We start from the raw sequence: 115,343 nt of genomic DNA, 5'->3' as shown, positions 1-115,343 counted from the left end.
ATGAGGGAGAATAAGGTTGTTATTTTAGATGATGACTATTTTGAAGATTTTTATAATTTTGTTGAAGAGTATGCTGAATTGAGAGATGATATTCTTGAGGAAAATCGTTTTTTTCTAAATATGCTTCATAAAATTTCTCAAAGTCTTTATAAATATGTGCGAATTTTGATTGGAGAACATGACAAGATTGAAACAGTTTTGAGGGAGCAGCAAAGCAATGAAAAATTGATTTCATTATCAGAAGTGGAGCAAGGTTTTTATGTTTACAATATTGCTATGAGAAACTTGAATTATGTTGTTGAAAATTTGAAAGAGGATGAGCAATTTTCTCAATATGAAGAATATATGACAAGAATTTTGCAGGAGATAAACTTTACACTTGATTTATCGTCTTCATACTGTGAAATCTGTAAAACAACACGAGAAACATATTCATCATATATTGGCAATAATATGAATATCGCAATGAAAGTTTTGGCAGCGGCGACAATACTAATTACAGTTCCAAATATGATTTTTGGATTTTACGGAATGAATGTGAAGTTGCCGCTTCAAGATACAGGATTTTTTGCACTTGGAATAATTTTTGTGATAATGGTGGCTTTGATGGTTGTATTGTGGAAGTATTTGAAAGATAAGGTTTTGTAATATGAAAAAAATCTTGACTTTTTTATTTATGTACTGTATTATGTACATAGGTGAAAGGAGTGATTTTTGTGACAAATACAAATGCAACTAATTTGAGAAAAAATTTATTTTCTTATTTAGAATCAGCGATTGACTATAATGATGTTATTAATGTGAATACAAAAAAAGGAAATGCAATTATTATTAGTGAAGCTGAATATAACGGTTTACTAGAAACTTTATACTTATTATCGGATCCAAATATGAAAGAAAAAATTGAAACTGCAAAGAATGCTACTAGTGATGATTATGAGGTTTTTGAATGGTAGAAGAATATAAGATTTATATTTTAAAGAAAGCTAATAAAGACAAGGAGAAAATAAAACAATTTCCAGCATTAAAAAATAATGTAGATAAATTGATAAATCTTATAAAGAAAAATCCTTTTCAAACGCCACCATTTTACGAGATCTTAACGAAAGATTTGAGGGGATATTATTCAAGAAGGATTAATAAGCAACATCGACTTGTATATGAAGTTATTGAAGAAGAAAAAAGAATAAATATTATCAGTATGTGGACACATTATGAATTTTAATGAGTTAAATAAGGATTAGTTTTTGCATAAAGTGAAAGCTAATCTTTTTAAATTTTTATATTTATTTATCTAAGTTATAACTGATAAAATTATAGAAAAATATATTTTTATAAGATATAACTGATAAAAATATTGATTTTTGATTTTTTGTAAGTTATAATTGAAAAGAGGTGGTAAGATGTTAAAAAGAGATGAATATATAAAAAAAATAGTACCTTTTATTGATAAAGATGTGATAAAGGTTTTGACAGGAATAAGGAGAAGTGGAAAATCGGTTATGTTGAAACTTTTAATGGAAGAATTGAAAAATAGAGGAATAAATGAAAATCAGTTTATTTATATTAATTTTGAAAATTTGAAATATAGAAATCTAAAAAATTATGAGAGATTGTATGATTTTATTTTAAATAAGGTTGATGATAAATATAAGAGCTACTATATTTTTTTAGATGAGATTCAAGAAGTGGAAGAATGGGAAAGATGTGTGAACTCTTTGAGGGTGGATGAAGACTTTAATTTTGATATTTATATCACAGGTTCAAATGCTAAGCTGCTTTCAGGGGAACTTTCGACATATCTGGCTGGAAGATATATTGAATTTGTTGTGTATCCGTTTTCATTTAAAGAGTTTTTTGAAATTATGAAAGAGAAAAATAAAGAAATAGATTTAAAAGAAGCATTTCAAGACTATGTAAAATTTGGAGGAATGCCGTTTCTTCATAATTTGGATTATAATTTTGAAGCAAGTATGCAATATTTACAGGATTTATATGCTTCCATTATATTAAAGGATATTACAAAGAGAAATAATATTAGAGATACAGATTTGCTTGAAAGAATAATAAATTATGTTATTATGAATATTGGAAATATATTTTCAGCAACATCAATTTCTAAATTTTTTAAAAGCGAGAATAGAAAAGTTGCAACAGAAACAATACTGAATTATATAAAGGCATGTGAAGAGGCATTTTTAGTTTACCGAGTTGCTAGAAATGATTTATTAGGAAAAAAGATACTGAATGTGAATGAAAAATATTACATAGCTGATCATGGGATAAGAGAAGCTATAATGGAAAATAATCAGAAAAATATAAATCAAGTACTGGAAAATATTGTGTATTTTGAAATGCTAAGAAGAGGATATAATATAAAAATTGGAAAGATAGATAATCTTGAAGTAGATTTTGTCTGTAAAAAAAATGATGAAACAATATATATTCAAGTAAGTTATTTATTAGCCTCAGAAGATACAAAAGAAAGAGAATTCTCAGTTTTAGAAAATATTAAAGACAATCATCCAAAATATGTGCTGTCGATGGATGAATTTGATATGTCAAGAAATGGGATAAAGCATGTAAATTTGATAGAATTTTTAATAAAATAATCTAACTGCAAAAATTGAATAGTTGTAAAGAACGGTATCGGTTAAAAATAATATTTTTCAGTATTTTTTGTTATATAAAATAGTGTTGCTAAAAGAAAAAAGTAGGTATACTTATAGTAGAATAAAAACAATAAATAAAAAATCAAAGAAGGGAATGGTAATGATGAAAATAAGCAAATTTATCGATCACACAATTTTGAAGGCGAGTGCTACAAGAGAAGATATAAAAAAATTATGCGATGAAGCAAAAGAATATGGATTTTATTCAGTTTGTGTAAATGGGGCAAATGTTGAATATGCTTTTAGTCAAGTTAAAGACAGCGATGTAAAGGTTGCAGCGGTAGTTGGGTTTCCTTTGGGAGCGATGGCAACAGATGTGAAGGTGTTTGAAGCGAAAAAGGCGATTGAAGATGGTGCTTCAGAAATTGACATGGTTATTAATGTTGGAGCATTGAAAGATAAGGACTATGAATTGGTGGAAAACGAAATTAGAAGAATTAAAGAAGCAATTGGAAAAAATGTTTTGAAAGTGATTATTGAAACTTGCTATTTGACTGATGAAGAAAAAATTAAGGCTTGTGAATTGGCTGTTAATGCGAATGCTGATTTTGTGAAAACTTCGACAGGTTTTGGAACTGGAGGGGCTACATTTGATGATGTGGAACTTATGAAAAAAGCAGTTGGAAATAAGGCAAAAGTTAAGGCAAGTGGTGGAGTGAGAGACTTTGAAACTGCGAAAAAATATATTGAACTGGGTGCTGAAAGATTAGGAACAAGTTCTGGAATTGCGATTGTGACTGGGGCTGAGAACGAAGGTTCTGGATACTAAATTTTTAGATTTTCTTAAATAAAAAAGAGGTGGGAAAGATGAAATTTAAAAATTATTTATTTTTTGTGTTTTTACTATTAATTTCTGTAATTAGTTTTGGAAAAAATACGAATGCTCAAGAAATTTTATTGACTGATAACGGTGTAATTTTAAATTTAAGAGGGATTTTTAAGATGGATTGGGATAAAAGTGATCCAGAGGTGCCTTGCTCGGGTACTGGATATGGCGAAATGCTGTTTTATCCTGAAAATAAGGATATTGTGAATGGGAAACCCTTAGTTTTGAGGCTTAGAGATTTTGACTATAATAATCCAGATGTGAATGTAGATTATGAAAAGGAAGCAGCTAAGGATGAGAAAATTATAACTGAAACATTGAAGAAAAGTTTTCCAGAAGAGTACAAAAAAATGCAAAAAATTAGTAAAGGGAAATTTGAAGTTCCAGCGACAGTTAAGATAAAAAAGGTTTTGCCGTATACAGAATGTGATTTTACGACTGTTTACGCTTATGCTACAGAATTAAAGAGAGTTGATGGTGCGAAATCGAAAATTACTGAAGTTAAAATGAAAAAATCGAAGGATTTTGAAGAAGAGTTTGCAGATCCTAATGAACCTTTTGATTTGAAAAAATATAAAGTGAGTTCAAAGGATGGATATGCGAATTTGCGTGAAAAGCCGACAACAAACTCGAAAATTGTTTCAAAAATGGATAATGGAGCTATTGTAAAATATATTACAAAATCTGACGACTGGTATTATATTTTTGATGTTGAATATCCTAATGAGAGTAATAAACTCTCAAAAGCAAAGGAATATCGAGGTTTTATCCATAAAAGCCAGTTGAAAAAATATGTTGATTAAAAATTTGAAAATACAAAAATTTTATACTAAATACCATTTGAAAAATAGGAAAATATTTTATTTATTTTTTACTAAGGAGTTTTGATTTCTCATTAAATAGAATTTATACCTAATGGGAAATAGTATGAAAACATAGAAAAAGGAAGAGAAAAAATGACTTTTGAAGAAATAGAGAAATTTTATCAAAAAGATACTGTTACAATAGCAAAGGAGTTACTTGGGAAAATTTTGATTTCAAAAAGTGAAAATGAGATATTTGCTGGATATATTGTTGAAACAGAGGCGTATTTGGGTGAATTTGACAGAGCGGCTCACGGTTATGGGAAAAAGCGGACTCCAAAAGTAGAAGCGTTGTTTGAAAAGGCTGGAACTGTCTATATTCACTCGATACACTCTCATAAAATGTTAAATATTGTAACTTGTGAGAAAGGGAATCCACAAAGTGTATTAATCCGAGCGATAGAGCCAATTTTGAATGTTGAAAGAATGGAAAAAAATCGTGGAAAAAGTGGAATTTTAGTGAGTAATGGTCCAGGAAAATTTACAAAGGCATTTGGAATTGACGACAGATTTTATAAGACGGAAATTCAGATTATTGAGAAAAATATGTTTGAAAATGAAAATTTTTCTGAAAAATTAGAAAATGAAAATTTTGGAATTAAATATGACATTTCTAAAATAAATGAAAAATATTTGTATCTTGATTTTGAAAATGCTAAAATTCCTAAGAAAATAGGTACTTCTGCGAGAATCGGAGTTCCAAATAAAGGTGTTTGGACTGAGAAAAAGTTGAGATTTTTTGTGGAAGGAAATAGGTTTGTTTTGGGGATTAGGAAAGCGGAGATGAAAGATAATGTTTGGGAGTGAAATATTTTTATTGTAATTTTTGTTTGAAAAGAAATTTATAAAATTGAATTTGAATCGAAAGGAGAATATGTGAAGAAAAATATCTTAAAAGTATTGTTATTTCTAGTTTTGGCAAATGTAGGATTTGGAGATGCTGCTCAAATTTTAGGAGATTACTATTCAATAGATAAAGGAAAGGTTTATTATGAAAATGAAATTTTGGAGGGAGCAAATCCGAAAACTGCTTAGTTGATAGGATTTTCTCTTTTAAAAGATGATAAAAATGTTTATTACATGGGTAAAAAAATAAAAGATGTAAAAATTAAAAATTTTGAAAAATTAGGGCAGAATTATTGGAAAAATGATAATAAAATTTATTATCGGGATAAAAAAATAGAAAATGCTGATATTATGAGTTTTAAAGTTTTAAATGAAAATTATGCAAAGGATAAAAATTATGTTTATAGTGGAAATGAAGCAATATATCCTTTATTATCTGGAAAAATTAAAGATCCTAAAACATTTGAATTTTTGCCAAATGGAATAATAAATGCTACATTGTATGGAAAAGATAAATATAATGTGTATTATATTGAAAATAAAATGATAAACTGTTTTGATTCATACTATTTTATTTATGAAGTAAAAGGGATTAATAAAGATAAAGTAGAAGTTCTGAATAAATGGTTTATAAAGGATGATAAAAATATTTATTTTAAGGGAAAAATTTTAGAAGGTGCAGATTATAATAAATTTGAAATGCTTCCAAATGGAAATGGAAAAGATAAAAATCAAAGTTATAAATAAATGATTTTAATCAAGGAAAAATTAATTTTTTATACAGATAAAATAAAAATGGAATTTAGAATTATAACATACAATATTTTTGGGGAAAGACTTACCAATGGAAGGGAACTTGCTCGGAGCTTAAAAAAGTATAATCCAGATTTTATTGGGCTTCAGGAAGTTGATAGAAATACGAAGAGAAGTAAATTTCGGGATGTTGTGCAGGATTCTGGATACTCTCTCTGGGAGAAATATTTTTTATTTTTAACTATTTTTTTGACAATTTTATTATTTCGTCTTCACATCTTTTCAAATTGGAACTTTCTTTTCCGATTTCTTTAAAATATCTATAAGTTTTTACTTTTATATCAGAAGCCGCTTCCTCATCAATAACTAATACAGAATTTTTATGTAGCTGCAATGCCGAGATTGTCCAAAGATGATTTACTCCACCTTCTATTCCGTGATAAACTGCTCTCGATTTTTTATAGCCATCTGCAAGTATTATAATTTCATCAGAATCAGTTAATGTGCCAACTCCAATTGTAAGTGCAGCGGTCGGAACTTTTTTCATATCATTTTCAAAAAATCTAGAATTTGCTAAAATCGTATCATATGTTAAATCCTTTTTTCTAGTTCTGGAAGAAAGTGAAGAACCTGGCTCATTAAAGGCAATATGACCATCTTCGCCAACTCCACCCAAAAATAAATTAATTCCTCCGACTTTTTTTATTTTTTCTTCGTATTCATAACATTCTTTTTCCACATCTTGCGTCATTCCATCCAAAATATTAATATTTTCTTTTTTTATATCAATATATTTGAAAAAATTTTCATTCATAAAATAATGATAGCTATTTTTATGATTTGCATTTAATCCAACATATTCATCCATATTAAAAGTTACCACATTTTGAAATGAAATTATTTTTTTCTCATTTAATTCTATTAACTTCCTATAGGTTTTAAGGGGAGTTGCTCCAGTTGGAAGTCCTAGGACAAAAGGTTTTTCTTTTGTAGGACTAAATTTTAAAATTCTTTTTGCTATTTTATAAGCAGTCCAATTCCCTATTTCTTCACTATTTTTTAAAATCATTACTTTCATTTTTTTCACCTTAACTTTATTTTATTGCATTACACATTATATAGTATAATCTATATTTTACCATTGTCAACAAGTAATTTTTATTAATTTATCAAGAATTATTAAATTTTTCTTACAAATTTATATTATTTTTTCTGTTAAAAAAAATTAATTGTTGTTATGAAACAGCCAATCTAAAAATACTCTTGTATTTTTTTCTGTTTCAGGGCTAAGTCTTTTAGCCTTTTTAGATTTTAACAAAGCGTCTAATTCACTTTCTGAAAGCATTTGAAAGTCACTTCTTTCATATCTTTTACCTTTTTTTGTTTCCGCTCCCGGACTAATTACATAATCAATTGTAATTCCGTAAGAATCTGTAACTGGTGTATCCTGTTTCTTTCTGCTTTTTACATAATATTTTTTTTCAGTTCTGTATCTTAATATAGGATATTTTTCTTTATCATAGGATTTTACATCATCAAGCGGTGTATATGAAACTCTATATTTATTTCCAACAGGAACTACATTCACAAAATAGTTAAATTCTCTGCAGTCTATTTCATCTGTTCCCGGCACTTCGGTACAAAACAAGTCTTTCTGATTTGAAACATAAATCTGCACCTTTGGCGAGAAAAAACTTTCTACTTCACTAGTTGTCATTTCAGAAAAAGCAAATGTTCCAAAAATAAATACTAACATTAAAATAAATTTTTTCATAATTTAAAACCTTCTTTCTTTTTTATATTTTTTCTATAATAAAATTATATCACAAAAATTTTATTTTTTCATTTTTTTGATTAAAAAAAGTAATTTTTCTTAGTTTCTTACATTACAAGTATTTTTATATTATTTTATAAAAAATTATGAAATTTTTTTATATTGTGATAAAATATAATGAATATAAATAAAAAAATAAAACTTTTTAAGAAAGGCAAAAATGGAAAAGGAAAAAGTTGTAGTCGGAATGAGTGGTGGAATCGACAGCTCTGTTGCGGCATTTTTATTAAAACAGCAAGGATATGAAGTAATTGGCGTAACTTTAAAGCATTTACCTGATGAACTTTCAGAAAATCCAGGAAAAACTTGTTGTTCACTGGACGATATTAACGATGCGAGATACACTTGCTATAAACTTGGAATTTCCCACTATGTGATTAATGTTACAAAAGAATTTCAAAGTGAAGTGATGGACTATTTTATAAAAATGTATAATGCTGGTAAAACTCCGTCGCCGTGCATAATTTGCGATGAAAAGGTAAAAATAAAAAAAATTGTGGAATTTGCCGATAAAATGGGAATAAAATATATTTCAACTGGACATTATTCTAAAAAAAGTTTGAACGGACTGCTTTTGTGGGATAAAAACAATAGAAAAGATCAGTCATATATGCTTTATCGACTCAACAAAGATGTTGTAAAAAGATTTTTGTTTCCACTCTCAGAATATGAAAAATCACAAGTTCGTGAAATTGCAAGGCAAAATGGGATTCACACTCACGATAAACCTGACAGCCAAGGGATTTGTTTTGCACCAAACGGTTATATTCCTTATTTAAAAAAAGTTTTGGGAAATGAAATCAAAGAAGGAAATTTTGTGGATAAAAACGGAAAAATAATTGGAAAACATATCGGTTACCAATTTTACACAGTTGGACAACGAAGAGGACTAGGACTTAATTTGGGAAAAGCGTTTTTTGTTGTGGAAATAAGACCTTCTACAAATGAAGTTGTCGTCGGAGATTTTGAAGAAATCCTAATTGATAAAGTTGAAGTTATAAATTACAAATTTCATTGTGAAATAAAAAAAATTCTTTGCAGAGAACTTACTGCAAGACCAAGATTTTCGTCTAAAGGATTAAGTGGAAAACTATATTTTGAAAACAGGAAATTATATTTTAAATTTAACGAAAAGACGCATGAAAATTCACAAGGACAACATATCGTGTTTTATTTGAAAGATGAGTTGATAGGTGGCGGAGAAATAAAGAACTTTGAAAAATAAGTTTTTTATTAAAAAAAAACTAATTCAAAAAAATTATGATGTTGTAAAATAAACAATATATTTTTTATTAAAAAAATTTTTTAAAATAAACTAAAGAAAAAAATAAATTAAAATAAATAAAGCAAAGAAAGAAGGTATAAAATGTTTTTTCCAATGTGCATTAATTTAGAAAACAAAAAGATTTTAGTAATTGGCGCTGGAAAAGTTGCTGCTAGAAAAATTAAAAAAATTGCTGATTATGGCACGGATATTACGGTTTTGTCAAAAGAAATAAAAAAAAGCGAAATTTTGGAAATTAAAAATATAAAGTTTGAAAAAAAGACTTTGGAAAATAATCAAAATGAAATTGAAAAAATTGTGAAAAATTATTTTTTGGTAATAGTTGCGACTAACGATGAGAATTTGAACGAAAAAATTGCAGTAATTTGTGATAAAAACAATATTTTAGTGAACAATGTTTCTTCAAAAACTACGATGAATGCAATGTTTACAGGAATCGTAAAAAATGATGAGTTTCAGATTTCAATTTCTACAAATGGAAAAAACTGTAAGCGAAGTCGAGCAATGAAAGAAGAAATTAAAAAAATTTTGAATAAAATTGAAAATTAAAAAAATTTAGAAAATAAAAAATGGAGAAAAAAGATGTTTAAAAGACACAGAAAATTGAGAAAAAACGAAATGATTAGAAATCTTGTAAAAGATATATATTTGGAAAAATCTGATTTGATTTATCCAATTTTTATTGAAGAAGGGGAAAATATCAAAAGTGAAATTCCGTCAATGCCAGGAATTTTCAGATATTCGATAGATAGACTTTCAGAAGAGTTAGATGAGCTTGTAAAATTGGGAATAAATTCCATTTTGCTCTTTGGAATCCCAAAACATAAAGACGAATGTGCGACACAGGCTTACAACGAAAACGGTGTCATTCAAAATGCGATAAAATTTATCAAAAAAAATTATGACAATTTTTTAGTAATTTGTGATGTTTGTTGCTGCGAGTACACAAGTCATGGACATTGCGGGATTTTGGATAAAGATGGATATGTGAAAAATGATGAAACGATAGAAGTCATTGGGGAAATTGCACTATCTTATGCAAAAGCTGGAGCGGACATTGTAGCGCCATCAGATATGATGGATGGAAGAATTGAAAAGATTAAAGAAGTCTTGGAGCAAAATCATTTTGAAAATATACCGATAATGGCTTATTCTGTCAAATATTCTTCAGCATTTTATGGGCCTTTTAGAGATGCAGCTGATTCAGCACCGCAATTTGGTGACAGAAAATCATATCAGATGGATTTTAGAAGAAATAAAGATATAACTAGTGAAGTCTATGAAGATTTAAAACAGGGAGCGGACATCGTTATTGTAAAACCAGCACTTGCTTACCTCGATGTGCTAAAAAAAGTAAGTGACTCTTTTGAAGTGCCAACTATTGCATACAGCGTTTCTGGAGAATATTCGATGACAAAAGCTGCAGCACAAAATGGCTGGATAGATGAAGAAAAAGTCGTAATGGAACAGATGTTTGCGATGAAAAGAGCGGGTGCAAGTTCGATAATAACTTATTACGCAAAAGAAGTAGCTAAAAATCTAAAACAATAAATTCTTTTATTTTTTTAAATACAGATAAAAATTTTATTCCTTTTTATAATGAAAATATGTTATAATACTTTTAAAATTCATAAATTTTTAAATATAAAGAAAGTGGGAAAATTATGAAAATAATTATAGTTGGAGCTGGTGTTGTAGGAGAATCTCTTTGCAGTGAATTATCTGAAGTGGGAAACGATGTCATATTAGTTGAAAGAGAAGAGGGAAGACTAAACAAATTGGTGGAAACAAACGATGTAACAGGTGTTATAGGAAATGGAGCTTCATATGAGACGCTTCTTGAAGCTGGAACTGATACGGCAGACATTTTTATTGCAACAACGCCAACAGATGAATTAAACATAATGGCTTGTATTATTGCAAAAAAAATGGGAGCAAAATATACAATTGCAAGGGTGAGAAATCCTGAATACGGTTCAAATTTGAGTTTTGTCAGAGATGACTTGGGAATTTCATTAATTGTTAATCCAGAAATGGAATCGGCTAAAAATATAGCAAATAAATTATTTTTTCCAAATGCTTTAAGTGTAGAAAGCTTTTTTTGGCAAAGAGCAAATATGATTTCGTTAAAAATTGAAGAAAACAGTTTTTTAAAAGATATGCATTTAAAAGACTTGGAAGTCAAACAAAGTGAAAAAGTTATAATTTGTATTGTTGAAAGAGAAGACGAGGTCTTTATTCCATCTGGAGACTTTAAAATTTTAAAAGATGATGTAATTTATGTCATGGGTCCAACAGAAGCTGTCAGAAAATTTTATAAAAAAATGGGCTATAAACGATATGTAAATTCTTCGATGATTATCGGTGGAGGAACGATTTCCCATTATTTGATAAATATTCTTTTGAAGGAAAAAAAACAGGTGAAAGTCATTGACAACGATATGGAAAAATTGGAGCATCTAAGCCAAGCGTATCCAAATGTCTGTGCAATTTATGGAGATGAAACAGACCATGAATTTCTAATAGATGAAGGAATAAAAAAATTTGATTCTGTTGTAATATTAAGTGAAAGCGACGAAGAAAATATGGTTTTATCAATGTTTGCAAGATCACTCACAAATTCAAAAATAGTTACAAAAATAGACAGAACTCTGCTTCTTCCAATTATTGAAGATTATGGAGTCAGATCGACTGTAATTCCAAAAAAAGTAATTGCTGATATTATAATAAGAGTTGTCAGAGCTAGAATTAACACAAGGGGTTCAAAAATGAAAACTCTTCACAGATTGTGTCAAAATAAAGTGGAACTTATTATTTTTGAAATAAAAAAAGAAAGTCATACAGTCGGAATTCCACTAAAAGATTTAAAATTAAAGACAAATGTAATAATTGCAAGTATTTTTAGAAATGACAATTTAATTTTCCCAGGTGGAAATGATACGATAGAAATTGGAGACTATGTGATTATCATAACGACGACTCCAATTGATGATTTCGAAGGAATTGTCTTAAAATAAATACTTAATAAAAAATTAATTACAAGGAGCAAGGAAATGAACAAAAAAATGATAAGTTTTGTAATTGGAAAAATTTTGATATTGGAAGCTGGATTAATGCTTTTGCCACTAATTATAAGTTTTTTGTATAAAGAGGATATTTTGCATAAAATGTCATACGGAATAGTTATTTTACTACTTTTAGCAGTTGGCTTTCTGATGTCGATAAAAGTTCCAGCAGATAAAAATATTCAAGGAAGAGAAGGTTTTGTAATCGTCTCCTTATCTTGGATTTTTATGTCAGCTTTCGGAGCGCTTCCATTTGTAATTTCAAAGGAAATTCCGTCATTTGTTGATGCTTTTTTTGAGGTAGTCAGCGGATTTACAACAACGGGTTCAAGCATAATTCCAGATCTAACTAAAATCAGCCACTCAAATTTATTTTGGCGAAGTTTTACTCACTTTGTAGGAGGAATGGGAGTGTTAGTTTTAGCACTTGCAATTTTGCCAAAATATTCTCCAACTTCTGTATATGTAATGAAAGCTGAAGTTCCAGGACCAACATTTGGTAAAATAGTTTCAAAATTGTCATCTACCGCAAGAGTGTTATACAAAATATACACAGTTATGACAATAGTTTTAATAATTTTACTTCTATTTGGAGGTTTAAACTTATTTGAAGCAAGTTTACTAGCATTTGGAACAGCGGGAACAGGTGGTTTTGGTGTAAGAAATGGAAGCATTCTACCGTACCATAGCGCTTACATTGATGTCGTGCTGTCAATTGGAATGTTAGTTTTTGGAGTGAACTTCAATGTCTATTATTTCATTTTAATTGGAAAAGTAAAAGAAGCGCTAAATAACGAAGAACTAAAATATTATTTACTAATTGTATTTATTTCAATTGCATTAATAGTTGCAAATATTTCAAAATCATATAGTTCAATATTACATTGTATAAGAGATGTACTGTTTTCCGTATCTTCCGTGATGACAACAACAGGTTATTCAACGGCAGATTTCGGAAAATGGCCACTTTTCTCGCAAGTAATTTTGCTAATTTTAATGTTTTTTGGTGCATGTGCTGGTTCTACTGCAGGTGGGCTAAAAATTTCCAGAGTAATTTTAATGATAAAAATACATTTTGCAGAAATAAGACAAATGATAAGTCCGAATCGTGTTATTTCAATCTCTTACGAAGACAAACCAGTAAGTTTGAAGATGCAAAAGAGTATAGCAGTGTATTTTGTAGTTTATGCAATAGTTTTTATGGCCATGCTTCTACTGATTTCATTTTCTACAGATGACTTTTTAACAGCATTTAGTGCAGTTGCTGCAACTTTTAACAACATAGGTCCAGGACTTGGAAAAGTGGGTCCTGCATACAGCTTTGCCAACTTAAATGATTTTTCTAAAGTTGTATTAAGTTTCGCAATGTTAGCTGGAAGATTAGAAATTTTTCCAATGCTAATACTATTTTCACCACTAACTTGGAAATTAAAATAAGAAAATATTTATAAACTAAAGATTTTAGGAGAAAATTTGAAAAAATTATTTATCACTCTTGCATTTTTTTTGTAAATATGCTAATATTAAGATAAGAAATAAAAAAATATGGAGGAAAAAGAGAAAGATGGCAAAAGCTAAATTCGAGAGAAGTAAACCACACGTAAACATAGGAACAATTGGTCACGTTGACCACGGAAAAACTACTTTGACAGCAGCAATTTCAAAAGTGTTGTCTGATAAAGGACTTGCAGAAAAAGTTGATTTTGAAAATATCGACCAAGCTCCTGAAGAAAGAGAAAGAGGAATTACAATTAACACTGCTCATATTGAGTATGAAACAGCAAAAAGACACTACGCACACGTAGACTGTCCAGGACATGCGGATTATGTAAAAAATATGATTACAGGAGCAGCTCAGATGGATGGAGCAATCCTAGTAGTATCAGCAGCTGATGGACCAATGCCTCAAACAAGAGAACATATCCTATTGGCAAGACAGGTTGGAGTACCTTACATTGTAGTATTCTTAAACAAAGTTGATATGGTAGACGACGAAGAATTACTAGAATTGGTAGAAATGGAAGTAAGAGAATTATTAAACGAATACGGATTCCCAGGAGATGACGTACCAATAATAGCTGGATCAGCATTAGGAGCATTAAATGGGGAAGCAAAATGGGTAGAAAAAATAATGGAATTAATGGATGCGGTAGATACATATATTCCGACACCAGAAAGACCAATTGACCAACCATTCCTTATGCCGATTGAAGATGTGTTCACAATTACAGGAAGAGGAACAGTAGTAACAGGAAGAGTAGAAAGAGGAGTAGTAAAAGTTGGGGAAGAAGTAGAAATCGTAGGAATCAAGCCAACTTCAAAAACTACAGTAACAGGAGTAGAAATGTTCAGAAAATTATTGGATTCAGGACAAGCTGGAGATAATATAGGAGCATTGTTAAGAGGAACTAAGAAGGAAGAAGTGGAAAGAGGACAAGTACTTGCAAAAGGAACAATCACTCCACATACAGGATTCAAGTCAGAAGTATACGTACTTACAAAAGATGAAGGAGGAAGACATACTCCATTCTTCACAGGATACAAACCACAATTCTATTTCAGAACAACTGACATTACAGGAGAAGTAAACTTGCCAGAAGGTGTAGAAATGGTAATGCTGGAGATAACATTGAAATGACAGTGGAATTGATTCACCCGATTGCAATGGAAGAAGGATTAAGATTTGCGATAAGAGAAGGTGGAAGAACAGTAGCTTCAGGAGTTGTTGCAACTATTACTAAATAATTGATTTATTAAAGTCATCATAGTCAATAATAAAAAAGAGAAAGAGCTAGATATTATCTAGTTCTTTTTTATTGATTAGAAAATTGAAATTTTTATAAAACTAGGATTTTCATAATTTATTACAATTTTTTTGTTTTTAAGGTATAATATTAACGAAAGGAGACTATAAAAATAACTATTCTATGAAAGAATTTTAAAAAAATAAGGTGATAAAAATGAAAAAAAAATTTTTTAATGTGATAATTATATTATTCTTAACAGTTTCTTCACTAATCTTTTCAAAAAATTTGATATATAGCGATACAAATGAAATGACAGGAAGTTATACCAATGAACTAAAATTAAGAATGAGTAAAATTGAAAAAAATGTTATTTCAAAATATAAAGATGTGAGTGGGAATGACTATAACTTTAGAAGAGCAGCTCAAGAAATTTATGATTATTGGGATAAAGAATTAAATATTATTTATAATAAATTGATGGAAAAATTAAATCCTAAAGCAAAAGAACGTTTGATTCAATCACAAAAAGACTGGATAGAATACAGAGATGATGACGGAACTTTCAGATATTGTATAGAAAATGAAGAAGGTGGGACACTTGGAATTAATCGTGCAATTTCAGCAAAAATAAGAACCGTGAAAGAACGAACTTTAAATTTAGCTTATATATATGATAATTTAAATGATTAAAACTTATTAATAAAATATGATTAAAAAATCTTATTTTGGGGGAATTAGAGAGTGTAAATTTTTTTATATGTATATAGCAAAGAATTCCTACATTATTGAATTTATATATATTTAAAAAAATCTAGACACTCTCTGAATAATTTTTCTTTTTTCTATTAATTTCTACAGACTATTTTAGTTTTTTTATCGGATACCGAATGATTGTTTTCATTTTACTCACATCAACTTTTCTAGGATCGCTCAAATATATTTCATGATGAGGTGTTTTTTCTGTTATATTAAAAATATAACCTTTTTTTCTAGCATATTCCTCCATTGATGAAATAGTTTTAGGCTCATCATCATAGGAACCTATGTGTACACATTGTACGCAAATTCCTTCTTTATAAGTAAAAAACTCAACTTTGGAAAAATCTTTTTTCTTTTTGTCAGTTGCTACTTTTATAGCCCATTCAAAATCTTCTTTTTTAATAAAATCAGGCAATCTTATTAAGGAAATCCAGCTTAACTTTTCTTTTTCCAATTTACTATTTTCCTGTTCTTTTTCCGAACACCACAATCCTTCAAGCGGTGGAACAACATAATTAAAAAATCCTTCGATTTTATAATCACTTTTATAACTCATTTTAATGTGTAAGCGATAGCATATATTAATTCAAGTGCTTTCTTGTATTCTCCATTTTCTTCATTTGGATTGCCTTTCCCTCTGATGGAAAGAAAATTCATTTCAGGAATTTCTACTATAACAGGTTTTTTCCCAGAATTGTAAAATTGTTTTTCTTCTTTTTTAAAATCAAATGTCATAATTAATCATTCTCCTTTGTTCTAAATTTTTTTTATTACTTAATAAACATTTATGAATATTATTAATGCAATATTCATAGTTTTAAATTTTTTCAAAACTATTTGTTTTTTTAATATTTTTTTAAATAAGATTCCAAGAACTATTTTACTGCGATATAAATATTAATTTCCATATTTTTAGGATCGTCTCCAGCTATATATTCTTCAAAATCATAAGTATAAGTTCTTTCTAATTTTTCTCCCTGTTCTCCAAAATTCTTCCAAAAATTAATCCAGAAATTAGTAACTTTTGTCTGTGGATTTCCAAAAAGAGAAAATTTTGCGTATTTTCCGCTTGGAATGAATATTTTTGTCAATTTTTCATTAATATTTTTACTTTCCTTTTTCACTTCACAACCCACAAGATTTCTATATTCAAAACCATTTTTATTAGTGTAATCGAAATAAATTGCCATTGTATTTTTATTTACTCTGTCTTTTATATTTTTTATTTCTCCTCCATTTTCGTAGCAAAACTCATTCCACATTTTTCCAATTTTTTTTGATGTATTTTTGTCATTTCTCATTCTTTCAGATAATCCAACCACTGTTTTTTCTTTAATTTCCACTATTTCGTATTTCATTTTAATCGATCTCCTTTGTACTTTTTATTTTTTAAAAGTTTCCAATTTATAAAAAAACTTTTTAATTTTAAATAATAATAATAATAATAATATTTATATTTTGAAAATTAATCATTTTTTTTAGAAGTGTAAAATAATATATAAAGACCTAAAATACAGACTACAAGTCCAATAATTGCGGGTATAAAAATAGATTTTCCTACTTCTCCCGCAAAAATAACACTTCCAAACATTTTACTTATGGCAATTAACACTAAAACTGCAATTCCTAATTTTAAATTTCTTTTCCACAGTGCTTTCGACAATCCCCATAAAGAAATGAAGACTATAAAAATTCCTATTAATTTTGTATAAAAAGGACTATTTAAAAGAAATTTTTGTTCTAAATTTAAAAATTCATTTACTTGTGTGCTAACACTCGTTGGTTTGGGAAACCAAAACATACTCGTCAAAAGAAAAAAGATTGTCATAAAAATGCCCGTTAATTTTCTTTTGTATGAAAAATAACAAAAAGGTATTAGAAATAAAGGCCTTATATACCAGCTTAAAATATTATGATGCCGTTCAAATGTCCAATTTAAAAAAGATTTATTAAAAAAAAGTAAACATATAAATAAAATTGTTAATAAAATAAAAACTAAATTTCCCAGTTTATCAATATTATTTATTTTGTTTTTAGTCATTTTTGCCCTCCTGTATTCTTTAATATTTTTCTTTCATTCAGTACCAATGCTACAAAAGATTTTTCCTATTCTGCAAATTTTTCTAAAATCATAATTACAATTTTTTTACTGATTTTTTTCAAATAAATTTATTTTCAAATTTATTATAGCAAAAAAAATATGACAACAGTATGTCATATTAAAAATTTAATTTTTATAATTTTCTCTCATTTTTTCAACTTTCTTTGCCAAAATTTCTCTGATTCTTGCAGGTTTCAAAACTTTTAAGTGTTCTCCAAAAGATAGTAAATATCCGTATAACCATTCATTTTCAAAAATTTCTATAGTTATTTCAAAATTTCCATTTTCTTTTTTTGCGATATTTTCTTCAAAAAATTCGTCGTATACACGGTAAGCTTGAGATTTATCAACTTCAATCACTATTTTTGTGCCTTTTCCATTCACATTATTTTGATTTTTCAAATCTTCCTTTTTGAGTTCTCTTTCAAAATGTTCACAAGTCAATTCCAAATTTTTTATTCTAGCTATTTTAAACTGCCTAATATCTTTTTTCTTACGACAATATGCAAAAAGATACCACGCTTTTTCTTTAAACCACAATTTTAGCGGTTCTACCGTTCTTTTGGACTTTTTTCCTTTTGTATTAAAATAGAGAAATTTTATAACTTTTTTTTCAAGTATTGAATTTTTAATTTTTTCAAACAAAATACTATCATTTTCACCGTATCTTGAAAAATCAACTTCGATCCAGTCATCAGCCTTTCTATTAAAAATGGAGTTTAATTTTGTTAAAGTGATGTTATTTTTAGAATATTGGACTGCATTTAAGCTCTGCAGAGCAAATAAAATCTCATTTTGTTCATTCTGAGATAAAAAGGATTTATCTATCGTAAAATTTTTTATAAGTCCAATTCCTCCATATCTTCCTTTTTCCGAATAAACTGGAATTTGTGCTAATGTCAAAGTTTCAATATCTCTGTATATCGTTCTTTTGGACACTTCAAAATGACATGCTAGTTTTTCTGCTGTCACTTTCTTTTCCGTCAATAAAATTTGTACAATTTCAAAAAGTCTGGCTAATTTTATATTCATAATTTATCCTTTTTTTTTAATATTTTTTAGCTTAATAATATTTTAACAATTATACTCTATTTTTATAAAAAAGTAAAAAAATTTCTAATAAGATCTTGCCAATTTTGAATTATGAGGAGAAAAAAATGAAAAAGTTATTAGGTTTACTAGCAATGATATTGGTAATATCGTCATTATCTTTAGCGGAAAATGATCAAGATATTTTAAAGAACATTTCGTTAGATTCTAAATGGAGTCAGACTTATTATGATAAAGACGGGAATGACGCAAATAGACTTGGAAATGAAGGATTTAAGAAAAAAAATAAAGAAAGATTCAGATGGACTGAAGAAGTGGAAGGAACTTTGGGTCTTAACAACGAATGGGGATTAGATGCAAATTTCCATTATCGTGAACACAATGACAGATTTTATGAAGATGGGAAAAGAACACAAGCTAAAGGAGCAGAAAAATTTTCAGTTATAGAATTTGCTAAAGCAGCTCAATGGGGTTCTCTTGACACAACTACAAAATTAGGATGGAGAAACTGGACTTATCGTGAAAATGGTGGGGTTGGTTCTCAACATACAGTTGGACAGTCAAATGAATTTTACTTTGGACCTACATTTAATCTAAAAATATTTGGACAAAATGTAACAACAACAGCTGAAGCGGTATATTTTAATCAAAGAGGTACCGCTAATCAAGACTCTAGATATTACACAGTCCGAGATAAGAATGGTGAAATTAGAAAAACAGATGGATTAGGAGCAAATTTAATCTTCAATATTGGAAACACTATTTTTGATAATGGATTTGGAAAAGCGGATTACTATGTCAATTTGGCTCATTATTTGAGAGATGGAAAAGCTAAGGATACCAAAGATTCAGTTGGCTTAGCATATTTGACAGGGATAGGATATCAAACTCCTAGTTTTGCAGGATTCTATGCTGGGTTAAATGTTGAAAATGAATTTAAAAAGAGAACAGCTAAAAGTGGATTTACAAATGAATTTTCAGTTTGGACTCACTTAGGTTACAAAGCTGATATTGATACACCAGTTGGAGTAATTACAATTAATCCAAGAATTGGTTATAGACCAGTAGATAAAAATTATAAAAAAGGAAATGCTTGGAAATATGACTATTATAACTCTGACAGTAAAAGAAAAATCGAAGAAGAAAATGAGTTAAATTTTGGATTAAAAGTGGGATTAGCAGTTAAATAATAAAAAAGAAATATAAACTATTTGCATTTGAAATTTTAAATGCAAATAGTTTTTTTATAAAGAAAATTTGAAAAAGGCTTTACAAAAAGATTTAGTTATGGTAAAATAACATTAAATTACTAGATTAAATTAAAATTTTAGGTTTTTAGGAGGAACTAGAGTATGAAAAAATTATTAGGATTATTAGCATTTATGTTAGCAACTGTATCTTTTGCACAAACTGATCAGGATATTGTAAAAAATGCTTATTTTGATCAAGATTTTAGAGTAAAGTACAATGACCAATATGGAGATAAAGCTAACCACATTGGAAATGGAGGATTCAAGAAAAAAAATATAAAAGGAGTAAAATCGAGAACTGAAGTTGGAACAACTTTAGGGTTAAATGATGAAGCTGGGTTAAATGCTAGCCTTTTATACAAACACGAAGTATTTGGAGAATTTGAAAATGGTAAAAGAAATCATTTTCTACAAGCATCTGATTTAGTAGATGGAAATTTATCTAAAGATATTAAATGGGGAGATTTAGACACAACTACTAAATTAGGAGTTAGACACTGGACAAATAAAGAGGGTAAAAGACATACAAAAACAAATGGAGAATCAAATGAAATCTACTTTGGACCAACTTTCGGAATGAATGTATTAGGACAAAATATCAAAACAACTTTAGAAGCCGTTTATTTTGGACAAAGACAAAGTGGTAACCAAGATAACAGATACTATAGAAATGGAAATGATGGCGCTAGAAATGGTTGGGGAGCTAACTTATCATTAGGAACTGATGGTAAACTTTTGGATAATAACTTTGGAACAATCAGTTACGATGTAACATTAGATCACTTTTTAAGAGATGCTAGTGGAAAAAATAATAAATCAAATGTTAGACTTGACTATACAGTGGGAGTAGCTTATGATACACCTTCATTTGCTGGATTCTATGCATTTGTTAGACCTGAAAATGAATGGTCTAAACATACTGCAACTGATGGATATGAAAATGAATTCACAGTATGGACTGGATTTGGATACAAAAAAGAATTCGATACTTCAGTTGGAACAATCACTGTTAACCCTAGTGTACGATATTCACCAGTTAACAAATTAACTGACAAAGGTGAATACTGGAATAACGGTAGTGAAAAGAAAACTACAGTTGAAAATAATGAGTTAAGAGCTGGAGTTAAAGTAAGTTTAGATGTTAAATAATTAAAATAATAATAAAGTTGGCGGTGTAAGCTGCCAATTTTTTGTTACAAAAAAATAAAATTATTTCAAAATTGGTTCACAAATGCTTAAAAATTTAGTATAATATAAATGTTAAAAACTAATAATAAAATATAAAAAATGATTTTTAAAATAGGAGAAAAAAATGAAGAAAAAAATTTCAGAAGGGGGAACGCAATTTGAAAAATAGTTTAAAAAAGGTTTTGAGGGGAAAAATAGAAAGGAAAGATAAATCTAAAAAAATAAAAATAAGTATTTTTGCTCTATTAAACGTATTTTTTGGAATGACTTCTACTGCCAGCCAAAACATTAATTTACCTAAGGAATTTACTCAAAATGTAGCTGTTAGTGGGTATGAAAATGCAATTTTTGACTATGATTTTAACAATGATGGAACTGATGAAAAAGTTGTGGTTAGCTATAATGAAGAAAATAACTTTTTAGATGTAGTTGTTTCCATTTACACAAATCAGAATGGGAAAAATATGCTAAGTTATCAAATAACTTTTGATAAAAAGATAAATATTTTAAATTTAGACGAAATGCCTAAATTGCTTAACAAAGTGAAGGAATATTACGGTGAATATTCTAAGAATATGGCATCAAATGAAACTAGGCACATACTGATTTATGATGATAATAGAAATTCCGAAATATTATTTGATAAACTAAAATTTGATAAACATTCACCTAAAGATTTAGATAATTTTTTATTTATAAAAAGTTCATCGGAAATGCTTGATGCGCCGAATGGAAAATCAATTACAAACTTAAAATACAGTGAAAAACCAAAACTTCTATTTGAGATGGTATCAAATGAAAATCCACAAAAATTATACTACACCGAGATTACAAAAAAAGCGAGTACAAATGTAAATCACATTAAAGAAAAAAAATCCAAAATAAAACCTAAAACTTTTAAAGGATTTGTGGTAGATAGAGGAAGTAATGTAATAAAAAGAGGATTTTTTTGGGATAAAATGGTTGCAAAAATGGACAGCGTCAATAAATTTATTGAAGAAGCGATAAATGCCGGAGAAGATATTAATATAATCACGGAATATTCACCGCTTTCTCACGATGTGGCAAGTAAAAAAGATAAATTTGGAAATAAAAACAACCAAAGTATAGTGGCTTACACAAATCCTAATAAAAAAGGAGAAATTATAAATGTGCCAGATCAAACTTTATTTAGGATTTTAGGCGAAGAAAAGGGAATGTTAAAAATTGAAACACCATTTTATGGCGGACCTTATTATATTTCTAAAAATCAGAATAATTATAAAAAAGTTGAAAATATAAATGGCGCTGTCAATAAATTCGTTGCTATTGACCCAAGCAGTCAAGCAGAAATGTTATTTGAAAGAGATCCAAAAACAAATAAATATAAAGTTGTGACTTATTCGTTTGTAACGACTGGAAAAGATGGAAGCGGTTCTTATGAAACACCTCATGGGGCGTTTTTAATTGCATTTACAAGAGGATATATGCCATTTACAAGAAAAGCTGGACCTGGAGATACGCCTCTTTCTGGGCGACCTGATTTAACAATCGGAGGAGTTGCTAAATTTGCTGTGAGATTCAGCGGTGGCGGATATTTGCATGGAATACCTGTAAATACTCATTTTAAAGGTGAAACAGCTTTAACTGATACAGCTGCAAAAATAGGAACTTATAAAGAATCACATAAATGTGTCAGACACTTTGATGACCAAGTTGGATTTATTGTTGACTGGGTAAATGCGGGAAGTAAAATTAAAGATGGTGATAATACAATACCTGAAGAACCAGTAGTTGCAATAGTTTTATAAAATAAATAAAGGAGAAAAATTATGAAAATAAAAAAAATAAAATTTTTTATTCTAGCATTAGTTTCGATTTCAATGTTTTCGATAAATACTTTTTCAGCTTCTAAAAGCTCACAAAAAAATGATTGGAAAAAAGTAATCCTTGAACCAGATTTAGATGGAGATGGAGTTAAAGATAAGATAGAGGTTGAATATATGCAGTCTGGAGACAGTGTCAAAATGACATTTACACCATTTGTAACAAAGCAAAAAGGAAAATATACAAAAGGTGAAAAAATTGAGAAAACAATTAAAAAAGAAGATTTTGAAAAAGAATTCGACAATTTTACAAAAAGTTATATAGCTGAATATCCTAAAAATCAATCTGTGAAAAAAAAAACACAAAATGACAATAAAAAAGTAAATTCTAATGATGAAAAGAATAAAGATTCAGAAAATTTAGACAATATAAAAAAAGCACAAAATTCTGTAATAACACCTGACAATCAAGATAAAAAAGATGACAAAAAAATTCAAATAAAAAATTCAAATTCAATAAAAGGACCCTACAGTTATTCAACTTACTACTTAAAGGAAAGACCAAAAAATTTGACTTTTAATTATGTTTATGACAAAAATTCGCCAAAAGATATGGATGAATTTGTTTTTATCAAAACTAATTCAAATATTAGAAAAGAGCCAAATGCAAATGCCAAAGTTATAAAAGAAGCAAAATATGGAAATAAATTTAAAGTTGTCGGAGTTGTTAAAGGTAATGGCGATGGAAAAGGCGAATGGTACGAAGTATTTTTTGACGGCCAGCTTGGATATATTTCAAAATCTGTTGCTGAAAAAAGAGAATTTGACTGGGATGATATGATGAAAAAGGTGGATAAAACAAATGCTTTTATCAATGATGCACTTGCAAAAAGTAAAAAAATATATGTTTTGGACGATTATGTTCCACTAGGTGGAAGCAGTGGCGGGAATCGAGACAAATTTGGGAATAGAGCAAATCAAAGTGAACCAGCCTACTCTAGTTCAAGTTTTAAAGATGCGATAAATATACCTGATAGAACGATTATGACCATTGAAGAAGACAATGATAAATATACAAAAGTTAAAATAGACGCTTTTGATGAAGGAACTTATTACATAAAACCTTCAACTCGAAAGATGTTAAAAGATTCTGGAATAACTAAAGAAATCGAAAGATTTATCTATGTTGACAGAAGCAGCCAAAATGAAATGATTATTGAAAAAGCAGGAAATGACTGGAATGTAGTTACTTCATCATTTGTAACAACTGGAAAAGATAGTGGAAGTTCTTTTGCAACACCATATGGAACATTCTTAATCGCTTATTCAAAACCTGTTATGCAATATACTGGCTCTGATAATAAAGCTGTGGTAGGAGATGCTAAAAATGCCGTAAGATTTAGCGGTGGCGGATATATGCACAGCATCCCTTCACTATTTGAGCCAAAAAATACAAGGGAACAAAGAAAAAAAGCTACAGCTGCAAAAATTGGAACTTATCCAGAATCACATAAATGTATAAGACATTACGACGACCAAATCAAATTTATTTACGATTGGTTAGGAAATTCGACTCCTAATGATAAAAATGGACTTAGAACTCCAAGTAAACCAACTGTGATGTTAGTTAAATAAAATTATGTTTAAATTTTTAAAATAAAAAAGAAAATATCTTAAAAGTTAGATATTTTCTTTTTTTCGTTATTTTTTATTATTTTTTTTTTACTATTTTTTATCAAATATAAAAAATGGAATGATTTTGAAAACTATAATAAACAAAATTATATAAAAACTAAAAATGAATAAAATCGAAAATTTTTGTGAAACTTCAATTTGAAGCAGCGGAATTTTACTTCCAGCGTAAATAAATCCTTCAAATGAACCAAAAACAATTTTTGTGATAAATACTAAAATTGAATTTAAAAATGTTATTTTTAATATATTTACAAGCATTATAAAAAATAAAATTTGAATTACAATCGTTCCAATTGGCACACCAATTATATTTAATAAGAAAGAAAATAATGGCAATTTTTGAAAATAATATAAAAATAAAGGAATACTCGTAAATTGAATTACAAAACTTAAAAACATTAAGTCAACAGTATTTCTTAAAATTTCATTTTTTATTTTAGAAAAAATTGACTTTTCAAAAAATTTTTTTATTGGTGGATACACAAAGATAATAGCAATTACCGCCATATAAGAAAGCTGCATTGAAATATCAAAAATCGAATAAGGATTTAGTACAACATTTACAACAAACGATATTAAAAGTGATTTTTTACTATCTTCTTTCTCAAATAAAATTCTCGCTAAAATCATCATCGCACCCATGATATAAGCTCTTAAAATCCCTGGAGAAAATCCTATCAATGCACAGTAAAATGTCAAAATAACGAGAGCAAAAATATATTTTGGACGATATGCCAGCGAAATCATGTCCAAAAGTTTGACAATTCCAATGATGACAAGGGAAATATGCGTTCCAGAAATCACAATTAAATGTGCAAGTCCCGTATATTTGAATTTATCTTTCATATCTTTTGAAACTTCAGATTTTTCTCCTAAAATCGCTGCTTTTGAAAAAGCGTAGAGGTTGTCTTCAGTCAAAAATAAATCGTCAAAAATATTTAAAATATATTTTCTAAAAATATTTAGTTTTGACTCTTTCCAACCAATTATTTTTCCATCAAAAGTTGTATAATTATTTTTTGTCGTAATTCTTTTTACATCAAAGTTTATCAAATAAGTCCCGTATTCAAAATTTTTTGTATTTTTTATGGATGCCTGATTTTTTAAATATTTGTTATTTATTTTCAAAATGCTTCCACGACTTCCATCCATTTTTACATAAAGAATTTTTTCCCCTTTTAAATCACCTTTAAAAGTTACAAAATTAAGATAAAAAATAAAGATTATAACACCAACTAAAAATAAAATAATAATTTTAAAACTATTTTTTATCTCTTCAATTCCAATTTTTTTATTGAAAAAATTTAAAAAATTTTCTTTTTCTTTTTGAAGTCTTTTTTGTAATTCAACTTTTTTCTTTTCTTTTTCTTGAAATTTTTTCATTTGTAAATCATATTCTTCAAGAGAACTATTTTTTTGTGTTTTTTTATTTTTTTGAATTTCTACTTTTTTAAAATTAATTTTATCAAAATCCCTTTTTTTCATTTAAATTTCTTCTTCCCACAAACTTGTTTTCAAATAATCTTCGTTCAATTTTATCGGAGTTTTTGCACGATAAATGCTTATAATCGGATATTTTGCTGCATTTATTGTGTTTGTAGAAATTCTGTAATATATTTTTTCGCCTTTTTTGTCCAAAAGATAAATTGAAAATCCTTTTTCAAAATTGCCTTCATTTGTGGTATTTCTCAAAAAATCGGCATTTTTATTGGAATTATTTGTCATATAAGACAGATTATCTGAAATTTTTAATTTATCAATTATCTCTTTTTTTCCTTTGACATTATCCAAAAAATATGCCGTTTTTTCAGATATTTTGAAATCTAATGTATAAATTTTTTTATTATATTGCGCATATTGCTGAATCTTACGGATAAAGCTACTTATATTTCGCTTCTGGATTGCAAATTCTTGGAGCTGTTTTTGTTTTTGTAAATTATTTGAAATAGCTAAAAATAAAATAGCTACGATTGAAATGTATAACAAAACCTCAACAAGAGTAAATCCGCTTGATTTATTCTCGTTCATTTTAACCGTCCCCTTTTCTTTTTTATTTTTTTATTTCTTTCTTTCTTTTCTTTCTTTTTTTATTTCTCCCTTTGATTTTATTATACAATAAAAATTAATAAAAATCAATATATAATTAATTTATTTTTAACTAAAAAAAACTATCTCAAAAATTTGAATTTCTAAGATAGTTTTTTATATTATTATTTTTTTTATTATTCTTCTACTGAATAGTCAATTGATGCTAATCTTCTGTAATAATTCCAAGTTGCCCTTGAATCGCTCATATTAGCTTCAAGCAATACTTTAGCTTTTTCTGGGAATTCTTTTGCAAGTGTTGCGTATCTTCTTTCACCCAATAAAAATTCCTCATATTTGTCCCAAGCTGGACTTCTTGAATCTAATTGCAATGGATTTTTACCTTTTGCAACCAATTGTGGATCAAATCTGAATATTGGCCAGTATCCAACTTCTGTAGCTAATTTTTCTTCTGACATAGCTTTACCCATACCTGTTTTAATTCCGTGTTCGATACAAGGTGAATATGCTATAATTATTGAAGGCCCTTTGTAATTTTCAGCTTCTCTTATCGCTTTTAATGCTTGGTTTTGATTTGCTCCCATTGAAATTTTTGCAACATAGATATTTCCGTACGTCATAAGCATTGCTGCCAAATCTTTTTTCTTAGATGGTTTTCCTGATGCGGCAAATTTTGCAACAGAACCTGTTCTTGATGATTTAGATGCTTGTCCTCCTGTATTTGAGTAAACTTCCGTATCAAGTACCAAAATATTTACATCTTGTCCTGACGCAAGTACGTGGTCAAGTCCACCAAATCCGATGTCATAAGCCCATCCATCTCCACCGAAAATCCAAATTGATTTTTTAACTAAATATTGTTTTAATGCTATCATATCATCAATTTTTTCTTTAATTTCAGCATCAGTTACAGCTTTACTTTCTTTTTCAAGCAATTCTACCAATTTATCTCTAATTTCAGCTGTTTTATCTCCATTGTCAAAATTTTCGATAAAGTTATTAAACAATTCTGCCAATTCTGGTGAAACTTTTTCTTTAATTTCTTCCATATTTTCCAAAATTCTTTGTCTGATCGTATCAATTGCATGATGCATTCCAAATCCATATTCTGCATTATCTTCAAATAGTGAAGAAGCCCAAGCTGGTCCACATCCACTCTCAGCTGTCGTATATGGTGTTGAAGGAACTGAAGCTCCATAAATTGAAGAACATCCTGTCGCATTTGCAACCATCATTCTCTCACCAAATAACTGAGTTACTAGCTTTATATAAGGAGTTTCTCCACAACCTGCACACGCTCCAGAAAATTCAAATAACGGTTTTGCAAATTGTGAACCTTTTACAGTATTTTTACCTAAAATTTTATCTTTGTATGAAACATTGTTAAATAAATAGTCTGTATATTCAACTTCATTTTTTTCAATTTGTGATTCAATAGGTTTCATAACGATTGCTTTTCCTTTTGGTGCAGGACAGACATCCACACAGACACTACATCCTGTACAGTCAAGAGTCGACACTTGAATTTTATATTTCAAGTCATTCATTCCACGGCCCATTGCTTTAATTGTAGGCATTCCTTCTGGTGCTTTAGACATTTCTTCTTCATCTATTAAAAATGGTCTGATTACAGCATGTGGACAAACATATGCACATTGATTACATTGTATACACATATCTGGCTGCCATTCAGGAACTTCTGAAGCAACTCCTCTTTTTTCATAGTTAGCTGTTCCGCTTTTGAATGTACCGTCGACCATTCCGTTTTCAACGATTGCAGATACCGGCAATTCATTACCTTTCATTAAATTAATTGGGTCAACGATTCTTTTTATAAATTCAGGTTTTGCTTCATCTATAATTTTCTCATCAACTTCTAAATTTGCCCATTCTGGTAATACTTCCACTTCTTCCAGTCCATCTGTTCCTTTGTCAATCGCATTCCAGTTTTTCTGGACTATGTCGTCCCCTTTTCTACCGTAACTTTTTTTAGCGTATTCTTTCATGTATTCTTTAGCTTCTTCATAAGGAATTACATTTGCTAAATTGAAAAATGCCGATTGCATAATTGTATTTGTTCTATTTCCCAAACCGATTTCTTTTGCCAATTTTGTCGCATTTATGATGTAAAATTTAGCTTTTTTAAGTGCTAACGCTCTTTTTACTTCATTCGACAGGTGTTTAACTAATTTTTCCTTGTCCCAAATTGTATTTAATAGAAATGTTCCACCTTCTTTTAATCCTGAGATCATATCGTATTTTCCAAGATATGCAGCCACAGAACAAGCAACAAAATCTGGTCTAGTTACCAAATATGTCGAACGAATTGGCTTTTTACTGAATCTTAAGTGGGAACGAGTAACTCCTCCCGCTTTTTTAGAGTCATATGCAAAATATCCTTGTGCATACAAATTTGTTTTATCCCCGATAATTTTAATTGAGTTTTTATTCGCCCCAACTGTTCCATCTGAACCAAGTCCGTAGAATAGACATTCTTTTACATCATCATTTCCTGTAAACACTTCTTCTTCCAAAGCTAGTGAAGTAAATGTTACGTCATCAATAATTCCTATTGTAAAGTTATTTTTTATTTCTTTTTGCGCCAAGTTTTTATAAACTGCGACTATTTGTTCAGGTGTTGTATCTTTTGAAGAAAGTCCATATCTTCCTCCAACAATTTCAGGCGCATTTTCTTTTCCATAATAAAGCGCTTTAATATCTGTGTATAAAGGTTCTCCAACAGCACCTTGCTCTTTTGTTCTATCCAAAACTGCAATTTTTTTAACTGATTTTGGCATTGCATCAAAGAAATATTTGCTTGAAAAAGGTCTATATAAGTGTACATTTAAAACTCCTACATTTTCTCCTTTTGCGTTCAAATAATCTACTACTTCTTTTATTGTTTCATTTACTGATCCCATTGCAATTATTACTCTTTCAGCATTTTCTGAACCGTAATAAACAAATGGTGCGTATTTTCTTCCAGTATATTCACTTATTTTTTGCATATAGTCATTTATTATGTCTGGTACTGCTTCATAGTATTTATTTTGAGCTTCTTTTGCCTGAAAATAAATATCGTCATTTTGCGCTGTTCCACGAGTTACAGGATTTTCTGGGTTTAACGCTTTTTGTCTGAATTCATGCAAAGCATCTCTATCAATTAAACTTTCCAAAAATTTATAATCCATAACTTCCACTTTGTTAATTTCGTGAGAAGTTCTAAATCCATCAAAAAAGTGTAATGTTGGAACTTTAGATTTTAGTGCTGAAAGATGTGCCACTGCCGCTAAATCCATAACTTCTTGCACAGAGCTTGTTGCAAGCATAGCCCATCCAGTCATTCTTGCTGAATAAATATCTTGGTGATCTCCAAATATTGAAAGTGCATGGGAAGATAGCGAACGAGCTGCCACATGCATAACTCCTGGCAACAATTCCCCTGCGATTTTATACATATTAGGCAACTTTAAAAGTAGCCCTTGTGATGCAGTAAAAGTCGTAGTCAGTGCTCCCGCTTGAAGTGAACCGTGAACCATTCCCGCAGCTCCTGCTTCTGATTGCATTTCCACAACTTTAACTGGTTTTCCAAATATATTTTTTTGTCCGTATGCCGCCCATTGGTCAATTACTTCAGACATAGTTGATGACGGCGTAATTGGATAGATTCCTGCTACTTCAGTAAATGCGTATGCCACATGTGCCGCAGCCATATTTCCATCCATTGTTTTCATTTCTTTAGCCATTTTTCCCTCCAAAAATTAAAATTTCATAGATTTTCTATGATTTTATCAAATACATTTTATAATTAAATTAATAGAAATAATTTCTATTATCTAATTTAATAAATTATCCACAATTTTATTAAATTTTATCTTCAAATATGTATTTTTAGAAAAAATAATTATATAAAAATGATTTGATTTTTAACAACTACTAATACAAATTGTAATATCTTTTTTCTTGGTTGTCAAGTATTATTATATATTTTTTAAACTATTTTTGTCAATTAATTTTTTTATTGAAATTTTCAAATTTTTTCTGATTTATGTTCCACAATATTTTTTATTATAAGAATAACTATTGAAACTAAAACAAGTATTGATGATACTGCAAACGCTGAGGTTATCGCATCCGATGTTCCCGATAAATAAAGCGCATCTATTTCAAGCGGCAATGTAAATGTTTTTCCCCTTGCCTTTGACAGAGCATTTACTGCACCAAATTCTCCTAAAGCTCTTGCTGTACAAAGTATTATTCCGTAAAAAAGTCCCCATTTTATCTGCGGAAAAGTTATTTTTCTAAAAATCGTGAACCCACTTGCTCCCATCAACGCCGCCGCTTCTTCTTCAGCTTTTCCTTGTGCATTCAAAATCGGAATAATTTCTCTTGCAATAAACGGAAATGTGACAAAGATTGTAGCAAGAATTACTCCTGGGATTGCAAATACAATTTTTATATCTAGAACAAAAAATTGATTTATTTTTTCAATAATCGCATTTGCCCAGCCCATTCTACCAAAAGTCATAATAAAGGCAAGTCCCGCTATTACAGGAGAAATTGAAAAGGGAATGTCAATTAATGTCGCAAGAATATTTTTTCCACGAAAAGAAAATTTTGTTATTAGCCACGCAACTACTATTCCAAAGACAGTATTTACCAAAACTGCTGAAACTGTAGCAATTATTGTAACTTTTAGCGCCGATAAGACATTTTTATCCGTTATGCTGCTAAAATAAAACTTCCAGCCTTTTTGAAGCGAATTTAGAATTATTGAAGCGAGTGGTAGCAAAAGCATTGTAAATACAAATAAAAAACTTATTGTGATAAGAACATATTTTATTATATTATTTTCTTTTTTCATCATTATTTTCTCCATTTTTTATTTTTTAAATACAAATATGTTTATGCAAATAAACACAATTTCTTTTTCTTTTTCATTTTCTCTATTTTTTACTTTTTAAATATTATTTGTTCTTTTAAATTGCTTCATTTGCACCATATTTATTAAAAACAGCAAAATAAAAGAAATTACTAACATAAGTAAAGCTATTGCCGTTACTGATGGATAATCCACATAATTTAATTTTTGCATAATCACATATGAGATAACTTGCGTATGTTCTTTGAAACTGTTTCCAGAAATATAAATTACGCTTCCATATTCGCCAATTCCCCTTGAAAAAGCCAATCCAAATCCCGTGAGAAGCGCAGGCTTTATCTCAGGAAAAATCACTTTAAAAAAAGTCGTAGCTTTATTTGCTCCCAAAATATATGCGGCCTCTTCATATTGACCGTCCAGCTTTTCCAAAATTGGCTGGACACTCCTCACAACAAAAGGAATTCCGACAAATATTAAGGCTATAACAATCCCTATATGAGTGTACGAAATCTTTATTCCAAATTTTGCAAAATATTTTCCAACCATTCCCGTATCTGAATACATTTTCGCAAGAGTTATTCCTGCAACGGCTGTTGGAAGCGCAAAAGGAAGTTCTAGAAGACCATCTAAAAATCTTTTTCCAAAAAAATCATATTTTACAAGAACCCAAGCTAAAATTAAGCCAAAAATGCAGTTTACAACCGCTGCTAAAAAAGAAAGTGAAATACTTGTAAATAAAGCATAAACAACTGATTTTTGCGAAATTAACTTCCAAAACTGACTCGGCGACAATTTAAACGAATAAATCAGTATTGAAACAAGCGGGATTAAGACCAAAACTGAAAGCATCGCAAGTGTTATTCCAAGTGATAAATTAAAGCAAATTGTCGCTTTGGCACTTTTTTTGCAAAAAACTTTTCTTTAATTTTAATAACATCTTCCACTTCCTTTCTATTCTATTCTATTCTATATTTTAACCTATATTTTAATTTTCCATAATTTTGTCAAAAATTTTACCTTCTTCAAAAAATTTCTCATAAACTTTTTTCCATCCACCAAAATCTTTTATTGTTGTTAGTTTCATATTCAAATTAAATCTATCCTTATATTTCTCAAGTATTTCTTTATTATATGGTCTATACCCGCTTTGTGCAATAATATTTTGAGCTTTATCCGAATATAAATACTCCAAATATTTTTGGCTAATTTGAAAATTTCCATTTTTCTTTGCAATCTTATCAACTACAGCAACTGTCGGCTGAGCTAAAATACTTACAGTCGGATAAACAATCTCAAAATCATTTGGATATTCCCTCACTGTTGCAAGTGCTTCATTTTCCCAAGAAATAAGCACATCTCCTTGTCCATTTTCCACAAAAGTCGTAGTTGCAGCTCTAGCCCCAGAATCCATAACCGCTACATTTTTATAAATTTTTTTCACAAATTCACTGATTTTATTCTCATTATTTCCAAATTTTTTTATACCGTAAGACCAAGCCGCTAAAAAATTCCAACACTCCACTGCTTTTTGGATCTGGAGTTATGACTTTTACTCCATTTTTTGTCAAATCATCCCAATCTTTTATATTTTTAGGATTTTTCCGTCGAACGAGAAACACAATTGTCGAAGTATATGGCGAAGAATTTCCTGGAAAATTATTTATCCAGTTTTTTCCTAATAAATCAACTTTTTCCAAAAGCGAAACATCATTTTCTAGCGCCAAAGTTACAACATCCGCATCAAGCCCTTCAATTACAGAACGAGCTTGAGAACCCGATCCACCATGAGACTGTACAATTCTTACATCTTTTCCATATGTCTTTTTATAATATTTTGAAAATTCCTTATTATATTTTTCGTATAATTCACGAGTTGGATCATAGGATACATTTGTAATTTCTATTTGAGATTTTTTATTTTTAATTTTAGCATTTTGTCTTACAATTCCAATTGTATATAAAATTATTGCTGCAAAAATAAGAATTATTGGTATTTTAAAATTTTTTATTCCCATTTTTCCCCCTTTTGTGCTATATCACATAAGAGTAATCGGTGCTCACAACTCTTCTATAAGTTTCAAATTTTGCCCATTTATTATGAATTTCAGAAATATTTTTATTTTTTTGCCAGTCTTCTAAAAAGTCTTGCATATCCTGTTTTTTATTGATATTTAGTGCACATCCCCCTGTATCTACAAGCGGAAGTCCTGTGTAATGATAATCAGAAAGTTTAATTATATCAAAAATTTTATAATTTCTCACAAGCGCTGCTGCTCCATCTTCAACTGAAATAATGTCAAAATATTCTGGATATTCAAAACTATCCCCTTTTCCAGTAATTTTGTCATCCACAAAATAAGTTTTTTTATTTTCTTCAGATTTAGAAAGTCTTGCGTTTTTCAAGTCAAAATACATTTCTTCAAAAATATAACCATTTTTTATAACTATGTCATCTTTTTGAAAATACGGTATTTCTTCGCTAACTTTCACATTTTCCACAACTCCAGCGGCAGCCGTCTGATGTGACAATCTATCAATTAAGATAAGTTCTCCCAAAACCTTATTTTTCTTAAATTTATCAACTATCACTTTATCCGAAAACTCTATTTCACAAAGTGCAATTTCATTTTTAGTTATTGAATCTATTTTTATCTTTTCTCCAGTATTTACATCAATTTGGTGTTCAACTTTTTTAATTATCGCAGGAATTTTTTTAGTTCCAATTTTTGCCAAATACTCTTTTCCAATTGTCAATTTATCATCGTCCATCCAAAGCAATGTTGCACTTATATTTTTTGATGCAAAAAGTTCATTATTGTCAGTTATAACCGAACCACGGCTCACGTCAACTTCCCTATCCAGCTGAATAGTTACCGCTTGTCCCAAAAAAGCGCTATCTACAGTTTTATCTCCATTCAAAATTGATTTTACAACAGCAGTTTCATTACTTGGCAGCACAGTCACAGTCTGTCCAACTTTCACTTCACCGCTCTCAATTTGCCCTTGAAATCCTCTAAACTCGTGATTTGGTCGGCAAACTCTTTGAATTGGCACATAAAAAGATGAATTTTTATCTTCACTTGTAACATCGACTGTTTCCAAATATTCAAGAACACTCTCACCTTTGTACCATTCCATATTTTTGGATTTTGTTGTAACATTATCTCCTTCAGTTGCACTCACAGGTATAATTTTAATATTTTTTAAATTAAGTTCTCTTGCAAGTTCATCAATCTGTGCCACAATTTCGTCAAACTTTTCTTTGCTATAATTTGCCAAATCCATTTTATTTACCGCAAAAACAAAATATTTAATTCCGACTAAAGAACAAATTCTGGCGTGTCTTCTAGTTTGAATTAAAACTCCTTTTGTGACATCTAAAAGTAAAATTGCAACTTGTGCAAAGGATGCTCCAACAGCCATATTTCTAGTATATTCCTCATGACCGGGAGTGTCTGCCACGATAAAACTTCTCTTGTCTGTCGTAAAATAACGATAAGCCACGTCTATTGTTATTCCTTGTTCTCTTTCTGCAATAAGTCCGTCCAGAAGTAGCGAATAGTCGATTGCACCGCCTCTTGAACCAACTTTACTGTCCAAAATAAGTGCTTCTTCCTGATCCGCATAAAGTAATTTGGAGTTGTATAAAATATTTCCAATTAAAGTGGATTTTCCGTCATCCACACTTCCACAAGTTATAAATTTTAATAATTTTGCCATTAAAAATATCCCTCCCTTTTTCTTTTTTCCATGCTTCCAGCGCCGTTATCGCTGTCAATTACACGGCTTGTACGCTCTGATTCCACCGAACTTAATGTTTCATCTATTATTTCTTCCAAAGTTACAGCATTTGACTTGACAGCACCTGAAAGCGGGTAATCTCCAAGTGTTCTAAATCTCACCATTTTCATTTCAGGAACTTCTCCGTCATTTAATCTCATACGTTCGTCATCCACCATGATTAAATTTGTTCCTCTTTTTACAACAGGTCTTTTCTTTGCTGAATAAAGCGAAACTATTGGTATATTTTCTCTTTTTATGTATTCCCAAATGTCTTTTTCAGTCCAGTTTGAAATTGGAAAAACACGGATGCTTTCCCCTTTATTTATTTCCGTATTGTAAAGTTTCCACATCTCAGGTCTTTGATTTTTTGGATCCCAAGCCTGATTTGAATTTCTAAATGAAAAAATTCTCTCTTTTGCCCGACTTTTTTCTTCATCTCTTCTTCCACCACCAAATGCGGCAGTAAATCCATATTTATTAAGCGCTTGTTTTAACGCCTGAGTTTTCATTATGTCTGTAAAAGACGAGCCGTGGTCAAAAGGATTGATATTTTTTTCAACGCCTTCTGGATTAATGTATTCAAGCATCTCAATCCCCAATTCTTTCGCTCTTCTATCTCGAAACTCTATCATTTCTCGAAATTTCCAAGTCGTGTTCACATGTAAAAACGGAAATGACGGTTTTTCTGGATAAAATGCCTTCATCGCCAAATGCAGCATAACAGAACTGTCTTTTCCAATTGAGTAAAGCATAACTGGATTTTCACATTCTGCCGCTACTTCTCTTATGATATATATGGCTTCTGCTTCTAATTCATCTAAATGAGATAATTCTTTCATATTTTACTCTCCTTTTCTTTTTTTATTATAAATAATTTTTACATTTGCTTTTATTTTTCATAGCTCATTATCGCATATAACATTTGTATAATCAATTGTATATACAAATTAATTAGACTTAATTTTACTTTGATTTTCAAAATTATTTTAAGATATATTATATTAAAATCATAATTTGCTATTTTTAAGAATAAAAATTAAATTATACTATTACCCATTTAAAAAGCGAAAATTATATCTTATACTAAACCCCATTTGAATAACGAATACATTATAAATCTTTTTATTAGATTAAATCTGATATTTTCTTTTAAATAATTAAAATAAATATTCACTTTTTAAACAGGGAATAGTATTAATTATTTAGAAATATTAAGTCTTTTTTCCTTGTTGAAAAAATTTTAATAAATTGGTTATTCAAATGAGATTTAGTATTAATAAAAAAAGACCGGTTAATACTATATTTAACCTAATCTTTTTACAAAATAAGTGAACTACTCCCACTTGTAGAAGAGGGAGCTTCTTGGGAAGTATCTGCTTTTGCTAGCCAAATATATTTACCAAGCTCAAAGGTCTGTCCCTGCCCTGACTATGAATATTATACCATATAAGAGCTGTTATTTCAAGCTATATTCTGCAATTCATCTCCCACTTATAGAAGAAGGAGACTTCTTGCTAAATATTGTTAAAATTTTAATGATAACTTTTATTTTTCATAATTGTGGTCGTATCTTATACACGCTGTTCTCGAACCCATTTCACATAAATATCCATCACAACCAACTAATGACATCATTGTTAGAATAATAACAATTAGTTTAAATAATTTTGACATTCTTATTTCCCCCTTAAAAATATAAAACGCTCAATTTATTTTAATTATATCACTTTAAAATTATATTTTTATTATTTTTTAATTTTTTATTAATTATAAATCAAAAAAAATTTTATTATCCAAAATTATATTTTCTAATATTTATTTGCATCTTTTCTATTGATGTCAATCACTTGAGTTGTACCATCCCTTTTTTCAATTATCCAGCTCAGAATATCGCCTTTTTCCTTCGTTACCATTGTACTTCCATTTCCTCCGATGTCAGCTCCTAAAAAAAATGAAATTGCTTGCACTGGACATTCTTTTACGCATGAAACGCAGCCCCAGCAGTCTTTTGGATATTTCATAACCGCTTTTTTATTATCCATTTTTAAATCAGTCATTTCTATCAAAGTTCCTGGACAGACTTGTGTGCATTTTGTGCAGCCTATACACTTTAATGGATCAATTACTATGCTCATAGAAATCCTCCTTCACTATTTCTCTTGTAAAAACTTCCAACTTATCATTTATCAATTTTGAATTAACATATTTAAAAAATTTCTCGTCCATTTTTGGATGATCCAAATTTTCATTAAATGTGTGCCATCTCGTCTCTTTTCGGTAAAGCAAATGTGCAATTAATGACTTACAAACTAAAAGTCTATCTTTTAATTCATATGCAAACATCAAATCATGCATATCTTCCGCTTTTGCACCTTTTGAAAGTTCGATTAGCTGAGAAATTTTTTCATCCGCCAATTTTAACTGTTTTTCATTAAACTGATAATTTGTAGAAATTCCTCCAGCGTATTCGTCCATCACTTTTTGCATTCCCTCTTCCAAATCTTCTATTGAAAATTCATTTATCTTATTTTTCTCAAAATTTAAAATATTTTCATATTCTTTTATTATTTTCTCAGATTGTTCAGAAAAATTTTGATTTTCTTTATTTTTTTCATTTTCCAAATTTATCTTTGAAATTACGTCAAGTGCAGCAATTTCCCCTTCTGCCAATGCTCCTGTGACATATTTTTGTGGAAAGCCTCCAGCTACATCTCCTGCTGCATAAAGACCTTTTACAGTCGTCTCTCTATTCGTATTTATCCAAAATCCACTCGCTGTGTGTCCTCCAACTATGTAAGGCTCTGTTCCTTGAATTTCAACATCCTGCTCATTTGGATTTTTCCCGCTCTCTATCCATTTAAGCGTCTGACTTGGCGCCATATTTAAATACGCTTTTAACAAACTTTTACTTTCTTCATCGGTAATTCCACTCGTCTTTAAATAACATGGACCATTTCCCAGCTGATTTTCCTTAACTGTTCCATAAACCCGCTCACTCGTTGTAATTCCGTATTTATCCTCATATACAAAGCCTCTTGAGTTTACTTGCTTTGCTCCAACTCCCTGTGCAATCGTTCCAGTTGGTGCAATCGTGTCTTTACATCTAAGCGCAATAAATCTCATTTCAAAAGTTGTCATCTCTGCTCCAGCTTTTATTCCCATTGCATATCCAGCACCCGTGTTAAATGGCGGATACCACATTTTATGTCTGGAAAAGCCTGGATTATTTGGCTTATAAAGTCCAGAAGCTCCTCCTGTCGCAACAATCACTTTTTTTGCTAAAATTTTATAAGCCGCATTTTCTATTATAGAAAAACCTACCGCTCCTTTAATTTCGCCATTTTCTGTGATTAAGTCTGTTATATTTACAGTATTTAATACTTTTACATTTTTAGACTTTTTCACAGCATTGGCAAGTATCGGTTTAAAATTTTCTCCATTTATTTTAATATTTCTATTTCCACGGTTGACATATTCCCCGTTTGCATCTTTCAAAATTACAAGTCCTAATTTTTCAACCTCAGCCGTAATTTCGTTGAATCTATTTGCAGCGGTTAAAACCAAATCTTTTCTCACAATTCCATTTGCATCTTTTATCGTGTAATCTACATAATCTTGCGGTACCCTGCCTTTCACATTATACGCATTAATGGCATTGATTCCAGCTGCAAGACATCCGCTTCTTTTAATATTCGCTTTTTCTACAACAAGCACCGATAAATCAGAGTTTTTGCTAATTGTTACAGCCGCATAGCAACCAGCTGTTCCACCCCCGATAATTAGCACATCCGTTTCAAGTTCTTTTACTTTTAGCACATTAAACCTCCTTTTTATAAGTTTTTAAATTACGACATCGTTTTGATTTCGAGTATTTGCATTTTCCAAAATTTTCACTTTTTCGTCATTATCAAAAACAAAAGCACGATAAATATATACATTCACTTCTTCATTATTGAAAACCGCATCTTCTTCAATTTTTCTATTCCCTTTTATTAGAATCCCGTTAACTCTAACTCCAACTTCTACTTCTTTTCCACGAAAAAGTGTATATTCCACAACCCCTTTTTCAGTCGAAGCCGAATATCTAAATCGCTCCCCATTTTTTATAATCGTAACATTTTCTGCTCTAATTATCGCTTTTGAATTATTTTCCAAATGTTCAAATCCCTTAAATTTATTTATGCTCTCAAGCTCAATCGGATTTCCCATAAATTTTGCCACAAATGCAGTTTTTGGATTACTGTAAATTTCTTTGGGAGAACCCACTTGCTCAATTCTCCCTTTATTTGTGACAATTATTTCATCAGCAACTTCTATCGCTTCTTCTTGGTCGTGTGTCACAAAAATACTCGTAATTCCAACTTTGTCAATGGTTTTGCGAAGCCAGTTTCTAAGCTCCTGTCTAACTTTGGCATCAATTGCAGCAAAAGGCTCGTCTAACAAAAGAAGTTCTGGATTTGGTGCTAATGCCCTTGCAAAAGCCACTCTTTGTCTTTGTCCACCAGACAGCTGATTTGGATAACGATCTCCCAAATTTTCAATATTTACAAGTTTCATAAGTTTTTTAACTCTCTCTTTTATGACACTTTTTTTCTCCTTCATAATTTTTAGCCCAAACGCAATATTGTCAAAAACAGTCATATACCGAAAAAGCGCATAATTTTGAAACACAAAGCCAATTCCTCTTTTGCTTGGTGAAATATCATTTACAACTTTTTTGTCAATGATTATCTCTCCCGAATCAGGTGTTTCAAGTCCCGCAATCATTCGCAAAATTGTTGACTTTCCACTTCCAGAAGGTCCTAACAATGCCACTAATTTTCCTTTTTTTATTCCTAAATTGATGTCATTTGACGCTTTGTAGTCATTGTACGTCTTATTCACATCTTTTAATTCAACATACATGATTTTCCCTCCCTTTCCTTTATTCTACCAAGCCTTTTCGGCATCAATTTTACGAAATTCATTAAAATCAACATTTTCTATTTCAATTTCTTTATAATCTTCAATTAATCCAAGAAATCTATCTTCATTTGCAAATTTTTCAAATTCAATATTTTCATTTTTTATAATATTTGCAATATCTTCAAGAAAATATGGTATTTTATTTGCTTTTATTTCTCCCAAGTTTTCATTAAGTTTAACAGTTTTTCCACTAAATTCTCCCCTTGCAAAAATTGCAAAATATTCCCCATCTTTTTTTCTTCTTCCGCTAAAACCAAGTCTTGCGATTTGTGGAGTTGCACAAGAATTTGGACATCCAGTAACTTTTATTTGTGGCAAATAATTTGTAAGCTCTCTTTTTTCATCGTTGTCAAAAAATTCAAAAATGTAGTCCAAAATTGGCGGAGTATCCAAAATTCCAACATTACAAGTCGTACTCCCAATACAAGAATATGAACTGTAAAATTCATTTCCTCCGTAATATTCGCTCATAATTTCTTTTAATTTTAATACATCTTCTTTTTTAAGTCCACGAACCAAAATACTTTGAAAACTTGTAAGTTTCAATTCAACTTTGTAATCCAAATTTTTTACAAATTCAATTAATTTTTCTCCATCTTCCTTATAAATATTTCCTCTCGCAGGTCTTAAATAATATCCGTATTCTCCTTTATACTTTCCTGCCACGATATTTTTTTCATTTTTCAAGAATTCGTCGTTTTTAATACTTTCATCCGTATTTTCTTCACTAGAAAATATTTTTATTTTTTCTAATTCTTTTTCTCTATCCAAAATTTCTCTTTCTTCAAGCAATTTTCTCGTATAAATTTTAAGGCTGTCCCCTTTTTCTGCATAAAAATTAGAAATATATTCGTTACACAATTCCAAGAATTTCTCTTCCCCTAAATTTAGCAAAACATAACGAAGTCTTGCTCTAGCACGAATTTTACGATTTCCATGGTCATTAAACACATTTCTTATTGCATGAATATAATACAAAAATTCGTCTTCTTCAATAAATTCCCTTAAAACAATCGAATTAGTCGAAATTGGTCCAATTCCTCCGCCAACATACACTCTAAATCCTTTTTTCCCGTCTTGAATAACCGCTTGAAAACCAATGTCATTTATTTTCACATAAAGTGAATTTTCTTCTTTATTTGAAAAAGCAATTTTATATTTTCTCGGTAAGTGCATAAATTCGCGACCGTTTAAAATGTAGTCAGTAACAATTCTAGCATGAGGCGAAACGTCAAAAACTTCTTCTTCAAATCCAGTTGTTTCGGGAGTAATTACAGCTCTGGTTGAATCTCCGCAAGTCGCTTTTGTAAAAAATCCTCTTTTTGAAATAACCTCCAAAATTTTTGGTAAATTTTCTTTTTTCATTCCGTGTAGCTGAAAATCTTGTCTAGTTGTAAGATGAAGTCTTCCATCACAATATTTTTGCACAACGTCTAATAAATATTCAAAGTCTTCAATGTCTATTTTACTTTCAAAAAATCGAGGTCTTGTCATATAAGTATCTTTAATCCTACCTTCGGTATAAAGTGCAAACGAAGTTCTAAGTTTATTCCACTCCTTTTCTTTTTCCTTGTCTTCAAAAGATTCTTGAGTCAGATTTAAAATAAAATCCAGCTCTTTTTTCTCTCTCTCTTTCTGATAGTTTTCAATTTCCTTAAAATCATTCAATTTCATATTTTTCCCTCCAAAAATTTTTTTATTTAATAAAAAACTATTTATCCACAATTATTTTTTATTTATTATATACTTTTTTACATTATTTTATAATTGTATATACAAAAATAAGCCTATATTTTAAATTTGTATAAAATGATTGTCAAAGTTTTGTTTAACCTCGTTTTGTTTAACCTCTAATTCCCTAGATATTCCCTATTAAACTGTATCATTTTTTCAACATTTACAACGACCAAAAGCATATCATTTTCCAAAATTTTTTCATCTGGCAAAAGCGATATTCTCAGTTCTTCGCCTTTTCTTTTTATTCCAATTACATTCATTTCATATTTTTTCCTTAAATTCAGCTCGATAAGACTTTTTCCAATAATTTTTTTAGGCGCTTTAAATTCAAAAATCCTATATTTTTCAGAAAATTTCAAATGCTCTGTCACATCTGGCTTTAAAAATTCAAAAGCTAATTCTCTTCCAACACTTTCATCAGGAAATACAACTTTTTTCGCTCCAATTTTTTCTAAAATTTTTCCTTCAATTTTTGTAATAGCTTTACAAATAATTGTTTTTATGCCCAGCTCCTTTAACATAACTGTAACTAATGCGCTTGTTTGCAAACTTCCTTCAATGCAAATAAAAGCCACTTCAAAATCATCACTGCTCACCACTTTTTTTAGAGAATTTTCTTCTGTTACATCAAAAGAAACCGCTTCTCCAACAATTCCGTCATCTATTATCTGCTGTGTAAGTTCTTCATTTTTATCGATTACAAGCACAGTTTCGTTGTGATTATAAAGCGTCTTTGCAATACTTCTTCCAAATTTTCCCGCTCCTATAACTAAATATCCTGCCATTTTTTCCTCCTAAAAATTATCCTATTAAAATATTTTCCTGTGGATAAGTGTAACGTCCTTTTTTTAAATTTGACTTCGATAATGCCAAAGCAATTGTAAGTGGACCAACTCTTCCAACAAACATCGTAACTATAAGTATAAATTTTGAAATGTCCGCAAGGCTTGGAGTCAAATTTCTTGAAAGTCCAACTGTTCCAAACGCTGAAAACACTTCAAAAACCAAATCCAAAAGATTCTTATTCCTTTCAAATAAAATCAATAAAAATACACAAATTGTCGTATAAATAAGTGAAATGAATAATACAGTTATTGCTTTACTGTATATCCTCCAGCTTACGCTTCTTTTATCATATTCAATCGTATCTTTATTTTTTAATGTCGCTAAAGTTCCTAAAATTATAAGTCCAATCGTTGTAGTCTTTATTCCGCCACCAGTTGATCCAGGGGAAGCTCCAATAAACATAAGAATAACAAATAATAGTGAAGTTGACCTCTTTAGACCCAAAATTGAAATGGTATTAAATCCTGCTGTTCTCGTCGTTACACTTTGAAAAAATGATGCTTCCAATTTTTGTCCAAAAGATAAATTTCCAATTGTACTTTTATTGGAATATTCCAAAATAAACATCGCAACCATTCCTATTATTACTAAGAAAATAGATATTTTAATACTTAATTTAGTTGTTGAAGTCAATCTTTTTTCTTTTTTCCGCAAAACATTATAACAATTTAAAATCGTTGAAAATCCGATTCCGCCTAAAAATATCAGAAGTGGAATTGTAATATTTATTAAAAAACTGTTTTTGAATCTGTATAAATTATCTGGAAATAGTGAAAATCCCGCATTACAGAAAGCCGAAACAGAATGAAAGAAAGAATAATAAACTGCTTTTAAAAAACCAAATTTTTTTATAAATTCAAAAAATAAAATAATAGTTCCGATAAATTCAATGATAATTACAGAAAAAATAACTTTTTTCACATATTCTTCGATTTTAAAAGTCGTGTCAATATTTATATCTTCCTGAACGATTTTTTTCGTGTAATACCCAATTTTTTTGGAAATCATAATGATTATAACTGAGGTGAATGTTATAACTCCAAGCCCTCCAAGCTGGATCAATACTAAAATCACCATTTGCCCAAAAATATTATAAACACTGCCTATATCAATACTGGAAAGCCCTGTCACACAAATAGCTGAAGTTGCTATAAAAAATCCGTCAATCAATTTCACACTTTTACCATACCTCATAGAAATTGGCAAAGACAACAAAATCCCACCTAAAATTGTAACTACCATAAATGAGAGCAATATTGTCATATATGGCGAAAAAGATTTATTTTTTAAAAACATTTTATTTTCCTCCATTCATTCACTTTTTACTTTTCTAAAATAAATTTATCACATTCATTTTTTTTTGTCAATAAAAGTAAAATATGAATTTTAGAAAAAATATTTATTTGGTATTGACAATGAAAAAATTTGGGATATACTTATATAAAGATTTGAATTAAATAGAATATTAATAAAAAATTATATGGAGGGATTTATTATGAAAAAAAGGCTATTACTGGCTCTAACAGCGTTTTTACTGGCTTGTACATTTGTAAATGCAGAAACACTTGAAGAAAGAGTGGATAGACTTGAAAGAGAACTAAGAGAAACTAAAGAAGAATTACAAAAACAAATTGCTGAAAAACAAGCTCCTGCTCCAGTTGTAGCAGAAGCTCCAGCATTAGACATATCAAAATTAACTGATGGATTTGAATTTCACGGTTATGGAAGAGCAGGACTTCTTATAAATCAAAATGGAGATAAAGGAAGCTCATTCAAAGTTCAAGATGAAGGATTTGCTCAAAAATATAGATTAGGTAATGAAGATGACACTTATGCTGAATTAGAATTGGTTAAAAAATTTGATGTAAATGGAGCAAAAGGTTCAGTTCACTATATGTTTTCAACAAAATCAGGTGCAGGAGACGAATATAAAACATGGACTTCAGGAAGTTCAACAAATCCAGGTTCTGAAAACGATTCATTTAAAACTAGACAATTTTATGTTGATATAACTCCAAATGATGGAGCTACTTATTGGGCAGGAAAAAGATATTATGCAAGAGAAGATATTCATATAAATGACTATTATATTAGAAACTATTCAGGAACAGGTGCAGGAATTCAAAATATTAAACTTGGTTCTGGAGCAGCTGATGTTGCATTAATTGCAAACGATCCTAGCGATCATCCTGAATATACACTTCATTCAAGATATTCAGTAGGACCATGGGCTTTTGAACTAGCAGGACACACAATGAAATCAGATTCTATAGATAAAGATATAACTGAATGGGGAGCACAAGGTTCTGTAAGTTATAGCCTGCCTGGTTTTTATGGATTAAAGGACAAAGGATCTTCTAAAATAGTTCTTCAAGGTGGTAAAGGACTTGGTTCTGGAAGTGGACTTGGAAGTGCTACTGCTTGGGGAGATACTAGAAAAGACGCTTACTCTGTGAATTTAGTGACATACGGTCAAGCAAATCTTTCAGACAGATGGCAAATTATGCCTGAATTAGGTTATAGATACGATAAAAATTTTGGTGGAAAAAAAGATCAAAAACAACAATGGGTAACAACTGGAATAAGAGTTGTCAATCCAATTACACAACATTTTGCTATGCAATATGAAACAGGACTGGACTATGTGAAAGTTGATAAAGGAAATACAAACTACGACAGCGGACTATTCAAATTAACAGTTGCTCCAACTTTGAAACTTGACACGGATAATTTCTGGGGAAGACCTGAAATTAGAGCATTTGTAACTTATGGACATGGATTGGGAGATAAGAAATTTATAAGAGTTGATTCGGATGGAAAAGAGCGTAATAAAGGTGTTCAGTTTGGAGTTCAAACAGAAGTTTGGTTCTAATTTATAACTTTTGATAAAAAATTATTATTTTAAAATTTTAGGGAAAATCATTTTTCAGTAAATAAAAAAATTATATTGTAAATGATTTTCTCTTTTTTTATAAAAAAACTATTTATTAATCAAATATTTTACTTAATCAACTAAAAAACTAAAATTGTATTTTAATTCTAAATGTGATAAAATGAATTATTAGAAACCATAACTATAATTACAAAGGAGAGTAAAAATTATGAGTTTAAAAAATTTGCCAATAACTCCGCTTTTATCGGTACAGCTCGATGAACAGCAAGAGGCTTTGTTTGCAAATAATGAATTATTAGCTAACCTTTTGGGAGAAACTATATTCAATTACGCTGGACTACATATTTATCAGACTACTGAAAATCTTACGGCCGCCTCGAAAAATTACTATAAAACACTTAAGCATGTGGCTAGGGAAAATTTATCTTTATTTTGCTCTGATTTAACTGACAGTGAAATTCTACGTGTAATTAGAAGTTTTTCGATTGCAGCGGCACTGGCTAATATTGCGGAAGATGTATATCAGACGCATCAGCAAAGAAGAGTTCGTATTTCCAATAAATTACAAATCGGTACACTTGAAAAATCTCTGCAAAATCTAAAAACTAAAGGTATTTCACAAGAAAAAATACTTGAAGCAATGGAAAAAGTATCAGTTGTCCCTGTTTTAACAGCACATCCAACACAAGTTCAAAGAAAGACTATTTTGGATATTACAAAAAAAATAACTGATGTTTTAGATCAATATGAAAATGTAAAATTAAAACAAATTGATGAAAAAGAATGGATTGACAAATTGAACCGTGAAATTCAAATTTGGTGGCAAACTTCTATGTTGCGCGAATCCAAATTACGTGTTACAGATGAAATCAGCAATGCTCTAAGTTATTATAATATTACATTTTTTAGCGAAATTCCAAACTTGATAAATAAATTTCAGGAAATTTCACAAAAAATGGGAAATTCGGTACAAAATTCGCAATCTTTAATTCCACTTACAATGGGAATGTGGATTGGTGGAGATAGAGATGGAAATCCTTTTGTAACAGTTGACACATTGGAAAAATCTGCTCAAGCTCAAGCAATTACATTATTTCAGCATTATTTCTCAGAAGTGGAAAAAATTTACAGAGATCTGTCAATGTCTATTACAATGACAAATGTTACAGAAGACTTACAAGCTCTGGCAGATGCCTCTGGAGAAGTTTCTCCACACCGTACAAAAGAGCCTTATAGAAGAGCTGTTACAACAATAAGAGACAGACTTGTTGCAACTGCTTATAACTTGTGTGACAAAAATATTAACTTGTTGCCACCAAAGAGAAAAAATGGAGTTGACGTTCCATACAGGAATTCAAAGGAATTTACAAAAGATTTAGTTATTGTCGCTGAATCACTTATCCGAAACAACAGTGAATTTTTAACTCATGGAACGCTTAACAACTTAATCTGTGCAACTGAAATTTTTGGATTTCATCTTGCCACAATAGATTTAAGACAGGATTCAAGTGTCCATGAAGTCTGCGTTGCGGAACTATTAAAAAGTGCAAATATTTTAGGAGATTATTTAAGTTTGCCAGAAGAAGCTAGATGTAAAGTTCTACTTCGTGAGTTGGAATGCGATCCTAGAATTTTAAGTGATCCAACTATCCCACAAAGTGAATTGCTTTCCAGTGAGCTTGCAATTTTTAAAAAAGCGAAATCGCTTCATGAAAGATTTGGGAAAAAAATTATTGAAAAAAATCTTATCTCTCATGCCACGAGCGTATCAGATATGCTAGAAGTAGCTATTTTATTAAAAGAAGCGAACCTTGCTAAAGGAAACAAAGAAAATGAATTTTGTGATTTATACATAGTTCCATTATTTGAAACAGTTGAGGATTTAGAAGCTGCACCAGATATACTTAGAAAATGGTTTAGCCTTCCAATTGTGCAAAAATGGATGGAAAAGAATGGAAGAAAACAGGAAGTTATGTTAGGTTATTCTGACAGCAACAAAGATGGCGGATATTTGAGCTCCAGCTGGTCTTTATATAAAGCGCAAAAAGAACTTACGGCTGTAGGACATGAATTTGATGTACAAATTTCATTCTTCCATGGTCGTGGTGGAACTGTCGGTCGTGGTGGTGGACCAAGTTATGAGGCGATTTTGGCCCAACCCGAAGGAAGCACAGATGGAACGATAAGACTTACAGAACAAGGGGAAGTTATAGGAGCAAAATACGGAAATCCAGATTTAGGATTTAAAAATTTGGAGGCGTTAGTTTCTGCAGCGCTTGAATCTAGTGCTTTGACAGTGGAAGACGCCGCTTGGGAAGAATATGAAAATATTATTGAAGAAATTTCTAAATTAAGTTATCATTCTTACAGAGATTTAGTTTATAACACAGAAGGTTTTTCAGACTTTTTCTTTGAAGTAACTCCGATAAACTTTATTTCTGGTCTAAATATAGGTTCCAGACCATCATCAAGAAAGAAAAAACAGACACTTGAAAGTCTCCGTGCAATTCCTTGGGTATTCTCATGGTCGCAAGCCAGAATTATGCTACCTGGCTGGTATGGTGTTGGAACTGCTTTTACAAAATGGATTAATGACGATGAAAAAAAACTTGAAGTTTTACAAAAAATGTATGCTGAGTGGCCATTTTTCAAATCTACAATCTCAAACGTAGATATGGTTTTATCAAAATCAGATGTATCAATCTTTGCGGAATATGTAAAACTTGCAAAAGATCAAAAAGTTGCACAGGAAATTTTAAAAGAAATTGTAACAGAATGGGAACTTACAATAGATGTTCTTAAAAAAATCACTAAAAACGATGTTTTATTAGCTGACAACGCAGAACTTGCAAGCAGCTTAAGAAACCGTTTGGCATATTTTGACTCAATGAACTTCTTGCAGATTGAATTGATAAAAAGAGCAAGAAAATTTGAATCTATAGATGAAATTCCGAGAGAGTTAAGAAAAGCCATTCACATTTCAATAAACGGACTGGCAACAGGACTTCGTAATAGTGGATAATAATAAATAATTAATTTATAAAACAAAAAGCTGCATCTAAATAAAAGATGCAGCTTTTTATTTAATTGATTTTAAGTTTTAGTGAAAAAATCTTAAAATAATTTTCCTTGATTTTCTTTTTGTATTCCTTCCACACATTCATAATCTTCCAGTATTTTTAATACAGTTTTATTTAACTTCGTTCTCTTCGTCAAATCTTCCAGTGACAAAAATGGGTCTTTTTCCCGCTCTGATACAATCTTTTCAGCAACAGACTCACCAAGCCCGTCTACAGCAATAAGTGGCAGCTGAATTTTTTTATCTTCTGTTATTGTGAAAAACTTTGCGTTGGATGTCAAAACATTTGGCTTTGCAAGTTCAATGTTACGATAATTCATCTCTATTAAAATCTCATACAAAAATAATTCCTGCTTTTGTTTTGCATTCAAATTTGGATTTGATTCCAGCTCCCTTCTTAAATTTTTCAATTTTTTTAGAGAAGGTGAATCTTCTTCTGTACCAGATTTTTTCTTTTCAAAAAACATCGTAGTCATTTTAAAATCTCCGACTTTTCTATTTAAAAAAGCTGCATAAAATTCCACAGGATAATGAACTTTAAAATATGCAATTCTCACCGCCATCATAACATATGCCACAGCGTGTCCCTTTGGAAACATATATTTTATTTTTTCACAAGAATCTATGTACCACTGCTCAACACCTTTTTCTTTCATCAATGCTGAATATTCTTTCCATTTATCAGGATCTTTTGTAGGTCGTCCCTTTCTCACAAATTCCATTATTTTAAATGCTAAAGATTTATCCAGTCCATCGTCGATAAGCTTATTCATAATGTCATCTCTCACCGTTATAATCTGGCTCAATGTTGCAACTCCACTTCTCACATAGTCCTGCGCATTATTTAGCCAGACATCTGTTCCGTGCGAAAGCCCTGAAATTCTTACCAATTCCGCAAAAGTTTTTGGTCTTGTGTCAACTAACATTTGTTTTACAAAAGATGTCCCAAACTCTGGAATCCCTGACGTTCCAGTTGGAGAACCTATATCATCTGGAGTCACTCCAAGCGCTTGAGTTCCACTAAAAAGACTCATGACTTCTTTATCATCAAGCGGTATCTTATAGATGTCAACTCCCGTCAAATCCTGTAAAATTCTAAGCGTAGTTGGATCATCGTGTCCTAAAATATCTAATTTTACCAGTTGCTCGTCCATAACATGATAGTCAAAATGCGTTGTTTTAAAATTAGATTTCATATCATTTGCAGGTCTTTGTATTGGACAAAAATCGTAAATTGACTTGTCTTTTGGAACTACTATCATTCCTCCTGGATGCTGTCCAGTTGTTTTTCTCGCTCCTTCACATCTCATCGCAAGTCTTGTAACTTCAGCTTTTCTCTCTTTTATTTCTTCCGTTCCTTCACTTTCTTCCAGATATTTTTTTACATAACCAAAAGCATTTTTTTCTGCTAATGTAGAAATTGTTCCAGCACGAAATACATTTTCAGAAGTTTCAGGATATTCAGAATTTTTAGGATTTTCAAAATCTTCAAAATTTATAATTTTTTCAATATCTTCAATATTTTCAATATTTTCAAGAGCATCTGAATTAAATAGCCATTCAGTATATTTATGAATTTTCCCTTGATATTCTCCAGAAAAATTTAAGTCAATATCTGGCACTTTTTCTCCGTTAAATCCCATAAACACTTCAAATGGTATTGCATGTCCATCTTTTATATATTTTGTACCACATTTTGGACAATTCTTATCAGGATAGTCAACTCCATTTCCTTCTTCATTCATAAATTCAGTATGCTTGCAATTTGGACATCTGTAGTGTGGATAAAGTCCATTTACTTCAGTAATTCCCATAAGATAGGCGACAATAGACGAACCGACTGAACCACGGGAACCAACTAAATATCCTTTTTTTACCGATTTTTTAACCAATATCTGTGCAATTAAATAAAGTACAGAAAAGCCATTTCCAATAATCGAATTTAACTCTTTCTCCAGTCTTTCTTTCAAAACCTGATCAACATCATCGCCATAAAGCTCCTCTAATTTATCATAAGTCATTTTTCTTACTAACTCTTCAGCCCCTTTTATCTTTGGTGGATAAAATCCTTCAGGAACCGGTCTTATTCCAGCATCAATCATATCAGCAATTTTATTTGTATTTTCAACAACAATTTCATTAGCAATTTCATCGCCCAAATATTTAAATTCTTCAAGCATTTCTTCAGTTGTCCTAAAATATAATTCTCTATCAAAAAATTCGTATCTTGAACCATCGACAAACTTAGTTTTTCTTAAATTTCCACTTCCTAAAAGTAAAACATTTCTGTTAATTGCTTCTCTTTTGTCTAAATAATGTACATCTCCTGTAGCAACAACTATTTTTCCTAATCTTTTCCCCAAATCATAAAAATATTTATTCATTTCTTTTATTACTTCTAAATTCTCAATTTCACTCGTATTTTTTTCTACCAGTTCATTATATGTAATTGGTGGTTGTATTTCTATATAGTCATAAAATTTTGCCTTTTCTTCAATTTCTTCTGTTTCTCCACGCAAATAAAGATTTATGAGTTCCCCTCTATTTCCATATATCCCAGTTGCTGAACTTGCAAGAAGTAAATTTTCTCTCATTTGTTTTAATAATGTTTTTGGAATTCGCGGTTTTCTCATCCCAAAGTAGTCAATGTGCGATTTGGAAATTAACTCATATAAATCCCTTAATCCTTTTTGATTTTTTACTAAAATCATCGTATTCAGTGTTTCAGCATTTTGAATATTTGGTTGAAGATTCATATTTATATCTTTTAGTGTCAGAATTCCTTTTGTTATAATCATATTAAAAAATTTCTGAAAAACTTCAGCAGTTGCTCTTGCATCGTCAATAGCTCTATGGTGTGATTCTAATATTATTCCAAAATATTTAGTCAAATTTGCCAATCCAAATTTTTTTTCATTAGTAAGAAGTGCCCTTGCAAGTGGAAGGGTATCAACTACACTTGGGGAAAACTCTAAATTTTGGTCAATTGATTTTTGCTTAATGAATCCCACATCAAATTTTGCATTATGTGCAACAACTGTGGAATCGCCACAAAATTCTAAAAATCTTGGTAAAATTGTTTTGATGTCAGGAGCATCTTTTACCATTTCATCAGTAATTGAAGTAAGTTTTACAATTTCTTCAGGAATAGGAATTTTAGGATTTACAAATTCAGAAAATTCGTCAATAATTTCCTTCCCTTTCATTTTTACTGCCCCAATTTCGATTATTTTATCATTAAACGGATCAAATCCAGTAGTTTCTATATCAAATACAACATATGTTTCTTCTTCAATTCCCAAATCTTTGGGATTAGTAATCATTTGAGCTTCATCATCTACAACATATGCTTCCACTCCGTAAATAATTTTAAAATTTTCATTTGCTTCTTTAAATGCAAACGGGAATGAATGCACCACTCCAAAATCTGTTACCGCAATGGCACTATGCCCAAATTCTTTTGCTCTTTTTGCATAATCTTTAATTGACATAACTCCGCTCATTTCACTCATATTCGTGTGAGCATGAAGTTCAATTCTTTTTTTTAGTGCTTTATCCTCTTTTTTTACTTCTTCTGATTCAATCGATTCCAAATCTTGCACTCCAATGTAATCTTCAGCATAAAAGCTGTCTTTTTTGTAATATCCTTTTACCTTTACCCAATCATTTACTTTAAGTATTGCAATTTGTGCCTCATCTTTAGGATTTAAAAAAATTTTACAATTTATTGAATCGTTGTAATCGGTTATCAAAAAATCGTACATTAAGGAATTGTTTTTTGTTTCTCTCACATCAATTTTAAAAATTTTTCCTTCAATTTCAACTTCAACAGCTCTTCCTCTGTTGTCACCATTCTCACCAGTTTTTATATTTTTTAAATCTGAAATCTCAAATTTTTGTGCACCACCTTTAAACTTACTTTTTTTAAAGCTGCTTTCTCCACTTAAGGCAGATGAATATTCAAGTGAAGAACCTTTTATAACATTTTCAGGTAAAACTTCTCCAACGAGTGGTTTTTTATCTTTTTTGTTATCATTATTTTCATTGTTCATGCTATTTTCTTCATTCTTTTTATTTTCTTTAATTTCTTTATTTTCATTGTTCTCGTTGTTTTCATTATTTCCGTCATTTATATCGCTTTCAAAATTTTTATTCACAATTTCTATTTTTAAATTTCTGTTTAACACTTTAGAAATTCTCATTTCCAAAGCTTTAAAAATTTCATCTTGTTTCATTTTCTTTACAGCTTCCTGCGACAAAAGCTCTAAATAAATTATATTTCCTAAAATTTTAATTTCATAATTTGTCAAATACACAGCATATTTATTTTTTTCTGTCTTTTTATACTCAATAACAAAGGTAATGAATCTTTTTACATCGTTAAAAATCAGTTCTTCATCCACGTCAAACTTTATTTCAATTTTGGTTTCTCTCTCTTTTTTACAAATCAATTTTCTTAATTTTGAAATATCATCAATTGCATTTTCGTAATCGCCAATGACAATACTCATAACAATTCTTTTTTCAAGTGCAAACATATTCACAAACTTTATTTCAAAACTTTTTATATTATATTTTTGTAAAAAACCTACGGATGGCTTTATTTTACGGTATTTTTCTTCTTTAATGCTATCTTCCATTTTATCCCCCTTAATTTTTTCTTATAGTTTACTTCGTTTGTTAGTTTACTCCTAACTTACATTTTTTTAATATTCTAAATACAATTTATTTTATTTTATCTCCTGTCATTATTAACGGCATTGAATTCTCAGCATCAAATTCTGATTTATCAAATCCACCATAAATTTTTATATTTTTGAATCCTATTTTTTCAAAATAATTTTTTAATTCATTGTATTCAATATTTAAAAGAATTTCTTCATTTTCTATTTTATTATCTAAAATCGTTTTAAAAATAATATTATTTTCTTCATTCAAATAATAGGCTCTCTCAAATTTTACTTTTTCATTTTCAATCAACGGAAGATTTCCAAGAAAATTATTTTTATATTTATTCTTCTCTTTGTTCTTTATAAATTTTACAAAATTAATAATTTGAATTATAATTTTCCCGTCATCATTCAATTGGTTGTAGGATTTTTCTAAAAATTCATAAATTTCTTTTTTACTGTTTAAATGTGGCAATGCATTTCCTATGTTTATTATTGTGTCAAAGTTTGGAAATTTATCTATGTTTAACATATTTTCATTTAGAACCAAAATTCCTTTTTCAGCTGCTTTTTTTATAAGCCTTTTGTTTAAATCAATTGAAGTTAGTTGTAAACCTTTTTCATTCAAATATTTTGTCACTTTTCCTGTTCCTGCTCCAACGTCAAGTATCTTTCTACCTTTTACTTCTTCATCTAAAAATTTTTTCTGCATTGATGATAGAGGGAAAATGTAGTCGTATTTATCTGCAATTGTGTCATAAAATTTTTTCATGCTTTTTTCATTTTCTTTTCTATTTGGCATAAAATCAGCTCCTTTTATAATTTTATTTTTATTAAAAATATTATTTTTTTTATCTACAAATTTAATATTTCTTTTTGCAAAATAAATTATATCACAAAAATTTTACTTTTTCATTTTTTTTATGAAAAGAGCAATTTATCTTCCTCTTTTAAAAACCTGCAACTTCTTAATAAATTTCATTAAAAAAATTTTTAATTTCTTTTTTTTTAAAATATGTTATAATTCTAGTAAATATATAAAGAATGGAGAATTTTTAGCATGAATATATTTGAGAAAAAAATAAAAATTAACGAACTTACAAATTTAAGAAATAATCTTATGAAAGAAGGAAATGTCACAAAGGAAGTTGAAGTTTTAAAAGAATTGTCGCCACTTATTGAAGAAGTTTTCGGTGAGAAAAGTGACGAGAATATAAAAATTTTAAATGAAGTTGGGGGAACTCTAAAATATGTCGGCGAGTATGACAAAGCAAAAAACGCTCTTTTAAAAGCGCAGAAACTTATTGTTGGGCGATATGGGGAAAATAGCGTTCCTTATGCGACTTGCAGTTTAAATTTAGCTGAAGTTTACAGATTTATGAAGCAATATGACCAGACGGAAGAAATTTATTTAAATGCAATGAGAATTTACGAAGAGAATAATTTGCAAAATGATTATGTCTATGCGAGTGTCTGCAACAATTTAGCACTTTTTTATCAGGAACTTTCGCAATTTGAAAAAGCGATTTCTCTTCAAGAAAAAAGTTTAAAGATTTTAGAAGAAAAAGGAGAGAATCCGATTCAATATGCAATAACATTAAGCAATCTTGTGCAACCTTACATAAAAATAAAAAATATGGAAAAAGCGAATGAATATTTAAAAAAAGCGCTAAATTTAATCGAAATTGAAGTTGGGAAATCTCACAACTTATATGCTGCTATTTTAAACAATGTCGCAAGTTTTTACTTTGAAGAAGGTGAATATAAAAAAGCACTTGAACTTTTTTACGAAAGTTTGGAAATCTGTAGAAATATTTTTGGCGAAAACAGTAATAACTATAAAAATATTTTGGAAAATATTCAAATTGCAAAAGAAAAAATTGGAGATAATTCTGAATCTTATGACAAAACAGAATATATCAGCTGGTAAAAAATGGAATTAGGAGAAAATATGGAAAAGATAAAAGGTTTGGAATTATCCAAAAAATATTTTGAAAAAGTTTATTTGCCAATTATAAAATCAGAATTTCCTGAAATATTGGAAAAAATGGCGGCAGGACTTGCAGGAGAAGGTTCGGAGTGCTTTGGTTTTGATGATGAAATTTCAAAGGATCACGACTTTGGTCCATCTTGCTGTATTTGGCTGGACAACAACGACTTTGAAAAATATGGCTTAAAACTACAAAAAAGACTAAATGAACTTCCAAAAGAATTTATGGGATTTCCAGTTTTTTGCGAAAGTGAATTTGGAAGCAACAGGCGAGGTGTGCTAAATATCGACGACTGGTACTACAAATTTTTAAATCGAGCTGACTGTCCAAAAGATTTATATGAATGGCGACTAATTCCAGAAAAATTTCTAGCAACTGCCACAAATGGAGAAGTTTTTTTAGATAATTTAGGAAAGTTTTCAAAAATAAGAAATGAATTAAAAAATTATTTTCCAGAAGACATAAGACTAAAAAAAATTGCCGCAAGATGTATGAAAATGGCACAATCTGGACAATATAACTATTACCGATGTATGCGAAGAGGAGAAATCATTGCAGCTAGACTTGCTGAAAGTGAATTTATTTCTGAAACAATCCACATGATTTTTTTACTAAACAAAACCTACAAGCCTTTTTACAAATGGATGGCAAAAAAAATGAAAGAACTTCCAATTTTAGGAAAAAAAATTTATTTTTTAATCGAAGAATTAATAAAACTTCCAACAGGTGCATTAAATAGAAAAGGAGAAATAATCGAGGAAATAAGCATGTCTGTAATTAACGAGCTAAAGCGTCAAAGTTTAGTTCCAAGACAAATCCCAAGCGATTTTTTACAAGACTACGGGCCTTTTGTCCAGCAAAAAATTAGCGATGAAAAACTTCGCAATTTACATCCAGCGTCAGATTAAATAAACTTAATAAACTAAATTTATTAATTAATTAAAAGAAAAATAAAAAATATTGTTGTTAATAATATTAATATTATTAATTAAGAAAGGAAAAGATGGATAGAAATATTACAAAAAAAGAAACTTATATAAGACAAATTTTAAAAAGAGAATGGGAATTTTTCCAGCAAGTGCACCACACCGAAGGAAGAGCTGAATGTCAAAATAATCCCGCCGAATTTGAAATTATGAGAAGAAGCCAGTGGGAAACACTTCCTTGTGAAATTTTGGAGAGTTATTTAGAAGATTTAATTTTGGCAAAACATAAAAATCAAAACTTAGTTCAGGATAAATATGCCAGAATGATGGAATTTAGCTCTCCAAAAGAATTCGAACTGATAAAATCATATTTGCCAGAAATTTCTTTAGAAAAAAAAGAAATTATAAAAAAAATTGTGAAAATCTATTTAAAATGGGAACTTGAAATAATAAAAGAATATCCACATTTAGCTTCTAAAGCAAGACCCCTTTACTCAAAAGATGATACGCCAAATTACACTTCAATTGAAACATACTTAAAAGGCGAATTAGCTTCATATTCCTTAAAAACTCTAAAATTATATTATAATTTTATTTTGGAATATTTAAATCAAAATAAAAATTTAGCGCTTGAAAATATTCAAAATATCGTTTTGAAAAAGGGATTTTCTTCGCTGGAAGAAGCTGAAAATATAAAAACAGAAATTTAAAAAAATAAAAATCAATATTTCTAAAAATTATAAATATTTTTAATATTGATTTTTTTTATTTTTAATTTAGTAAATTTTTATATTCTATTTCCGTTTTTCTTATAATTTCTGCTTTTTTCTCATTTATCATTTGACGAAAAAATACATTTTTTATTTGGTTGCTCTGAGATGAAAAATAGTTTCTTACATTTTTTATAATATTTTTTAAATATTCTTCTTTTGTTTTTTCCTGCGCCTTTTTTAAAGCCTCTTTTTTTCTTTCAACATTTCTTCCAATAACTCTATTTCTTCTCTTTTAATTGAGTCAAGTCTCTTCGCTCTCAAAACCTCTTCTTTACCAAACTCATCCAAAATATCCAAATTTTCTATATTCTCAGAAAAATCACTTTTCCTCTCGTCTTTCTGCATCTGTTTTTCGTCATCTTCTTGCAATGCTTCCACTTTTTCAGCCTTTTTCGCAAAAATTTTACTGCTCAATTTTGAAAAAAATCCACTTTTTTATTTGGATTTTCCACTTCTTCTTCATAATTTATTTCAATTTCAATTTGTGTTTTTTTATCCAAATCTTCTAATTCTGCGTTTCTAATATTTCTAATTTTTTCCAGTCTTTCTTTTTTCATTTTAAATTTTTCAAATTTTTGAATTTCCCACTTTTCCCTTATCTTTTCGTTATTATAATCCATTTTTTTATAAAAGATTTCTTTTTTTAATTTTTCTATTTCATCTTTTTCACTTTTAAAATCTTCAATTTTTCTCTTGATTTCCGAATCAAAAAAAGAAATTTTACTAGTCTGATTCACTTCTTCCGAATAATTTTTTATAATAAGTTTCACTTCCAAAAATAAATCACTAAAATTTGTATTCAGAAATTTTTTATTTCTCTCTTTTATATCTTCTAAATTTTGAATCATATCTTTCTCTAGAAATTGACTCACATAAGTTTCGATGTTTTCCAAACTTTGATATGATTTTTCTTCTAAAAATTTTATAATTTTATTTTCAGATTTTTTAAGTTCTGATTCCAATTTTTTATTTATTGAATTTTCAATTTCATTTGTTCTAATTTCCAAAAGATTTTTTATATCTTGTAATTTATCCATTTTTTGTTTTTTCATTTCAACTCCAATTTTTTCATATTTTCAATATTTTTTCCTTATATAATTATACTAAAAAAACAAAAATAAAACAAAAATTTTTTGGAAAATTAAAGATTTCAATAAACAAATAAATAAATAAATTAATTAATATAATTTGAATTTTTTGAAAAAAATTTATAAATTTACTTGAATACTTTTGAACTTTTTTTATAGACAACTTCTTTGACACCCATTTTTACATTTGAGATACACGCAACTACAAAAAAATAATCCGATAATCTATTTATATATTGCATTCCATATTCATTCACATCTTCATTTTCTTCAAAAAGTTTTACTATTTTTCTCTCAAGTTTCCTAATATTAGCACGAATTAAATGAAATAAACTAGAAATTTCACTCCCGCCAGGAATTATGAAGCTCTCCAGTTTAGGCATTTGTGGAATATATTTATCAATCAAACTTTCCAGCCATTTCACATCTCCACTTTCCTGCTTGTACTCTCTAAGTTTATCTGGTGTTGCCAAATCACTTCCACAGTCAAATAATTGCTGCTGTATTTTCTCACATTCTTTTAAAATTTCTTCCAACTCAGTCACATTTCGCATTTTTGCAACAAGCACTCCAAGCATTGAGCAAACTTCATCTACAGTTCCATAAGCATCGACACGGCTGCTATTTTTACTAACTTTTTTTCCACCATATAATTTTGTAAATCCTTTATCTCCATATTTTGTATAAATTTTCATATTTTTTTATCCTTTTTTATTTTTTTTTAATTTTCTTTTTTATTTATATTTTTTTGTTTTTATGTCATTTAATTTTTTTATTTTTTTCGATAATTAAGTGCTTCTAATAAATGCTCTTTTTTTATATTTTCTTCTCCCGCAAGATCAGCAATCGTTCGTGAAACTTTTAATAATTTGTCAAACATTCTCGCTGACAACTTTAAGTTATCAACCGCTTCTTTCATTATTTCCTGAGTTTTTTTATCAATTTTACAATATTTATTTATTTGTCTTTTAGTCATTGCATAATTTAACATATTCGATTTAAATCGCTTTTTTTGAATTTCTCTGGCTTTAATTACTCTTTTTTGAATAACTTCAGATTTTTCTGATAAAGTTTCACAAAATAGCTCTTCCTTTTTTAACTGGCGCATTTCTACATACAAATCCATTCTATCCAAAAGTGGTCCTGAAAATTTTTTTTGGTATCTTTTTATATCCAAAGGACTGTCGTGGCAAAGCGGATTATCAGGAAAATATCCACTTGGCGTAGGATTTGAAGCTGTGATTGTTATACTTTTCACAGGATACGTCATCGTAAAATTTGCTCTGGAAATAACTATTTTCCCATCTTCCAAAGGCTGGCGCAAAGTTTCTAGTGTTTTTCCCTCGAATTCTCCAACTTCATCTAAAAATAGCACTCCATTTAACGCCAAAGTTATTTCTCCAACTCTTGTTGCACCTCCCGCAAGTGCCACTTCTGTAGCTGAATAATGTGGCGCACGAAAAGGTCTTTTCGTAATTATCGGATCTTTTTCACTCAAAAGTCCTGAAATGCTGTAAATTTTTGTAGTTTCAATTATTTCTTCTTCTGTCATCTCGGGAAGTATCGTCGTAAATCTTTTTGCAAGCATTGACTTTCCTGAACCAGGATCTCCTATTAAAAATACATTATGTCCTCCAGCGGCGGCAATTTCTAGCGCTCTTTTTGCTAAAAACTGACCTTTTACATCGCAAAAGTCTATCTTTTCATCTTCATTCTGAGAATCTTTTTCTTTTATTTCATCATTTTTATTTTTTGAAATCTCAATATTTTTTTCATCCGCCTTTTTACATAATTCTTCCACGCTTATTTCTTTTTCAAAAAAATCTAAAACTTCTTGTATATTTTGCACAGGAACTATTTCAATTCCCGAAATAAGTTTAGCTTCGTTGTAATTTTCAAATGGTACAATCACTCCTAAAAAATTTTTTTCTTTTGCCAAAATAGCCGCATTTATTGCTCCAGTTACCGATTTTATTTTACCATTTAAAGAAATTTCTCCCAAAATCAAATAATTTTTAAAAATTTCAACATTTGGAATTTTCCCAATATTTGCAAGTATTCCTAAAAAAATACTTAAATCAAAATGACTTCCTTTTTTTTTAATATTTGCTGGAGATAAATTCACAAGAACTCTTCTGACTGGAAACTCAAATTCCATATTTTTAAAGCAGCTTCTAATTCTCTCCTTGCTCTCAGAAATTGCCTGATCCCCCATTCCAACAATATTAAACACAGGAAGTCCTCGTGACAAATCGACTTCCACTTCCACAATATATGTATCTATCCCAAAATAGCTACAACTAAATAAACTTATAGCCATTGTATCCCCCTTTTTTTAATTAAATTTTAACAATATTATTATACCATTTTTATTTTATTTTTTCAAATAAAATAAATATTTTTTTCTCAAATAATAGAAAAAATTTAAAAATAATGGTAAAATATAAAAAATAATGATAATAAATAAAAAATTTTATAAAATTGTTAAATAAAATAAAAAATATTACGAGGTGAAAAAATTGAACGAAAAAAAAGAGAAAATTTTAATTGTTGACTTCGGGTCGCAATATACTCAATTAATTGCAAGAAGAATTAGAGAAATGGAAGTTTACTGTGAAATCGTCCCATTAATTGATGTAGAAAAAATCAAAAATGGAACTGAACCTGTAAAAGGAATCATTCTTTCTGGAGGACCTGCTTCAGTTTATGAGGAAAACGTTCCAACAGTTGATAAAGCTATTTTTGATTTAGGATTACCTATTTTAGGAATCTGTTATGGAATGCAACTAATCACTCACTTAAACGGTGGAAAAGTTGAAAAAGCTGATTCGAGAGAATTTGGAAAAGCTATTTTAGAAGTTATAAACGGAGAAAATCCTTTATTTAAAGAAATTAAGAAAACTTCTAGCATCTGGATGAGTCACAACGACCACATTACTGAATTGCCTGAAGGATTTGAAATAATTGCACAAACTGACTCTTCAATCGCTGCAATTACAAATAACAATGGAATTTATGCATTGCAATTCCACCCAGAAGTAGTTCATTCTGAATGTGGAACTGAAATTATTGCTAACTTTGTTTTCAATATTTGTAAATGTGAAAGAAACTGGAAAATTACAAGTTTCATTGAAGAAAAAACAAAAGCGATTAAAGAAATCGTTGGAGACGAACATGTTTTACTTGCGTTATCAGGTGGTGTGGATTCTTCAGTTGCAGCTGTTTTGATTAATAATGCGATTGGAAAACAATTGACTTGTATGTTTGTAGACACTGGACTTCTTAGAAAAGATGAAGGTAAAAAAGTTTTAGAATATTATAAAGAACATTTTAATTTAAATATTGTTTTTGTTGATGCGAAAGATAGATTTTTAAATAAATTAAAAGGCATAGATGAGCCAGAAGCTAAAAGAAAAATTATTGGACATGAATTTATCGAAGTTTTCAATGAAGAAATTAGAAAGTTAAAAGGTCAAGAAGGTGCAAAATTCTTAGCGCAAGGTACAATTTACCCTGATGTTATCGAATCTCAATCAATAAAAGGCCCTTCTCATACGATAAAATCTCACCACAACGTTGGAGGACTGCCAGAAGACTTGAAATTTGAACTATTAGAGCCTCTAAAAGAATTGTTTAAAGATGAAGTTAGAAAAGTTGGACATGAATTGGGACTACCTGACACAATTATTAATAGACACCCATTCCCAGGACCAGGACTTGGAATTAGAGTAATTGGAGAAGTTACACCTGAAAAAGTAAGAATTTTACAAGAAGCTGATGACATTTTCATTAATGCTTTGATGGAAGAAGGACTATATGGAAAAGTGGATCAAGCATTCGTTACTTTATTACCTGTTAAAACTGTAGGAGTTATGGGTGATCAAAGAACTTACGAATATGTGGCAGCTATCCGTTCTGTAAACACTATTGATTTTATGACAGCAACTTGGTCTAAATTGCCTTATGAATTTTTAGGAGATGTTGCAAATAAAATTATCAATAATGTAAACGGTATAAACAGAATTGTTTATGATATTTCTTCTAAGCCTGCAGCTACGATTGAGTGGGAATAATTAATAAAATTAATTTTAATACTTTAATTACTGCCTTTGAGTACATCAATAAAATATAAAAGTACCAAAAAAGTACTAAAATTGAGAGTGTCCAGAATTTTGTGTAAACTCAAAATATAATATATGGTACAGGATGGTATTTTTATCATCCTGTTTTTAAATTCTTCCTTCAAAATAAATACTTAACTGAGAATATATTTCTCCCCAGCCTGGTATTCTTCCAGTCCATTTCCTTGTTGCTTCCTTTAAGCTTAGGTATACCGATTTCATTAATGCTTCATCTGTAGGATAAAGTGATCTTGTCTTCGTATACTTTCTTAATTGTCTGTTTAAGCTTTCTATCGGGTTTGTCGTATATATCAGCTTTCTTATCTTTGTATCATATTTAAAGTATGTTGTCAACTCATTCCAATTACTTCTCCAGGAATTAATTACTGCCATATACTTTTTGCCCCATTTTTCTTCTAATTCATCCAGTTTAAACTCTGCCTGTTCCAGTATTGGTGCATTATACATTTCTTTTAAGTCTGATGTAAATTCCCTTGCATCTTTGTAAGATTGTATCTTATGCTGTTTCTAATTTGATGAACTACACATTTTTGAATTTCTGTCTTTGGAAACACTGAAGATATTGCTTCGCTGAACCCTTTTAAATTATCAACAGACATAATTAGTATATCCTGAACTCCTCTGTTTTTCAATTCATTTAAAACATTTAGCCAGTACTTGCTTGATTCATTTTCTCCTATCCAAAATCCTAAAACCTCCTTTCTTCCTTCCTTATCTATTCCTATAGCTAAATATACTGCCTTTTTAACAACAACTCCATCTTTTCTTACACTGTAATGGATAGCGTCCATAAAAACTATTGGATATACATCTTCAAGCTGTCTAGACTGCCATTCCCTAATTTCAGGTATAATTTTATCTGTAATTTTACTGATCATAGATGGCGAAACATCAATCCCATAAAGATTATTGAGATGGTCCTCGATATCTCTAGTGCTCATTCCTTTAGCATAAAGAGAAAGAATCTGCCCTTCAATGCCAGTAATTTCTCTTTGATATTTAGGGATGATTTGAGGCTCAAACTCAGCATTTCTATCTCTAGGAATATCTAAGTTAATATTGCCGTACTCACTTCTAACAGTTTTCTTGGAATGTCCATTTCTAGCATTAGAAGTAGTCTTATCTTTCATAGAATGTTTAGCATACCCCAGTTCATGCTCAATTTCAGCTTCAAGCATAGTTTGAATAGTACCCGAAAGCAAATCCTTAAGCATATCCTTAATATCATTAGTATCTTTAATATTGTAATCCTCAATCAGTGTTTTAAAAATTTCGTTGTCAATTTTCTTTTTAGCCATAACAAAAACCTCCAAATATTATACAGTTATTTTACCATATATTATCTAGAGGTTTACACAAAAATTTTTACACACCCTAACTTCCGTTTTTTGTTAAATAAATCTTTAATTAAACATCTTTTCTAATATGCTTTTCGGCAATCGCTATAACCTTGTGACTCCAGCAATTCCTTAATTTCTTTTTTTAAATTAAATCCGACATGATCTCCAGCCATTGCTATTTTCATAAAATCATCTCCTTGTATTCAGGAATCCATTTTGCATTTTTTATTGCTTCTTTTAAATCGCTTATGGGTTCTGTATTTAATTTTTGATCTAGTACGCTTTGTCCAACTGACAGTGCCACAGTTTCAGAAAATTCTGTCAGTTTTGATACTGGAGGAAGTACAGCAGCTCCAGGTTTTGTTGTGTCGATGATTCCACCTAGTGAATGTGCGGCTGCTGAGATTATTTTGTCGTTTACAATCTTTGATTTTGTTGCGATAATTCCAAGTCCTAACCCAGGATAGATTAGAGCATTGTTTGCTTGTCCAATTTCATAGGCGATTCCGTTAAGCTCTATTGGATCTGATGGTATTCCTGTTGCAACGAGAGCTTTTCCGTCTGTCCATTCGATAAGATCTTTTGCACTGGCTTCTGCTAGCCTTGTTGGGTTGCTAAGTGGAAAAATTATTGGTCTTGCAGTGTGTTTTGCCATTTCCTGAACGATTTCCTTTGTGAAAGTCTTTGGCACTGTGGAAGTTCCGACAAGTATAGTTGGTTTTACAGCTTTTACAGCGGCTTCCAAAGTAGTTAATTCATTTGCATTTGTAAATTCGCTTCGTTTTCTTGCAAAAGGAGTTTGTTCTGGAGTTAGTCCTTCTGTGTCTTCAAATAATAAGCCTTGTCTGTCAACTAGATAAAACCGCTTTTTTGCTTCTTCTTCAGAAAGACCCTGTGCAACCATTTCATTAAAAATACGTCTAGCAATTCCAGCTCCAGCAGTTCCTGCACCAAAACACATATAAACTTGCTCAGTAAGCTTTTCGCCTGAAATTTTTAATGCGCCTAAGATTCCAGCTAAAGTGATAATTCCAGTTCCCTGTATATCGTCGTTAAAAGTTGCGATTTCATTTTCATATTTATTTAAAATATTTGCCGCATTTAATCTTCCAAAGTCTTCCCAGTGAAGATATAAATTTGGGAAAAGTTTTTCAGCTGTTTTTACAAATTTGTCTATAAAGTTATAATATTCATCTCCTCGGACTCTCTCAAATCTATTTCCTAGATACAAGTCGTTTTCCAGCAATTCTTTTCTATTTGTTCCAGCATCAATTACAACTGGCAGGACAGTAGCGGGATCAATTCCAGCGGCGGCAGTGTAAACCATCAGTTTTCCAACTGAAATGTCAACTCCGTTAGTTCCCCAGTCACCAATTCCAAGGATTCCTTCTGCATCAGTAACGACAATTAAACGGATTTTTCTGTTGTCAGCAGCATTTTTTAAAATGGTTTCTATGTTTTCTGGCTCTTTTACTGACAAATAAGCCGCATTTTGAGGATTTACAAATAATTCACTGTAATTTTCTATGCTTTCTGCAATTACAGGATCATAAACAATTGGCATAAATTCAACTACGTGTTTGCTAAATAAATAGTAAAATAATGTTCTGTTTGTATTAAAAATTTCCATTAAGAAATGTCTTTTTTCAATTAACTTGTCTTTTTTCAGAAATTGCCCATAAGTCTGTTTTGCCTGTTCATCTATAGTTTGAATATACGGCGGTAAAAGTCCTAATAATCCGTATTTTTCACGCTCTTCTTTGGTAAAAGCTGTTCCTTTGTTGAGAAATGGATTGTTCAAAATCTCATAGCCTGATTTCATAGTTAATCACCTCTAAATAATATTTTAAATTTATTTTTTACAATAATCTGCTAACATTAAGTATAACACTGAAATATGGAAAAATCAATTTGTTTATCCTGTTACTTAAATTATTTTCCTTATCTGTTGCAATATATTATGATATACTTATTTTTATAGAAAGAAAGGTTTTGAAAGAAGTTTAAGTTTTTGGAAATATAAGGAAAGGAAATATTATGAAAAGAAGAAAAAAAGTTGTGTTAGGAATGTCGGGCGGGGTAGATTCTTCAGTTGCGGCTATTTTGCTTAAAGAACAGGGATACGATGTAATTGGGGTTTTTATGAAGAACTGGGAAGAGAAGGACGAAAATGGAGTCTGCATGGCGGAAGAGGACTATAAGGATGTGATTGCTGTGGCAGAGCAGTTGGGGATACCTTATTATTCGGTGAATTTTGTGAAGGAATATTGGGATAAAGTTTTTATGTATTTTTTAGATGAATATAAAAAGGGAAGAACTCCTAATCCTGATGTGATGTGTAATAAGGAAATCAAATTCCGTGCATTTCTAGATTATGCGATGAAGATTGGGTCCGATTATGTGGCAACAGGGCATTATGCGAGAATTGTTCACGAGGAAAAAGATGGGAAAATCAAATCAACTATGTTAAGAGGAATTGATGATAACAAGGATCAGACGTATTTTCTTTGCCAATTAAATCAGGAACAGCTGGAAAAAGTGTTGTTTCCATTGGGAGAATATACAAAGCCACAGATTCGTGAAATAGCTGAAAAATATAATTTGGCAACGGCGAAGAAAAAAGACAGCACAGGAATCTGCTTTATTGGAGAACGTGACTTTAATAAGTTTTTATCGCAATACTTGCCTGCAAAAGGTGGAAATATTGTAAATACACAAGGAAAAGTGCTGGGGCATCATAATGGGCTTATGTATTACACAATTGGACAAAGAAAGGGAATCGGAATCGGAAATACAAAGGAAGGAACTTATGCTTGTTTTATCACTATTATTTTCTCCCACCAGTATTGTTAATCCGCTTCCTTCTTCTTTTTCATTTGGAATTGCAAATTCTATTGAACATTCTTTACTAAATCCTTTAAATCCCAATATTTTTAATTCTTTATAATAACTCATTTTTATATTTTCTCCTAAACTTTTTATTTCAATTCATAAATTTTATCTTTGTTCTGTGTTGTTAAAAATTGTCCTAATTTAATATAATCTTTTTTATTTTTAGTAACTACTAATTTATCTTTATCTTTAACTAAATTAGTAATGTATACGTATACTTTTTCACTTTTTACATCACGCATTACTAAAAAATTATCATATACCTCCACTTGTTTCCTATTAAAAAAAATATTTTGTTTCATACCTAAAAATGAATTTTTAACTTTTTTTACTTTAAAATCAACATTTACAATATCTATTCTATTAGCTACAGAAAAAATTAAATAAATATTATCTAAATATTCACCCATTTTTAAAATCTTATATTCATTATTAAGCCAATCTTTTCTTTCAAACTCTAACGAATAATTTTCTTCAAATTCTGTTTCAACATTAAATCTTTTTAATTTCCATGTTTTATCATCTGCAGATAAAAAATATATATCTTTATCTTTTATTATAAAAAAATCTGTTTTTTCTATTGACCTACAAGTATAATTTTCTTTTTTATATTTTATATAATATTCTTTTTTCTCTAAAATAAAGTTATTAAAAATATTTCCGTTTCCGCATGCGCATGCGCATAATTGAGGATTTAATTGATTAAAATTCACATCTATAAATCCTATATTAATTGATGTATTATTTTTTTCAATTATTTCAAAATGTTTATAATGTTTTTCAATATCCATTAAAAATATATTTGAATAATTATCCAAGTAACATAAAATATTTTTTTCAACTTTTATATTAAATTTTTTACACTCTGACTCTGGAGTCTCTATTTTACCACATATATTTTTATCTATATTATAAAAATATATTTCATTATTTTCAGTGATTATATATAGTATGTCATTGTAAGATGTTATACATTTATTTTTAAAAAGTTCATTAGACATATATTCTTTAGATATTTCAAAATTTAATATTATTTCTTTTTTTCTTTTGTTTTTTTGTTCAAAGAAATTAATCTTTCATTTTTAGGATAAACTACATAATTCGCAGTCTCCACATATATATCATAACTGATAATCTCGTATAATTTATTTCTTGCACAATTATTATCATAATCTTGTAAATAAAATTCAAAAATTTGTTTTGTTATTTCTCCTTTTTCTTTCACTTTCATTTCAATATAATAATCTTTTACATTAATTTTTTTATCATTAAACTCATTTTCACTTATATCTTTAAAATCATAACTATATTTTGAAAACTGTTGATACAAAATTTCTTCACCAAAAATATCAACTTTAAATTCAATTTCATTTTCTATGCTTCCATTATCTTTAACTCCACATGCAAATAATGATAAATATTCATCATATTTATTCCCATAATTATTAGTATTATTTTCTAAATATAAATATTCCTTTATAATTTTATACATTATTTTTTCTGATTTTTTGCTACCAATATTATCTATTGCTTTTTTAAAGTTATTTTTCTTTAACAAATCTTCAAAATTAATCTCAAAATAAAGTGTTAAATTTCTTAAAAATTCTTTTTGATTACTATTACCTCCATATCTTTTTGAAATATCAACTAAAATTTGTAATAATATTATTTTTTCTTCTTCTTCCAAATCATTTGGACTTGATGTTTTCACTATGCCAAATAATTTTTCTATTTCTGAGTTTTCTAGACTTTTTATAACCTCTTCAAAGGTTTCCTTTAATTCTCTTGTATCTCCCGTTATATTTTTAAGTATTTCATATAGTTTGTTTATTGCTCCTGTATCTCTTTTAATAATTTCTTCTGAAAGTCTTATTCCACTTTTCATTCCTTCATTAAAACTTTTTTTATTTCCAAACATTACCTTATTCCTCCTCTAAAAAACTATAATTTTCTCCTAAAAATTTATCATATAATTTATTTTCCAAATACTCTCTTCTTATTTTTTCTTGTACCAAAGAACTTTTCACAATTTGATGAACTGCAACTATGTAACCTCCTAAATCGATTCTTTTCATACCTTCTTTTATTAATTCAGGATTTCCAGTTTGTTTTCCTATTACTATACTAGAACCAACATACACTATATTTAATGATTCTGCTATTATATTAGAAACTTTTAATATTTTTCGTGTTCTTACATTATATAGCTCTCTTGAAATATCATCATTTTCATTATAAAATAAATTATGAAGTACACTAATTATAAAATTTATAACTATTGCTATAGCTGCAGAAGAAGTAATTTTTATTATATCTCCAGTACTTATATATTTTGTTAACCTTTCTGCATTTTTTTTAGATAAAACTAAATTAGCACCTGGAATTTGAATACCTTTTGGTGTATACAAATCTGTTCCGATATGTATTATCTGTTTAATTAATGCTAAAGCCACTGTTATTTTATCTTCTTTTATTCTTTCCTCTACCTTTAAAAACATTAATCCTGTTGAAGCCAATTTAGTAATCTGAGGATTTCCATATATTTCATTGTATTGAACATGATATGATAATACTAAAGGAAGTTGAACAGTTGTTATGGTATTTGTCAGTATATTTGCAGTTCCAAATATATATCCTAAAATTGGATCATGACCAAGTGTAGCAAATCTATGATTTGCACCTTTAAAAATTCCAAATTTTTTTCCTCCATCTGTAGCATCATAGGGAACTTTATTTGTTAAAATTTGTTTTAACGAAGCTCTATACTCTTGATTTATTCCATCATTTGTATTTTGAAACTTTTTAAACATTTCTTCTTGAAATTTTTTTAGATATTCTTCAAGTTCTCCTTTTCCTGCATTTTCTATCTTCGTTATTTCACTCACTATATAAATTCTTGATATTTGCAAAGCAACTGCAGTCCATAAAAATATTTGATCTTTTTTGTTCAAAATTCCTGTTTTTTTAGCAAATTCTCTGTCAATATCTTCTAAAACCTTATCCAAATTTTCAAAATTATCGAGCATTCTATTATTGACTTCAATAAATTCTTTCATATTTTTATTAACTTCTTCTGATCTGTTAATTATCTTTTCAAATTGTTTATTTACTTTTTCACTTAATTTTTTATATTTTCTCATTTTTTGCTCCCATAGATTATCTTATTAAACACATTATTATTTATTTCTAAAAACCATTGAAATTTTCATCAATCTTTCCATTTTTAATTCTGTTGTATTAATTTCTCTTAGATAAAATTTTTTAGAAATACATTACTTCTTTCATCATAATTTCCTGTTATAAACAATATAAATCTTTAAAATAAAAAATCTACTTATTTTTAACAATTTATACACTTCGTACTCCTAATCAAAGACAACCTTCCATTTATCCTTATTCTTATTCGCCTCAAAGCACATTTTTATTTGCTCAGCTGTAATTTTTTTTGTTTCCAGTTCAGGCAATTCATCAATCCCAAAATATCTACTATCAATCGTTTCAATATTTTTCTCAAATTTTCCACTCAAATATTCACACAAAACAAAAACTTTCGTTATACCATACGGTATCTTTTTACCTTGATTCTTTGTAACATCAAGCAAAGCTATAATCATCTCGGCATTAGCCTCAATCCCAGCCTCTTCCTTAACTTCCTTCAACACATTTTCCTTCACAGAAAGATAAACATCTGCCCATCCACCTGGCAATGCCCATTTCCCGTTACTTTCCTGAATCAAAAGAATTTTATCATCTTTAAAAATCACACCTCTCACATCAATCTTAGGTGTCTGATATCCAACTTCATTACAAAATAAATTCTTTACCTTTTCCACCGAAATCTCAGTTTTGTGTGCCAACATTTCTGCCGAAATCTCTCTAATTCTCTCAAATCGTTCAATATCGAACTTATCTTTTCCATAAGCAAGTCCTGCTTGTGCTAGACTTTGAAGTTCAATTGCCCAGTCTAGCCATTTTTGTTCTTCTTCTTTATTTTCTTCTTCATTTTTATTCACTGATTATCACCTACTGTTTAAAGTTATTAATTAATTGCTATTCTTCAATATTAGCCTATGTTATAAAAATTTTATTTAGAAAATCATGATGAAATCATTAATCAGGAATATAAATTAATGAATTTTTTTTATTTTTAAAATTTATATCTTCATCAATTTTTTTAAATAATCCTTTGCTATCTCATCATTTTCTATTAATCTTAGACTGTTTACTATTGATATTCTATATTCTTTATCTACATTTTCTAAAAATTCATTTTCCAAAAACGGAATTATTTCATCAAATCCTTTCACACCTAAAAATCTAACTAAATTTTTTCTTGTATCTAAATCAAATAATTTTAAATATTTTTTAAAAATTGGAATCACATTTTTATGTTTTTTTTCTAAAAGAATTAAGTCATAAATTGTATTAAAATTATAACCTAAATTATTTATTTCTTTTAAAAAATTTTCCTGTAAATTATTTCGTTTTTCTCTTTTATATAAATATTCACTAGTGAACTACTCCCGCTTTTAGAAGCGGGAGCTTCTTGGGAAGTATCTGCTTTTGTTAGCCAAATATATTTACCAAGCTCTTCGGGTAGTTCCTACCCTGTCTTTTTTTATTTTCCTAATATTTCAACATCAATTTTCCAATGTTTTTTATATTCAATGCCGCATTGTAATCTCTATCAATTTCAATTCCACAGCACTCACATTTATAACTCCTTTCTGATAATTTCAATTTCTCTTTAACGTTTCCACATTTACTACAAGTTTTCGATGACGGAAACCACTTATCTATCTTCAAAAATTGTTTCCCTAAAAACATCAGTTTATACTCAAGCATTCTCAAAAACATTCCCCATCCATTATCTCCTACACTTTTCCCAAAATTTAATGCCTGACTCATCCCTTTCATATTCAAATTTTCAACAACCACAGCATTATAATCTTCAGATAATTTTTTCGATAATTTATGCAAAAAATCTCTTCGACAATTCTTGATATACTCATGTAATTTTGATATTTTCATTTTTTGTTTATACCAATTTTTAGAAAATTTCACTTTTCTTGACAATGATTTCTGTAATTTCTTCAATTCTTCTTCCAACATCCTAAAATATCTTGGATAATCAGCCCTTTGGTTTTCAGAACTAACAAATAATTCAGACATTGAAAAATCAAGTCCAATTACTTTATCATTACTTGGGATTTTTTGAATTTCTTTTTCAAATTCTGTCAAAACAGAAACATAGTAATTTCCATTACTATTTGTCAATGTTACTGACTTTATCTTGTAATCCTTCGGTATTTCTCTATGATATTTTAATTTTATTCTTTTCAATTTCGGCAAAATCAAATATTTGTTTTCCTCTATTCTTATCGGATTGTTCACACAATTTGTCGTATAACTTTTAACACTAGTCTTTTTAGATTTGAACCTCGGAAATTTCGCTCTCTTCTGAAAAAAATTCGTAAACGATCGTCTTACATTCAATTGAGCATTTGAAAGTGCCAGACTGTCCACTTCTTTTAAAAATTGATTTTCACTTTTCAAACTGGCAGGTGTAATTATTTTATTTTTTCCAGTCTCTTCATAAATTTTATTCGCAGTGTACAAAATCGTATTGTAAACAAAACGAACACATCCAAAAGTCTTGTTTATCAATAATTCTTGCTCCTTATTTGGATAAATTCTGTATTTGAATGCTAAATTATATTTCATGAAATTACACCTCCTTTTGATATTGTATCATATGTATATTTTTTTTTAATTTTTTTACAAAAAAAGCAATTTATCTCCCACTTATAAAAGTCGGAGACTTCTTGCTATCTTTTTGTTAACCCATATTTACCTATTTCCTAGTCTTCCAAAATCTCTTTGGCAAAACTCCCCTCTTTCTCTGTCCCCAACAAAATTTCCTCTACAGTTGCCGCAATATCAGCAAAAGTTTTTCTAGTTCCAATATTTACATTTTTTTTAACATTTTTTCCGTAAATCAATATTGGAATGTACTCTCTTGTGTGGTCAGTTCCTTTATAAGTAGGATCATTTCCGTGATCGGCAGTGATAATCAAGATTTCATCATCTTTCAAGTTTTTCTCAATTTCAGGTAGCCAGTTATCAAATTCGATTAGAGCCTTTACATACCCTTCAACATTTCTTCTATGTCCATAAACAGCATCAAAATCAACTAAGTTAGTGAAAATCAATCCTTTTGTATCTTCCTTTAATGCCGCTATTGTTTTCTTAATTCCATCCAGATTATCCTGATTAGCTTTTCTGTTGTCTGTAATCCCTTTTCCATTAAACAAATCGCTCGTTTTCCCAATTCCAACTACATCAAGTCCAGCTTTTTTCAATCTTTCAAGCATTGTTTCTTTTGGCGGATCAATCGAAAAATCGTGTCTATTCGCAGTTCTTTTAAATTCTCCAACTTTTTTACCAACATAAGGTCTTGCAATTACCCTTGCCACAGGCGATTTTTCATTACAAATTTCAAGTGCAATTTCACATGCTTTGTAAAGTTCTTCTAATGGTATAATTTCTTCATTTGCAGCAATTTGAAACACAGGGTCCGCTGAACCGTAAACTATCCAATTTCCTGTTCTAATTTGTTCTTCTCCATATTGGTCAATCGCTACAGTCCCTGAAATTGGCTTATTCAACATAGCTTTTCTTCCTGTTTTTTCTTCAAATTCCTTTATAACTTCATCTGAAAATCCATTTTTATAATTTGGAAACGGTCTTTCTAGCGGCACACCAGCTATCTCCCAATGTCCAGTCGTAGAATCTTTTCCATGTGATACCTCAATCGCTCTTCCATAGGCCCCTTCAGCATTTTCCACAGCTGGAGTCCCTTCAATTTCAGTAATATTTCCAAGTCCTAATTTACCCATATTAGGCAAACTCATTCCACCATGAGCTTTCGCCATATTCCCTAAAGTATTTGACCCACAGTCATCAAATAAATTCGCATCAGGCAATTCTCCTGATCCAACACTATCTAAAACTATTATTGTTATTCTTTCTATTTTTTTCATTTTTTTATCTTCCTTTCTTTTTTATTTAATTATATCTTTTATCTGTTTTAAAAGCAATTGATTTTAAGATTTTTTTTATTCATCAGAGCCATAAACAATCATTAATAAATATTCTTTATACCGTATTATTCCTGCTGAAAAAACATTGTATGCATAAAATTCACTTAAAATAGCTTCATATTTCTTTATCACTACATAAAAATTTACAGGCTCACCAAACCAATGTGTTATTTGATAAAAAAAATGTCTTACATTCCAGTATTGTTCCTTTTTATCTGCTTTATTTTCTAAATTTTCAATTATTTCCTCAACAGTAAATTCTGTTTGCAATTTAATAAATTCAGAAATTTTATCGTAACCAGTTTTTGTTTCATTTTGTTTTATCAGCTTTTCGTATTTTCTATTTTTTTTGAAAACAATATTCAATTTTTCCAATTTTTTTCTAATATTATCATCTTTTTTTTCAGATGAACTACTTTCATAATACTGCAATAATTTTTTCTTTATTATTTCATTCAAATCATTATTTTTGTCATTATCAATAAAAAACGTATCAATATATATTGCCGTATATTCAGGACAAATCTTCATCCCATTATTCCAACACATTGAGACACCTTCAATAAATCCTTCAATATAATCCCTATTCTTCATTGTGATAATTCCTTTTCAAAATCATTATTTTTTATAAATATTTGTCAAATCGTCAAAAACAACTTTCTCATAAATTTCAGCATCAGTTATAAACACATATTCATCAAAAAATACTTCATCGTAAGCCCACACACTAAATTGACTAATAGAATATGGCATTATTTCATCAATTGTTAAATTTTGGAAGAAAAAGTTTTCTGTAATAATTCCATTTCTAGCATTTTCTACATCGTATTTAGTTAGACTATTTCCCAACTTTTGAATAACGTTCTCCAATGGAACAGACAATTTATTCTCTTTTAAACGGCTGTTTGCCATACCTAAATATTTTTTTACAATGCTATTTTTTATTTTAACATCCCATTCTTTTATATTATTAAAAATAAAAGACATCTGTTTTTCCAGTTCCTTATCATAAATTTCAGCTTCTTCCATTGACACATACACTTTTTTCCCAAGCCAATCAACTTCAAAATCCTCAATATCGCCATTATCATTTACATTAAACGCCATCTTCATTTTCCCTCATTTCTATTTTCTTACCTAGAATGAATCCCAGAAAATATCATCTCCATTTTCTTTAATATACTTATAAATTTTATCTTCATTTTCAATCAAATCCTCAACTATTTCAGCCACTTTCCGTATTTTTTCCCAATTTTCCTTAGTATTTCCAAAATAGCGTCCAACATATCCCCCAGCTTCAGAATCAGAATCATAATCTTCATAAAGTTCTGGATAATTATTTTCCAAATAACTTTCAATTAAAGCAGCCCATCCATAGCCATTTAAATATGATAAATAATCTAATAATTTCGTTTATTCCTGTAAATCATTATTTTTATAATTTCAATTATCATATTTTTTATAATTTTTAGGCATAACATTATTCTGAAAATAATAATAATCCCTTTTATAAAAATAATTTTCATAATTAATTACTACTTTTTCATCTGTTTCCAAAAAACTGTCTACAATATAAATTCCTTTTTTCCTTTCAAATATTGATATACTGTAATTACTATATCTTTTCATAATATAATCTTTTCTAAAAAATTTTATCATAGTCATCACTAGTAATAATATTATTATTACAAATAGTTCAATCATTAATTCTAAATCCCCCCAAGCAACTCCAACCGAAAAAATTGATACTATGCTAAATATTGAACAACACAACATATGAAATCTTTCAAAAATTGAATATTTCACATATAATTTTTCTCCATTCACTTTTTCACGAATTTCTTTTTTTGGATAACCTATTTTCTTCAACAAATATTCCAAAATTTCGTCTTTATTTTTTATATCACAAAAAATATAACTTTTTTTATGATTACTTTCTATTGAAACATCCATTATTAAATTACAGAAATACTTATAAATATTTATTGAGCTGTCAAAGTTTAAAAGAATATCATACGATCCTAACATATTTTTTCTCACTGTCAAAGTTTTTATATCACTATATTCAATAATTTTCTCAAAAAATAAACCTTTTATTTTCACTTTATAATCAGAGAAATCAAATTTCATCTTGCTTTTAATAATCATCACCAAAAGAAATCTATATACAAAATAACTTATTCCAATAACTAAAAAAAATATTCCATCCTTTTCTTTTTTATTAAATAAAATATCAATTCCTCCTAATAAATGACTTAAATATATTACTAGAAAAAATATATCCCACATATTAATTTCAAATTTTAAATATTTTATTTCCATATAATTTATCTCCAAATTTTACTATTTCTTCCTATATTTCCTCCCTTTTCTCTCTCCAATCGCTTCCAAAATCCCACCTTTCACAAGTTTATTCAAAAATCTTCTCGCCGTAGAATCCGAAACATTCAAAATCTTTTGAGCCTCACTATTATCAATATAATTATTTTTCTCAAAATACACTTCCAGTATTTTCAGTCTTTGAAGCTCTTTATCAGTCATTTTACAATATTTCTAACTATTCCTTATCATTTTTTCTTTTTCCTATTATATTTCCAATTTCCTCTGTCATATACAACGGTAAATTTAACAACCATTCTTCTTTTTTATAATCACTCATTGATATTCTCACTGATATTTCAGGATTATATTTTTCTTTATACACTTTCAAACTTTTGGCTTTTAAATTTACTTCGGCTTTTACTTCGACAGGGATTATACTTTCTCCATTATCTAATAAGAAGTCAATTTCACATGAACCACGGTCATTTGTGTAATAATATATATTCAAATTTTCAATTGTAACAAGTTGTTGCAACACATATTGTTCTGTTAATGCTCCTTTAAATTCAACAAATAGTTTATTTCCTTCAATAAGTGTACTCTGATTCAATCCTGTCATGCAGGTAAGAAGTCCTGTATCAAGCAAGAACAGTTTAAAAGCCTTCAAATCTCCGTATGCTTTTAATGGAAGTTTAGGGTTATTAACTCTATTCACTTTATAAATAAGACCACAGTCAATAAGCCACATTAATGCCATTTCGTATTCTTTTGCCCTCGCACCTTCCCTAACCAAACCATAAATAAACTTTTTATTTTCTTTTGCAAGTTGTGATGGAATACTATTCCATAGCATTCTTAGTCTAGGCACAATTTCATTTGGAGCATGTTTTGAAAAATCCTGTTCATAAGCTAAAAGTATACGCTTTTGAATTTCCCTTACTTCATTAAAATCCTTATTTTCCGAAAAATGAAGTACACATTCAGGCATTCCACCTACAAAATAATAGTATTTAAGCATATCTATAAATTTTTGCTTAAACACTTTTATCATCTGATAATCATTATTTTCAACAAGTTTTAAAAATTTTTCATTCCCTGTGGCAAGTAAAAATTCCTTAAAAGATAAAGGATACAACTTTAAAAAGTCAATTTTCCCAACTGGAAATGATGTTCCTTCATGCAGTGCAACTCCTAGCAACGAACCTGCACAAACAATATGATACTGCTGTGCATTTTCGTAAAAATATTTAAGGCTGGAAATTGCTCTTGGAACTTCCTGAACTTCATCAAAAATAATCAAAGTTTCTTCAGGCACTATTTTTATTCCGCTATAAAGCTCAATCCCCATAATTAGTCGCTCTACATCTAAATCTACTTCAAACAATTCTTTCATATTAGAATTAGAATCAAAATTTATATAAACTGTATTTTTATAAGCCTTCTTTCCAAATTCCTTCATAAGCCAAGTTTTCCCCACTTGTCTTGCCCCTTGTATAATCAAAGGTTTCCTATTTTTCTTATTTTTCCATTCATAAAGATTTTCAATAGCAATTCTATACATAAAACACCTCTTTTTATAACTTTATGTATGAAATATAGCACATCTTAACAAAAATTACAACGAAAAAATGTTATCTTCATACACTTTTTACAACGAAAAATGCAAATATATTGCAAAAATTACAACGATACTTTATCATTTTTAAATTTATTAAAAGCCATGCAACCCCCTTTTTTTCATTAAATAGTAGCTTTAACAACTCTATTATGATAGAAAATATTTTTTACTTGAAAATTTTGTTTCCGCATAACTTATTTTTAAACCTTATCTGTATTACTATCAATCAATTCCAAATAGTCATTTCCCTCAATCGCATAAAGTTTTTAATACAGGATCAATAGAACTACCTATGTCAGTTAGAGAATATTCGACTCTTGGAGGAATTTCAGGATAAATTGTTCTTTTTATCATTTTTTTATCTTCAAGTTCTCTCAATTGCTCTGTCAAAGTTTTTGTAGTAATATTTTCCAGATTTCTTTGCAATTCATTAAATCTGACCACTTTTTTAATATACAAATTCGGTAAAATCCTTAATTTCCATAATGTCTCTGTTGCTCATCCCTTTAGCATAAAGGGAAAGAATCTGTGTCAATTTTCTTTTCAGCCATAACAAAAACCTCCAAATATTATATAGTTATTTTACCATATATTATTTAGAGGTTTACACAAAAATTTTTATTCGTAATTTTGAGTTTTTTCTTCGATAAATTTGAGAAGTTCTTCCCGTCCAGTATTTTTTAGTGAAGAATAAAAAAATACATCTTCATTGTCAAAGACGAGCTTTTTCTTAATTTCTTTTAACTGCTTAAATTTTTCGTTATTCGACAATTTATCGGATTTTGTAAAAATTATATAATATTCTATTTCAAAGTGTTCCAGCCACTTTAACATCTCCATATCTTCATTTGACGGAATTCTTCTCAAATCCAAAAGCAAAAATACAATTTTTTTTCTATCTGAAGTTAAATAATCTTCTATAATTTTTCCCCAATTTTTTTTAACAGCTTGAGGAACTTTTGCAAATCCGTAACCAGGCAAATCGACAAAATGAATTTTATCATTTATCAAAAAATAGTTAATTAATTGTGTTCTTCCAGGAGTCTTACTTGTTCTGGCAAGGTTTTTCCGCTTTGTCAAAGAATTTATCAACGAAGATTTTCCAACATTTGAACGCCCAATAAAAGAAAATTCTGTAAAATTGTTGAATTTTGGATATTCATTTGCATAGACAGCGGATTTTATAAATTCAGCTTTTTTAATTTCCATTTTTTTCCTTTCTTTAATTTCATAAAAATTTTATTATTATTATATCACAAAAGTTGTATTTTTATAAAATAATAATTTAAAAAAATTTCTTTAAAAAATTTATTTAATTTTGAAAATCATAAATTATGTCGTTTAGTGAATTATCGTTTAAAATATAGTAATAAACACCATTAATCATTCGTCCGTCTCCCTGCAGTTCATGCTGTTCAATTGGATGATGCAATAAAATTGCAGGTGCAGCGCTTAGAGCTTTTATAGGATTTACTTCAATTTCCATATTTTTTTTCGTGTAGTCCAAAACTTTTGGAATGTATTTCCATCCTGAAGGAGCTGAAAGTTTTTGCACAATTCCTTGAATGACCTGTCTTTGTCTTTCATCTCGCTTAAAAGCAGTGTCACTTTTTCTATGTCTTGTATAAGCAAGTGCTTGTCGTCCTTTTAAGTTATAAACTTGCCCTTTGTTAAAGTGAAAAACTTCCTGATCAAAATAGTCTTGATTAAAAGTGTGATTTGCAACAACGTCAACTCCGTCAATCATCGTTGTGATGTCCATAACATTTTCAAATCTGAATAAAATGTGATAATCAACTTTTACATCAAGCAATTTTTCCACAGCTTCCACAGTACAAGGAGTTCCTCCAAAAGCGTGAGAGTGCGTAATTTTATCCATCTTATAGTTTTCGCAAGGAATTTCGGCATAAGAATCTCTAGGAATTGAAACCATTTTAATTTGAGCTGTAAGCGGCACAACTCTAACAAGAATTAAACCGTCGCTTCTTGAACCTTTTGTTGGCTGATTTGCATAAGCGTCACTTCCTATTATAAGAATATTAAACGGCACAGAAAGCCAAGCTATAAAACCAGCTAAACCAGCTAAAATAGCCAAAGTAATAAATAATATTATTTTTTTCATTTTACACCTCTTTTTTTTCAAAATTTAGTTTAGTTTCCAAAAAATTAATAAAATCATCTATTTTATTTTTTAAATCTTCTAAATTATCGTTGTTATTTTCAATGACATAATCGCTTTTTTTTATTTTTTCATCCAAAGAAATTTGAGAATTTATTATATTTTCCGTTTCATTTTCACTCCGCTTATCTCTAGCCAAAACTCTCTTAATTTGAGTATTTTTATCAGCCCAAACGAGTAAAATTAAGTCAAATTCATTCTCCCATCCAACTTCAAAAAGCAGCTGAATTTCCACAAACACAAGATTTTTTTTGCTTTCATTAATTTTTTTTCGCATTCTTTTCAAAATTTCAGGATGCATAATGGAATTTAATTTTTTCAATTTTTTTTTATTCTCAAAAACAATTTTTCCCAATTTTTTTCGTGAAATCTCTTCTTTGTCAAAAATTTCACTTCCAAAATTTTTAAAAATTTCTGTTTTTATTCCTGGATCTTGAATGACTTCGTGAGAAATCGTGTCTAAATCGACAAAATAAAACCCTTTATCTCTCAAAATTCGGCTGACAGTGCTTTTTCCACTTCCAATTCCTCCTGTAATACCGACAATCATAGTATTTTCCCTTCTTTTTAAAATTTTTATACAATCTATTTTATATCTTTTTTCATTTAATTGCAAATTTTATTTACTAATTTCTTCCCTTGTAATTAATTAAAAAATATGGTAAAATTTCTTATGAATTAAAGGATAAGCTATATATTTATGCTAAAAAAATAAAAAAAGCAAAAATTTTATTCCTGGTGTTATAAGGAGAGTTTTATAATGAAAAAGTTTGTATTTTCGTTGGCATTGCTAATCTCTGGGATTTCTTTTTCGGGAACTTGCCATTGGATTAAAAATCCTAATTTTTATGTAAAAAAAGAAATAGATTTGATTAATAGCACAAATTTAAAAGGAAATGTCTATTGTGACATTGACAATGATTTTTTGACTTACTATATCGGAACTGGAAATTTAGAAATTGGACTTTTGTACAATGAAAAAGAAAAAAAAGAATTAACTTATGAAAATATTATGAATATCTTGCTAGATTTTGAAGGTGATATTGCAAAATTACTGCCAAGTAATATTTCATCAAGAGCGTTAAAAGATAAGCCTCAGTTTTATACATACAGATTATATATTTACGACGCTAAGCAAAATGATACATTTATGTTTTTCAAATATATTTTAGATACAACTAAACATGATGGGGATTGGAAGATGTATTACAATAGTGAAATTTTTTCTAAAATGAATAACAATGTAGTTGATCTATTCCAAAAAAATGGATATGGACCAACGGAAGATATTGTTTATTAAAAGAATACTTAGGAAAGTAATAAAATGAATATAATTTTAGAAGAAGATATAACGTATAATACAAAAGTTAATGATTTTGGTGTGGAACCCATAAATAAAAGAATTATTACAACTGGTGAAAAGTTAATTTTTTTTAAAAAAGGAATATTTGAAAAAGAAAGCGGCGGAAAAGTAAAAAATAGTAAAATTATAAAATATATAAAAGAAAAAAATCAATTGTTTGTATCAAGCATATTTTTTGTGTCAACTCCAAATGGAAAAGTTTATAAATGTGATGGAAATAAAAAAAGAATAAAAGCGCTTGTCTTTGAAACAGATAAGTTAATCACGGCTATGAATTTTATAACGAGCGGAAGAATCGTATATATTGAAAATAATATATTATTTTCCTATGATGTTGACACAGAAGAATTAATTTTTACAAAAATAAATAAAAATAAAAAAACTGGAAATTATGATATTTTTACAAGTGGCGAAAATGTTATAATTAAATTTAGAGAAGAAGAAAAAGAAAATAATATAATCTACATTTTTGAAAATAAATTAAAAAAAATATTTGAAATAAAAACGGAAAATGATCACACCTATTCTAAAATAGTCGGACTAAAATATTTTGCTGGAACAGAAGATGGCGAAATAGAAATTTGGAATATTCTAGATAAAGAATTGTACAATTCTATAAAAGTAGCAAATGCAAAAATTAATTATATTGAAGAAAACGAAGGAAAGTTTTTTATTGGATTAGTTGATGGAACGATGCTAATTACCGATGAAGAGTTTAAAATATTAATAGAAAAAAAAGTTGCAGATAGCGAAATACGAAAGATATGTATAATCGAAGATGAAATTTATATTTTAATTTCAGACAAAAGAGTTATAAAGTATCGGATATTTAAAAAGAAAAAAAATTAATAATTTAAAAAAACTTGAGGAGGAAAAGATGATTTACACATTGACATTAAATCCTGCATTGGATTACGACATGTATTTGGAAAATGAATTGGAAGCAGAAAATTTGAACCTTGCAAAAAAAGTAAACTATAGAGCAGGTGGAAAAGGAATAAATGTTTCAAAAGTTTTGAAAAATTTAGGAATTGAATCTACAGCATTAGGGTATGTTGCGGGATTTGTAGGAGATTTCATTGTAGAAAATTTGCAAAAAGATGGAATAAAATCAGAATTTGTAAAACTAGACGGAATCACAAGAATTAACGTAAAAGTTAATGGAAATGATAAAGAAACAGAATTAACTGGAGTTTCACCAAAAATAACAGATGAGAAATTACAGGAATTAGTGAAAAAAATGTCAGATTTAAAAGATGGAGATATTTTAGTGCTGTCTGGAAGTATTCCTTCATCAATTAGCAGCAAGATTTATAAAGAATTGTCAGAAAATGTAAAAGCGAATGTGGAAATAGTGCTTGATACGAGAGGAAACTTATTGCAGGACAACATTCATAACAATCTTTTCGTCAAACCGAATATCCATGAATTGAGAGATATGTTTGGTGAAAAATTGAAAACTAAACAGGAAATCGTTGAAAAATGTAAATATTTCTTGGACAGAGGGGTAAAAAATGTGATTTTATCTCGTGGTGGAGATGGAGCTTTGCTTGTAAACAAAGATTTTGTTTTAGAAGCGAGTGTTCCAAAAGGAAAATTGATTAATTCGATTGGTGCTGGAGATTCAATGGTAGCTGGATTTGTGGCAGGATTTGTCAAAGGAATGACTATAGAAGATGCTTTCAAATTGGCAGTTGCTTCAGGAAGCGCAACAGCTTATTCTTATGGAATGGCAGAAAAAGATTTAGTTGATAAGTTATATAGTGAAATTGAGATTTTAAAAGAAAAATTATAAAATTTAAAAATAAAAATATGAAAGGTGGAAAGATATGAGAATATCAGACTTATTAATAAAAGATAGAATAAATCTTGACATAAAATCAAGTGATAAGCCAAGTGTTATAAGAGAATTAGCAAGACTTCACGAAAAAACAGGTGTTTTAAATGATTACGATGGATATGTAAAAGCGCTTGAAGCAAGAGAAGAACAAAGTTCAACAGGAATTGGAGAAGGAATTGCTATTCCTCATGCAAAGACGGAATTTGTAAAAGAACCAGCTCTTGCGATGGGAAGAAAAATGAGTGGAATTGACTACGATTCATTGGACGGAGAACCTGCAACATTGTTCTTTATGATTGCAGCACCAGATGGAGCGAATAATACTCATATTGAGACATTAGCTAGACTTTCACAGTTATTATTGGATGATGATTTTAAAGAAGCTTTGGAAAAAGCTCCAACAGCAGATGCAGTTTTAGATATTATTAATAAAACAGAAGCGGAAAAATTCCCAGATGAAGCTAAAAAAGAAGAGGTGAAAAAAGCGCAGGCATCGGTAGCTAACTCTTCGTCTTCAGATGATGAACCTTACATTATTGCAGCAACAGCTTGTCCAACAGGGATTGCGCATACATATATGGCAGCGGCAGCCTTGAAAAAAGCAGCTGAAGAAATGGGAGTAAAAATAAAAGTAGAAACAAATGGAGCAGACGGTAGAAAAGATGTTTTGACAAGCGATGACATCAAGAAAGCAAAAGGTGTTATTTTAGCGATAAATAGAAATATTGAAGTGGATAGATTTGATGGAAAACCGTTAATTCAAGTGGAAGCAAAAGAAGGAATTAATAATGCAAAAGCGTTAATTCAACAAGTCTTAGATGGAAAAGCACCTATTTTCCATGCGAGTGGTTCTTCGGAAGCTTCTTCAGGTGAAGAGGCTTCAAGTGAGAAAAAAGGACTTTACAAACACTTATTAAGTGGAGTTTCTTATATGTTGCCGTTGGTAATAAGTGGAGGAATTTTGATTGCATTGGCGTTTTTGGTTGATACATTGACATGCAAATGCAGGATCTAATTTTGGTACAACAAATGCAATGGCGAAATTGTTGATGACAGTTGGAAAAGCGGCATTTGGATTGTTCTTGCCAATTTTAGGTGGATACATAGCGTTTAGTATGAGTGAAAGAGCTGCGTTAACTCCAGGACTTGTTGCAGGATTCTTAGCAACTCAGCCAATAGTAAAAGATGGTCCAGTTTCAGGATTTATTGGTGCATTAATTGGTGGATTTTTAGCAGGTGTAGTAGTTAAAATTTTAGTAAAAGTATTGTCAGGATTGCCAAGATCATTAAATGGATTAAAAATGATTTTATTATATCCAGTATTATCAGTATTAATAACAGGAACAATAATGTGGGTAGTTGTTAATCCGATAGCTACTTTCATAAATGTTTGGTTAAATAATGGTTTGGCTTCAATGCAAGGAGCAAGTGCAATATTATTAGGAGCAATATTAGGTGGAATGATGTCAGTAGACATGGGTGGACCTATAAATAAAGTAGCATATGTATTTGGAACAGGAACATTGACAGCAGCAACAATGACTTCGGGAGGAACTTTCTCAATGGCGGCAGTCATGGCTGGGGGAATGGTTCCACCAATAGCAATTGCATTGGCATCTACACTGTTTAAAGATAAATTTACTGCACAAGAAAGAGAAGCAGGACTTACAAACTACATTATGGGATTCTCATTTATTACAGAAGGTGCAATTCCTTATGCGGCAGCAGATCCTACAAGAGTAATACCTGCAAGTATTGTAGGTTCAGCAGTGGCAGGAGCTTTAATTGGATTATTCAGAGTTAAAATACCAGCGCCACATGGAGGAATTTTAGTAATGGGATTAAGTAAGACTGCAAATGGTGGAAACGGTTTCTTCTTGTATTTATTCGCAGTTGTAGTTGGTGCGATTATATCAGCAATATTGCTAGGATTGTTAAAGAAAAAAGTAGATGAAAAATAGATTTTATTTAATATAAAAGTCGAAATTATTTTAATTGTTTTATTAATTTTGAAAAAGTGTAAAATAATTACAAAATAAAAAATGTACCAAAGAAGCGGAAGATGTGAAATTGGAAGATTTGGAGGTGCATTTTTTTATTTATAGAAAAATTAAATTCATATTTTTAAAGAAAAAAAGATGAAGTTGCCTTATAAAGTAGTTAGAATTACTAAATATATGGAACAGACCCTAACAGTATTATATATATTTTCTTTTCTTTTTTCTTTCTCTTAATTTATGAACAAAGTATAGCATAAAATATAAAAAAAAATTATAATAATTGCTAAAATAAATAAGGATTAACTTATATTCTATGAAAAAGTTAATCCTTTTTAAATTAATTAAGATTAAATATTTAATTTTTAAATTACATATTTTTTGTTTTTAATTTTTTCAATATTTTTCTTAAAATATCATCACTGATTTTTTGTAAAAGTATTTCAAAATGTTCATATTTTTCTTTTTCAGTTGAGTGGAAAATCAAGAAATATAAATCCGAATAAAAATTTTTCTTTTCTGAAAATATTTCAAATTCCCCACAATCTATCATCTTGTCAGTCTTTATTACTACAAGCTCCCCATTTCTTTTTTTATTCTTAAGAAAATAAACTCCAAAAGCCAAATTTTTAATCTGCATCTTAATTATATTTTCATCTAAAACATCAAATTCATTTATACAGAACTTATTTTTTATTTTTTGCTTAAATTCTTCTAAATTAGCAATATTTAAACAAAGTGTCTTGTTTTCAATATTACTCATCAATATCCTCCTTTTCTTTTTATTTTTTATTTTAATAAATTCTAATATATTTATAAAAAATAGGCAAGGTGTATTTTATTCTGTTCTTAAATCATAAATATACTTTTTTATGCGGATTATATAATTTATAAAGATTAATTTAAAATTAAAATATTGAATATGATTATTCTATAGTGTATTAATAAAGAGTTTTTAACATTAAAAAAACTTTCGATTTCTTAAAATAAATTTTGAATTTTCAATTTTAAATTGTGAATATCTAAGCTCAAATCCAAATAGATAGCTAGGCTGTAAATTTACGGTGTCAAAGTAATGGTAGCACTTGAGCCTCATTTTTTATCTCTTTAATATATTTTAGTATAATTTAATTAATTTTGAAATAAAAAAGTCGAATAAAAATTCAGATGATTTTTTCGTATAATATGTTTCTTAATAATAATTTATATTATTATCAACGTGTTTTTTGCTAAAATTTTGTGTTATAATATAATTAAAATTAAAGAGAGAAAAGAAAGGTGAGAAATATGGAACATAAAGAATTTGCGGAAATTTATGATGTATTCATGAAACACGTAGATTATGACAGTTGGTATAATTTTCTTAGGAGTTTTATTAGGGAAAAAGGAACTTTGCTGGATTTGGGATGTGGAACTGGGGAGTTTTCAGTTCGATTTTTGAGAGATGGATTTTCAGTGACTGGAGTTGATTTGTCAGAGAAAATGTTGGACATTGCGGAGAAAAAAATAGCTGATAAAAAACTTGAAAATTGCGACTTTAAACTTATAAAAGAAAATATTATAGATTTTGAGAGTACTTTTAAAAATGGTGAAATTTGCCAAGTTGACAATATTATTTGTAATTTTGACACGGTAAATTATTTGAAAAATGGAAGCGAATTTGAAAAGTTTTTGGAAAAATGTTCTAAAAATTTGAAAAAAGATGGATTTTTAATTTTTGATGCCGTCACGGAAGATATTTTTTCTGAAATTTTTGAAAATGATGTATTTTTGGATGAAGAGCCTGAATATACGAGTATTTGGCGTCACGAAAAACTTTCGCAAAGAAAACATCTTGTGGAAATAGATTTGTTTGTCAGGGAAAATTCCAATGATAATTTATTTAGAAAATACAACGATATTCAGTACAAATTTATTTATGATCCGAAGTGGATAATTAAAACTGCTCAAAAAAATGGATTTGAAATATTTGACACGGCGAGTAATCCTGAATTTGGGGAGAGCCGAATATTTTTTGTATTAAAAAAAATATAAGTTAGGAGAAAAGTAAATATGTCAGAAAATAAAAAAAATTTTAATATAAATGAAAAAAATACAGACAAAAAAAATATTGATGAAGAAGAAAAAAGAAAAGAAAGAATTTATGAAATTGAAAAAAAACTTGGACGGCACAATGAAAATGAGAAAAAAAATCGAAAAAGAAATAATAAACTTATAAAATATTTTGCACTAGCTACAAATATGGTTTATACTTTATCCGTGCCAGTACTTCTTATGTTAGGATTTTATATGCTTTTAAAAAAGTTTTTATTTAAAACTGATCAGCCGATAGTTTTAGTTATATTTCTTGTGATTGGCGCGGTTTCAGGTTATTGGTCTTTAATTAAACAAATTAATAATATAAAGTGAGGAGTAAAAATGTTTGAAAATATGCCTTGTGAAATAAGAAAAAATTATAAACTTTCAATTTATATTACAATAATTGTATTTTTTATTGGACTTGTTTTTAAAATTGTAGAACTTTACTTTGGATTTTTTGTGGGAGGAATAATTTCATTAATAAATGTTAGGCTTCTTATTTCGGGAATAAATAAGATTTTGTACTTTAAAAATAATCCAAAATTACATGGAAATTTTGAGCTTTGGAAAAGACTTTTAGTTTTTTGCATCGGAATGTTTATTGTTGGAAAAGTCAGCCAGAGATATTTTGTGGGGCATGTACTGACAAATCTTTTATTTACTGGGATTGGAGCGACAAATTATAAACTCTCGATTATTTTGAATAATTATTTAAAAAAAATTAAACAATAATTATTTTTGTATTAATAAAACATTGTATTATTTTATTGAAAAATAGATTAAAATATCTAAATAAAAAGACTTGATTATGATACAAAGTCAATAAAATCAAGAAAAAGTGAAATTTTAAACTAAAGAATAAAATTTGCAAAAAAAAAATAATTGGAGTATAATGAAAGTACGAGTGAAGTTTTTAATCTTTTTGCTCCAAAAATAAAAAAGAACTCTTAGAAGAAAGGAGGAAAATTGATGAAAAATAAAGTTTTTAAATTTATTGGACTCTTAATTCTTATGATGGTGATTGTAAATGTTATTTTGGCAATTGTAAGTACGGTTTTGCCGATTAATTTTGAATCGCCGAGTTCAGTTGTAGAGCCCCCGCATTATTTTAATTTTATTATCGGCAGCTTTAAATTCTCGCTAAGTCAGACAGTATTAAATACTTGGGTTTTAATGCTTGTAATAATGTTTATTATAAATTTGGGGACAAAAAATGCAAGTGTAAAAAATCCAAGCAAAATGCAAATTATAATGGAAGAATATTATAATTTTATTGAAAATACATTTCTTACAACTTTTGGAAAATATAAAAAGAAATATGTTCCATTTTTTGCGGCACTATTTGCCTTTATAATGTTTTCAAATTTATGTGGATTTCTATTTCCGTTTGTGATAATGATTTTAAAAGGACAGCATGGAATGGAAATAAAACCATTTTTTAGAACGCCGACAGCTGATCCAAATACGACAATTGGACTGTCACTTGTAGTAATTGTTCTTTTTTTAACAGTTTCTATAAAAAAAGGCGGATTTAGAGCATATTTAAAATCGTTGTTTGAACCAATGTGGTTTATGTTTCCGCTAAATATTGTTGACATCTTTTCAAAAGTTTTGAATACATCAATGCGTTTATTTGGGAATATGCTTGCAGGATTAGTAATCGTGGGACTTTTATACAGCCTTGTGGGGCATCAGTTGTTTCAGTCTATAACGAATAATTTATTAAAAGGAAATTTCTCGTTCGCAGTGGGTTGGACAATGATTTTACAACTATATTTAGATTTATTTATAGGAATTGTTCAAGCGTTTGTCTTTACAGTGTTGTCATCCGTTTATATCAGTGAAGGATTAGGCGAAGAAGAGGAAGATGAATAATTTAAGATAAATTTGAATATCAAAGAGTATAAAGAATAAAAAACTAATAAAAAAAATAAAAAAATAGGAGGATTTAAAATGGCAGCAACAGCAGAAATCATTAATGCAGCAGCATTATTAGGAGCAGGAATAGCAGCAATAGGAGGAGTTGGAGCAGGACTTGGGCAAGGAATTGCAACAGGATATGCAGTAGAAGCTATTTCAAGACAACCTGAAGCAAAACAAGACATTATGCAGACATTAATTACAGGATTGGCAATTACTGAGTCATCAGCAATTTATGCATTAGTAATCGCATTCTTATTAATTTTCTTAAAAGGATAGTTCTTATATTTTTAAAGAAAGGTTGTGAGTGTCATAAATTTAAAAAAAATAACAATAGGATTGTATTTAATTACATTTTTTAATATATCTTTTGGAGTGGCAGTAAATAACCAAACACAAAAAAAATCTGAAACTACAAAACCTAAAACAGTAACTCCAAAAAAAGGAACAGGAACACTGAAAAAGGAGACTGGCGATAAATCAAAAGAAACAAAAGAGGTAACTAAGCAGACAACTACAAAGAAAACGGCTGGAAGTACCCAAAAAAATGACACAAAAATTACAAAACCAGCACCAAAAAGTTCAGCTACAACAAAGACAAAATCTGTTAAAACACCAGCAAAAACAGTTGATAAAAAAGTAGACACAAAATCGATGCCAAAAACTTCAAATCCAGTAAATAATAAAAAGCTTCCTAAAATAATGGGAAAAAAGACTTCTGATGAAAAAAATCCAGAAAATAAAAAGAATAACAATAATTCATCTGGAAAAAAAACAACTGAGGGAAAGTCAAATAATAGTGGAATAAATAAACCATCGAGTACTAAGGGTTTAAGTGATGTAGAGATAGGAAAAGATATAAATAAAACTAAGAAATCAATTGAAAAAGAGTTTTCTGGTAAAAAAGAAAATATGAAAATTTTAGAGAAATCGCAAAAAATGGTAGATGATAAAATTGAAAAAGATAAACAAGTTGATAGGGTAAAAATAGATAAAATTACAAAAGTAAATCCTGAAAAAATATTGTCTTTCACTAAAAATTCGGAAGAAATTTTAGCAAGTGCAACTATGGTGTCAACTGAAAATTATAAAATTTTATTTACTGGAATTAATGAGGTCAATTCTGATGAAAGTAGTGAACTTACAAAATCTGATAAATTAAATACAAGTTTTGTTGCTGGTTTTCAGATAAAAAAGCCAGAAATTGAACTGGAAAGTGTAAAAGTTTATTTGATTGTATCTGAAAAAAGTGAAAAATTATTGATTTCTTCAAAAGTTCCAGAAAATAGAGTAAAGAGAGAAGAAAATAAACCTTTTGTGGAAGAATGGGGAACTGAAGTTGGTAAAAATTCTAAAATAAAAGGGTTTGGAAACGAGAAAGACCAAAACCCTGTCAGTTGGAATGGAGAATCGGACATTATTGGTACAGTTAGTTTAAGAAATTTGTTAAAAGATAATAAAATTGATTTAGAAAAAGTAAAAATTTCTAAATTAAAAGATCTGTTTCCATTAAGCAACAAAAAATATCGTTATTTATTTAAGTTTGTGATAAAAGCTAAAGGAAAAGAAGAGGAAGTTATTTTTCAACCTATATATTTTGAATATAAAATTAATAGGGGTAAAAATATAAAATAAAAAATAATTCTAAAAAATTAAGGAGAAAAAATGAATGAAGGAGCAAAATTAGTAAATATTGATTTTACAATGGCTATTCAAATAATAAATTTTTTAGTATTAGTCTATTTTTTCACGCGGGCATTTTCAAAAAAAATTGGAAAAATTTTGGAAGATAGAAAAAAATGGCGTTATCAGAAATGGAAATCGTTGAAAATGAAAAAGAAAAATTGGAAGAAAAAAGAAAAATATTGAAAAGTTAAAAAAAGAATCCAAAAGACGTGCAAATGACATTTTGATAAAAGCTGAAAGACAAGCTGATGAAAGAAAAGATCAAATTATAAATTTGGCTATGAATAACCGTGAAAGAATGATGATGAAAGCGGAAGCTGATATTGAAAAAATGCGACAAAAAGCTAAATTTGAGTTGCAAAAGGAAGTCGGAGAAATGGCTGTGGATCTTGCAGAAAAAATTATTAAAGAAAATATTGATAAAAGTCAAGATAAAACAATTGATAAATTTATTGATGGATTAGGAGATTAAAATTATGGAAGACGAGATTGCAAAAACATATGCCAAAGCTATCTATGATATAGCAAAATCTTCTAATAAAATAGATGAAGTTCGAGAAGTGCTTAATATTTTAATTGAAAAATATTCAGAAGAAGAACAGTTTAGAAGAATTTTAGAAAATCCGATAATTAAATTTTCTGAAAAGGAAGAGTTTTTAAAAAAATCTTTTAGTTTTGCTAGTGCAGAGTCAATTAAAGTGGTAAGATATATCATTAAAAAAAATAGATTATCTTCAGTAGCGAAAATAAAAGCTAAATTTTTGGAAATTTATTACAAGGAAAATAATAAACTTCCTGTGACAGCTATATTTGCAAAAAAATTATCAAATGAACAGGAAAAGAAATTAACAAAAAAATTGGAAAAAAATACAATAAAAAAATTGTATTAAATTTAGTTGTTGATAAAAGTATAATTGGTGGAGGAATCATAAAGGTAAACGATGAAATAATTGATGGTTCAATAAAAAATCAAATAAGCGATATGAAAAAAGTTTTTTAGAAATGGAGGTGCTTTTTTTGAAGATTAAACCAGAAGAGGTAAGTAAGATAATTCGTAGCGAAATAGAAAATTACAAAAATAAAATTGATATTTCCAACACTGGAACAGTTCTCGAAGTTGGAGATGGAATTGCTAGAATTTATGGATTAAGTGATGCTATGTCTGGAGAACTATTAGAATTTGAGAATGGTGCAACTGGAATGGCTCTAAATCTAGAAGAAAGCAATATCGGAGCAGTTATTTTTGGAGAAACAATCGGAATAAAAGAAGGAAGTTTAGTAAAGGGAACGGGAAAAGTTGCACAAGTGCCTGCTGGAGAAGAATTACTTGGAAGAGTTGTAGATGCACTGGGAAATGCTATTGATGGAAAAGGTGAAATAAAAGCTAGTAAATATATGCCAATAGAAAGACAAGCTTCTGGAATAATAGCAAGAAAACCTGTAAGTGAACCGCTACAAACTGGAATAAAAGCAATTGACGGAATGTTTCCAATTGGAAAGGGACAAAGGGAACTTATAATTGGAGATAGACAAACTGGAAAAACAGCAATAGCAATTGACGCAATAATAAATCAAAAAGAAAATGACACAATTTGTATTTATGTTGCAATTGGACAAAAAAGATCGACAGTTGCACAAATTTATAGAAAATTAGAGGAAACAGGAGCGCTTGACTACACTATAATTGTGGCGGCAACAGCGTCAGAATCTGCACCGCTTCAATATTTGGCACCATATGCGGGAGTGGCAATGGGAGAATATTTTATGGATAACGGAAAAAGTGTTTTGATAATTTATGACGATTTGTCTAAACACGCTGTAGCTTATCGTGAAATGTCTTTACTGCTTAAAAGACCGCCTGGAAGAGAAGCCTTTCCTGGAGATGTATTCTATTTGCACTCAAGACTTCTTGAAAGAGCTGCAAAATTAAGTGATAAATTGGGTGGTGGATCAATTACGGCACTACCGATTATTGAAACAAAAGCTGGAGATATTTCGGCATATATTCCAACAAATGTAATTTCGATTACAGATGGACAGATTTTCTTGGAAACTGATTTATTTAATTCAGGATTTAGACCAGCGATAAATGCAGGAGTTTCTGTATCAAGGGTCGGTGGATCAGCACAAATAAAAGCAATGAAACAAGTTGCTTCAAAAGTGAAATTGGAACTTGCACAATATAATGAATTACTTGCGTTTACACAATTTGGTTCAGACTTGGACAAAGCGACAAGAGATCAATTAAATCGTGGTTCTAAAATAATGGAAGTATTAAAACAAGGACAATATAGTCCGTATAAAGTGGAAGAACAAGTAATTTCATTTTACTGTGTAACAAATGGATTTTTTGACGATGTTCCAACAGAAAAAGTTCGACAGTTTGAAAGAGAATTAATTGATGCACTTTCAAGCAAAACGATTATTTTGAAACAGATTTTGGAGAAAAAACAGATTGATGATGAAATTAAAAATTCTTTAAATGACTTTATTCAAGACTTTAAAGAAGAGTACGTCTGGTAAGTAGGTGAAAAAATATGGCTGCAAATATGAAAGAAATAAAAGAGAGAATTGACAGCGTAAAAAATACGAGTCAAATCACAAATGCGATGAATATTGTTTCTTCTACAAAATTTAAAAAGTTTCAAGTATTGACGCTAAAATCTCGTAGTTATGCGGAGACACTGGATATAGCGTTTGATAACTTAGTTGCGGGATTAAAAGGTAATAAATTTGTAATATTCGATGGAAAATCTCAGGTAAAAAAAGTTGGAATTATTGTTATGACTTCAGATAGAGGGCTTTGTGGAAGTTTTAATTCAAATACGCATAGAAAACTTGAAGAAATGAGAAGAAATTTTCAAAAAGAAAATAAAGAGATTTCTGTAATTACAATCGGAAAAAAGGCGAAAGATTATTGCAAAACAAGAAATATAGATGTCGATAGTGAATATACACAAATGATACCTGAGACTATGTTTGAAAAAGCAAAAAAAATAAGTGAAGATGTTGTACAGTTTTATTTGGATGACTACTATGACGAAGTTTATTTAATTTACTCAAAATTTGTATCAGCGGTAGAATATAATATCCAGACAGAAAAATTACTTCCAATTGAAAAAAAGGAAGGGCTTCCAACAAAAGAGTATATGTTTGACCCATCGGAAGATGAAGTGCTAAATGCGTTTATTCCACAAGTTTTAAACATAAAATTGTATCAGGCTCTTTTGGAAAATTCTGCAAGTGAACATTCAGCCAGAATGTCAGCAATGAAGCAAGCCAATGACAATGCTGCAGATATGATAAAAAAATTGGAAGTGCAGTACAACAGAGAACGTCAAGGACTTATAACACAGGAATTGACGGAAATAATCGGAGGTTCATCGGGAGTACAGTAGAAATTAAATTTACATAAACAGAAAGGAGAGCGAAATTAATCAATGAATAAAGGTAAATTAGTTCAGGTAATTGGACCAGTTATAGATGTAAGATTTGAAAATGAATTGCCAGACATTTATAACGCTTTGGAAGTCCAAACAAAGAGTGGTAAATTAGTTGCAGAAGTACACTCGCACAACGGAAACAACGTAGTAAGAGCAGTAGCGATGTCTGGAACTGACGGATTAAGACGTGGGCTGGAAGTAATTGACACAGGAAAACCTATTCAAGTACCAGTTGGTAGAGATACTTTGGGAAGAATATTCAATGTTTTGGGAGAAACGGTTGATGATGGAGAACCACTTGATAATGAAAGCGTTCTAAAAGAGTCAATTCACAAAGAAGCACCATCTTTTGAAGAACAAGGAACAGACACAGAAATCTTGGAAACTGGAATAAAAGTTGTAGATTTATTAGCACCATATTTAAAAGGTGGAAAGATTGGACTTTTTGGAGGTGCAGGAGTAGGAAAGACTGTGCTTATTCAAGAGTTAATTAATAATATTGCAAAAGGACACGGAGGACTTTCTGTTTTTGCAGGAGTAGGAGAACGTACAAGAGAAGGAAGAGATTTGTATAATGAAATGACTGAAAGTGGAGTTATAGATAAAACTGCCTTAGTATACGGACAAATGAATGAACCACCTGGTGCAAGACTAAGAGTAGGTTTGACAGCGCTTACAATGGCTGAATATTTTAGAGATAAGGAAGGACAGAATGTACTTTTATTTATCGACAATATTTTTAGATTTACTCAAGCTGGAGCGGAAGTTTCGGCACTACTTGGAAGAATGCCATCAGCAGTTGGTTATCAACCAAATTTGGCAACTGAAATGGGAGCGTTGCAAGAAAGAATTACTTCAACAAATGCAGGTTCAATTACATCAGTTCAAGCTGTATACGTTCCAGCGGATGACTTGACTGACCCAGCACCGGCAACAACGTTTGCACATTTGGATGCAACTACGGTGCTTTCAAGACAGATTGCTTCACTTGGAATTTATCCAGCGGTCGATCCGCTTGATTCTACATCGAGAATATTGGAACCAGAGATTGTTGGAAATGAACACTATAAAGTTGCGAGAGATACTCAGAAAGTGTTGCAAAGATATAAAGAATTACAAGATATAATCGCTATTTTGGGTATGGATGAATTGGATGAAGAAGATAAATTAACCGTAAACCGTGCAAGAAAAATTCAAAGATTTTTCTCACAACCATTTTCTGTTGCAGAACAGTTTACTGGAATGAAAGGGAAATATGTACCTTTAAGGGAAACAATTCGTGGATTTAAAGAAATTTTGGACGGACTTCACGATGATTTGCCAGAACAGGCATTTTTATATGTAGGAACTATTGATGAAGCGGTTGCAAAAGCAAGAGAATTAATGGCAGAATAGAATAAAAATAGGAGTGTTTAATTTACTCTTTTTCATATTTATAAAATTTTTTAGTTGTTAAAGGAGGGAAGATGGCTACAGAATTTATTTTAAAAGCAGTAACTCCAGAAGGTCTTGTGTTTGAAAAACCTGTTACTTTTGTGAAACTTAGAACAGAAAACGGAGATATTGGGATTCTTGCCAAACATATAAATTTTATTTCTCCAATCGGTGCCGGAGAAATGGTAGTTAGAGAGAATGATAAAGAAGAGGTCACATATTATTTGGAAGGCGGATTTTTGGAAGTAAGACAAGATAAAGTCGTAATTTTAGGAGAAACTTTGGTTGAATCGACAAAAGCTGAAGCTGTCAAAAGAGCGAGAATTGCGGCAATTGAAATTGCAAAGAAACACAAAATTCAAGAAGAACGGGATATTTTAGGGACTAAAAAACGACTTCAAAGTAATTTGACAAGAAAGTAATTTTAACAAAAAGATAGCAAGAAGTCTCCGACTTCTATAAGTGGGAGATGAATTGCAGAATATAGCTTGAAATAACAGCTCTTATATGGTATACTATTCATAGTCAGGGCAGGGACTGCCCGAAGAGCTTGGTAAATATATTTGGCTAGCAAAAGCAGATACTTCCCAAGAAGCTCCCTCTTCTACAAGTGGGAGTGGTTCACTGTAAAATATAGGTATAAAAAAATTTATGGGAGGCGGTGTTATCATGATGCAAAAAAATTATAGGGCAAAAAGGACACATTATAGAAATTATGTAAACAAAAAATTTACAATTAATAAAAAAATGGAAAAAGAATTGAAAAAAATATCAAGATTCGTTCCAATGGAAGTAATTGAACGAATGATGATAGTAAAATTTTTAAAAAATATTTTTGAAATAAAAAGAAGTAAAGTTTTTTATAGAAATTTTATAAACAAAAAATTAATAGGAAATTTAGGTCAAAAATATAGAAAAATTTTTAGAGAAATATCTTTTAATTATGAAGGTATGACAGTGGAACAGTTAAAGGGAAGACATATTGAAACAGAAATAAATCAGTCAAAATTTGCGATAGGAACAGAATTTGATGGAAATTCTAATCATGAAGATATTTATTTTGATAAATCACCACTTCCATATTCATACTTTGTAGATGAAATAGTTCTTATGCCTAAAAATCCAACAACATTGTTTGCTTATTGGGAAATTAGAGAAGAAACATTTACAAGATTGTCTAATGACAATGGAGTAATTGATAATGTAATTATCAAATTGTTTAAAAATGGACAAGAATATAGAAAAATAGTAAGACATGAAAGAATAGGTTCACATTATATTACTGATGTTGATGTAAATGAACATTATGAAGTTTCAATCGGATATGAAGATGTTTATGGAAACTTTTCTGAAGTAGCGCATTCAGTTGAAGCAATTTCACCAAATGATAAAATGTCTGATAATTTAGATTTGTTATGGGGAACTGTAAAAGAAGATGAAAATACAAATCAACTTATAAAATATATAAATGTTCCTGTAATGACACCAGAAAACAAAGAGTTCTTGGAACTTTCTGGAGAATTTGAAGGTGAAACAGGAGATGAATTTGTTTATGAAATAATAAGAAGATTAAGAAAAGTTGGTTCATCTGAAATTTTAGTCGAAGAAGAAGCATTAAAAGGAAGAACATTGAAATCAAAACCAGATAGGCTTGATATGAGTGGAGCTAGAAGTAGTTAATGAGCAATTAATTTTGAGAGAATAAAATGTTCTCTCATTTTTTTTATCAGTTAATTGTGAAATTTTGGATAAAGGAGATGAAATCAGAAAATATGAAAAATTTAGAAAAAATAAACGAATTAAAAAAAATAATAGAAGAAAGTAAAAAAATTGTGTTTTTTGGAGGAGCTGGAGTTTCCACAGAGTCTGGAATTCCTGATTTTAGAAGTGCAAATGGAATTTATAGTCAAAAGTTGAATAGACATTTTTCACCTGAAGAGCTGATTTCGCACACGATGTATTTAAAATATCCAGAAGATTTTTATGATTTTTATAAAAAAAATTTAATTTATAAAAAAGCTAAACCCAATTTTGCACACTTTTATTTAGCTAAACTGGAAAAAGAAGGAAAACTGAGTGCTGTTGTAACTCAAAATATTGACTGTCTACACGAGATGGCTGGAAGTAAAAATGTTTTGAAAGTGCATGGCACAATTGATAGAAATATTTGTACAAAATGTGGCAAAGTCTATAATTTAGACGAGTTTTTGAGTTTTTGCGAAAAGGAAGAAATTCCACACTGTCCTGACTGTGGTGGAGTTATAAAGCCAGATGTGACTCTTTATTAAATAGTGCAAGAATACCCGCGACTTTAGTCGTGAGATGAATTTCACGAAAATTTTAGTAAGCATATAGGGAAACTTGTATGTAGACACGGAGCAAAACCGTGCAACAAAGAAACTGAACTGCTGGGAACTCTTAAAGCTAGTATAACCACAACATAATACCTTCGTTAAAATATGGTATAGGTGTGAAGGTAGCGAAAGCAGAAAAAATATACTAGATGGTATAAGGTTAAAACCTAAGTATTATGATAATAGACAATCAGCAGCTAAGCCTGAAAAGGAAAGTTCAACGACTATCCCTCGTGAGGGAGTACAATACAAGCGGTTGGTATTGGAAGTGGTTTCGCCTAAGTCCTTGAAATAGGATATGGATAAGATATAGTCTGTGCTTGTTAGAGATAACAAGAAGTTCATAAGAGAACTGCATAAGTAGTAGCGAACTTATGTGAACGACGCTTCCCGCTGTTGCGGGGTTTTAAAAACTTTAAAAATATTTAAAAATAAATAAAAAATATTACTTTTTAATAGATAAGATGTAGGATATATAGTATAATATCTCTGATGAAAAGGAGGTGATATCTATGTATTTAACTTTAAAACAGCAAGTAAAACATCTTAGCAAAAAGGAGTTTAGGAATTTAAAACATTTATCTCATATAGCCAAGAACTTAACTAATGAAGCTATATATAATATTAGACAGTACTATTTTAATAAGAAAAAGTATTTAAGTTATAACGAAAACTATAAAATGCTTAAAAACAGTGAGAACTATAAGAAGTTAAATTCTAATATGGCTCAACAAATTCTAAAAGAAGCAGACGGAAGTTTCAAATCATTTTTTGGACTTTTAAAACTTGCTAAAAATGGTCAATATGATAATAAAAAAATAAAATTACCTAAATATCTTGCTAAAGATGGATTTACAACTCTTGTTATAGGTTTTGTTAGATTAAAAGATGGTATGCTGATTATTCCTTATTCAAATTTATTTAGAAAGACACATAAGGAAATCGCAATAAAATTACCGCCAGTATTAAAAGACAAGAAAATAAAAGAGATTAGAATAATACCAAAACAACATTCTAGGTACTTTGAAATTCAATATACTTATGAGGTAGAAGAAGTTCAAAGGGAATTAAATAAAGAAAATGGACTAGGAATAGATTTAGGTATAGACAATCTTTGTACTTGTGTTACAAATGGTGGAGTATCATTCCTAATAGATGGTAGGAAATTAAAATCAATAAATCAATACTATAACAAGATAAATGCAAAATTACAAAGCATAAAAGATAAGCAAAAGACCTCCCGCACAACATTAAGGCAAAAGAGAATAGCTAGAAGGAGAAATAATCGTATAGAAGATTATCTTTCAAAAGCAGCAAGAATAATTGTAAATTATTGTCTTAATAATGATATAGGAAAAATAGTTCTGGGATATAATGAAGATTTTCAAAGAAATTCAAATATAGGAAACATAAATAATCAGAACTTTGTAAATATACCATATGGAAAATTAAGAGATAAATTAATATATCTATGTAAACTATATGGAATAGAATTTAAGCTGCAAGAAGAGAGTTATACATCAAAAGCAAGTTTCTTTGATGGAGATGAAATTCCAATATACGATAAAGAAAATCTGCAAGAATATATATTCAGTGGAAAAAGAATAAAAAGAGGACTATATCAAACAAGTACAGGTAAACTCATAAATGCAGATTGTAATGGAGCATTAAATATATTAAAAAAAAGTAAAGTTGTGGACTTAAGCGTCCTATACAATAGAGGTGAGCTGAACACGCCTAAAAGAATAAGGGTAGTGTAAAGCTATCAAACTTCTTAGAAAATTTTTAAATAATTTTAAAGATTTTAGAACCCTGTGACTTTAGTCGTGGGAGGTTCAGGAAGAAGGTCTAAATATGGAAGTCTTTTCAGAAGCGATAAGACAAATTTCAAATGCTGATACTTTGATTATCGGCGGAACATCTTTAATCGTTCATCCAGCAGCTTCATTGATTCAATATTTTAATGGAAAAAATCTCGTTTTAATTAACAAAAGCTCAACTGATAAAGATTATTTGGCAAATTTAGTCATTCACGATAAAATTGGAGAAGTTTTTAAAAAATTATAATTGACAAAATATATTAAAATGGTAAAATATTATAAATAATTTAAATTTTTTGGAAAGTGAAAATTTTAGATGGAAGATAAAAATAATAATGGAAATAGGGATAAAAATAAAAAAATAAATATAAAAACTTGTGGAAAACTTTATATTGCTGGAGAATATGCCGTATTAAACTGTGGAAATAGTGCGATTATAAAAAATGTTGATATTTTTATGAATGCACAAATAAATTTTTCTAAAAATTCAGAATATCATATATTTTCAGATATGTTTGATTATTTAGTTACACTTAAATACGATAAAAATTATTCATTAATTCAAAATACGATAAAAAATGTAAATGATTTTTTGATTTTAAGTAAAATAAATCCAGAGCCAATTGATTTAAAAATAACTGGAAAAATGGAGAAAAATGGGAAAAAATATGGAATCGGATCAAGTGGAAGTGTTGTAATTTTGGTAATAAAAGCTATGTTTGAGTTATATTATAAAAAATTAAATAAAAAATTTTTTTCAAAAGAAATAATTTTTAAATTGGCAGCTTATACATTGCTAAAATTGGGAGATAATGGCTCAATGGGAGATTTAGCCTGTATTTCTTATGAAAATATGGTATTTTACACATCTTTTGACAGGGAAAAAATAAAAGAATTTATTGAAAAAAAAGATTTAAAAGAAGTTTTGGAGATGGACTGGGGATATAAAATTGAAGAGATAAAATGTGGAATTGAATGCAATTTTTTAGTTGGCTGGACGAAAAAGCCGTCAATTTCTAGTGAAATGATTAAAATTGTGAAATCTTCAATAGATAAAAAATTTTTAAGTGAAGTTCAAGATATTGTAAATAATTTGAGAGAAGCTATTATTAACGGAGAAAAAGAAAAAATAAAAAAATTAATTGAAAATAATGGAAATATTTTGAAAAAATTAAATGAAAATATTTATAGTTTAGAATTGTTAAAACTTGTTCAAGCTACACAAGGACTTGATATATGTGCTAAAAGTAGCGGTTCTGGCGGTGGCGACTGTGGAATTGCGATTTCTTTTGATGAAAATGACAGTAAAGAATTGATTAAGAGATGGGAAAAATTGGAAATTGAGATAATATTTTCTGGAAAATTATAAAAAATGGATAAATTAAATAAATAAATTAAAACTTAAAAATAAATAAATAAAAAATTTAAGAATTTAAATATTAAATAAAAGAAAGGAAAAAATTTATTTATGAAAAGAAAAGATGATCACATTAAGTTTGCTCTACGGTGTAAAAGTGATTATAATAGCTTTGACGATGTTCAGTTGGAGCATAGTTCACTGCCAAAATATAATTTGGAAGAAATTGATTTATCGACAAATTTTGCAGGGCATAATTTTAAGTTTCCGTTTTTTATCAATGCGATGACAGGTGGAAGTGAAGCTGGAAAAAATATCAACGAAAAATTGGCTAAAATTGCAAATGAATGTGAAATTTTGCTTGTAACTGGTTCATACAGCGCAGCACTGAAAAATAAAGATGACGATTCGTTCAAAATTGTGCGAAAAAATAATAAAAATTTATTACTTGCGACAAACATCGGAATAGATAAAGATTTCACAAGTGGACAAATAGCGATAAAAGAATTAAATCCAATATTCTTGCAAATTCATATAAATCTTATGCAAGAGCTCATAATGCCTGAAGGAAGTCGAAATTTTAATGAGTGGGAAAGTAATTTGGGAGATTTTGTAAAAAATATAAAAGTTCCGTTGATCTTAAAAGAAGTTGGCTTTGGAATGGACAGCAAAACCATTGAAAAAGCGATAGAATTGGGAATAAAAACAGTGGATATAAGTGGTCGTGGCGGAACAAACTTTGCTTATATCGAAAATATGCGCCGTAAAAATCATTTTGAATATTTGAATGACTGGGGAAAGACGACGGTTCAAGCACTTTTGGATGCAAAAAAGTTTGATGGAAAAGTTGAAATTGTTGCAAGTGGTGGAGTGAGAAATCCGCTTGATGTAATAAAATGCCTTGTATTAGGAGCAAGTGGCGTTGGAATTTCAGGGACAATTTTAAAATTTTTGAGTGAATATTCTACAGATGAAATTATAGAAATTTTGAATAGCTGGAAACATGAGTGTAAAATGATAATGTGCGCTTTAAATGCGAAAAATTTAAATGAATTAAAAAATGTGAAATATTATTTGTATGGAAAAACACTAGAGTATTATAAAAATTTATAAAGAGGAGCTGATTTATGAAAAAAAAATTAGTTGTGTATGATTTTGACAAGACAATTTACGATGGAGAAACTGGAGTTAATTTTTCGGTATTTTATTTAAAAAAATATCCGCTAAAATCTATCTTATTTTTGATTACTTATTCCAGATATTTATTTTTGTATCTTTTTAAAATTGTAAATTTGTCAAAAATAAAGGAAAAATATTTTAAATTTTTGGAATCTCATACAAAAAGGAAATACAGGATTTGATTGATGAATTTTGGGAAACAAAAAAAAGTAAAATTTATCCTTGGGTAAAAGAAGAGTTAAAAAAAAATAAAAAAGAAGCCGACTTTGTCATTGTGAGTTCAGCAAGTCCGTTATTTTTAATCGAAAATTTTTTACTCTCACAAGGATTTGATGTGATTTTTGGAACAAAATTTGTGGGAGATAATCAAAAAAAATTTGTTGCTCAAATTAATGGGAAAAATAATAAAGGTGATGAAAAAGTAAAAAAATTAAACAGATGGGCAAAGCAAAATAATTATGAAATTGAAATAGTGAAATTTTATTCTGATAGCCTTGCTGACAAGCCTTTGTATGATATTGCAAAGCAAAAATTCTGGATAAAAAGGGGTAAAATTTTAGAAGGAATGCCAAAGAGAAAAACTTTAATTGATAAATTATTTTGGAACTAAAAAAATAAAAATATAAAAAATGAAAAGATTGTTCTAATTTTAGAGCAATTTTTTTATAAAAAAGTAAAAATAATGTAAAAATAACAACAAAAAAAAGATTAATTTATAAAATTAATCCCAATTAATTATAAAAATCTTTTTTTCAATCAATTTTAAAGTTGGTCAAAACATCATCTTGTATAGTATTTGCCCATTTTGCCATCTGTCTTAATGTTATTTTATTTTTCCAGCTTTTCTTATTTCCAACAATTAAAACTTCATCTCCAATTTTTACATCTTGAATATCAGTTAAATCAATAAAAATCATATCCATACATATTTCGCCCAAAATATTTGCTTTTTTGTCATTTACAAGCACATACGCACAGTTTTTTTTATTTTCAATTTGTTTTGGAAGTCCGTGTGCATAACCTATTGCGACAATTCCAACTTTTGAATCTCTTTTCAAAATTCCTTTATTTCCATATGAAACTTTTTCATCTTTTTTCACTTCACGAATATTTATAATTTTTGATTCCACTAAAATAGCACTTTCCAAACCGACATCGTAAGAAAGCGGCTCTAAACCATAAATTGCCATTCCAACACGGCAAAAATCATAGTTATATTTTTTTTCGTATTTAAATAACAGCGGACTTGCTTGTAAATGTCTATATTTATATTTTATTTTGTTATCGTCAAAAATTTTTAAAATTTTTTCAAATTTTTTTACTTGCTTTTCAGTTTCGGTTTTATTTTCAGCTTCAGAAATATGTGAAAAAATCGAGATAATTTCCAATTTAAATTTTTTATTCTTCAAAAATTCAGAATTTATTTTTTTAATTTCTTTTATTATTTCAAAAACTTCATTTTCATCAAATCCAAGTCGATTCATTCCGCTATTTATTTTTATGTGAATTCTTAATCTTAAACAGACATTGTTTTTTAAATTATTTAAAATATCAATATAATCATAAAATTGTTTTTTACTGAAAACCGTTATTTCAAAACCATTTTTAATCGCTATTTCTAGCTTTTGCGGTTCCACATAGTTAAGTGTCATCACATTGCAACTATTTTTTTTGTCTAATTTTTTTAAAATCTCAAAAACTTTCATAGCTTCTTCAAGATAAGCTACCGCAAAATAATTACAGTTATTTTTTATCAAAATCGGCAAAATTTTTTCTATTTTAAGTCCATAAGCGTCATCTTTTATCACGCAAATTACATTTTCATTAATCGAGCGAATTTTTTCCAAATTTTTTTTTATGCTGGAGCTATTTATTTTCAAATTTACTAACATTATTTTTACTTTCTAAAATTTTTGATTCAATTAATTTTCTAAAGGCTCTTCCTCTGTGACTCACAGATTTTTTTTCCTCAGGCGAAGCAACTCCAAAACTTTTTTTCAAATCATATGAATAAAACAGCGGATCATATCCAAATCCTCCATCTCCACAATTTTCAAACAAAATTTCTCCATCAGCTCTTCCAGAAAAAGACTCAACTTTGCCATCTGGAAAAGCGATACTTACAACTGAGATAAAATGTGCTGTTCTTTTTTCTTTTGGCACATCTTTCAAATTTTGTAAAAGTTTTTCGTTATTTTTTTCATCATTTCCATCTTCTCCCGCATATCTCGCTGAAAAAATTCCAGGCTCTCCATTTAATGCGTCAACGCAAAGACCAGAGTCATCAGAAATTGTTGTAATTTTTATAAATTTAGAAATTTCAAGCGCTTTTTTTTGTGAATTTTCTTCAAAAGTAGTTCCATCTTCCACCACATCTGGTATTTTTATATCGTCTAAAATTGACAAAACTTCGATATTCATTCCTTCAGTCAGCTTTTCAAAATCTTTAATCTTTCCTTTATTTTTTGTAGCTAAAAATATTTTCATTATTTTTCTCCTAAAAATTGCTTTTTATGTCTGTAATTTTTTTTAATTTACATTTTATATTTTTTCAAATTTTCTCTTATTATGTCGTTCACGATTTTGTGAATATTTTTTTGTTCTTGAATTGGCAAATTAGTAAGATCAATAGGTTTGTCAACTATTACTTTAATATTTTTGTTACCTTTAACTTTCAAGCTTTTTTTACTTTGAACTTCATAAGTTCCACAAATTGTTAACGGTAAAATTCTTACTTTGCTGTCTTTTGCAAGTTTAAAACTTCCTTTTTTAAATTCTCCGACTTCTCCATTTTCAGTTCTGCTTCCTTCTGGAAAAATTACATAAGAATATCCGTCTTCTACTTTTGAAATTGCATTTTTCATATCTTTCATTCCTTGACGAGCATTTTTTCTATCCAAAAAGATACAGTTTAATGCTTTCATCCAGCCACCGATAAGAGGCCAATTCTTCATTTCTTTTTTTGCAATAAAAGCAAAATCTAGTGGTAAATATCCAAGAAGAGTTGGAATATCTAAATTACTTTGATGATTTGAAATTAAAATGATAGGTTCTCCTGTTTCCTTTATTTTTTTTATTTCTTTTTCACAGTCATTTTCGTAAATGACTTTCACTTTACTCCCTGATGCCCAAACTAAATTTTTTCCCCAGTTTGTTCCAACTTTACGAGCAAAGTTGTGAGCATCTCGACCTTTTTTAAAAAGTAATGCCGGAGCCCTAAAAATCATTCCATATAGAAATGTTCCTACAAGTATAAAATGGTAAAATATTGTTCTCATTTTTTACTCTCCTTATTAAAAATTTATTTATAAAATTTTATTTTAAAAATGTGATTTATATTCTTTAATTTTTTCAAATATTTTATCAAGTGAAAATCCTTGTCTTGCCAAAAATTGTATAAATTTTTGTTCTTCTTTTAGTTGTTTTAAATATTCTTCTTTTTTTAAGTCAGAATTTTTGTAAGTCAATTTTTTTTCATTTTTTTTGATTAAAGTCTCAAGCCTTTTGTCGTCAATGTTTTCTTCAGTTTCCAATTCTTCATATGCAAGTTCTACTATTTTTTTTTCAATTCCTTTTTGTATCAAATTGTAAGTAATTCTATTTTTCCCATATTTTTTGTTTTTTATGTAGGAAATTGAGTAGTCTAAGTCATTTATATATCCTAGTTCTTCTAATTTTTTTATCGCTTTTTTTATTGAATTTTTATTTTGATATTTTTCTTCTAATTTTTTGTAAAGTTCTTTTTTAGTTCTGTCTTTTAAAGAAATTAGAAAAATCCCTTTTTCTAAGGCAGCCTCATATGAAATATTATCATAGAGGCTAGAAATATCATCATTTACTTTTAATCCATATTTTTGCTTTATAAATGGACTTATATCCATTATCTCTTCTGTCGATAAATACAGTTTATTTCTTGATATTTTTTTTATTATCATTAATTTTCCATTTCATTGGAATCGCTAGAATTATTTTGACTTTCTGTATTTTCCATATTTTCAGGGCTTTCAGCCATAACATTAAGTCCCAATTTTTCTCTAATTTTTTCCATAACTTGAGCTTCGATTCGTGAAAATAACTCAGTATTTTCTTTTAACATCTTTTCAACATTAATTCGACCTTGACCTAATTTCTCATCTCCATAAGCAAACCAAGAACCACTTTTTGAGATAACTCCAAAATCAATTCCAGCATCCAGTATTTCTCCAATTTTTGAAATTCCTTGTCCGTACATTACATTAAATCTAGCTTCTTTAAACGGCGGTGCAACTTTATTTTTAGTAACTTTGACTAAAACTTCGTTTCCAACCATTTCATCCCCTTGTTTTACTGAACCAACTCTTTTTACCTCCATTCTCACTGTTGAAAAGAATTTTAGTGCACGACCTCCTGAAGTAGTTGTCTGAACTCCGGGAACAAACGAAAATCCACCAATTTTTTCCCTTATCTGATTGATGAAAATCATAACTGTATCGGATTTTGCGATAGTTCCTGTCAATTTTCTAAGCGCTTTTGACATAAGCCTTGCTTGAAGTCCCATTTGCTGATCTCCCATTTCACCTTCAATTTCCGCTTTTGGAACAAGAGCTGCAACAGAATCTACCACAATTACATCCATAGCTCCACTTCGTACAAGCATATCAGCAATTTCAAGAGCCTGCTCCCCTGTGTCAGGTTGAGAAATTAAAAGTTCGTCAATGTTTACTCCCAGCGCTTTAGCATAGACAGGATCAAGTGCATGTTCAGCATCAATAAATCCTACAACTCCGCCTTCTTTTTGAGCTTCTGCAATGATATGCAGTGCAAGAGTCGTTTTTCCAGAAGACTCTGCTCCATAAATTTCAACGATTCTTCCTCTTGGAACACCTCCTACACCAAGTGCTATATCTAAATTTATACTCCCAGTAGAAATGGCTTTTATGTTCATTTTATGATTTTCTCCAAGTTTCATGATAGCACCTTCACCGTAGTCTTTTTGTATTTGTTTCAGTGCTAAATCTAACATTTTCTCTTTATTTTCTTTATTTTTTTCATCAATTTTTTTCTTAGCCATTATAACAACCTCTCCTTTATTTTTTATTTTTTTCAATTTATATTATATCATAAATTTAAAGTTTTTATAAATTTATTTTTCTCTTAATCTTTTATTTTTTAAAATTGACCGACTGTACAAAATATTAAAAATTTAGTATAATATATTAAATTAAGTACTTTTTATTCAAAAAAAGGAGAAAATATGAAAATAGTAGTTTATGGTGCTGGGGTTATGGCACAATATGTAAAGGAATCTATAATAAACAGTAAAAATGAATTTGTAGGTTTTGTTGATCCACTTGGAAAAGGGGATTTTGTTAATTTAAAAGGAGAAAATTCAAATGTGGAATATGATGCAATAATTGATTTTTCGCATTTTAGCTTAATCGACGATGTCTTGGAAGCGGGAATTGCTAAAAAAGTTCCAGTTTTGGTGGCAACAACTGGTCATACGGAAGAGCAATTAAAAAAAATTGAAAAAGCTGCAGAATTAATTCCTGTAATTAAAGCAACGAATACTTCGCTAGGAGTAAATATTGTAAATGAAATAGTTGCATTTGCTACAAAATTATTAAAAGATTTTGATATTGAAATTGTGGAAAAACATCACAACAGAAAAATTGACGCTCCAAGTGGGACAGCTTCAACACTTTTAGAAATTGTAAAGGAAAATTTGAATGACGGAAATGATTACAGAACAGTTTACGGAAGAGAAGGATACAGTAAAAGAGCTGAAAAAGAAATAGGAGTTCATGCAATTCGTGGAGGAAATATTGTAGGAGAACATACTGTTATTTATGCAAAAAATGATGAAATTATTGAAATAAAGCACGAGGCGTTGTCAAGAAAAATGTTTTCTGATGGTGCAGTAAAAGCGATAGAATTTTTAAGTGGTAAAAATGCTGGAAAATATACTATGAGAGATGTTTTGGGAATAAACAAATAAAATATTTGTTGTAAAATTTTAAAAAAAGTGGTAAAATAAACAAAAAATGTAATATGATTAAATTTTGAAAATATTAAAAAATGGAGGGAAGATGACGGAGTTAGAAAAGTCAAAAGCTATTATTCAATATATCGCCGATGCAAAAAAGACAACACCTGTAGAACTTTATACAGATGAAGAAATAAAAGATTTTTATTCTTGTAAAGTTATCGGAAAAGATGGATTAAAAGTTGTTTTTGGTGATTGGGAAGAAATACAAAAAATCATAAATGAAAATAACTTACAAAATTATTATTTAAAAAATGACAGAAGAAATTCTGGAGTTCCTATGCTTGATATGAAAAATATTAATGCTAGAATTGAGCCAGGAGTATTTATTAGAGATAAAGTTAGTATTGGTGACAGAGCTGTAATAATGATGGGTGCAGTTATAAATATTGGCGCTGAAATCGGTGAAGGAACAATGATTGATATGAATGTTGTTTTAGGCGGAAGAGCCAAAGTTGGTAAAAACTGTCACATCGGTGCAGGAGCAGTGCTAGCTGGAGTTATCGAGCCGCCTTCAGCAGATCCAGTTGTGATCGAAGACGATGTAGTTGTAGGAGCAAATGCAGTAGTCTTAGAAGGAGTCAGAGTTGGAAAAGGTTCAGTAGTTGCGGCAGGAGCAATAGTTACGCAAAATGTTCCAGAAGGTGTCGTAGTTGCAGGAACACCAGCTAGAATTATAAAAGGAGTTGACGCTAAAACAGCTTCAAAAACTGAATTAGTTGACGCTTTAAGAAATTTATAGAAATTTATCATTTAAATTATTTAAAAATAGATAAATCAAAATTAGGAGGAAATTATGAAAAAATTATTACTAATAGGAGCAATCTTAGTAACAGGAGCTTTATCATTTGCTGACTCAAAAGCTGACTATGAAAAAGCAAGAACCTTAGCAGGACAAAAGAAAACAGCAGAAGCAGTTAAAATTTTGGAAACACTTTCAAAAACAGGAGATGCAGAATATAAACAAAGAGCGAATTTAGAATTAGGTTCTTATTATTTGCAACAAAATCAAATATCTAAAGCAAAACCTTATTTGGTAACAGCTTTTGACGATGGAAAAGTTGTAAATGGCTACAGCGCTGAAGCGGCAAGATTGTTATATTTAGTGGGAATTGCTGAAAAAGACAAAGAGTCAGCTGAAAAATATATTCTTTGGACAGATAAAAAAACAGAAGGGAAAGATGCTGATATAACTTCAAGTTTAATCATCTTTTACTTCGATAATAACGAGCAATCAAAAGGAACTGCGAGATACAATCAAGCTATGAAGTCGACTGACAAAGCTTTCGTATCAGAAGTAAACTACAATGTGGGACAATATTATATGACAAAAAATAACAATGCTCAAGCCAAAACGTATTTACAAAAAGCATACACAGGTGCGCCACAAAAAGTAAATGGAGCTGGAATCTTATTAGCTGAAATAGCTATGTCTGAAAAAAATACCGCTCAAGCTGAAAAATATTTAACTGAAATGAATACAGCAGCAGGTGGAAAAAATACTCAAATCTTAGGAATGCTTGGTACTTTCTACTTACAAAAAGGAGATGCGACAAAAGCTGAACAATTTTTATCAAAAGCAGTTGCTGCAGAGCCTAAAAATGTAGAAGCAAAAGTTTTGCTTTTAGGAATTTATGAAATGCAAAAGAATACAGCAAAAGTAAATTCAACATATAGTCAGTTAAAATCAGGAACTCCAAAAGTTACTAACGCTCAAATCGGTACTTATTTTGCGCAAGCTGGAGCTGGAGATTTAGCTGTTAAATATTTACAAAAATCAATTTCAGAAGATAAAAATAATGAAGCAAAAGTTATATTGGGACAAGTTTATGCAGCGGCAGGTAAAAAAGCGGAAGCTGTAAAAGTTTTAGAGGAAGCTGTAAAAGCTAAGGTAAAAGGTGCAGCAGATGTTTTAAAACAAGTTCAATCAATGAAATAGTAGAAATGGTAAATATAATGAATAAAGAAATAATAAAAAATAGTGAAATTTTTAAATTTCACTATTTTTTATTGTAATAATTTTTATTCTGAAGATCTTAAGTGAATTGATCTACTTATTGAATCTCTCACGACTGAAGTTGCGAGATTCTTAAGTACTATTTAGTTTCTTTTGAATATCTAGTATTCAAACACTAGCTAATTTCCTTAAGACTTTAATGGACAAGCTCTCCACCAAGAACATTAGCGTCCTGTTGACTCGGTTCAAAACCAGTTTTATTATTTAACTATTTCAAATTTTTTCGTTGCCAAAAAATATGCCATTCATCTCATTCCTTGCGTCGGGAGTGTCTGGCATAACTCATAAAAATATATAATTAAGAAAGTTTATTTATTTGTAGGTGCGACTGTTGGAGTTTTATTTTCTATTAAATCTTTTGGATATGATTTGTCATTTGTAAAAGCCCAAGTACCATTATAAAAATAGTTACCATTGTTATTAACTAGGTCTTTTCCAGCTTTTAAGTGCATAAATTTATATTTTTTTAAATAATTTTCAACTTTATCTTTATCTTGAATTAAAATTCCAATTTTTACATTTTCATAATTTTCGCCATCAAATATGCAGTTTTCAAAGTCGATGTCCACACGACTGTCTTTTTCATTAATTTTTTTATAATCTCCATGTGATTTTGGAACTTTACAATAAGAATTTTTTTCTAATTTTGCAGTTTTTTCATGATTTTTTTCAGCAAAAGCTGCAAAAGAAAATAAGATTAATAATGCTAATATACCTTTTTTCATTTCATTATTCCTTCTTTCTATAATTTTTTATTATAACACCTGTCATATATTTTACATAATTATTATAACAGATATTCAAAGATTTTGCAATGATAATTTAAAAAAAATAAGAAAATAAGATGAAATTAATAAAAAAATAGTAAAGATAATATAAAATTATCATTACTATTTTGGATTTTTTTAGCTAAAAAATATTTGTAAATCATTATCAACAGTAGTTATACCAGTCAGACCAAATTGTTCATTCAATAAACTTGCAACGTTTTTAGAAATGAATGCTGGTAAAGTCGGACCAATATGAATATTCTTAATTCCTAAGTAAAGTAACGCAAGCAGTACAATTACGGCTTTTTGTTCATACCATGCAATGTTAAATTCGATTGGCAAGTCATTTATATCGTTTGCATTAAAAATCTCTTTTAATTTTAGTGCCACAACTGCCCAAGAATAAGAATCGTTACATTGTCCAGCATCAAGCACTCTAGGTATGCCGTCAATATCTCCCAGATTTAATTTATTATATCTGAATTTTGCACATCCTGATGTTAAAATTACCACATCTTTTGGCAATTTTTTTGCAAATTCAGCATAATATTTTCTTGTTGTCTGTCTTGCATCACATCCGCTCATAACTATAAACTTTTTGATCGCTCCTGATTTTACTGCCTCGACAATTTTATCAGCAAGGGCAAATACCTGACCATGTGCAAATCCACCTGTGATTGTTCCACTTTCAATTTCGGTTGGCGATTTACATTTTTTTGCTAATTCTATAACTTCACTAAAGTCAATTTTCCCATTTTCGTCTGTTTTCAATTTTTTCCAGCCTGGAAGTCCTGTTGCATTTAATGTAAATATTCTGTCGTTGTAAGTAGCATTTTTCTTAGGCGGAACTAAGCAATTTGTAGTAAATACGACAGGTCCATTAAATGTTTCAAATTCTGTTGTCTGATGATACCAAGCATTTCCGTAATTCCCAACTAAATGCTTGTATTTTTTTAATTCAGGATAGTAGTGAGCCGGCAACATTTCTGAATGTGTGTAAACATCAATTCCAGTTCCTTCAGTTTGCTCTAAAAGTTCTTTTATATCTTTTAAATCGTGTCCAGAAATCAAAATTCCAGGATTTTTTCCAACTCCTATATTTACTTTTGTCATTTCAGGCGTTCCAAAAGCTGAATTATTTGCTCTGTCTAGAAGTGCCATCACATCTACACCAAATTTTCCAGTTTCAAAGACAAGGTTTGTAAGTTTTTCAGCACTCAAGTCGTTATCTTCAGTTGCAATTAATGCTTTTTCAAAAAAGTCAAAAATTTCGTTACTTTCAAATTTTAAGTTTAATGCGTGAAAACCGTAAGCAGAAAGCCCTTTTAGTCCATATAAAATTATTTCCCGAAGTGAACGGATGTCTTCATTTTCAGTTCTCAAAACTCCAATTTCATGGGCTAGATCTACTAAGTCACAGCTTTCATCAAACTCAAAAGTGGCAAGTCTTGAACCTTCAAATTTAGAATCAATCAAAATTTTTGTATTTTCCAATTCTTTTGCTAAAAATTTTCTTAATTTTATACCTTCGTAGATATATTCTTTGATTTCCTCTCCGTCAAAATTCGCATTTGTTATAGTTGAAAAAAGTGCACGATATAAATATTCATTTACATTTTCATAAATTTTATTATTTTGTCTAAGTTTATTTGAATAAAGTGCAACTCCTTTTACAACAAAAATAAGCACATCTTGTAAATTTGAAACTTCGTCATTTTTCCCACAGACTCCCATAACTGTACAGCCTTGATTTCTACTTGTTTCCTGACATTGAAAACAAAACATGTTATTCATAATTTTCTCTCCATTTTTAATTTATTTTTTTTTGAAATATTTAATTTTAAAATCTCCACAATTTTAAAATTAATTTTTTATTATTTCAACAAAAAAATTATATAATAAATTAAAAATAAATTCTGTAACTTATATCACACTTTTTAATTTTTTTTGAAAATAAATTTTATATAAAATTATTTTTTTAAATATTTTTTTACAATTTCTCTATCATCAAAATGAATTTTTTCTTTTCCAATTATTTGATAAGTTTCGTGCCCTTTTCCAGCGATTAAAAGGCTATCTCCTTTCTGAAGCATTCCTAGTCCTCTTTTTATCGCTTTTTCCCTATCGGCGACAATTAAATATTTATCAAATGGATAATCAATTTGAACAAGTCCTTTTTCAATTGCAGCTAAAATTGAAATTGGATTTTCTGTTCTGGGATTGTCAGAAGTTAAAATTATAAAGTCGCTAAATTTTGCAGCAGCTTTTGCCATTTTTGGTCTTTTATCGTGATCTCTGTCTCCACCTGCTCCAAAAATTGTAATCACTCTATTGTCAGTAATTTTTTGCAAAGTTTTTCCAATATTTAAAAGCCCATCGTCTGTGTGAGCGAAATCTACGACAATTCTAGCTTCCAAATCATTTTTAATAGTTTCAAATCTTCCTGGAATTGAAGAAATATTCGATAATTTTTCTAAAATGTAGTCGATGTCAATTTCCATTGATAAAAGACTGGCAACGCATCCTAAAATGTTATAAAGATTGTAATCTCCAATTAAGTTTACTTCCACAACATATTCAGATTCATTTGAAATAGAACTAATTTTCTCAAAATAATTTTTAGCATTAATTTTTATTTTCATTCCGTCATTTGTATAATTGATAATTTCTCCGTAAACATCGGCACTTTTATCATTTTTTGAAAATGAGATGTAGTTTCTTCCACGATTTTCTTCAAAAATTATTTTTCCATATTTGTCGTCAATGTTTATAATTCCAGCGCTATCACTTTTTAACAGTGTAAATATTTTTTTCTTGGCGTTGAAATAGTTTTCCATTGTTTTGTGAAAATCCAAGTGGTCTTGAGTTAAATTCGTAAAAATTGCACTGTCAAATTTTAACATATCCACTCGTCCAATTTGAAGAGCATGGGAACTCACTTCCATTATAAAATATTTTGCACCCATTTTTACACTTTTATCTATTAATTTTATTAATTCAAGTGATTCTGGAGTTGTATTTACAGTTGGAAAATTTTCGTTTAGAATACGATTTCCAGTTGTTCCAATCCGAGCAGTTTTTTCTAAAATATTTTCTAAAATGAAACTTGATGTAGTTTTTCCGTTTGTTCCAGTGATACCGATTATTTTTATTTTATTTTGTGGAAAGTCATAAAAATTTGAAGCGATGATTCCTAATTTTTTTCTTATATTTGAGATGAAAACAAAAGTAATATTTTTTGAATTTTCATATCTTTCAGGATTTACCATTTCTTCAACGACAATCATTTTTGCACCTTTGTCAATTGCACTTTGAATAAATTCGTGTCCATCAACAACGCTTCCAACCATAGCGATAAAGACGAAGTCATTTTCTATTTTTCTGGAATCATATTCTATACCTTTTATTTCAAAAGTTTCTCCTTCGTGAAGAACTTCATAGTCAACATTTTCAAAAATTTTATACATTCATTATCATCTCCTATTTATCTTTTTAAAGATTTTAAATATTATATTTTTATTATATCACTTTTATTTAGTTTTTTTAAGTTTAAAAATTTTATTTTGTTGAAAAATAATAAAAAAAATTGTAAAATATATTAAATAAAAATAAGGAGAATTTTATGAGATATGAAAATTTAAAAGAAAGATTTTTTAGATATGTGAAATTTGAAACAAGGTCAGATGAAAATAGCGCTTCAATTCCATCGACACCTTCACAAATCAAATTTGCCAAAATGCTAAAGCGTGAATTGGAAGAAATAGGACTAGAAGATGTCAGCATAGACAGCGCTTGTTTTGTAAATGCAACTCTTCCAGCTAATTTTGATAAGAAAGTACCGACAATAGGATTCATTGCTCATATGGATACAGCAGATTTTAATGCAAGAAATGTAAGTCCAAAAGTTTTTGAAAATTATGACGGAAATGATCTTGTATTAAATGAAAATTTAAAAGTGATTTTGTCGCCAAAAGAATTTCCAAATTTGAAAAATTATATTGGAAAAACTTTGATTACGACTGATGGAACAACACTTTTGGGAGCT

At 29.2% G+C, this 115,343-nt stretch carries 108 protein-coding genes and 6 pseudogenes (2 of these 114 running past the window's edge); 58 read left to right on the top strand and 56 right to left on the bottom strand.

The window, feature by feature from the left end; translation table 11 throughout:
* From AB8B22_RS07980 to AB8B22_RS07935, 10 genes are all read left to right on the top strand, one after another.
* Window positions 1–648, top strand: the 3' portion of a protein-coding gene (locus AB8B22_RS07980) for a CorA family divalent cation transporter (protein ID WP_369710715.1). The gene continues 258 nt to the left of window position 1, outside the view; the window shows 648 of its 906 coding nt (coding positions 259–906); its start codon lies off the left edge, out of view; its stop codon occupies window positions 646–648.
* Between the two features lie 68 nt (window positions 649–716).
* A complete protein-coding gene (locus tag AB8B22_RS07975; protein WP_018497826.1) occupies window positions 717–956 on the top strand; it encodes a type II toxin-antitoxin system Phd/YefM family antitoxin in 240 nt (79 codons plus the stop codon).
* Window positions 950–1,225 (top strand): Txe/YoeB family addiction module toxin, encoded by a 276-nt coding sequence (locus AB8B22_RS07970; protein WP_369710714.1) that lies wholly within the window; start codon window positions 950–952, stop codon window positions 1,223–1,225. The genes AB8B22_RS07975 and AB8B22_RS07970 overlap by 7 nt, the downstream gene beginning before the upstream one ends.
* A 178-nt stretch (window positions 1,226–1,403) precedes the next feature.
* Entirely contained in the window at window positions 1,404–2,612 is a 1,209-nt protein-coding gene (locus AB8B22_RS07965; protein ID WP_369710713.1) for an ATP-binding protein, read from the top strand.
* Window positions 2,613–2,775: 163 nt separating this feature from the next.
* Entirely contained in the window at window positions 2,776–3,441 is a 666-nt protein-coding gene (gene deoC / locus AB8B22_RS07960) for a deoxyribose-phosphate aldolase (protein ID WP_369711942.1), read from the top strand.
* Window positions 3,442–3,479: 38 nt separating this feature from the next.
* On the top strand, window positions 3,480–4,301 hold the full coding sequence (locus AB8B22_RS07955; RefSeq protein WP_369710712.1) for an SH3 domain-containing protein: 822 nt from the start codon (window positions 3,480–3,482) through the stop codon (window positions 4,299–4,301).
* Window positions 4,302–4,454: 153 nt separating this feature from the next.
* Window positions 4,455–5,168 (top strand): DNA-3-methyladenine glycosylase, encoded by a 714-nt coding sequence (locus AB8B22_RS07950; protein WP_369710711.1) that lies wholly within the window; start codon window positions 4,455–4,457, stop codon window positions 5,166–5,168.
* Window positions 5,169–5,237: 69 nt separating this feature from the next.
* Window positions 5,238–5,396: a hypothetical protein gene (locus AB8B22_RS07945; protein ID WP_369710710.1), complete on the top strand. Its 159-nt coding sequence runs from the start codon at window positions 5,238–5,240 to the stop codon at window positions 5,394–5,396.
* Window positions 5,397–5,954, top strand: a complete 558-nt coding sequence (locus AB8B22_RS07940) for a DKNYY domain-containing protein (protein WP_369710709.1) — start codon at window positions 5,397–5,399, stop codon at window positions 5,952–5,954.
* Window positions 5,955–6,275, top strand: coding sequence for an endonuclease/exonuclease/phosphatase family protein (locus AB8B22_RS07935; RefSeq protein ID WP_369710708.1), 321 nt, complete (start codon window positions 5,955–5,957; stop codon window positions 6,273–6,275).
* Here AB8B22_RS07935 and nagB read toward each other — a convergent pair.
* Both nagB and AB8B22_RS07925 read right to left on the bottom strand, forming a co-directional pair.
* Window positions 6,202–7,038, bottom strand: a complete 837-nt coding sequence (gene nagB, locus AB8B22_RS07930; protein WP_094079935.1) for a glucosamine-6-phosphate deaminase — start codon at window positions 7,036–7,038, stop codon at window positions 6,202–6,204. The genes AB8B22_RS07935 and nagB overlap by 74 nt on opposite strands.
* Window positions 7,039–7,185: 147 nt before the next feature.
* A complete protein-coding gene (locus AB8B22_RS07925) occupies window positions 7,186–7,734 on the bottom strand; it encodes a hypothetical protein (protein ID WP_369710707.1) in 549 nt (182 codons plus the stop codon).
* 220 nt (window positions 7,735–7,954) lie between these two features.
* On the opposite strand from AB8B22_RS07925, the gene mnmA (AB8B22_RS07920) reads away from it, so the two are divergent.
* The 7 genes and pseudogenes from mnmA (AB8B22_RS07920) to AB8B22_RS07890 all read left to right on the top strand — a co-directional run bounded on the left by mnmA (AB8B22_RS07920) (window position 7,955) and on the right by AB8B22_RS07890 (window position 15,581).
* On the top strand, window positions 7,955–9,019 hold the full coding sequence (gene mnmA / locus AB8B22_RS07920; protein WP_369710706.1) for a tRNA 2-thiouridine(34) synthase MnmA: 1,065 nt from the start codon (window positions 7,955–7,957) through the stop codon (window positions 9,017–9,019).
* Between the two features lie 141 nt (window positions 9,020–9,160).
* Window positions 9,161–9,628, top strand: coding sequence for a precorrin-2 dehydrogenase/sirohydrochlorin ferrochelatase family protein (locus tag AB8B22_RS07915; protein ID WP_369710705.1), 468 nt, complete (start codon window positions 9,161–9,163; stop codon window positions 9,626–9,628).
* A gap of 33 nt (window positions 9,629–9,661) precedes the next feature.
* Window positions 9,662–10,630, top strand: a complete 969-nt coding sequence (gene hemB / locus AB8B22_RS07910) for a porphobilinogen synthase (RefSeq protein WP_369710704.1) — start codon at window positions 9,662–9,664, stop codon at window positions 10,628–10,630.
* Window positions 10,631–10,743: 113 nt separating this feature from the next.
* Window positions 10,744–12,096: a Trk system potassium transporter TrkA gene (trkA, locus tag AB8B22_RS07905; RefSeq protein ID WP_369710703.1), complete on the top strand. Its 1,353-nt coding sequence runs from the start codon at window positions 10,744–10,746 to the stop codon at window positions 12,094–12,096.
* Window positions 12,097–12,132: 36 nt separating this feature from the next.
* Complete coding sequence (locus AB8B22_RS07900) at window positions 12,133–13,581, top strand: TrkH family potassium uptake protein (RefSeq protein ID WP_369710702.1); 1,449 nt, start codon at window positions 12,133–12,135, stop codon at window positions 13,579–13,581.
* 127 nt (window positions 13,582–13,708) lie between these two features.
* A pseudogene (tuf, locus tag AB8B22_RS07895) lies at window positions 13,709–14,889 on the top strand (elongation factor Tu).
* A 215-nt stretch (window positions 14,890–15,104) separates the two neighbouring features.
* Window positions 15,105–15,581 (top strand): lysozyme inhibitor LprI family protein, encoded by a 477-nt coding sequence (locus tag AB8B22_RS07890; protein WP_094079943.1) that lies wholly within the window; start codon window positions 15,105–15,107, stop codon window positions 15,579–15,581.
* A gap of 169 nt (window positions 15,582–15,750) precedes the next feature.
* On the opposite strand, the gene AB8B22_RS07885 is transcribed toward AB8B22_RS07890, so the two are convergent.
* The 5 genes from AB8B22_RS07885 to AB8B22_RS07865 form a co-directional block, all read right to left on the bottom strand.
* Window positions 15,751–16,206 carry a GyrI-like domain-containing protein gene (locus AB8B22_RS07885; RefSeq protein ID WP_369710701.1) on the bottom strand — a complete coding sequence of 152 codons (456 nt, stop codon included), beginning with the start codon at window positions 16,204–16,206 and terminating at the stop codon, window positions 15,751–15,753.
* Complete coding sequence (locus AB8B22_RS07880) at window positions 16,203–16,385, bottom strand: hypothetical protein (protein ID WP_369710700.1); 183 nt, start codon at window positions 16,383–16,385, stop codon at window positions 16,203–16,205. The genes AB8B22_RS07885 and AB8B22_RS07880 overlap by 4 nt, the downstream gene beginning before the upstream one ends.
* Window positions 16,386–16,525: 140 nt before the next feature.
* On the bottom strand, window positions 16,526–17,008 hold the full coding sequence (locus AB8B22_RS07875) for a GyrI-like domain-containing protein (RefSeq protein WP_369710699.1): 483 nt from the start codon (window positions 17,006–17,008) through the stop codon (window positions 16,526–16,528).
* Between the two features lie 107 nt (window positions 17,009–17,115).
* Complete coding sequence (locus tag AB8B22_RS07870) at window positions 17,116–17,691, bottom strand: hypothetical protein (protein ID WP_369710698.1); 576 nt, start codon at window positions 17,689–17,691, stop codon at window positions 17,116–17,118.
* Window positions 17,692–17,877: 186 nt separating this feature from the next.
* Complete coding sequence (locus AB8B22_RS07865) at window positions 17,878–18,783, bottom strand: helix-turn-helix transcriptional regulator (protein WP_369710697.1); 906 nt, start codon at window positions 18,781–18,783, stop codon at window positions 17,878–17,880.
* Between the two features lie 125 nt (window positions 18,784–18,908).
* Here AB8B22_RS07865 and AB8B22_RS07860 point away from each other — a divergent pair, with 125 nt between their 5' ends.
* The 4 genes from AB8B22_RS07860 to AB8B22_RS07845 all read left to right on the top strand — a co-directional run bounded on the left by AB8B22_RS07860 (window position 18,909) and on the right by AB8B22_RS07845 (window position 24,679).
* Window positions 18,909–19,991 carry a succinate dehydrogenase/fumarate reductase iron-sulfur subunit gene (locus AB8B22_RS07860; RefSeq protein ID WP_369710696.1) on the top strand — a complete coding sequence of 361 codons (1,083 nt, stop codon included), beginning with the start codon at window positions 18,909–18,911 and terminating at the stop codon, window positions 19,989–19,991.
* A 162-nt stretch (window positions 19,992–20,153) separates the two neighbouring features.
* Complete coding sequence (locus AB8B22_RS07855; RefSeq protein ID WP_369710695.1) at window positions 20,154–21,200, top strand: succinate dehydrogenase/fumarate reductase iron-sulfur subunit; 1,047 nt, start codon at window positions 20,154–20,156, stop codon at window positions 21,198–21,200.
* A gap of 197 nt (window positions 21,201–21,397) precedes the next feature.
* Window positions 21,398–23,029: a L,D-transpeptidase family protein gene (locus tag AB8B22_RS07850; RefSeq protein ID WP_369710694.1), complete on the top strand. Its 1,632-nt coding sequence runs from the start codon at window positions 21,398–21,400 to the stop codon at window positions 23,027–23,029.
* 21 nt (window positions 23,030–23,050) lie between these two features.
* Window positions 23,051–24,679 (top strand): L,D-transpeptidase family protein, encoded by a 1,629-nt coding sequence (locus tag AB8B22_RS07845; RefSeq protein ID WP_094079949.1) that lies wholly within the window; start codon window positions 23,051–23,053, stop codon window positions 24,677–24,679.
* A 90-nt stretch (window positions 24,680–24,769) separates the two neighbouring features.
* Here AB8B22_RS07845 and AB8B22_RS07840 read toward each other — a convergent pair whose 3' ends face one another.
* The 15 genes and pseudogenes from AB8B22_RS07840 to AB8B22_RS07770 all read right to left on the bottom strand — a co-directional run bounded on the left by AB8B22_RS07840 (window position 24,770) and on the right by AB8B22_RS07770 (window position 44,294).
* Window positions 24,770–26,224 (bottom strand): ComEC/Rec2 family competence protein, encoded by a 1,455-nt coding sequence (locus tag AB8B22_RS07840; protein ID WP_369710693.1) that lies wholly within the window; start codon window positions 26,222–26,224, stop codon window positions 24,770–24,772.
* Window positions 26,225–26,767 carry a type II secretion system protein gene (locus AB8B22_RS07835; protein ID WP_369710692.1) on the bottom strand — a complete coding sequence of 181 codons (543 nt, stop codon included), beginning with the start codon at window positions 26,765–26,767 and terminating at the stop codon, window positions 26,225–26,227.
* Window positions 26,768–26,961: 194 nt separating this feature from the next.
* Window positions 26,962–30,531 (bottom strand): pyruvate:ferredoxin (flavodoxin) oxidoreductase, encoded by a 3,570-nt coding sequence (nifJ, locus tag AB8B22_RS07830; RefSeq protein WP_369710691.1) that lies wholly within the window; start codon window positions 30,529–30,531, stop codon window positions 26,962–26,964.
* Between the two features lie 284 nt (window positions 30,532–30,815).
* On the bottom strand, window positions 30,816–31,652 hold the full coding sequence (locus AB8B22_RS07825) for a sulfate ABC transporter permease (protein WP_369710690.1): 837 nt from the start codon (window positions 31,650–31,652) through the stop codon (window positions 30,816–30,818).
* A gap of 93 nt (window positions 31,653–31,745) precedes the next feature.
* The gene (cysT, locus tag AB8B22_RS07820; RefSeq protein ID WP_369711940.1) at window positions 31,746–32,552 is read right to left on the bottom strand and encodes a sulfate ABC transporter permease subunit CysT; all 807 of its coding nucleotides are present in this window, start codon (window positions 32,550–32,552) and stop codon (window positions 31,746–31,748) included.
* A gap of 100 nt (window positions 32,553–32,652) precedes the next feature.
* Window positions 32,653–33,682: pseudogene (locus tag AB8B22_RS07815) on the bottom strand (sulfate ABC transporter substrate-binding protein).
* 16 nt (window positions 33,683–33,698) lie between these two features.
* Complete coding sequence (locus AB8B22_RS07810) at window positions 33,699–35,387, bottom strand: sulfate adenylyltransferase subunit 1 (protein WP_369710689.1); 1,689 nt, start codon at window positions 35,385–35,387, stop codon at window positions 33,699–33,701.
* Complete coding sequence (gene cysD / locus AB8B22_RS07805; protein WP_369710688.1) at window positions 35,387–36,289, bottom strand: sulfate adenylyltransferase subunit CysD; 903 nt, start codon at window positions 36,287–36,289, stop codon at window positions 35,387–35,389. Before cysD ends, AB8B22_RS07810 begins: the two co-directional genes overlap by 1 nt.
* Window positions 36,290–36,995: 706 nt before the next feature.
* Window positions 36,996–37,124, bottom strand: coding sequence for a hypothetical protein (locus AB8B22_RS07800; RefSeq protein ID WP_257789796.1), 129 nt, complete (start codon window positions 37,122–37,124; stop codon window positions 36,996–36,998).
* A 134-nt stretch (window positions 37,125–37,258) separates the two neighbouring features.
* The gene (locus AB8B22_RS07795) at window positions 37,259–37,585 is read right to left on the bottom strand and encodes a 4Fe-4S dicluster domain-containing protein (protein WP_094079958.1); all 327 of its coding nucleotides are present in this window, start codon (window positions 37,583–37,585) and stop codon (window positions 37,259–37,261) included.
* A complete protein-coding gene (locus AB8B22_RS07790) occupies window positions 37,569–39,266 on the bottom strand; it encodes an adenylyl-sulfate reductase subunit alpha (protein WP_237048573.1) in 1,698 nt (565 codons plus the stop codon). The genes AB8B22_RS07795 and AB8B22_RS07790 overlap by 17 nt, the downstream gene beginning before the upstream one ends.
* A gap of 24 nt (window positions 39,267–39,290) precedes the next feature.
* The gene (locus AB8B22_RS07785; RefSeq protein WP_369710687.1) at window positions 39,291–40,355 is read right to left on the bottom strand and encodes a sulfate/molybdate ABC transporter ATP-binding protein; all 1,065 of its coding nucleotides are present in this window, start codon (window positions 40,353–40,355) and stop codon (window positions 39,291–39,293) included.
* A 24-nt stretch (window positions 40,356–40,379) separates the two neighbouring features.
* Window positions 40,380–42,089: a nitrite/sulfite reductase gene (locus tag AB8B22_RS07780; RefSeq protein WP_369710686.1), complete on the bottom strand. Its 1,710-nt coding sequence runs from the start codon at window positions 42,087–42,089 to the stop codon at window positions 40,380–40,382.
* A 176-nt stretch (window positions 42,090–42,265) separates the two neighbouring features.
* Entirely contained in the window at window positions 42,266–42,937 is a 672-nt protein-coding gene (locus tag AB8B22_RS07775; RefSeq protein ID WP_094079962.1) for a potassium channel family protein, read from the bottom strand.
* A 16-nt stretch (window positions 42,938–42,953) separates the two neighbouring features.
* A complete protein-coding gene (locus AB8B22_RS07770) occupies window positions 42,954–44,294 on the bottom strand; it encodes a TrkH family potassium uptake protein (protein WP_369710685.1) in 1,341 nt (446 codons plus the stop codon).
* A 199-nt stretch (window positions 44,295–44,493) separates the two neighbouring features.
* Between AB8B22_RS07770 and AB8B22_RS07765 the strand changes: the two genes are divergently transcribed.
* Window positions 44,494–45,870 carry a carbohydrate porin gene (locus tag AB8B22_RS07765; RefSeq protein ID WP_157697359.1) on the top strand — a complete coding sequence of 459 codons (1,377 nt, stop codon included), beginning with the start codon at window positions 44,494–44,496 and terminating at the stop codon, window positions 45,868–45,870.
* Between the two features lie 229 nt (window positions 45,871–46,099).
* Window positions 46,100–48,913: a phosphoenolpyruvate carboxylase gene (gene ppc, locus AB8B22_RS07760; RefSeq protein ID WP_369710684.1), complete on the top strand. Its 2,814-nt coding sequence runs from the start codon at window positions 46,100–46,102 to the stop codon at window positions 48,911–48,913.
* Between the two features lie 92 nt (window positions 48,914–49,005).
* Here ppc and AB8B22_RS07755 read toward each other — a convergent pair whose 3' ends face one another.
* Together AB8B22_RS07755 and AB8B22_RS07750 are read right to left on the bottom strand one after the other, a co-directional pair.
* A complete protein-coding gene (locus AB8B22_RS07755) occupies window positions 49,006–53,610 on the bottom strand; it encodes a PolC-type DNA polymerase III (RefSeq protein ID WP_369710683.1) in 4,605 nt (1,534 codons plus the stop codon).
* Window positions 53,611–53,695: 85 nt separating this feature from the next.
* The gene (locus AB8B22_RS07750) at window positions 53,696–54,442 is read right to left on the bottom strand and encodes a class I SAM-dependent methyltransferase (protein ID WP_369710682.1); all 747 of its coding nucleotides are present in this window, start codon (window positions 54,440–54,442) and stop codon (window positions 53,696–53,698) included.
* A gap of 258 nt (window positions 54,443–54,700) precedes the next feature.
* Here AB8B22_RS07750 and AB8B22_RS07745 point away from each other — a divergent pair, with 258 nt between their 5' ends.
* The 3 genes from AB8B22_RS07745 to AB8B22_RS07735 all read left to right on the top strand — a co-directional run bounded on the left by AB8B22_RS07745 (window position 54,701) and on the right by AB8B22_RS07735 (window position 57,267).
* A complete protein-coding gene (locus tag AB8B22_RS07745; protein WP_369710681.1) occupies window positions 54,701–55,570 on the top strand; it encodes a tetratricopeptide repeat protein in 870 nt (289 codons plus the stop codon).
* Window positions 55,571–55,591: 21 nt separating this feature from the next.
* Window positions 55,592–56,539 (top strand): DUF4037 domain-containing protein, encoded by a 948-nt coding sequence (locus AB8B22_RS07740; protein ID WP_369710680.1) that lies wholly within the window; start codon window positions 55,592–55,594, stop codon window positions 56,537–56,539.
* Between the two features lie 95 nt (window positions 56,540–56,634).
* On the top strand, window positions 56,635–57,267 hold the full coding sequence (locus AB8B22_RS07735; RefSeq protein ID WP_369710679.1) for a DUF4125 family protein: 633 nt from the start codon (window positions 56,635–56,637) through the stop codon (window positions 57,265–57,267).
* A 240-nt stretch (window positions 57,268–57,507) separates the two neighbouring features.
* Here the strand turns inward: AB8B22_RS07735 and AB8B22_RS07730 are convergent, their stop codons facing one another.
* From AB8B22_RS07730 to AB8B22_RS07715, 4 genes are all read right to left on the bottom strand, one after another.
* Complete coding sequence (locus tag AB8B22_RS07730; protein WP_369710678.1) at window positions 57,508–57,744, bottom strand: hypothetical protein; 237 nt, start codon at window positions 57,742–57,744, stop codon at window positions 57,508–57,510.
* Window positions 57,741–58,382, bottom strand: a complete 642-nt coding sequence (locus tag AB8B22_RS07725; RefSeq protein WP_369710677.1) for a hypothetical protein — start codon at window positions 58,380–58,382, stop codon at window positions 57,741–57,743. The genes AB8B22_RS07730 and AB8B22_RS07725 overlap by 4 nt, the downstream gene beginning before the upstream one ends.
* Before the next feature lie 164 nt (window positions 58,383–58,546).
* Window positions 58,547–59,113, bottom strand: a complete 567-nt coding sequence (locus tag AB8B22_RS07720) for a cob(I)yrinic acid a,c-diamide adenosyltransferase (protein ID WP_094079971.1) — start codon at window positions 59,111–59,113, stop codon at window positions 58,547–58,549.
* Between the two features lie 77 nt (window positions 59,114–59,190).
* Complete coding sequence (locus tag AB8B22_RS07715; protein ID WP_369710676.1) at window positions 59,191–60,738, bottom strand: YifB family Mg chelatase-like AAA ATPase; 1,548 nt, start codon at window positions 60,736–60,738, stop codon at window positions 59,191–59,193.
* Between the two features lie 190 nt (window positions 60,739–60,928).
* Between AB8B22_RS07715 and guaA the strand changes: the two genes are divergently transcribed.
* Complete coding sequence (gene guaA / locus AB8B22_RS07710) at window positions 60,929–62,491, top strand: glutamine-hydrolyzing GMP synthase (protein WP_369710675.1); 1,563 nt, start codon at window positions 60,929–60,931, stop codon at window positions 62,489–62,491.
* Between the two features lie 156 nt (window positions 62,492–62,647).
* Here guaA and AB8B22_RS07705 read toward each other — a convergent pair.
* Window positions 62,648–63,858, bottom strand: a pseudogene (locus AB8B22_RS07705) (IS256 family transposase).
* Window positions 63,859–64,081: 223 nt separating this feature from the next.
* Window positions 64,082–65,722, bottom strand: a complete 1,641-nt coding sequence (locus tag AB8B22_RS07700; RefSeq protein ID WP_369710674.1) for a malolactic enzyme — start codon at window positions 65,720–65,722, stop codon at window positions 64,082–64,084.
* A 215-nt stretch (window positions 65,723–65,937) separates the two neighbouring features.
* On the opposite strand from AB8B22_RS07700, the gene mnmA (AB8B22_RS07695) reads away from it, so the two are divergent.
* Entirely contained in the window at window positions 65,938–66,753 is an 816-nt protein-coding gene (mnmA, locus tag AB8B22_RS07695; protein WP_369710673.1) for a tRNA 2-thiouridine(34) synthase MnmA, read from the top strand.
* Window positions 66,754–66,878: 125 nt separating this feature from the next.
* On the opposite strand, the gene AB8B22_RS07690 is transcribed toward mnmA (AB8B22_RS07695), so the two are convergent.
* From AB8B22_RS07690 to coaE, 17 genes and pseudogenes are all read right to left on the bottom strand, one after another.
* Window positions 66,879–67,793: a hypothetical protein gene (locus AB8B22_RS07690; protein ID WP_369710672.1), complete on the bottom strand. Its 915-nt coding sequence runs from the start codon at window positions 67,791–67,793 to the stop codon at window positions 66,879–66,881.
* Between the two features lie 29 nt (window positions 67,794–67,822).
* On the bottom strand, window positions 67,823–68,710 hold the full coding sequence (locus tag AB8B22_RS07685) for a hypothetical protein (RefSeq protein WP_369710671.1): 888 nt from the start codon (window positions 68,708–68,710) through the stop codon (window positions 67,823–67,825).
* 4 nt (window positions 68,711–68,714) lie between these two features.
* Window positions 68,715–69,932, bottom strand: a complete 1,218-nt coding sequence (locus AB8B22_RS07680) for a hypothetical protein (protein ID WP_369710670.1) — start codon at window positions 69,930–69,932, stop codon at window positions 68,715–68,717.
* Between the two features lie 225 nt (window positions 69,933–70,157).
* Window positions 70,158–70,805 (bottom strand): NUDIX hydrolase, encoded by a 648-nt coding sequence (locus AB8B22_RS07675; RefSeq protein WP_369710669.1) that lies wholly within the window; start codon window positions 70,803–70,805, stop codon window positions 70,158–70,160.
* A 141-nt stretch (window positions 70,806–70,946) separates the two neighbouring features.
* Window positions 70,947–71,174, bottom strand: a complete 228-nt coding sequence (locus tag AB8B22_RS07670; RefSeq protein ID WP_369710668.1) for a hypothetical protein — start codon at window positions 71,172–71,174, stop codon at window positions 70,947–70,949.
* 244 nt (window positions 71,175–71,418) lie between these two features.
* Window positions 71,419–72,516: an RNA-guided endonuclease TnpB family protein gene (locus tag AB8B22_RS07665; protein WP_369710667.1), complete on the bottom strand. Its 1,098-nt coding sequence runs from the start codon at window positions 72,514–72,516 to the stop codon at window positions 71,419–71,421.
* A gap of 137 nt (window positions 72,517–72,653) precedes the next feature.
* Window positions 72,654–73,835, bottom strand: a complete 1,182-nt coding sequence (locus AB8B22_RS07660) for a phosphopentomutase (protein ID WP_369710666.1) — start codon at window positions 73,833–73,835, stop codon at window positions 72,654–72,656.
* Window positions 73,836–73,910: 75 nt separating this feature from the next.
* Window positions 73,911–74,489 carry a hypothetical protein gene (locus AB8B22_RS07655; RefSeq protein WP_369710665.1) on the bottom strand — a complete coding sequence of 193 codons (579 nt, stop codon included), beginning with the start codon at window positions 74,487–74,489 and terminating at the stop codon, window positions 73,911–73,913.
* A gap of 24 nt (window positions 74,490–74,513) precedes the next feature.
* Window positions 74,514–75,008, bottom strand: a complete 495-nt coding sequence (locus AB8B22_RS07650) for a hypothetical protein (RefSeq protein WP_369710664.1) — start codon at window positions 75,006–75,008, stop codon at window positions 74,514–74,516.
* A 24-nt stretch (window positions 75,009–75,032) separates the two neighbouring features.
* A pseudogene (locus AB8B22_RS07645) lies at window positions 75,033–75,272 on the bottom strand (Imm51 family immunity protein); the annotation flags it as partial.
* 66 nt (window positions 75,273–75,338) lie between these two features.
* Window positions 75,339–76,217 carry a hypothetical protein gene (locus tag AB8B22_RS07640; RefSeq protein WP_369710663.1) on the bottom strand — a complete coding sequence of 293 codons (879 nt, stop codon included), beginning with the start codon at window positions 76,215–76,217 and terminating at the stop codon, window positions 75,339–75,341.
* A 21-nt stretch (window positions 76,218–76,238) separates the two neighbouring features.
* The gene (locus AB8B22_RS07635) at window positions 76,239–76,436 is read right to left on the bottom strand and encodes a winged helix-turn-helix transcriptional regulator (protein ID WP_369710662.1); all 198 of its coding nucleotides are present in this window, start codon (window positions 76,434–76,436) and stop codon (window positions 76,239–76,241) included.
* A gap of 16 nt (window positions 76,437–76,452) precedes the next feature.
* Window positions 76,453–77,778: an ATP-binding protein gene (locus tag AB8B22_RS07630; RefSeq protein ID WP_369710661.1), complete on the bottom strand. Its 1,326-nt coding sequence runs from the start codon at window positions 77,776–77,778 to the stop codon at window positions 76,453–76,455.
* A gap of 257 nt (window positions 77,779–78,035) precedes the next feature.
* Window positions 78,036–78,306 (bottom strand): annotated as a pseudogene (locus AB8B22_RS07625) (winged helix-turn-helix transcriptional regulator).
* Window positions 78,307–78,453: 147 nt separating this feature from the next.
* Window positions 78,454–79,044, bottom strand: a complete 591-nt coding sequence (yihA, locus tag AB8B22_RS07620) for a ribosome biogenesis GTP-binding protein YihA/YsxC (protein WP_094079991.1) — start codon at window positions 79,042–79,044, stop codon at window positions 78,454–78,456.
* A gap of 103 nt (window positions 79,045–79,147) precedes the next feature.
* Complete coding sequence (locus AB8B22_RS07615) at window positions 79,148–79,957, bottom strand: LCP family protein (RefSeq protein ID WP_094079992.1); 810 nt, start codon at window positions 79,955–79,957, stop codon at window positions 79,148–79,150.
* A 1-nt stretch (window position 79,958) separates the two neighbouring features.
* Window positions 79,959–80,564, bottom strand: a complete 606-nt coding sequence (gene coaE / locus AB8B22_RS07610; protein ID WP_094080791.1) for a dephospho-CoA kinase — start codon at window positions 80,562–80,564, stop codon at window positions 79,959–79,961.
* 210 nt (window positions 80,565–80,774) lie between these two features.
* Here coaE and AB8B22_RS07605 point away from each other — a divergent pair, with 210 nt between their 5' ends.
* The 5 genes from AB8B22_RS07605 to AB8B22_RS07585 are packed head-to-tail and all read left to right on the top strand — an operon-like array spanning window position 80,775 to window position 85,178.
* Window positions 80,775–81,314 carry a hypothetical protein gene (locus AB8B22_RS07605; protein ID WP_369710660.1) on the top strand — a complete coding sequence of 180 codons (540 nt, stop codon included), beginning with the start codon at window positions 80,775–80,777 and terminating at the stop codon, window positions 81,312–81,314.
* Window positions 81,315–81,338: 24 nt separating this feature from the next.
* Window positions 81,339–82,226, top strand: coding sequence for a hypothetical protein (locus AB8B22_RS07600; protein ID WP_094079994.1), 888 nt, complete (start codon window positions 81,339–81,341; stop codon window positions 82,224–82,226).
* A 28-nt stretch (window positions 82,227–82,254) separates the two neighbouring features.
* Window positions 82,255–83,172, top strand: a complete 918-nt coding sequence (gene pfkB / locus AB8B22_RS07595) for a 1-phosphofructokinase (RefSeq protein ID WP_369710659.1) — start codon at window positions 82,255–82,257, stop codon at window positions 83,170–83,172.
* Between the two features lie 34 nt (window positions 83,173–83,206).
* Entirely contained in the window at window positions 83,207–84,232 is a 1,026-nt protein-coding gene (locus AB8B22_RS07590) for a fructose PTS transporter subunit IIA (RefSeq protein WP_369710657.1), read from the top strand.
* Window positions 84,233–84,251: 19 nt separating this feature from the next.
* A complete protein-coding gene (locus AB8B22_RS07585; protein ID WP_369710656.1) occupies window positions 84,252–85,178 on the top strand; it encodes a PTS fructose transporter subunit IIC in 927 nt (308 codons plus the stop codon).
* Between the two features lie 406 nt (window positions 85,179–85,584).
* On the opposite strand, the gene AB8B22_RS07580 is transcribed toward AB8B22_RS07585, so the two are convergent.
* Entirely contained in the window at window positions 85,585–85,977 is a 393-nt protein-coding gene (locus AB8B22_RS07580; RefSeq protein WP_369710655.1) for a hypothetical protein, read from the bottom strand.
* A gap of 524 nt (window positions 85,978–86,501) precedes the next feature.
* On the opposite strand from AB8B22_RS07580, the gene AB8B22_RS07575 reads away from it, so the two are divergent.
* From AB8B22_RS07575 to AB8B22_RS07475, 21 genes and pseudogenes are all read left to right on the top strand, one after another.
* The gene (locus AB8B22_RS07575; RefSeq protein WP_369710654.1) at window positions 86,502–87,248 is read left to right on the top strand and encodes a class I SAM-dependent DNA methyltransferase; all 747 of its coding nucleotides are present in this window, start codon (window positions 86,502–86,504) and stop codon (window positions 87,246–87,248) included.
* 18 nt (window positions 87,249–87,266) lie between these two features.
* The gene (locus tag AB8B22_RS07570; protein WP_094079999.1) at window positions 87,267–87,623 is read left to right on the top strand and encodes an AtpZ/AtpI family protein; all 357 of its coding nucleotides are present in this window, start codon (window positions 87,267–87,269) and stop codon (window positions 87,621–87,623) included.
* 9 nt (window positions 87,624–87,632) lie between these two features.
* Window positions 87,633–88,025, top strand: a complete 393-nt coding sequence (locus AB8B22_RS07565) for a hypothetical protein (protein ID WP_369710653.1) — start codon at window positions 87,633–87,635, stop codon at window positions 88,023–88,025.
* A 237-nt stretch (window positions 88,026–88,262) separates the two neighbouring features.
* The gene (gene atpB, locus AB8B22_RS07560; protein WP_369710652.1) at window positions 88,263–89,168 is read left to right on the top strand and encodes a F0F1 ATP synthase subunit A; all 906 of its coding nucleotides are present in this window, start codon (window positions 88,263–88,265) and stop codon (window positions 89,166–89,168) included.
* Window positions 89,169–89,246: 78 nt separating this feature from the next.
* On the top strand, window positions 89,247–89,492 hold the full coding sequence (atpE, locus tag AB8B22_RS07555; protein WP_068156643.1) for an ATP synthase F0 subunit C: 246 nt from the start codon (window positions 89,247–89,249) through the stop codon (window positions 89,490–89,492).
* 96 nt (window positions 89,493–89,588) lie between these two features.
* Window positions 89,589–90,848: a hypothetical protein gene (locus AB8B22_RS07550; protein WP_369710651.1), complete on the top strand. Its 1,260-nt coding sequence runs from the start codon at window positions 89,589–89,591 to the stop codon at window positions 90,846–90,848.
* Between the two features lie 30 nt (window positions 90,849–90,878).
* A complete protein-coding gene (locus AB8B22_RS07545) occupies window positions 90,879–91,082 on the top strand; it encodes a hypothetical protein (protein WP_369710650.1) in 204 nt (67 codons plus the stop codon).
* 40 nt (window positions 91,083–91,122) lie between these two features.
* Window positions 91,123–91,371: a hypothetical protein gene (locus tag AB8B22_RS07540; protein WP_369710649.1), complete on the top strand. Its 249-nt coding sequence runs from the start codon at window positions 91,123–91,125 to the stop codon at window positions 91,369–91,371.
* A gap of 4 nt (window positions 91,372–91,375) precedes the next feature.
* Window positions 91,376–91,899 (top strand): annotated as a pseudogene (atpH, locus tag AB8B22_RS07535) (ATP synthase F1 subunit delta).
* Window positions 91,900–91,916: 17 nt separating this feature from the next.
* Window positions 91,917–93,422: a F0F1 ATP synthase subunit alpha gene (atpA, locus tag AB8B22_RS07530; RefSeq protein WP_094080005.1), complete on the top strand. Its 1,506-nt coding sequence runs from the start codon at window positions 91,917–91,919 to the stop codon at window positions 93,420–93,422.
* Between the two features lie 14 nt (window positions 93,423–93,436).
* Window positions 93,437–94,297: an ATP synthase F1 subunit gamma gene (atpG, locus tag AB8B22_RS07525; protein WP_094080006.1), complete on the top strand. Its 861-nt coding sequence runs from the start codon at window positions 93,437–93,439 to the stop codon at window positions 94,295–94,297.
* A gap of 42 nt (window positions 94,298–94,339) precedes the next feature.
* Complete coding sequence (gene atpD, locus AB8B22_RS07520; protein WP_094080007.1) at window positions 94,340–95,737, top strand: F0F1 ATP synthase subunit beta; 1,398 nt, start codon at window positions 94,340–94,342, stop codon at window positions 95,735–95,737.
* Between the two features lie 71 nt (window positions 95,738–95,808).
* On the top strand, window positions 95,809–96,198 hold the full coding sequence (gene atpC / locus AB8B22_RS07515; RefSeq protein ID WP_211614270.1) for an ATP synthase F1 subunit epsilon: 390 nt from the start codon (window positions 95,809–95,811) through the stop codon (window positions 96,196–96,198).
* 247 nt (window positions 96,199–96,445) lie between these two features.
* Window positions 96,446–97,456 carry a DUF4912 domain-containing protein gene (locus tag AB8B22_RS07510; protein ID WP_369710648.1) on the top strand — a complete coding sequence of 337 codons (1,011 nt, stop codon included), beginning with the start codon at window positions 96,446–96,448 and terminating at the stop codon, window positions 97,454–97,456.
* A gap of 77 nt (window positions 97,457–97,533) precedes the next feature.
* Entirely contained in the window at window positions 97,534–98,064 is a 531-nt protein-coding gene (locus AB8B22_RS07505; RefSeq protein WP_369710647.1) for an NAD-dependent protein deacylase, read from the top strand.
* A gap of 578 nt (window positions 98,065–98,642) precedes the next feature.
* Window positions 98,643–99,890, top strand: a complete 1,248-nt coding sequence (locus tag AB8B22_RS07500; RefSeq protein ID WP_369710646.1) for an RNA-guided endonuclease InsQ/TnpB family protein — start codon at window positions 98,643–98,645, stop codon at window positions 99,888–99,890.
* Window positions 99,891–99,984: 94 nt separating this feature from the next.
* Window positions 99,985–100,197 (top strand): hypothetical protein, encoded by a 213-nt coding sequence (locus AB8B22_RS07495; RefSeq protein ID WP_369710645.1) that lies wholly within the window; start codon window positions 99,985–99,987, stop codon window positions 100,195–100,197.
* Between the two features lie 69 nt (window positions 100,198–100,266).
* Window positions 100,267–101,319: a phosphomevalonate kinase gene (locus tag AB8B22_RS07490; RefSeq protein ID WP_094080010.1), complete on the top strand. Its 1,053-nt coding sequence runs from the start codon at window positions 100,267–100,269 to the stop codon at window positions 101,317–101,319.
* A 99-nt stretch (window positions 101,320–101,418) separates the two neighbouring features.
* The gene (gene fni / locus AB8B22_RS07485; protein WP_369710644.1) at window positions 101,419–102,420 is read left to right on the top strand and encodes a type 2 isopentenyl-diphosphate Delta-isomerase; all 1,002 of its coding nucleotides are present in this window, start codon (window positions 101,419–101,421) and stop codon (window positions 102,418–102,420) included.
* Window positions 102,421–102,434: 14 nt separating this feature from the next.
* Entirely contained in the window at window positions 102,435–102,668 is a 234-nt protein-coding gene (locus tag AB8B22_RS07480; protein ID WP_369710643.1) for a hypothetical protein, read from the top strand.
* Entirely contained in the window at window positions 102,665–103,096 is a 432-nt protein-coding gene (locus AB8B22_RS07475; RefSeq protein ID WP_369710642.1) for a haloacid dehalogenase-like hydrolase, read from the top strand. Before AB8B22_RS07480 ends, AB8B22_RS07475 begins: the two co-directional genes overlap by 4 nt.
* Before the next feature lie 142 nt (window positions 103,097–103,238).
* Here AB8B22_RS07475 and alr read toward each other — a convergent pair whose 3' ends face one another.
* Genes alr through recA form a run of 5 tightly spaced genes read right to left on the bottom strand, consistent with a single transcriptional unit; the run spans window position 103,239 to window position 107,536 of the window.
* Window positions 103,239–104,378 (bottom strand): alanine racemase, encoded by a 1,140-nt coding sequence (alr, locus tag AB8B22_RS07470; protein WP_369710641.1) that lies wholly within the window; start codon window positions 104,376–104,378, stop codon window positions 103,239–103,241.
* Window positions 104,353–104,973 carry an XTP/dITP diphosphatase gene (locus tag AB8B22_RS07465; protein ID WP_369710640.1) on the bottom strand — a complete coding sequence of 207 codons (621 nt, stop codon included), beginning with the start codon at window positions 104,971–104,973 and terminating at the stop codon, window positions 104,353–104,355. The genes alr and AB8B22_RS07465 overlap by 26 nt, the downstream gene beginning before the upstream one ends.
* A gap of 47 nt (window positions 104,974–105,020) precedes the next feature.
* Window positions 105,021–105,764, bottom strand: coding sequence for a lysophospholipid acyltransferase family protein (locus tag AB8B22_RS07460; protein ID WP_369710639.1), 744 nt, complete (start codon window positions 105,762–105,764; stop codon window positions 105,021–105,023).
* Window positions 105,765–105,806: 42 nt separating this feature from the next.
* Window positions 105,807–106,421, bottom strand: a complete 615-nt coding sequence (locus AB8B22_RS07455; protein ID WP_369710638.1) for a regulatory protein RecX — start codon at window positions 106,419–106,421, stop codon at window positions 105,807–105,809.
* A complete protein-coding gene (recA, locus tag AB8B22_RS07450) occupies window positions 106,421–107,536 on the bottom strand; it encodes a recombinase RecA (protein WP_369710637.1) in 1,116 nt (371 codons plus the stop codon). Before recA ends, AB8B22_RS07455 begins: the two co-directional genes overlap by 1 nt.
* Window positions 107,537–107,719: 183 nt before the next feature.
* On the opposite strand from recA, the gene dapB reads away from it, so the two are divergent.
* The 3 genes from dapB to AB8B22_RS07435 all read left to right on the top strand — a co-directional run bounded on the left by dapB (window position 107,720) and on the right by AB8B22_RS07435 (window position 110,450).
* Window positions 107,720–108,463: a 4-hydroxy-tetrahydrodipicolinate reductase gene (gene dapB, locus AB8B22_RS07445; protein WP_094080017.1), complete on the top strand. Its 744-nt coding sequence runs from the start codon at window positions 107,720–107,722 to the stop codon at window positions 108,461–108,463.
* 91 nt (window positions 108,464–108,554) lie between these two features.
* On the top strand, window positions 108,555–109,253 hold the full coding sequence (gene dapD, locus AB8B22_RS07440; RefSeq protein ID WP_314080601.1) for a 2,3,4,5-tetrahydropyridine-2,6-dicarboxylate N-acetyltransferase: 699 nt from the start codon (window positions 108,555–108,557) through the stop codon (window positions 109,251–109,253).
* A 54-nt stretch (window positions 109,254–109,307) separates the two neighbouring features.
* Window positions 109,308–110,450 (top strand): tetratricopeptide repeat protein, encoded by a 1,143-nt coding sequence (locus tag AB8B22_RS07435; RefSeq protein WP_369710636.1) that lies wholly within the window; start codon window positions 109,308–109,310, stop codon window positions 110,448–110,450.
* Window positions 110,451–110,836: 386 nt separating this feature from the next.
* Here AB8B22_RS07435 and AB8B22_RS07430 read toward each other — a convergent pair whose 3' ends face one another.
* The 3 genes from AB8B22_RS07430 to AB8B22_RS07420 form a co-directional block, all read right to left on the bottom strand.
* Window positions 110,837–111,253 (bottom strand): MarR family transcriptional regulator, encoded by a 417-nt coding sequence (locus AB8B22_RS07430; protein WP_094080020.1) that lies wholly within the window; start codon window positions 111,251–111,253, stop codon window positions 110,837–110,839.
* Window positions 111,254–111,433: 180 nt separating this feature from the next.
* On the bottom strand, window positions 111,434–113,092 hold the full coding sequence (gene hcp, locus AB8B22_RS07425) for a hydroxylamine reductase (protein ID WP_172826465.1): 1,659 nt from the start codon (window positions 113,090–113,092) through the stop codon (window positions 111,434–111,436).
* Between the two features lie 176 nt (window positions 113,093–113,268).
* Window positions 113,269–114,765: a UDP-N-acetylmuramoyl-L-alanyl-D-glutamate--2,6-diaminopimelate ligase gene (locus AB8B22_RS07420; protein WP_369710635.1), complete on the bottom strand. Its 1,497-nt coding sequence runs from the start codon at window positions 114,763–114,765 to the stop codon at window positions 113,269–113,271.
* Window positions 114,766–114,920: 155 nt separating this feature from the next.
* On the opposite strand from AB8B22_RS07420, the gene pepT reads away from it, so the two are divergent.
* On the top strand, window positions 114,921–115,343 hold the 5' end (the start) of the coding sequence (pepT, locus tag AB8B22_RS07415; RefSeq protein ID WP_369710634.1) for a peptidase T. It continues 810 nt past the right edge of the window; 423 of the gene's 1,233 nt are visible here — the first part of the coding sequence; it begins with the start codon at window positions 114,921–114,923; its stop codon lies beyond the right edge, outside the window.

This window comes from Leptotrichia rugosa (assembly GCF_041200005.1).
In the GTDB taxonomy this organism is placed as follows: Bacteria; Fusobacteriota; Fusobacteriia; order Fusobacteriales; family Leptotrichiaceae; genus Leptotrichia; species Leptotrichia rugosa.
Note: the sequence above shows the minus strand (reverse complement) of the source record. Positions and strands in the feature narration are given on the sequence as shown.

What these genes read in the sequence shown, in the direction of transcription:
- atpB (WP_369710652.1), top strand. Translation starts at nt 88,263, where the DNA reads ATGAAAAATAAAGTTTTTAAATTTATTGGACTCTTAATTCTTATGATG.
- AB8B22_RS07770 (WP_369710685.1), bottom strand. Translation starts at nt 44,294, where the DNA reads ATGTTTTTAAAAAATAAATCTTTTTCGCCATATATGACAATATTGCTC.
- atpD (WP_094080007.1), top strand. Translation starts at nt 94,340, where the DNA reads ATGAATAAAGGTAAATTAGTTCAGGTAATTGGACCAGTTATAGATGTA.
- AB8B22_RS07570 (WP_094079999.1), top strand. Translation starts at nt 87,267, where the DNA reads ATGTCAGAAAATAAAAAAAATTTTAATATAAATGAAAAAAATACAGAC.
- AB8B22_RS07750 (WP_369710682.1), bottom strand. Translation starts at nt 54,442, where the DNA reads ATGCCAAATAGAAAAGAAAATGAAAAAAGCATGAAAAAATTTTATGAC.
- AB8B22_RS07810 (WP_369710689.1), bottom strand. Translation starts at nt 35,387, where the DNA reads ATGGCAAAATTATTAAAATTTATAACTTGTGGAAGTGTGGATGACGGA.
- AB8B22_RS07430 (WP_094080020.1), bottom strand. Translation starts at nt 111,253, where the DNA reads ATGAAAAAAGGTATATTAGCATTATTAATCTTATTTTCTTTTGCAGCT.
- mnmA (WP_369710706.1), top strand. Translation starts at nt 7,955, where the DNA reads ATGGAAAAGGAAAAAGTTGTAGTCGGAATGAGTGGTGGAATCGACAGC.
- AB8B22_RS07950 (WP_369710711.1), top strand. Translation starts at nt 4,455, where the DNA reads ATGACTTTTGAAGAAATAGAGAAATTTTATCAAAAAGATACTGTTACA.
- AB8B22_RS07605 (WP_369710660.1), top strand. Translation starts at nt 80,775, where the DNA reads ATGAAAAAGTTTGTATTTTCGTTGGCATTGCTAATCTCTGGGATTTCT.
- AB8B22_RS07680 (WP_369710670.1), bottom strand. Translation starts at nt 69,932, where the DNA reads ATGAGAAAATATAAAAAATTAAGTGAAAAAGTAAATAAACAATTTGAA.
- dapB (WP_094080017.1), top strand. Translation starts at nt 107,720, where the DNA reads ATGAAAATAGTAGTTTATGGTGCTGGGGTTATGGCACAATATGTAAAG.
- AB8B22_RS07630 (WP_369710661.1), bottom strand. Translation starts at nt 77,778, where the DNA reads ATGTATAGAATTGCTATTGAAAATCTTTATGAATGGAAAAATAAGAAA.
- AB8B22_RS07800 (WP_257789796.1), bottom strand. Translation starts at nt 37,124, where the DNA reads ATGTCAAAATTATTTAAACTAATTGTTATTATTCTAACAATGATGTCA.
- AB8B22_RS07635 (WP_369710662.1), bottom strand. Translation starts at nt 76,436, where the DNA reads ATGACTGATAAAGAGCTTCAAAGACTGAAAATACTGGAAGTGTATTTT.
- AB8B22_RS07825 (WP_369710690.1), bottom strand. Translation starts at nt 31,652, where the DNA reads ATGATGAAAAAAGAAAATAATATAATAAAATATGTTCTTATCACAATA.
- AB8B22_RS07785 (WP_369710687.1), bottom strand. Translation starts at nt 40,355, where the DNA reads ATGTATGTTGAATTAAAAGATGTGAATAAGACGTACAATGACTACAAA.
- AB8B22_RS07745 (WP_369710681.1), top strand. Translation starts at nt 54,701, where the DNA reads ATGAATATATTTGAGAAAAAAATAAAAATTAACGAACTTACAAATTTA.
- atpC (WP_211614270.1), top strand. Translation starts at nt 95,809, where the DNA reads ATGGCTACAGAATTTATTTTAAAAGCAGTAACTCCAGAAGGTCTTGTG.
- AB8B22_RS07495 (WP_369710645.1), top strand. Translation starts at nt 99,985, where the DNA reads ATGGAAGTCTTTTCAGAAGCGATAAGACAAATTTCAAATGCTGATACT.
- AB8B22_RS07715 (WP_369710676.1), bottom strand. Translation starts at nt 60,738, where the DNA reads ATGGCTATAAGTTTATTTAGTTGTAGCTATTTTGGGATAGATACATAT.
- AB8B22_RS07690 (WP_369710672.1), bottom strand. Translation starts at nt 67,793, where the DNA reads ATGTCTAATGAACTTTTTAAAAATAAATGTATAACATCTTACAATGAC.
- AB8B22_RS07890 (WP_094079943.1), top strand. Translation starts at nt 15,105, where the DNA reads ATGAAAAAAAAATTTTTTAATGTGATAATTATATTATTCTTAACAGTT.
- AB8B22_RS07575 (WP_369710654.1), top strand. Translation starts at nt 86,502, where the DNA reads ATGGAACATAAAGAATTTGCGGAAATTTATGATGTATTCATGAAACAC.
- AB8B22_RS07655 (WP_369710665.1), bottom strand. Translation starts at nt 74,489, where the DNA reads ATGAAGAATAGGGATTATATTGAAGGATTTATTGAAGGTGTCTCAATG.
- AB8B22_RS07765 (WP_157697359.1), top strand. Translation starts at nt 44,494, where the DNA reads ATGAAAAAAAGGCTATTACTGGCTCTAACAGCGTTTTTACTGGCTTGT.
- AB8B22_RS07775 (WP_094079962.1), bottom strand. Translation starts at nt 42,937, where the DNA reads ATGGCAGGATATTTAGTTATAGGAGCGGGAAAATTTGGAAGAAGTATT.
- hemB (WP_369710704.1), top strand. Translation starts at nt 9,662, where the DNA reads ATGTTTAAAAGACACAGAAAATTGAGAAAAAACGAAATGATTAGAAAT.
- hcp (WP_172826465.1), bottom strand. Translation starts at nt 113,092, where the DNA reads ATGAATAACATGTTTTGTTTTCAATGTCAGGAAACAAGTAGAAATCAA.
- mnmA (WP_369710673.1), top strand. Translation starts at nt 65,938, where the DNA reads ATGAAAAGAAGAAAAAAAGTTGTGTTAGGAATGTCGGGCGGGGTAGAT.
- coaE (WP_094080791.1), bottom strand. Translation starts at nt 80,564, where the DNA reads ATGATTGTCGGTATTACAGGAGGAATTGGAAGTGGAAAAAGCACTGTC.
- atpG (WP_094080006.1), top strand. Translation starts at nt 93,437, where the DNA reads ATGGCTGCAAATATGAAAGAAATAAAAGAGAGAATTGACAGCGTAAAA.
- cysD (WP_369710688.1), bottom strand. Translation starts at nt 36,289, where the DNA reads ATGAAAGAATTATCTCATTTAGATGAATTAGAAGCAGAAGCCATATAT.
- AB8B22_RS07480 (WP_369710643.1), top strand. Translation starts at nt 102,435, where the DNA reads ATGAAAAAAAAATTAGTTGTGTATGATTTTGACAAGACAATTTACGAT.
- AB8B22_RS07420 (WP_369710635.1), bottom strand. Translation starts at nt 114,765, where the DNA reads ATGTATAAAATTTTTGAAAATGTTGACTATGAAGTTCTTCACGAAGGA.
- AB8B22_RS07970 (WP_369710714.1), top strand. Translation starts at nt 950, where the DNA reads ATGGTAGAAGAATATAAGATTTATATTTTAAAGAAAGCTAATAAAGAC.
- AB8B22_RS07840 (WP_369710693.1), bottom strand. Translation starts at nt 26,224, where the DNA reads ATGAAAAAAAGGGATTTTGATAAAATTAATTTTAAAAAAGTAGAAATT.
- AB8B22_RS07640 (WP_369710663.1), bottom strand. Translation starts at nt 76,217, where the DNA reads ATGGAAATAAAATATTTAAAATTTGAAATTAATATGTGGGATATATTT.
- AB8B22_RS07865 (WP_369710697.1), bottom strand. Translation starts at nt 18,783, where the DNA reads ATGAATATAAAATTAGCCAGACTTTTTGAAATTGTACAAATTTTATTG.
- AB8B22_RS07875 (WP_369710699.1), bottom strand. Translation starts at nt 17,008, where the DNA reads ATGAAATACGAAATAGTGGAAATTAAAGAAAAAACAGTGGTTGGATTA.
- AB8B22_RS07900 (WP_369710702.1), top strand. Translation starts at nt 12,133, where the DNA reads ATGAACAAAAAAATGATAAGTTTTGTAATTGGAAAAATTTTGATATTG.
- AB8B22_RS07845 (WP_094079949.1), top strand. Translation starts at nt 23,051, where the DNA reads ATGAAAATAAAAAAAATAAAATTTTTTATTCTAGCATTAGTTTCGATT.
- AB8B22_RS07500 (WP_369710646.1), top strand. Translation starts at nt 98,643, where the DNA reads ATGTATTTAACTTTAAAACAGCAAGTAAAACATCTTAGCAAAAAGGAG.
- trkA (WP_369710703.1), top strand. Translation starts at nt 10,744, where the DNA reads ATGAAAATAATTATAGTTGGAGCTGGTGTTGTAGGAGAATCTCTTTGC.
- AB8B22_RS07685 (WP_369710671.1), bottom strand. Translation starts at nt 68,710, where the DNA reads ATGTTTGGAAATAAAAAAAGTTTTAATGAAGGAATGAAAAGTGGAATA.
- AB8B22_RS07455 (WP_369710638.1), bottom strand. Translation starts at nt 106,421, where the DNA reads ATGATAATAAAAAAAATATCAAGAAATAAACTGTATTTATCGACAGAA.
- AB8B22_RS07660 (WP_369710666.1), bottom strand. Translation starts at nt 73,835, where the DNA reads ATGAAAAAAATAGAAAGAATAACAATAATAGTTTTAGATAGTGTTGGA.
- AB8B22_RS07615 (WP_094079992.1), bottom strand. Translation starts at nt 79,957, where the DNA reads ATGAAAAAAATAATATTATTTATTACTTTGGCTATTTTAGCTGGTTTA.
- AB8B22_RS07880 (WP_369710700.1), bottom strand. Translation starts at nt 16,385, where the DNA reads ATGACATTTGATTTTAAAAAAGAAGAAAAACAATTTTACAATTCTGGG.
- AB8B22_RS07925 (WP_369710707.1), bottom strand. Translation starts at nt 7,734, where the DNA reads ATGAAAAAATTTATTTTAATGTTAGTATTTATTTTTGGAACATTTGCT.
- AB8B22_RS07565 (WP_369710653.1), top strand. Translation starts at nt 87,633, where the DNA reads ATGTTTGAAAATATGCCTTGTGAAATAAGAAAAAATTATAAACTTTCA.
- AB8B22_RS07795 (WP_094079958.1), bottom strand. Translation starts at nt 37,585, where the DNA reads ATGAGCATAGTAATTGATCCATTAAAGTGTATAGGCTGCACAAAATGC.
- AB8B22_RS07735 (WP_369710679.1), top strand. Translation starts at nt 56,635, where the DNA reads ATGGATAGAAATATTACAAAAAAAGAAACTTATATAAGACAAATTTTA.
- AB8B22_RS07490 (WP_094080010.1), top strand. Translation starts at nt 100,267, where the DNA reads ATGGAAGATAAAAATAATAATGGAAATAGGGATAAAAATAAAAAAATA.
- AB8B22_RS07915 (WP_369710705.1), top strand. Translation starts at nt 9,161, where the DNA reads ATGTTTTTTCCAATGTGCATTAATTTAGAAAACAAAAAGATTTTAGTA.
- AB8B22_RS07580 (WP_369710655.1), bottom strand. Translation starts at nt 85,977, where the DNA reads ATGAGTAATATTGAAAACAAGACACTTTGTTTAAATATTGCTAATTTA.
- AB8B22_RS07665 (WP_369710667.1), bottom strand. Translation starts at nt 72,516, where the DNA reads ATGAAATATAATTTAGCATTCAAATACAGAATTTATCCAAATAAGGAG.
- AB8B22_RS07725 (WP_369710677.1), bottom strand. Translation starts at nt 58,382, where the DNA reads ATGAAAAAACAAAAAATGGATAAATTACAAGATATAAAAAATCTTTTG.
- AB8B22_RS07860 (WP_369710696.1), top strand. Translation starts at nt 18,909, where the DNA reads ATGAAAAAGTTATTAGGTTTACTAGCAATGATATTGGTAATATCGTCA.
- nifJ (WP_369710691.1), bottom strand. Translation starts at nt 30,531, where the DNA reads ATGGCTAAAGAAATGAAAACAATGGATGGAAATATGGCTGCGGCACAT.
- AB8B22_RS07835 (WP_369710692.1), bottom strand. Translation starts at nt 26,767, where the DNA reads ATGAACGAGAATAAATCAAGCGGATTTACTCTTGTTGAGGTTTTGTTA.
- atpE (WP_068156643.1), top strand. Translation starts at nt 89,247, where the DNA reads ATGGCAGCAACAGCAGAAATCATTAATGCAGCAGCATTATTAGGAGCA.
- AB8B22_RS07755 (WP_369710683.1), bottom strand. Translation starts at nt 53,610, where the DNA reads ATGGAAGATAGCATTAAAGAAGAAAAATACCGTAAAATAAAGCCATCC.
- AB8B22_RS07720 (WP_094079971.1), bottom strand. Translation starts at nt 59,113, where the DNA reads ATGAAAATTTATACAAAATATGGAGATAAAGGATTTACAAAATTATAT.
- recA (WP_369710637.1), bottom strand. Translation starts at nt 107,536, where the DNA reads ATGGCTAAGAAAAAAATTGATGAAAAAAATAAAGAAAATAAAGAGAAA.
- dapD (WP_314080601.1), top strand. Translation starts at nt 108,555, where the DNA reads ATGACGGAGTTAGAAAAGTCAAAAGCTATTATTCAATATATCGCCGAT.
- AB8B22_RS07955 (WP_369710712.1), top strand. Translation starts at nt 3,480, where the DNA reads ATGAAATTTAAAAATTATTTATTTTTTGTGTTTTTACTATTAATTTCT.
- AB8B22_RS07700 (WP_369710674.1), bottom strand. Translation starts at nt 65,722, where the DNA reads ATGAAATCAGGCTATGAGATTTTGAACAATCCATTTCTCAACAAAGGA.
- AB8B22_RS07780 (WP_369710686.1), bottom strand. Translation starts at nt 42,089, where the DNA reads ATGAAATTGAATGATTTTAAGGAAATTGAAAACTATCAGAAAGAGAGA.
- AB8B22_RS07465 (WP_369710640.1), bottom strand. Translation starts at nt 104,973, where the DNA reads ATGAAAATATTTTTAGCTACAAAAAATAAAGGAAAGATTAAAGATTTT.
- AB8B22_RS07885 (WP_369710701.1), bottom strand. Translation starts at nt 16,206, where the DNA reads ATGAGTTATAAAAGTGATTATAAAATCGAAGGATTTTTTAATTATGTT.
- AB8B22_RS07965 (WP_369710713.1), top strand. Translation starts at nt 1,404, where the DNA reads ATGTTAAAAAGAGATGAATATATAAAAAAAATAGTACCTTTTATTGAT.
- AB8B22_RS07600 (WP_094079994.1), top strand. Translation starts at nt 81,339, where the DNA reads ATGAATATAATTTTAGAAGAAGATATAACGTATAATACAAAAGTTAAT.
- AB8B22_RS07585 (WP_369710656.1), top strand. Translation starts at nt 84,252, where the DNA reads ATGGCGAAATTGTTGATGACAGTTGGAAAAGCGGCATTTGGATTGTTC.
- AB8B22_RS07870 (WP_369710698.1), bottom strand. Translation starts at nt 17,691, where the DNA reads ATGACTAAAAACAAAATAAATAATATTGATAAACTGGGAAATTTAGTT.
- AB8B22_RS07935 (WP_369710708.1), top strand. Translation starts at nt 5,955, where the DNA reads ATGATTTTAATCAAGGAAAAATTAATTTTTTATACAGATAAAATAAAA.
- AB8B22_RS07460 (WP_369710639.1), bottom strand. Translation starts at nt 105,764, where the DNA reads ATGAGAACAATATTTTACCATTTTATACTTGTAGGAACATTTCTATAT.
- alr (WP_369710641.1), bottom strand. Translation starts at nt 104,378, where the DNA reads ATGTTAGTAAATTTGAAAATAAATAGCTCCAGCATAAAAAAAAATTTG.
- AB8B22_RS07435 (WP_369710636.1), top strand. Translation starts at nt 109,308, where the DNA reads ATGAAAAAATTATTACTAATAGGAGCAATCTTAGTAACAGGAGCTTTA.
- AB8B22_RS07590 (WP_369710657.1), top strand. Translation starts at nt 83,207, where the DNA reads ATGAGAATATCAGACTTATTAATAAAAGATAGAATAAATCTTGACATA.
- AB8B22_RS07650 (WP_369710664.1), bottom strand. Translation starts at nt 75,008, where the DNA reads ATGAAGATGGCGTTTAATGTAAATGATAATGGCGATATTGAGGATTTT.
- pfkB (WP_369710659.1), top strand. Translation starts at nt 82,255, where the DNA reads ATGATTTACACATTGACATTAAATCCTGCATTGGATTACGACATGTAT.
- AB8B22_RS07855 (WP_369710695.1), top strand. Translation starts at nt 20,154, where the DNA reads ATGAAAAAATTATTAGGATTATTAGCATTTATGTTAGCAACTGTATCT.
- AB8B22_RS07510 (WP_369710648.1), top strand. Translation starts at nt 96,446, where the DNA reads ATGATGCAAAAAAATTATAGGGCAAAAAGGACACATTATAGAAATTAT.
- fni (WP_369710644.1), top strand. Translation starts at nt 101,419, where the DNA reads ATGAAAAGAAAAGATGATCACATTAAGTTTGCTCTACGGTGTAAAAGT.
- AB8B22_RS07505 (WP_369710647.1), top strand. Translation starts at nt 97,534, where the DNA reads ATGAAATCAGAAAATATGAAAAATTTAGAAAAAATAAACGAATTAAAA.
- yihA (WP_094079991.1), bottom strand. Translation starts at nt 79,044, where the DNA reads ATGGAAATTAAAAAAGCTGAATTTATAAAATCCGCTGTCTATGCAAAT.
- ppc (WP_369710684.1), top strand. Translation starts at nt 46,100, where the DNA reads ATGAGTTTAAAAAATTTGCCAATAACTCCGCTTTTATCGGTACAGCTC.
- AB8B22_RS07740 (WP_369710680.1), top strand. Translation starts at nt 55,592, where the DNA reads ATGGAAAAGATAAAAGGTTTGGAATTATCCAAAAAATATTTTGAAAAA.
- AB8B22_RS07545 (WP_369710650.1), top strand. Translation starts at nt 90,879, where the DNA reads ATGAATGAAGGAGCAAAATTAGTAAATATTGATTTTACAATGGCTATT.
- deoC (WP_369711942.1), top strand. Translation starts at nt 2,776, where the DNA reads ATGAAAATAAGCAAATTTATCGATCACACAATTTTGAAGGCGAGTGCT.
- nagB (WP_094079935.1), bottom strand. Translation starts at nt 7,038, where the DNA reads ATGAAAGTAATGATTTTAAAAAATAGTGAAGAAATAGGGAATTGGACT.